The organism is Corynebacterium sp. TUM25020 (assembly GCF_056388495.1).
Genome location: NZ_JBWJFG010000001.1, coordinates 519,045 through 633,353 on the forward strand (window position 1 = coordinate 519,045; position 114,309 = coordinate 633,353).

107 protein-coding genes and 2 tRNA genes (2 of these 109 running past the window's edge) are annotated in these 114,309 nt (G+C 59.5%); 63 read left to right on the forward strand and 46 right to left on the reverse strand.

Features of this window, described 5'->3' with window-relative positions; all coding sequences use genetic code 11:
• The 4 genes from AC05K6_RS02325 to secG form a co-directional block, all read left to right on the forward strand.
• Positions 1-464 carry the 3' end of a phosphoglycerate kinase gene (locus AC05K6_RS02325; RefSeq protein WP_448307653.1) on the forward strand. 748 nt of this gene lie to the left of the window's left edge, so 464 of the gene's 1,212 nt are visible here — the last part of the coding sequence; its start codon lies beyond the left edge, outside the window; its stop codon occupies positions 462-464.
• A gap of 60 nt (positions 465-524) precedes the next feature.
• The gene (gene tpiA / locus AC05K6_RS02330; protein WP_293791481.1) at positions 525-1,310 is read left to right on the forward strand and encodes a triose-phosphate isomerase; all 786 of its coding nucleotides are present in this window, start codon (positions 525-527) and stop codon (positions 1,308-1,310) included.
• Positions 1,311-1,380: 70 nt separating this feature from the next.
• Positions 1,381-4,161, forward strand: coding sequence for a phosphoenolpyruvate carboxylase (gene ppc, locus AC05K6_RS02335; RefSeq protein WP_476727725.1), 2,781 nt, complete (start codon positions 1,381-1,383; stop codon positions 4,159-4,161).
• Positions 4,162-4,269: 108 nt separating this feature from the next.
• Positions 4,270-4,509: a preprotein translocase subunit SecG gene (gene secG / locus AC05K6_RS02340; protein WP_293791480.1), complete on the forward strand. Its 240-nt coding sequence runs from the start codon at positions 4,270-4,272 to the stop codon at positions 4,507-4,509.
• Between the two features lie 34 nt (positions 4,510-4,543).
• On the opposite strand, the gene pgl is transcribed toward secG, so the two are convergent.
• From pgl to tkt, 5 genes are all read right to left on the reverse strand, one after another.
• Positions 4,544-5,377 carry a 6-phosphogluconolactonase gene (pgl, locus tag AC05K6_RS02345; protein ID WP_293791479.1) on the reverse strand — a complete coding sequence of 278 codons (834 nt, stop codon included), beginning with the start codon at positions 5,375-5,377 and terminating at the stop codon, positions 4,544-4,546.
• Positions 5,374-6,450, reverse strand: a complete 1,077-nt coding sequence (locus tag AC05K6_RS02350) for a glucose-6-phosphate dehydrogenase assembly protein OpcA (protein WP_293791478.1) — start codon at positions 6,448-6,450, stop codon at positions 5,374-5,376. Before AC05K6_RS02350 ends, pgl begins: the two co-directional genes overlap by 4 nt.
• Positions 6,451-6,523: 73 nt before the next feature.
• Complete coding sequence (zwf, locus tag AC05K6_RS02355) at positions 6,524-8,086, reverse strand: glucose-6-phosphate dehydrogenase (RefSeq protein ID WP_476727649.1); 1,563 nt, start codon at positions 8,084-8,086, stop codon at positions 6,524-6,526.
• 40 nt (positions 8,087-8,126) lie between these two features.
• Positions 8,127-9,239 carry a transaldolase gene (tal, locus tag AC05K6_RS02360; protein ID WP_476727650.1) on the reverse strand — a complete coding sequence of 371 codons (1,113 nt, stop codon included), beginning with the start codon at positions 9,237-9,239 and terminating at the stop codon, positions 8,127-8,129.
• A 46-nt stretch (positions 9,240-9,285) separates the two neighbouring features.
• A complete protein-coding gene (gene tkt / locus AC05K6_RS02365) occupies positions 9,286-11,376 on the reverse strand; it encodes a transketolase (protein WP_476727651.1) in 2,091 nt (696 codons plus the stop codon).
• 277 nt (positions 11,377-11,653) lie between these two features.
• On the opposite strand from tkt, the gene AC05K6_RS02370 reads away from it, so the two are divergent.
• Positions 11,654-12,646 (forward strand): heme o synthase, encoded by a 993-nt coding sequence (locus tag AC05K6_RS02370; protein WP_448307657.1) that lies wholly within the window; start codon positions 11,654-11,656, stop codon positions 12,644-12,646.
• 27 nt (positions 12,647-12,673) lie between these two features.
• Here AC05K6_RS02370 and AC05K6_RS02375 read toward each other — a convergent pair whose 3' ends face one another.
• The 5 genes from AC05K6_RS02375 to mptB form a co-directional block, all read right to left on the reverse strand.
• The gene (locus AC05K6_RS02375) at positions 12,674-13,468 is read right to left on the reverse strand and encodes a hypothetical protein (protein ID WP_476727652.1); all 795 of its coding nucleotides are present in this window, start codon (positions 13,466-13,468) and stop codon (positions 12,674-12,676) included.
• A gap of 51 nt (positions 13,469-13,519) precedes the next feature.
• Entirely contained in the window at positions 13,520-14,590 is a 1,071-nt protein-coding gene (locus AC05K6_RS02380; protein WP_293791472.1) for a COX15/CtaA family protein, read from the reverse strand.
• 69 nt (positions 14,591-14,659) lie between these two features.
• Positions 14,660-15,451 carry an ABC transporter permease gene (locus AC05K6_RS02385; RefSeq protein WP_448307660.1) on the reverse strand — a complete coding sequence of 264 codons (792 nt, stop codon included), beginning with the start codon at positions 15,449-15,451 and terminating at the stop codon, positions 14,660-14,662.
• On the reverse strand, positions 15,448-16,428 hold the full coding sequence (locus AC05K6_RS02390) for an ABC transporter ATP-binding protein (protein WP_476727653.1): 981 nt from the start codon (positions 16,426-16,428) through the stop codon (positions 15,448-15,450). Before AC05K6_RS02390 ends, AC05K6_RS02385 begins: the two co-directional genes overlap by 4 nt.
• A complete protein-coding gene (mptB, locus tag AC05K6_RS02395) occupies positions 16,412-18,205 on the reverse strand; it encodes a polyprenol phosphomannose-dependent alpha 1,6 mannosyltransferase MptB (protein ID WP_448307662.1) in 1,794 nt (597 codons plus the stop codon). Before mptB ends, AC05K6_RS02390 begins: the two co-directional genes overlap by 17 nt.
• A gap of 256 nt (positions 18,206-18,461) precedes the next feature.
• Here mptB and AC05K6_RS02400 point away from each other — a divergent pair, with 256 nt between their 5' ends.
• From AC05K6_RS02400 to AC05K6_RS02430, 7 genes are all read left to right on the forward strand, one after another.
• Complete coding sequence (locus AC05K6_RS02400) at positions 18,462-19,145, forward strand: helix-turn-helix transcriptional regulator (RefSeq protein WP_448307663.1); 684 nt, start codon at positions 18,462-18,464, stop codon at positions 19,143-19,145.
• 3 nt (positions 19,146-19,148) lie between these two features.
• Positions 19,149-20,591, forward strand: coding sequence for a Fe-S cluster assembly protein SufB (gene sufB / locus AC05K6_RS02405; protein WP_293791258.1), 1,443 nt, complete (start codon positions 19,149-19,151; stop codon positions 20,589-20,591).
• A 5-nt stretch (positions 20,592-20,596) separates the two neighbouring features.
• Entirely contained in the window at positions 20,597-21,808 is a 1,212-nt protein-coding gene (sufD, locus tag AC05K6_RS02410) for a Fe-S cluster assembly protein SufD (protein WP_448307664.1), read from the forward strand.
• 50 nt (positions 21,809-21,858) lie between these two features.
• Complete coding sequence (gene sufC / locus AC05K6_RS02415) at positions 21,859-22,614, forward strand: Fe-S cluster assembly ATPase SufC (protein WP_448307665.1); 756 nt, start codon at positions 21,859-21,861, stop codon at positions 22,612-22,614.
• A gap of 92 nt (positions 22,615-22,706) precedes the next feature.
• A complete protein-coding gene (locus AC05K6_RS02420) occupies positions 22,707-23,960 on the forward strand; it encodes a cysteine desulfurase (protein ID WP_476727654.1) in 1,254 nt (417 codons plus the stop codon).
• A gap of 16 nt (positions 23,961-23,976) precedes the next feature.
• Positions 23,977-24,441 (forward strand): Fe-S cluster assembly sulfur transfer protein SufU, encoded by a 465-nt coding sequence (gene sufU, locus AC05K6_RS02425; RefSeq protein ID WP_448307667.1) that lies wholly within the window; start codon positions 23,977-23,979, stop codon positions 24,439-24,441.
• A 10-nt stretch (positions 24,442-24,451) separates the two neighbouring features.
• The gene (locus AC05K6_RS02430; RefSeq protein ID WP_476727655.1) at positions 24,452-24,868 is read left to right on the forward strand and encodes a metal-sulfur cluster assembly factor; all 417 of its coding nucleotides are present in this window, start codon (positions 24,452-24,454) and stop codon (positions 24,866-24,868) included.
• Here the strand turns inward: AC05K6_RS02430 and AC05K6_RS02435 are convergent.
• The gene (locus AC05K6_RS02435) at positions 24,858-25,694 is read right to left on the reverse strand and encodes a lycopene cyclase family protein (protein WP_476727656.1); all 837 of its coding nucleotides are present in this window, start codon (positions 25,692-25,694) and stop codon (positions 24,858-24,860) included. The two genes, AC05K6_RS02430 and AC05K6_RS02435, sit on opposite strands and share 11 nt — an antisense overlap.
• A gap of 695 nt (positions 25,695-26,389) precedes the next feature.
• On the opposite strand from AC05K6_RS02435, the gene AC05K6_RS02440 reads away from it, so the two are divergent.
• Positions 26,390-28,021 (forward strand): ABC-F family ATP-binding cassette domain-containing protein, encoded by a 1,632-nt coding sequence (locus AC05K6_RS02440; RefSeq protein WP_476727657.1) that lies wholly within the window; start codon positions 26,390-26,392, stop codon positions 28,019-28,021.
• Here AC05K6_RS02440 and AC05K6_RS02445 read toward each other — a convergent pair.
• Entirely contained in the window at positions 28,018-28,761 is a 744-nt protein-coding gene (locus tag AC05K6_RS02445; protein WP_476727658.1) for a glutamine amidotransferase, read from the reverse strand. The genes AC05K6_RS02440 and AC05K6_RS02445 overlap by 4 nt on opposite strands.
• 37 nt (positions 28,762-28,798) lie before the next feature.
• Positions 28,799-32,182, reverse strand: a complete 3,384-nt coding sequence (locus tag AC05K6_RS02450; protein ID WP_476727659.1) for an indolepyruvate ferredoxin oxidoreductase family protein — start codon at positions 32,180-32,182, stop codon at positions 28,799-28,801.
• Positions 32,183-32,420: 238 nt separating this feature from the next.
• Here AC05K6_RS02450 and AC05K6_RS02455 point away from each other — a divergent pair, with 238 nt between their 5' ends.
• Positions 32,421-32,900, forward strand: a complete 480-nt coding sequence (locus AC05K6_RS02455; RefSeq protein WP_476727660.1) for an Lrp/AsnC family transcriptional regulator — start codon at positions 32,421-32,423, stop codon at positions 32,898-32,900.
• Here AC05K6_RS02455 and AC05K6_RS02460 read toward each other — a convergent pair.
• From AC05K6_RS02460 to acnA, 5 genes are all read right to left on the reverse strand, one after another.
• Positions 32,877-33,635: a hypothetical protein gene (locus tag AC05K6_RS02460; protein WP_476727661.1), complete on the reverse strand. Its 759-nt coding sequence runs from the start codon at positions 33,633-33,635 to the stop codon at positions 32,877-32,879. The genes AC05K6_RS02455 and AC05K6_RS02460 overlap by 24 nt on opposite strands.
• A gap of 59 nt (positions 33,636-33,694) precedes the next feature.
• Entirely contained in the window at positions 33,695-35,068 is a 1,374-nt protein-coding gene (locus AC05K6_RS02465; protein ID WP_293791246.1) for a PFL family protein, read from the reverse strand.
• Positions 35,069-35,086: 18 nt separating this feature from the next.
• The gene (locus AC05K6_RS02470) at positions 35,087-35,356 is read right to left on the reverse strand and encodes an ACT domain-containing protein (RefSeq protein ID WP_476727662.1); all 270 of its coding nucleotides are present in this window, start codon (positions 35,354-35,356) and stop codon (positions 35,087-35,089) included.
• Between the two features lie 31 nt (positions 35,357-35,387).
• A complete protein-coding gene (locus AC05K6_RS02475; protein ID WP_476727663.1) occupies positions 35,388-35,933 on the reverse strand; it encodes a TetR/AcrR family transcriptional regulator in 546 nt (181 codons plus the stop codon).
• Positions 35,934-36,089: 156 nt separating this feature from the next.
• Positions 36,090-38,900: an aconitate hydratase AcnA gene (gene acnA, locus AC05K6_RS02480; RefSeq protein ID WP_476727664.1), complete on the reverse strand. Its 2,811-nt coding sequence runs from the start codon at positions 38,898-38,900 to the stop codon at positions 36,090-36,092.
• A 249-nt stretch (positions 38,901-39,149) separates the two neighbouring features.
• Here acnA and AC05K6_RS02485 point away from each other — a divergent pair, with 249 nt between their 5' ends.
• Together AC05K6_RS02485 and AC05K6_RS02490 are read left to right on the forward strand one after the other, a co-directional pair.
• Complete coding sequence (locus AC05K6_RS02485; RefSeq protein ID WP_473963300.1) at positions 39,150-39,677, forward strand: Rv1476 family membrane protein; 528 nt, start codon at positions 39,150-39,152, stop codon at positions 39,675-39,677.
• Positions 39,678-40,078: 401 nt separating this feature from the next.
• Positions 40,079-41,980 (forward strand): DIP1281 family NlpC/P60 protein, encoded by a 1,902-nt coding sequence (locus tag AC05K6_RS02490; protein WP_476727665.1) that lies wholly within the window; start codon positions 40,079-40,081, stop codon positions 41,978-41,980.
• A 6-nt stretch (positions 41,981-41,986) separates the two neighbouring features.
• On the opposite strand, the gene AC05K6_RS02495 is transcribed toward AC05K6_RS02490, so the two are convergent.
• Complete coding sequence (locus tag AC05K6_RS02495; RefSeq protein ID WP_476727666.1) at positions 41,987-42,763, reverse strand: hypothetical protein; 777 nt, start codon at positions 42,761-42,763, stop codon at positions 41,987-41,989.
• A gap of 25 nt (positions 42,764-42,788) precedes the next feature.
• Between AC05K6_RS02495 and AC05K6_RS02500 the strand changes: the two genes are divergently transcribed.
• Genes AC05K6_RS02500 through AC05K6_RS02510 form a run of 3 tightly spaced genes read left to right on the forward strand, consistent with a single transcriptional unit; the run spans position 42,789 to position 45,274 of the window.
• The gene (locus tag AC05K6_RS02500; RefSeq protein ID WP_476727667.1) at positions 42,789-43,619 is read left to right on the forward strand and encodes a DUF3097 domain-containing protein; all 831 of its coding nucleotides are present in this window, start codon (positions 42,789-42,791) and stop codon (positions 43,617-43,619) included.
• A 22-nt stretch (positions 43,620-43,641) separates the two neighbouring features.
• Positions 43,642-44,082 carry an NfeD family protein gene (locus AC05K6_RS02505; RefSeq protein WP_293791238.1) on the forward strand — a complete coding sequence of 147 codons (441 nt, stop codon included), beginning with the start codon at positions 43,642-43,644 and terminating at the stop codon, positions 44,080-44,082.
• Positions 44,083-44,098: 16 nt separating this feature from the next.
• Positions 44,099-45,274: an SPFH domain-containing protein gene (locus AC05K6_RS02510; protein WP_293791237.1), complete on the forward strand. Its 1,176-nt coding sequence runs from the start codon at positions 44,099-44,101 to the stop codon at positions 45,272-45,274.
• Here AC05K6_RS02510 and AC05K6_RS02515 read toward each other — a convergent pair.
• From AC05K6_RS02515 to AC05K6_RS02525, 3 genes are all read right to left on the reverse strand, one after another.
• On the reverse strand, positions 45,271-45,891 hold the full coding sequence (locus AC05K6_RS02515) for a DNA-binding protein (protein ID WP_448307683.1): 621 nt from the start codon (positions 45,889-45,891) through the stop codon (positions 45,271-45,273). The two genes, AC05K6_RS02510 and AC05K6_RS02515, sit on opposite strands and share 4 nt — an antisense overlap.
• Positions 45,892-45,896: 5 nt before the next feature.
• A complete protein-coding gene (locus tag AC05K6_RS02520; RefSeq protein ID WP_476727668.1) occupies positions 45,897-46,514 on the reverse strand; it encodes a TVP38/TMEM64 family protein in 618 nt (205 codons plus the stop codon).
• 100 nt (positions 46,515-46,614) lie between these two features.
• Positions 46,615-46,700, reverse strand: a tRNA-Leu gene (locus AC05K6_RS02525).
• Between the two features lie 151 nt (positions 46,701-46,851).
• On the opposite strand from AC05K6_RS02525, the gene AC05K6_RS02530 reads away from it, so the two are divergent.
• Positions 46,852-47,409, forward strand: a complete 558-nt coding sequence (locus AC05K6_RS02530; RefSeq protein WP_476727669.1) for a YbhB/YbcL family Raf kinase inhibitor-like protein — start codon at positions 46,852-46,854, stop codon at positions 47,407-47,409.
• Here the strand turns inward: AC05K6_RS02530 and AC05K6_RS02535 are convergent.
• Entirely contained in the window at positions 47,406-48,509 is a 1,104-nt protein-coding gene (locus AC05K6_RS02535) for a quinone-dependent dihydroorotate dehydrogenase (protein ID WP_476727670.1), read from the reverse strand. The genes AC05K6_RS02530 and AC05K6_RS02535 overlap by 4 nt on opposite strands.
• Before the next feature lie 27 nt (positions 48,510-48,536).
• On the reverse strand, positions 48,537-49,655 hold the full coding sequence (locus AC05K6_RS02540; RefSeq protein WP_476727671.1) for a hypothetical protein: 1,119 nt from the start codon (positions 49,653-49,655) through the stop codon (positions 48,537-48,539).
• Between the two features lie 70 nt (positions 49,656-49,725).
• On the opposite strand from AC05K6_RS02540, the gene AC05K6_RS02545 reads away from it, so the two are divergent.
• From AC05K6_RS02545 to AC05K6_RS02555, 3 genes are read left to right on the forward strand one after another with little or no spacing between them, the layout of a single operon-like run.
• A complete protein-coding gene (locus AC05K6_RS02545) occupies positions 49,726-50,598 on the forward strand; it encodes an undecaprenyl-diphosphate phosphatase (RefSeq protein ID WP_448307686.1) in 873 nt (290 codons plus the stop codon).
• Positions 50,599-50,609: 11 nt separating this feature from the next.
• Positions 50,610-51,857, forward strand: coding sequence for a cysteine--1-D-myo-inosityl 2-amino-2-deoxy-alpha-D-glucopyranoside ligase (mshC, locus tag AC05K6_RS02550; RefSeq protein ID WP_476727672.1), 1,248 nt, complete (start codon positions 50,610-50,612; stop codon positions 51,855-51,857).
• A 24-nt stretch (positions 51,858-51,881) separates the two neighbouring features.
• The gene (locus tag AC05K6_RS02555) at positions 51,882-52,358 is read left to right on the forward strand and encodes a hypothetical protein (RefSeq protein WP_293791229.1); all 477 of its coding nucleotides are present in this window, start codon (positions 51,882-51,884) and stop codon (positions 52,356-52,358) included.
• Here AC05K6_RS02555 and AC05K6_RS02560 read toward each other — a convergent pair.
• Positions 52,355-53,200: a thioesterase family protein gene (locus tag AC05K6_RS02560; RefSeq protein ID WP_476727673.1), complete on the reverse strand. Its 846-nt coding sequence runs from the start codon at positions 53,198-53,200 to the stop codon at positions 52,355-52,357. The two genes, AC05K6_RS02555 and AC05K6_RS02560, sit on opposite strands and share 4 nt — an antisense overlap.
• An 89-nt stretch (positions 53,201-53,289) precedes the next feature.
• Between AC05K6_RS02560 and AC05K6_RS02565 the strand changes: the two genes are divergently transcribed.
• The 3 genes from AC05K6_RS02565 to aspA are packed head-to-tail and all read left to right on the forward strand — an operon-like array spanning position 53,290 to position 56,785.
• Positions 53,290-54,297 carry a phosphoribosyl-ATP diphosphatase gene (locus AC05K6_RS02565; protein WP_476727674.1) on the forward strand — a complete coding sequence of 336 codons (1,008 nt, stop codon included), beginning with the start codon at positions 53,290-53,292 and terminating at the stop codon, positions 54,295-54,297.
• Positions 54,298-54,321: 24 nt separating this feature from the next.
• Positions 54,322-55,167 carry an ATP phosphoribosyltransferase gene (gene hisG, locus AC05K6_RS02570; RefSeq protein ID WP_293791226.1) on the forward strand — a complete coding sequence of 282 codons (846 nt, stop codon included), beginning with the start codon at positions 54,322-54,324 and terminating at the stop codon, positions 55,165-55,167.
• 58 nt (positions 55,168-55,225) lie between these two features.
• Positions 55,226-56,785: an aspartate ammonia-lyase gene (gene aspA, locus AC05K6_RS02575; protein WP_476727675.1), complete on the forward strand. Its 1,560-nt coding sequence runs from the start codon at positions 55,226-55,228 to the stop codon at positions 56,783-56,785.
• On the opposite strand, the gene AC05K6_RS02580 is transcribed toward aspA, so the two are convergent.
• A complete protein-coding gene (locus tag AC05K6_RS02580) occupies positions 56,758-57,558 on the reverse strand; it encodes a RecB family exonuclease (protein WP_476727676.1) in 801 nt (266 codons plus the stop codon). The genes aspA and AC05K6_RS02580 overlap by 28 nt on opposite strands.
• Before the next feature lie 56 nt (positions 57,559-57,614).
• Between AC05K6_RS02580 and AC05K6_RS02585 the strand changes: the two genes are divergently transcribed.
• The 11 genes from AC05K6_RS02585 to AC05K6_RS02635 are packed head-to-tail and all read left to right on the forward strand — an operon-like array spanning position 57,615 to position 69,713.
• Positions 57,615-58,448 (forward strand): tRNA (adenine-N1)-methyltransferase, encoded by an 834-nt coding sequence (locus AC05K6_RS02585; protein ID WP_293791223.1) that lies wholly within the window; start codon positions 57,615-57,617, stop codon positions 58,446-58,448.
• Between the two features lie 13 nt (positions 58,449-58,461).
• Positions 58,462-60,006, forward strand: a complete 1,545-nt coding sequence (arc, locus tag AC05K6_RS02590) for a proteasome ATPase (RefSeq protein ID WP_476727677.1) — start codon at positions 58,462-58,464, stop codon at positions 60,004-60,006.
• A gap of 23 nt (positions 60,007-60,029) precedes the next feature.
• Positions 60,030-61,553 (forward strand): depupylase/deamidase Dop, encoded by a 1,524-nt coding sequence (dop, locus tag AC05K6_RS02595; protein WP_476727678.1) that lies wholly within the window; start codon positions 60,030-60,032, stop codon positions 61,551-61,553.
• A gap of 2 nt (positions 61,554-61,555) precedes the next feature.
• A complete protein-coding gene (locus tag AC05K6_RS02600; protein WP_476727679.1) occupies positions 61,556-61,750 on the forward strand; it encodes a ubiquitin-like protein Pup in 195 nt (64 codons plus the stop codon).
• Positions 61,747-63,150 carry a Pup--protein ligase gene (gene pafA / locus AC05K6_RS02605; protein ID WP_293791219.1) on the forward strand — a complete coding sequence of 468 codons (1,404 nt, stop codon included), beginning with the start codon at positions 61,747-61,749 and terminating at the stop codon, positions 63,148-63,150. The genes AC05K6_RS02600 and pafA overlap by 4 nt, the downstream gene beginning before the upstream one ends.
• Positions 63,147-64,082, forward strand: coding sequence for a helix-turn-helix transcriptional regulator (locus AC05K6_RS02610; RefSeq protein ID WP_476727680.1), 936 nt, complete (start codon positions 63,147-63,149; stop codon positions 64,080-64,082). The genes pafA and AC05K6_RS02610 overlap by 4 nt, the downstream gene beginning before the upstream one ends.
• Positions 64,079-65,047 carry a helix-turn-helix transcriptional regulator gene (locus AC05K6_RS02615; protein ID WP_476727681.1) on the forward strand — a complete coding sequence of 323 codons (969 nt, stop codon included), beginning with the start codon at positions 64,079-64,081 and terminating at the stop codon, positions 65,045-65,047. Before AC05K6_RS02610 ends, AC05K6_RS02615 begins: the two co-directional genes overlap by 4 nt.
• Positions 65,048-65,085: 38 nt before the next feature.
• Positions 65,086-65,355 carry a Sec-independent protein translocase subunit TatA gene (gene tatA / locus AC05K6_RS02620; RefSeq protein ID WP_293791216.1) on the forward strand — a complete coding sequence of 90 codons (270 nt, stop codon included), beginning with the start codon at positions 65,086-65,088 and terminating at the stop codon, positions 65,353-65,355.
• A 36-nt stretch (positions 65,356-65,391) separates the two neighbouring features.
• Positions 65,392-66,333 carry a twin-arginine translocase subunit TatC gene (tatC, locus tag AC05K6_RS02625; RefSeq protein WP_448307735.1) on the forward strand — a complete coding sequence of 314 codons (942 nt, stop codon included), beginning with the start codon at positions 65,392-65,394 and terminating at the stop codon, positions 66,331-66,333.
• Positions 66,320-68,992 (forward strand): DEAD/DEAH box helicase, encoded by a 2,673-nt coding sequence (locus AC05K6_RS02630; protein ID WP_476727682.1) that lies wholly within the window; start codon positions 66,320-66,322, stop codon positions 68,990-68,992. The genes tatC and AC05K6_RS02630 overlap by 14 nt, the downstream gene beginning before the upstream one ends.
• Positions 68,985-69,713 (forward strand): SDR family NAD(P)-dependent oxidoreductase, encoded by a 729-nt coding sequence (locus AC05K6_RS02635; protein ID WP_476727683.1) that lies wholly within the window; start codon positions 68,985-68,987, stop codon positions 69,711-69,713. The genes AC05K6_RS02630 and AC05K6_RS02635 overlap by 8 nt, the downstream gene beginning before the upstream one ends.
• A gap of 12 nt (positions 69,714-69,725) precedes the next feature.
• On the opposite strand, the gene AC05K6_RS02640 is transcribed toward AC05K6_RS02635, so the two are convergent.
• Positions 69,726-69,989 (reverse strand): hypothetical protein, encoded by a 264-nt coding sequence (locus AC05K6_RS02640; protein ID WP_448307696.1) that lies wholly within the window; start codon positions 69,987-69,989, stop codon positions 69,726-69,728.
• A 152-nt stretch (positions 69,990-70,141) separates the two neighbouring features.
• Between AC05K6_RS02640 and AC05K6_RS02645 the strand changes: the two genes are divergently transcribed.
• Genes AC05K6_RS02645 through AC05K6_RS02655 form a run of 3 tightly spaced genes read left to right on the forward strand, consistent with a single transcriptional unit; the run spans position 70,142 to position 72,787 of the window.
• Positions 70,142-70,579 (forward strand): FxsA family protein, encoded by a 438-nt coding sequence (locus AC05K6_RS02645; protein ID WP_448307697.1) that lies wholly within the window; start codon positions 70,142-70,144, stop codon positions 70,577-70,579.
• On the forward strand, positions 70,576-72,003 hold the full coding sequence (gene lnt / locus AC05K6_RS02650; protein ID WP_476727684.1) for an apolipoprotein N-acyltransferase: 1,428 nt from the start codon (positions 70,576-70,578) through the stop codon (positions 72,001-72,003). The genes AC05K6_RS02645 and lnt overlap by 4 nt, the downstream gene beginning before the upstream one ends.
• A complete protein-coding gene (locus AC05K6_RS02655; RefSeq protein WP_448307699.1) occupies positions 71,996-72,787 on the forward strand; it encodes a polyprenol monophosphomannose synthase in 792 nt (263 codons plus the stop codon). The genes lnt and AC05K6_RS02655 overlap by 8 nt, the downstream gene beginning before the upstream one ends.
• Here AC05K6_RS02655 and AC05K6_RS02660 read toward each other — a convergent pair.
• On the reverse strand, positions 72,778-73,152 hold the full coding sequence (locus tag AC05K6_RS02660) for an RNA polymerase-binding protein RbpA (RefSeq protein ID WP_293791209.1): 375 nt from the start codon (positions 73,150-73,152) through the stop codon (positions 72,778-72,780). The genes AC05K6_RS02655 and AC05K6_RS02660 overlap by 10 nt on opposite strands.
• A gap of 69 nt (positions 73,153-73,221) precedes the next feature.
• On the opposite strand from AC05K6_RS02660, the gene AC05K6_RS02665 reads away from it, so the two are divergent.
• The 3 genes from AC05K6_RS02665 to AC05K6_RS02675 are packed head-to-tail and all read left to right on the forward strand — an operon-like array spanning position 73,222 to position 74,440.
• Entirely contained in the window at positions 73,222-73,554 is a 333-nt protein-coding gene (locus AC05K6_RS02665; protein WP_476727685.1) for a hypothetical protein, read from the forward strand.
• A gap of 17 nt (positions 73,555-73,571) precedes the next feature.
• Positions 73,572-74,255: a YceI family protein gene (locus tag AC05K6_RS02670; RefSeq protein ID WP_293791206.1), complete on the forward strand. Its 684-nt coding sequence runs from the start codon at positions 73,572-73,574 to the stop codon at positions 74,253-74,255.
• A gap of 11 nt (positions 74,256-74,266) precedes the next feature.
• On the forward strand, positions 74,267-74,440 hold the full coding sequence (locus tag AC05K6_RS02675) for a hypothetical protein (RefSeq protein ID WP_293791205.1): 174 nt from the start codon (positions 74,267-74,269) through the stop codon (positions 74,438-74,440).
• Between the two features lie 16 nt (positions 74,441-74,456).
• Here the strand turns inward: AC05K6_RS02675 and AC05K6_RS02680 are convergent, their stop codons facing one another.
• Positions 74,457-75,716, reverse strand: coding sequence for an alpha/beta fold hydrolase (locus AC05K6_RS02680; protein ID WP_476727686.1), 1,260 nt, complete (start codon positions 75,714-75,716; stop codon positions 74,457-74,459).
• 89 nt (positions 75,717-75,805) lie between these two features.
• Between AC05K6_RS02680 and AC05K6_RS02685 the strand changes: the two genes are divergently transcribed.
• Together AC05K6_RS02685 and AC05K6_RS02690 are read left to right on the forward strand one after the other, a co-directional pair.
• Complete coding sequence (locus AC05K6_RS02685) at positions 75,806-77,032, forward strand: glycoside hydrolase family 1 protein (protein WP_476727687.1); 1,227 nt, start codon at positions 75,806-75,808, stop codon at positions 77,030-77,032.
• The gene (locus AC05K6_RS02690) at positions 77,032-78,243 is read left to right on the forward strand and encodes an MFS transporter (RefSeq protein WP_476727688.1); all 1,212 of its coding nucleotides are present in this window, start codon (positions 77,032-77,034) and stop codon (positions 78,241-78,243) included. The genes AC05K6_RS02685 and AC05K6_RS02690 overlap by 1 nt, the downstream gene beginning before the upstream one ends.
• 3 nt (positions 78,244-78,246) lie before the next feature.
• Here AC05K6_RS02690 and AC05K6_RS02695 read toward each other — a convergent pair whose 3' ends face one another.
• A complete protein-coding gene (locus AC05K6_RS02695; RefSeq protein WP_476727689.1) occupies positions 78,247-79,425 on the reverse strand; it encodes an HNH endonuclease signature motif containing protein in 1,179 nt (392 codons plus the stop codon).
• 162 nt (positions 79,426-79,587) lie between these two features.
• Here AC05K6_RS02695 and AC05K6_RS02700 point away from each other — a divergent pair, with 162 nt between their 5' ends.
• Positions 79,588-80,388 carry an SDR family NAD(P)-dependent oxidoreductase gene (locus AC05K6_RS02700; protein ID WP_473963324.1) on the forward strand — a complete coding sequence of 267 codons (801 nt, stop codon included), beginning with the start codon at positions 79,588-79,590 and terminating at the stop codon, positions 80,386-80,388.
• On the opposite strand, the gene AC05K6_RS02705 is transcribed toward AC05K6_RS02700, so the two are convergent.
• From AC05K6_RS02705 to AC05K6_RS02715, 3 genes are all read right to left on the reverse strand, one after another.
• On the reverse strand, positions 80,357-81,448 hold the full coding sequence (locus tag AC05K6_RS02705) for an amidase family protein (protein WP_476727726.1): 1,092 nt from the start codon (positions 81,446-81,448) through the stop codon (positions 80,357-80,359). The two genes, AC05K6_RS02700 and AC05K6_RS02705, sit on opposite strands and share 32 nt — an antisense overlap.
• Positions 81,449-81,462: 14 nt before the next feature.
• Entirely contained in the window at positions 81,463-83,142 is a 1,680-nt protein-coding gene (locus AC05K6_RS02710) for an FAD-binding dehydrogenase (RefSeq protein ID WP_448307706.1), read from the reverse strand.
• Positions 83,143-83,227: 85 nt separating this feature from the next.
• Entirely contained in the window at positions 83,228-84,460 is a 1,233-nt protein-coding gene (locus tag AC05K6_RS02715; RefSeq protein WP_476727690.1) for a class I SAM-dependent methyltransferase, read from the reverse strand.
• Between the two features lie 180 nt (positions 84,461-84,640).
• On the opposite strand from AC05K6_RS02715, the gene AC05K6_RS02720 reads away from it, so the two are divergent.
• Positions 84,641-86,056: an NAD(P)/FAD-dependent oxidoreductase gene (locus AC05K6_RS02720; protein ID WP_293791196.1), complete on the forward strand. Its 1,416-nt coding sequence runs from the start codon at positions 84,641-84,643 to the stop codon at positions 86,054-86,056.
• Here AC05K6_RS02720 and AC05K6_RS02725 read toward each other — a convergent pair.
• Positions 86,053-86,532 carry a PaaI family thioesterase gene (locus AC05K6_RS02725; protein ID WP_476727691.1) on the reverse strand — a complete coding sequence of 160 codons (480 nt, stop codon included), beginning with the start codon at positions 86,530-86,532 and terminating at the stop codon, positions 86,053-86,055. The two genes, AC05K6_RS02720 and AC05K6_RS02725, sit on opposite strands and share 4 nt — an antisense overlap.
• A gap of 44 nt (positions 86,533-86,576) precedes the next feature.
• Here AC05K6_RS02725 and gndA point away from each other — a divergent pair, with 44 nt between their 5' ends.
• The 6 genes from gndA to AC05K6_RS02755 are packed head-to-tail and all read left to right on the forward strand — an operon-like array spanning position 86,577 to position 92,961.
• The gene (gene gndA / locus AC05K6_RS02730) at positions 86,577-88,022 is read left to right on the forward strand and encodes an NADP-dependent phosphogluconate dehydrogenase (RefSeq protein WP_476727692.1); all 1,446 of its coding nucleotides are present in this window, start codon (positions 86,577-86,579) and stop codon (positions 88,020-88,022) included.
• Positions 88,023-89,171, forward strand: a complete 1,149-nt coding sequence (locus tag AC05K6_RS02735; RefSeq protein WP_473963330.1) for a DEAD/DEAH box helicase — start codon at positions 88,023-88,025, stop codon at positions 89,169-89,171.
• Positions 89,172-89,187: 16 nt separating this feature from the next.
• Positions 89,188-90,555: a hemolysin family protein gene (locus AC05K6_RS02740; RefSeq protein WP_476727693.1), complete on the forward strand. Its 1,368-nt coding sequence runs from the start codon at positions 89,188-89,190 to the stop codon at positions 90,553-90,555.
• A gap of 3 nt (positions 90,556-90,558) precedes the next feature.
• Positions 90,559-91,602: a hemolysin family protein gene (locus AC05K6_RS02745; RefSeq protein ID WP_476727727.1), complete on the forward strand. Its 1,044-nt coding sequence runs from the start codon at positions 90,559-90,561 to the stop codon at positions 91,600-91,602.
• On the forward strand, positions 91,595-92,434 hold the full coding sequence (locus AC05K6_RS02750; RefSeq protein ID WP_476727694.1) for a 3-methyladenine DNA glycosylase: 840 nt from the start codon (positions 91,595-91,597) through the stop codon (positions 92,432-92,434). Before AC05K6_RS02745 ends, AC05K6_RS02750 begins: the two co-directional genes overlap by 8 nt.
• A gap of 23 nt (positions 92,435-92,457) precedes the next feature.
• A complete protein-coding gene (locus tag AC05K6_RS02755; RefSeq protein WP_473963333.1) occupies positions 92,458-92,961 on the forward strand; it encodes a hypothetical protein in 504 nt (167 codons plus the stop codon).
• On the opposite strand, the gene AC05K6_RS02760 is transcribed toward AC05K6_RS02755, so the two are convergent.
• The 5 genes from AC05K6_RS02760 to secA2 form a co-directional block, all read right to left on the reverse strand.
• Positions 92,958-93,470 (reverse strand): MerR family transcriptional regulator, encoded by a 513-nt coding sequence (locus AC05K6_RS02760; RefSeq protein ID WP_034967731.1) that lies wholly within the window; start codon positions 93,468-93,470, stop codon positions 92,958-92,960. The genes AC05K6_RS02755 and AC05K6_RS02760 overlap by 4 nt on opposite strands.
• Before the next feature lie 125 nt (positions 93,471-93,595).
• Complete coding sequence (locus AC05K6_RS02765) at positions 93,596-94,183, reverse strand: hypothetical protein (protein ID WP_476727695.1); 588 nt, start codon at positions 94,181-94,183, stop codon at positions 93,596-93,598.
• Positions 94,176-94,913 carry a transcriptional regulator FtsR gene (gene ftsR, locus AC05K6_RS02770; protein WP_473963336.1) on the reverse strand — a complete coding sequence of 246 codons (738 nt, stop codon included), beginning with the start codon at positions 94,911-94,913 and terminating at the stop codon, positions 94,176-94,178. Before ftsR ends, AC05K6_RS02765 begins: the two co-directional genes overlap by 8 nt.
• A gap of 6 nt (positions 94,914-94,919) precedes the next feature.
• Positions 94,920-95,354, reverse strand: coding sequence for an oxoglutarate dehydrogenase inhibitor Odhl (gene odhI, locus AC05K6_RS02775; protein ID WP_005294594.1), 435 nt, complete (start codon positions 95,352-95,354; stop codon positions 94,920-94,922).
• Positions 95,355-95,425: 71 nt separating this feature from the next.
• The gene (gene secA2 / locus AC05K6_RS02780; RefSeq protein WP_476727696.1) at positions 95,426-97,741 is read right to left on the reverse strand and encodes an accessory Sec system translocase SecA2; all 2,316 of its coding nucleotides are present in this window, start codon (positions 97,739-97,741) and stop codon (positions 95,426-95,428) included.
• 72 nt (positions 97,742-97,813) lie between these two features.
• Between secA2 and AC05K6_RS02785 the strand changes: the two genes are divergently transcribed.
• The 3 genes from AC05K6_RS02785 to AC05K6_RS02795 all read left to right on the forward strand — a co-directional run bounded on the left by AC05K6_RS02785 (position 97,814) and on the right by AC05K6_RS02795 (position 99,217).
• Positions 97,814-98,563, forward strand: coding sequence for an alpha/beta hydrolase family protein (locus tag AC05K6_RS02785; protein WP_473963339.1), 750 nt, complete (start codon positions 97,814-97,816; stop codon positions 98,561-98,563).
• A gap of 4 nt (positions 98,564-98,567) precedes the next feature.
• Positions 98,568-99,071 carry a ribonuclease E activity regulator RraA gene (gene rraA, locus AC05K6_RS02790; protein WP_034967717.1) on the forward strand — a complete coding sequence of 168 codons (504 nt, stop codon included), beginning with the start codon at positions 98,568-98,570 and terminating at the stop codon, positions 99,069-99,071.
• Between the two features lie 69 nt (positions 99,072-99,140).
• Positions 99,141-99,217: transfer RNA gene (locus tag AC05K6_RS02795), tRNA-Pro, on the forward strand.
• 404 nt (positions 99,218-99,621) lie between these two features.
• On the opposite strand, the gene AC05K6_RS02800 is transcribed toward AC05K6_RS02795, so the two are convergent.
• On the reverse strand, positions 99,622-101,253 hold the full coding sequence (locus AC05K6_RS02800) for an ABC-F family ATP-binding cassette domain-containing protein (protein WP_034981901.1): 1,632 nt from the start codon (positions 101,251-101,253) through the stop codon (positions 99,622-99,624).
• A gap of 218 nt (positions 101,254-101,471) precedes the next feature.
• Entirely contained in the window at positions 101,472-102,164 is a 693-nt protein-coding gene (locus AC05K6_RS02805) for a type I restriction-modification system subunit M N-terminal domain-containing protein (RefSeq protein WP_239386591.1), read from the reverse strand.
• Positions 102,165-102,406: 242 nt separating this feature from the next.
• Here AC05K6_RS02805 and AC05K6_RS02810 point away from each other — a divergent pair, with 242 nt between their 5' ends.
• Positions 102,407-102,994, forward strand: coding sequence for a hypothetical protein (locus tag AC05K6_RS02810; protein WP_476727697.1), 588 nt, complete (start codon positions 102,407-102,409; stop codon positions 102,992-102,994).
• Between the two features lies 1 nt (position 102,995).
• On the opposite strand, the gene AC05K6_RS02815 is transcribed toward AC05K6_RS02810, so the two are convergent.
• The 3 genes from AC05K6_RS02815 to AC05K6_RS02825 form a co-directional block, all read right to left on the reverse strand.
• Positions 102,996-103,256 carry a Txe/YoeB family addiction module toxin gene (locus AC05K6_RS02815; protein ID WP_239386587.1) on the reverse strand — a complete coding sequence of 87 codons (261 nt, stop codon included), beginning with the start codon at positions 103,254-103,256 and terminating at the stop codon, positions 102,996-102,998.
• Positions 103,256-103,510: a type II toxin-antitoxin system Phd/YefM family antitoxin gene (locus AC05K6_RS02820; RefSeq protein WP_298076153.1), complete on the reverse strand. Its 255-nt coding sequence runs from the start codon at positions 103,508-103,510 to the stop codon at positions 103,256-103,258. Before AC05K6_RS02820 ends, AC05K6_RS02815 begins: the two co-directional genes overlap by 1 nt.
• Before the next feature lie 92 nt (positions 103,511-103,602).
• On the reverse strand, positions 103,603-104,898 hold the full coding sequence (locus AC05K6_RS02825; protein ID WP_476727698.1) for a glycosyltransferase family 87 protein: 1,296 nt from the start codon (positions 104,896-104,898) through the stop codon (positions 103,603-103,605).
• A gap of 133 nt (positions 104,899-105,031) precedes the next feature.
• On the opposite strand from AC05K6_RS02825, the gene AC05K6_RS02830 reads away from it, so the two are divergent.
• From AC05K6_RS02830 to AC05K6_RS02850, 5 genes are all read left to right on the forward strand, one after another.
• Positions 105,032-105,955: an ABC transporter ATP-binding protein gene (locus tag AC05K6_RS02830; protein ID WP_476727699.1), complete on the forward strand. Its 924-nt coding sequence runs from the start codon at positions 105,032-105,034 to the stop codon at positions 105,953-105,955.
• 2 nt (positions 105,956-105,957) lie between these two features.
• Positions 105,958-106,719 (forward strand): ABC transporter permease, encoded by a 762-nt coding sequence (locus AC05K6_RS02835; protein ID WP_476727700.1) that lies wholly within the window; start codon positions 105,958-105,960, stop codon positions 106,717-106,719.
• On the forward strand, positions 106,719-107,846 hold the full coding sequence (locus AC05K6_RS02840; RefSeq protein ID WP_476727701.1) for a sensor histidine kinase: 1,128 nt from the start codon (positions 106,719-106,721) through the stop codon (positions 107,844-107,846). Before AC05K6_RS02835 ends, AC05K6_RS02840 begins: the two co-directional genes overlap by 1 nt.
• Complete coding sequence (locus AC05K6_RS02845; RefSeq protein ID WP_476727702.1) at positions 107,843-108,445, forward strand: response regulator transcription factor; 603 nt, start codon at positions 107,843-107,845, stop codon at positions 108,443-108,445. Before AC05K6_RS02840 ends, AC05K6_RS02845 begins: the two co-directional genes overlap by 4 nt.
• A 98-nt stretch (positions 108,446-108,543) precedes the next feature.
• Positions 108,544-109,608: a glycerophosphodiester phosphodiesterase family protein gene (locus AC05K6_RS02850; protein ID WP_476727703.1), complete on the forward strand. Its 1,065-nt coding sequence runs from the start codon at positions 108,544-108,546 to the stop codon at positions 109,606-109,608.
• Here AC05K6_RS02850 and AC05K6_RS02855 read toward each other — a convergent pair.
• The gene (locus AC05K6_RS02855; protein WP_476727704.1) at positions 109,605-111,290 is read right to left on the reverse strand and encodes an ABC-ATPase domain-containing protein; all 1,686 of its coding nucleotides are present in this window, start codon (positions 111,288-111,290) and stop codon (positions 109,605-109,607) included. The genes AC05K6_RS02850 and AC05K6_RS02855 overlap by 4 nt on opposite strands.
• Positions 111,291-111,620: 330 nt before the next feature.
• On the opposite strand from AC05K6_RS02855, the gene AC05K6_RS02860 reads away from it, so the two are divergent.
• Entirely contained in the window at positions 111,621-113,249 is a 1,629-nt protein-coding gene (locus AC05K6_RS02860) for an aspartate:alanine exchanger family transporter (RefSeq protein ID WP_476727705.1), read from the forward strand.
• A gap of 12 nt (positions 113,250-113,261) precedes the next feature.
• Here the strand turns inward: AC05K6_RS02860 and AC05K6_RS02865 are convergent, their stop codons facing one another.
• Positions 113,262-114,309: the 3' portion of a glyceraldehyde-3-phosphate dehydrogenase gene (locus AC05K6_RS02865; protein ID WP_293791171.1), read on the reverse strand. 419 nt of this gene lie beyond the right edge of the window; 1,048 of the gene's 1,467 nt are visible here — the last part of the coding sequence; its start codon lies beyond the right edge, outside the window — the gene reads right to left on this strand; its stop codon occupies positions 113,262-113,264.

Here is a 114,309-nt window from a genome sequence, read left to right on the forward strand (position 1 = left end):
ACGACATGATCGACACCTGCAAGGATCTGCTGGAACGCTTCGGTGACGTCATTGTTCTGCCCACCGATGTAGAGGTCGCCGAGCGTTTCGACAAAGACGCCGACCACCGCACCGTCGACCTGAACTCCATCCCGGAAGGTTGGATGGGTCTGGACATCGGCCCGGACTCCGTTCAGCTGTTCTCCGAAATCCTGGCGAAGTCCAAGACCGTGTTCTGGAACGGCCCGATGGGCGTATTCGAGTTCCCAGCCTTTGCGGCGGGTACGCGGGGTGTTGCCGAGGCGATTATCGACGCCACCGGCGGCGGTGCATTCTCGGTCGTCGGCGGTGGCGACTCGGCCGCGGCTGTTCGCACCCTGGGCCTGGGAGAAGAAGGTTTCTCCCACATCTCCACTGGCGGCGGTGCCTCCCTGGAGTTCCTGGAGGGCAAGGAACTTCCCGGCGTTTCCGTCCTGGAAAGCTAAACGCACCCCGTACGTTCCAGAAGTACTAAGCAGTAAGCACAGTAGAGAGGCATTGACACAATGACCGCACGCAAGCCACTTATCGCCGGCAACTGGAAGATGAACCTGAACCACTATGAGGCTATTCAGGTCGTGCAGAAGTTCGTCTTCGCACTGCCGAAGGAGTACTACGAGTCCGTGGATGTGGCCTTTATCCCGCCGTTCACGGATATCCGGTCCGTCCAGACTCTGGTGGATGGAGACAAGCTGGAGATTACTTACGGTGGCCAAGACGTATCCCAGCACACTTCGGGTGCTTACACCGGTGAGGTATCCGGCGCAATGTTGAAGAAGCTGGGCTGCACGTGGGCCATCATTGGCCACTCCGAGCGTCGCCAGTACCACGGAGAGACCGACGAAACCGTAGCAGCCAAGGCTCGCGCAGCACTGGATAATGAACTGCAGCCGATTGTCTGCGTGGGCGAACAGCTGGATGTCCGCGAAAAGGGCGAGCATGTCGAGTTCGTTAAGAACCAAACCAAGGCCTCCCTGGCGGGACTGTCCGCTGAGGACCTTTCCAAGACCGTCATCGCATATGAACCCGTCTGGGCAATTGGCACCGGCAAGGTTGCCTCTGCCGAGGATGCACAGGAAGTCTGCCACGCGATCCGTGAGCTCGTCGCCGAGCTAGCTGGCGAGGAGGTCGCTGGTGGTATTCGCATTCTCTACGGTGGTTCGGTGAAAACCGATTCCGTCGGAGAGCTGGTCAGCCAGCCAGACGTGGATGGCGGTCTCGTCGGCGGAGCGTCGCTAAACGGCGAAGACTTCGCACGCCTGGCAGCGGCCGCAGCAAAGGCGACGGCCTAACACAATGAGCAACGACACGATCCGCGGCACCGCCATTCCCGTCGCTCCTGATGAAATCGCCCACCCAGAGATCAGCCCCACGGTGCGAGACGATACCCGCTACCTGGGGCGGATCCTGGGAGAGGTAATCCGTGAGCAGGAGGGCGAGTACACTTTCAACCTCATCGAAAACTCCCGGCGTGCAGCTTTTGACCTGCGCTACGGAGAGATGCAGATTGAGCAGCTGGCCGAGCAGTTCAACTCACTGCCGACGGAGAAGGCGCTGCCAGTGATTCGTGCATTCTCGCACTTCGCTTTGATGGCGAATCTGGCGGAAGATCTCTATGTCGAACGGGTTCGTGACCTTGAGGAGGATCGGGGCAATACCGCCCCGCGCTCCACCCTGGCGTATACGTGGCAGGAACTTCACAACCGGGAGGTGCCGGGGGAGAAGGTCGCCGAAACTATGGCGAATGCCCTTGTAGCGCCTGTCCTCACGGCGCACCCAACAGAGACCCGCCGCCGGACCGTGTTCGATGTGCAAACCGACATCATGAAGATGATGCGTCGGCGCGCACGCGTGCTCAAAGAACTCAAACTTAACCCCGACTCCGTCCGCGCGGCTCGCCAACTGACGCAGATTGAGCTGGTAATTCGCCGCCGCATGACGCTACTGTGGCAGACCTCCCTGATCCGTAGCGTGCGTCCGCGTATCGAGGACGAGATCAAGGTGGGATTGCGCTACTACGGCATCAGCCTGCTGAGCGAGATTCCGGCGATCAACCGTCGCGTCAATGAGCATATGAAAGAGCAGTACGGAGATACCGTGCCCCATACTGCCATCGTGCGCCCCGGTTCGTGGATCGGTGGCGACCACGACGGTAACCCCTATGTCACTGCAGAAACGGTCAGTATCGCCACGACCGCGGCCGCCCGCACTGTCTTCGACCACTACCAGAAAACCATTTACGCGCTCGAGCACGAGCTCAGTCTGTCGTCGCGGTTTATCGACACCACCGAGGCGCTTGAGCAACTAGCCGATCGTGGCCACAATGACGTTCCTTCCCGCGTGGATGAGCCTTTCCGCCGCGCCCTGCACGGCATGCGCGGACGCGTGGCAGCGACGGCCAAACAAACCCTCGGGGAGCCGGTGGTGTCCGGCGGCATTCACAAGGGACACGAGCCCTACGCGGATCCGGAGGAGCTTCTGGCCGACATCGATACGGTGGATGCTGCGCTACGCCACTCGATGGACGATCTTCTGGCCGACCACACCTTGGCTGACCTGCGCGAGGCCGTTGAAACTTTCGGCTTTAACCTCTACGCACTGGATCTGCGGCAGAATTCCGAAAGTTTCGAGAACGTCCTGACCGAGGTCTTTGCCCGTGCCGGTGTCGCTGAGAACTACGCGGAGCTGGATGAAGACAACAAGATCAAATTGCTTCTGCGCGAGCTGGCCAGCCCACGTCCACTAGCGGATCCGGGCGCCGAATGGTCCGAGGAAACTGAACGTGAGCTAGGTATTTTCCGCGCAGCGGCACAAGCAGCAAAGAAGTTCGGAACTGATGTGGTTCCGCACTGCATCATCTCTATGGCATCGTCTGTTTCCGACGTTATCGAGCCGATGATCCTTCTGAAAGAAGTGGGACTTATCCAGGCAAACGGTGATCACCCCCGGGGTTCGGTGGATATCATCCCGCTGTTTGAGACCATCGACGACCTCGCTGGGGGTGCGGACATCATGCGCGAGCTGTGGAAGCTCCCGCTCTACCGCAACTACGTCGCGGAACGCGGAGATACCCAGGAGATCATGCTGGGTTACTCTGATTCCAACAAGGACGGTGGTTACTTCGCTGCCAATTGGGCGCTGTACGACGCCGAACTGGAGCTTGTGGCCGCCTCCCGCGAAGCAGGACTATTCCTGCGTCTCTTCCACGGACGCGGTGGAACCGTCGGTCGCGGTGGCGGTCCATCCTACGACGCGATCCTGGCGCAGCCGCAGGGTGCTGTGCAAGGTGCCGTACGCATCACTGAACAGGGCGAGATTATCTCCGCTAAATACGGCGATCCCGCGAACGCCGCCCGAAACCTGGAGGCTCTCGTCGCCGCCACACTGGAGGCCAGCCTGCTGCCCGTCGACGATCTCGGCAATCCGGAGGAGGCCTTCGCCACCATGCGCCAGGTCGCCGAAGAATCGCGCAAGGCATACTCCGCGCTTATGCACGAAGACCCGGGCTTTATCGAATACTTCACCACCTCCACGCCATTGACAGAGATCGGCAGTTTGAACATCGGTTCCCGCCCATCGTCGCGCAAACAAACCACCGCCGTATCGGATCTGCGCGCCATCCCCTGGGTACTCAGCTGGTCGCAGTCCCGCGTAATGTTGCCTGGTTGGTTCGGCGTCGGCAGTGCCTTAAAGCGCTGGATCGACGGCGGTACCTCTGTCTCTGGTGACGCCACCTCGCGCCTCAACTACCTGCGGGATCTACACAAGCGTTGGCCTTTCTTCGCCTCGGTGTTATCCAATATGGCGCAGGTGATGTCAAAGGCCGACCTGTCGATTGCACAGCTTTACTCCGAGCTTGTGGCGAACAAGGACGCAGCGGAGCGAATCTTCCGTGTGATCGTGGAGGAGTACAAGCTGACAGTGGAGATGTTCCTGCAGATTACTGAACGGGACACCCTGCTGGCAGATAACCCGGAGCTGGTGAGCTCGGTGCGCAACCGCTTCCCGTACCTGGTGCCTTTGAACCTGTTGCAGGTGGAGCTGCTGCGTCGCTACCGAGCCGGTGATGATTCCGATAGCGTACGTTCTGGGATTCAGCTGACCATGAATGGCCTCGCCACTGCGCTACGCAACTCCGGCTAGGCTTCTGCCGCGTGGCGGGTTGTCACTTCAGGGCCACAGCGGGTAAATTCGTGGTGTTAAACAAAAGATTTAGTAAGTCGATTACGAAGAAGAGTTGAGGGTAGGGCATTGATCCTAACGCTGCAGATCATCCTGGTTGTCACCAGCTTGCTGATGGGCCTGTCCGTTTTGCTGCACAAAGGTAAGGGTGGAGGCCTGTCCAGCCTGTTCGGTGGCGGCATGCAGTCCAACCTGTCCGGTTCCACCGTGGCGGAGAAGAACCTGGATCGTCTGACTGTGGGTACCGCCGTTATCTGGCTGATCTCTTTGATTGCACTGAACCTAGTTCTGCACTACGGCCTGGGATAACCCACAGCCCCCTAAACCCCCTAGAAGCAACAATCTAAAGCAGTGGGTTAGCTTCCTTGTCTACCCACAGCAGCGTTGCCTCGATACCCGAGGCCAAGGCTGCGGGCCACTCGGCGCCATTACCGCCGTCAAACACCTGGCTCGCAGCCTCTTTCTTTTCCGCACCACAGACCAGCAACCACACTGCTCGGGAACGGTTCACCGCCCGCATAGTCAGGCTAATACGCTCCGCCGGAGGCTTCGGACATTCGCGGACAGACACTACAGAACCTTCGGCATGTAGTAGCGCGTCAGTGTGAGGGAATAGCGAGTTGATATGGCCTTCTGGCCCCATGCCCAACAGGTGAATGTCAAAGCCCTCCGGCGCGACCTGATCTACAGTCTTCCCATAGAACTCAGCCGCCGCATCCAGCGCTGGCCCATCCGCCTGCTCGCCTGCCGCCAGGGCGGGGAAGCGGAACACATTTAGAGAAGGAATGTCCACGTGTCGAAGTAACGCGTCAAAAGCTTGTTTATCATTGCGCTCCGGGTCGCCGGCGGGCAAGAAACGCTCATCGCCGAAGAAGACATACACCTGTGACCAGTCGATCCGGGTGACAGGAAAGTCCTCCGCCGTTTGCTTTGCCGCGTGATCCAATGCAGCAATCTCTGAAAGAGTAGCAATGCCCGCGCCACCGCCGGTCAATACCACCCGGACAATGCCATCACCGGTGACTGTTTCCCCGGTACGCTGCAGTTCAGCTACGGTGTTGATGAACTCACGGGCCGCGGCAGTAGCGAGATCCTGCTTGTTGTCACGGGGTCGCAACTCGATACCGGTCTTCTCACTGACAACTGCGTCGTGGCTGTGATCGTGTGTGGGCTTCATCGTAGAGACTCCTGACCGTCGAAGTTGTTGTAGGTATCGCGGGCGTCGCGGGAGGTCCAGCGATCTAGCTTGTCCTCCTGTGCATCCGTTGTCTTAACACCGCGGAACTGGGAATTCCGTGGACCTCGGTCGGGCCTGTTTACCCGCACCAGGCCACGCAACGCATGGCCAAAGGCATAATCCGGGTCGAGGTGGCGCAGCTCTTCGGCCAGGCAATCGGCAAGGGCACGCCTGCCGAGGGTGACCATGGAATTCTGGTCACCGACGGTCAGCGAGACCGTGTTGGCGTCAATAACCTCCACCTCAATGGCACCCACCTGGCGATGCAGCACCGCCTTTTCGATCGAAATCAGTCGATCGCCGTCCGCATCCTCACTGAACCGACCTTCGACCGTGACGTGCCTGGTCACCGGAACGTCCAAACGCTCGGCGAGCCATCCGGCGGCAATGTCTACGGAAGGATCGTGCTTCGGCCCCCAGACCTCTGCGGAAACAATGGCATGGTGCGGAGGCTGATCCAGTGCAGAGGCCAATAGTCCGCGCCATAGGGTGATACGGCTCCACACCATGTCGGAATCGCCGCGGGTATACGTCATGCGACGGCGGTAGAGGGCATCCTCGTCCTCGTCCGTGAGAGAGTCCGTGATACGGCGGGTAGCCAGCGCGCCGATGGGATCGGCCGCCGGGTTACGCGGACCGGTCGCAGGCCACCAGGCCACAATCGGAGTATCGGGCAGCAACAACGGAGTCACGACCGAGGCGCGGTTGGCCGACAGCTCTCCGTGCAGGTGCATAATGATGATCTCTGACGCACCCGCATCTCCGCCGATGCGCAGCTGGGCATCCAGCAATGGCTCTTCGCTGCGGTGCATCACCAACACGATGACACGTGCAGGGTGCTCGCGGGACGCGTCATGTGTGGAGCTAATGATTCGATCGAGATCATCCTCCTCGTTAGCTACCACGATCAGGGTAAGGACGCGGCCGCTTGTAACGTCGCCGCGCTCCTCACGCAGCGCACGGATGCGGTGTTCAATGTCTTTGGTCTTGGTGTTCGGTAAGTCGATAATCATGGGCGTTGAAGTGCGCGCTCCTCACGCGGGTGGGGACGGTGCGAGTAGGGGTCTGGCGGTTTCTAGGGTGCTTCTACGGACGACGCCACTGCCGTCCCGACCGGGACAGAATCTCTTCGGCGCCCTTTGGCCCCCACGTGCCGGCGGGGTAGTCCTCTGGGCGCCCATGCAGCGCCCAGTAATCCAGGATCGGATCGAGGATTCTCCAGGACAGCTCAACTTCCTCGTTGGTGGGAAAGAGGCTGGCTTCATCCAATAGGGCATCCAAAATCAAACGTTCATAGGCTTCGGGCGACTCTTCGGTAAAGGCCTCGGAGTAGCTGAAGTCCATGTTGACATCGCGCACCTCCATAGCCGATCCCGGAACCTTGGAGCCGAAACGCACCAGCACGCCCTCTTCGGGCTGCACGCGGATGACCAGCATGTTGTTACCCTGGGCAGTGGTTTGTCCGGGGCCAAATGGCAGGTGAGGGGCTTCCTTGAAAACAATGGCGATCTCCGTCACGCGGCGCCCCAGGCGTTTGCCGGTGCGCAGGTAGAAGGGAACACCCGCCCAACGGCGCGAAGCGATTTCGAAAGTAGCGGCGGCATACGTTTCGGTAGTGGATTCCGGGTCGAAGCCATCCTCCTGGCGCAGCCCCTTCACTGGGATGGATCCCTGCCATCCGGAGGTGTATTGCCCACGGGCCGTGGTCTGCGCAAATGGACCCACTGGGCTCGTGGCGCGGAGAACCTTAACCTTCTCTGCCTGCAACTCGGACGGGTTGAACGTCACCGGCTCTTCCATAGCAATCAGCGCCAACAACTGCAGCAGGTGGTTTTGGATCACGTCGCGGGCCGCACCAATGCCGTCGTAGTAACCCGCACGGCCTCCCAGACCGATGTCCTCAGCCATGGTGATCTGCACATGATCCACGTAATGCGCATTGAACATCGGGTCGAAAAGCTGGTTGGCGAAGCGCAGCGCCAGGATGTTCTGCACTGTCTCCTTGCCCAGGTAGTGGTCGATACGGAACACGCTGGATTCCGGGAACACGCTGTTTACGATCTCATTGAGCTCGTGGGCGGACTGCTCATCATGGCCGAATGGCTTCTCAATAACCACGCGTCGCCAGCCATTGTGCAGCTCGCCCAGTCCCGGATCTGGCTTCGCCAAGCCCGACCGTTCTAGCTGGTGGCATACGCTGGGGAAGTGGTCCGGGGGTACCGAAAGATAATAAGCCCAGTTGCCAGCAGTGCCGCGTTCGTTATCGATCTCACGGGTTTTCTCCGCGAGGGCGTCAAAAGCAGCGTCCGTGGTGAAGTCACCAGTGACAAAGAAGATGCCTTCGGCCAGCCGCTCCCAGACATTCTGGCGCCACGGGGTGCGCGCCCGCTCCTTGACTGATTGCAGAACCTGCTCTTCGAACTCTTCCTTGGACCAGTCACGACGACCGTAACCGATCAGACTAAAACCCGGGGGCAGCAGGCCACGGTTGGCAAGGTCGTACACAGCAGGCAGCAGCTTCTTGCGTGCTAGGTCACCGGTCACGCCGAAAATCACCAAGCCACAGGGCCCGGCGATGCGGGGAAGGCGCTTGTCCAATTCATCGCGCAGCGGATTGCGCCATTCCTCGGCGGAAAAAGGTAGTTGCACTTGTTTAAAGTCCTCTGTTACGTGGGGTAGTCGGGGGTTGCTATTTTGCGTTTAGCTGCTCTGCGAGGGTGCCCAAAAGTTCGTTCCACGAGGCTACGAACTTTTCCACACCTTCATCTTCTAGCACGGCCCACACCTCGGCCAGATTCACTCCGACCTCGTCCAGGCTGGCGAAAACCACATGTGCCTGGGATGCAGTTCCGGACAGCGAATCGCCACGGATATCTCCATGGCCGATCGTCGCGTCCAGCGTGTTCTCTGGCATCGTGTTGACGGTGTGCGGGCCGGCCAGCTCGGTGACGTACAAGGTATCTGGGTACTCCGGGTTCTTTACTGAGGTTGACGCCCACAGTGGGCGCTGTACTCGAGCTCCCTTGTCGGCCAGCTTCTGCCATTCGGGGTTGTTCAGCAGGTGCTCCTCGAAGGCAGCATAGGCCAGTTGGGCATTGGCCACGCCCGCCTTGCCCTTCAGCTGCTTGGCTGCTTCGGAGCCGATGCTATCTAAGCGCTTGTCGATCTCGGTATCCACGCGGGAGACAAAGAAGCTAGCCACGGAGTGAATCTTGGAGAGATCTTTGCCCTCTTCGGCAGCACGGTTAATGCCCTCAATGAAAGCTTCCATCACCTGAATGTAGCGGGAGACAGAGAAAATCAAAGTGACGTTGACGCTGATTCCCTCAGCCAAGACTTCAGTGATCGCAGGAAGGCATTCCTCCGTGGCGGGAATCTTAATCATAAGATTGTCGCGTCCGACCTTGGCAGCCAGTTCCTTGGCTTGGGTAACCGTGGCCTCGCGCTCATTGGCTAGGCGCGGGTCGACCTCCAAAGAAACGCGGCCATCGAATCCCTCCGTGCGTTCGTAGAGGGGGAGGAACACATCGCAAGCATCCGCAACATCGTCCGCAGCCATTTCGAACACGGCGCTATCTGCTGGGGTACCCGCGGCAGCGAGCTCGCGTAGCTGTTCGTCGTAGGCGGTTCCCTGGGACATAGCTTTGGCAAAAATCGCCGGGTTGGTGGTTACACCAACTACGCCCTTGTTTTCGATTACTTCGGCGAGGTTACCGGAGCGCAGGCGGTCGCGGGACAGGTCATCCAACCACACGGAGGTACCGGCGGCGGCAAGGGCTTCGATGTTGGCGGGAGTGCTCATAGGTGAAGGATCAGTCCTTGTAAACGGGGGTAAACGGGGTCAGAAATTACTTGTTGGCGGCAATGGAATCGTGAGCCGCTGCGACGACAGCCTCTGCGGTAATGCCGAACTCGCGGTATAGAGTCTGGTAGTCCGCGGAAGCACCGTAGTGTTCCAGGGAAACCGTACGACCGTTGAGGCCTACGAAACGGTGCCACGGCACCGCAATGCCAGCCTCGACGGAAACACGGGCGGTGACGGAGCTCGGAAGCACCTGCTCCTGGTACTCAGCATCCTGCTCCAAGAACCACTCCATAACTGGCATGGATACAACACGAGTGCCCACGCCCTGAGCCTCGAGCTCCTTTGCGGCTTCGACGGCGAGCTGTACCTCAGAACCCGTGGCCAGCAGGATAACTTCTGGGGTGTCAGTGGACTCTTCGACCAGCACATAGGCTCCACGGGCCACACCGTCGGCAGCCTTTTCCTGGGTGCCTTCCAGCACAGGCACGTTCTGGCGCGTCAGAATCAATGCCTTCGGCGATTCCTCGGCGCGCAAGGCGGCAACCCAGCCAGCGGCAGCCTCGTTAGCATCCGCTGGGCGAATTACTGCCAGGTGGGGGATAGCTCGCAGAGAAGCCAGGTGCTCGACCGGCTGGTGGGTCGGACCATCCTCGCCCAAGCCAATGGAATCGTGGGTCCATACGTGATAGACGTCCGACTTCATCAGCGCGCCCAGGCGAATGGCACCACGGGCGTAGTCAGAAAACTGCAGGAAGGTAGCGCCATAGGGACGGGTCGGTCCGTGCAGTGCAATGCCGTTCAAGATGGCCACCATGCCGTGCTCGCGGATGCCGAAGTGCAGGTTCCGTCCGCCGGGTTCCGTAGTAAAGCTGCGGGTGCTGATGGCCTCCGGACCGAAGCTCGGGGAGCCCTTGATGATGGTGTTTGTGGAGCCAGCGAGGTCGGCCGAGCCACCCCACAGCTCAGGCAGAGTCTTGCCCAGTGCCTGCAGCGTAGCCTCCGAGGCTTTACGCGTGGCCAGGGACTCGCCGGCCTCCCAGCTGGGAATCTCGGCATCGAAATCCGTCGGAAGTTCACGGGAGTAGAGACGGTCAAACAGAACCTTGTTCTCCGGGTTCTTCTCCGCCCAGGCGTCGAAAAGACCCTGCCACTGCTCGTGAACCTGCGCCCCGCGTTCGATGAGTCCGCGAGTGTGGGCGAGAACGTTGTCCTCTACCGGGAACGGCTCGTCGGGGAAGTTCAGCGCCTCCTTGATGCCGGTGATTTCCTCTGCGCCCAGGGCTGCGCCGTGGGATGCACCGGTGTCCATCTTCGTCGGTGCGGGGTAGGCGATCACGCTGCTGAGGCGGATGAAAGTCGGACGGGAGGTTTCGGCCTTGGCACGCTCGACGGCGTCCAGAATGCCCTCGACGTCCTCACCGGTGACCTCCAGGGTCTGCCAGCCGTACGAGTCGTAGCGGGCCACGACGTCCTCGGTGAAGGCGATCTGGGTCTGGTCTTCGATGGAAATGCCGTTGTCGTCCCAGAAGACAATGAGGTTACCCAGCTGCTGGGTACCGGCCAGCGACGAAGCCTCAGAGGTTACGCCCTCCTGCACGTCGCCGTCGGAAGCAATGACGTAGATGAAGTGGTCAAACGGGGACTCGCCGGCGGGGGTCTCAGGGTCGAACAGCGCGCGCTCACGGCGGGAAGCCATAGCCATACCCACCGCGGAAGCCAGACCCTGGCCAAGCGGACCGGTCGTAATCTCCACACCGTCGGTGTGGTGCACCTCCGGGTGGCCCGGGGTCTTGGAGCCCCAGGTGCGCAGGGCCTGCAGATCTTCGAGCTCCAGGCCGAAACCACCCAAAAACAGCTGAATGTACTGCGTCAGAGACGAGTGACCCGCCGACAGCACAAAGCGATCCCTACCTACCCAGTGGACATCCTTCGGATCGTGTCGCAACACACGCTGGTACAGGGTGTAAGCCAGCGGTGCCAGGCTCATTGCCGTACCGGGGTGACCGGATCCGCACTTTTCAACGGCATCAGCAGCCAGCACACGGGCGAGGTCGACCGCGCGCGTGTCGGTCTCCGTCCAGTCGGCTGGGTAATTCCGCACGGTGAGTGCCTGCTGTTCTGGGGAGAGAGTCACTGTCAGTTGCCTTTCTTCATCAAGCTGAATACCCCATACATACTAATGGTCGCGGCCGACCGCCGTGGCTAGTGGGCGCAGATGGTGGGCGCCAATTTTGTATCAGGGTGTGCCACAACCTTTTTACTGAAAGTTGGAACTTTATCGGCGCTCCAGCCGACCATATAGAGATGCAGGTCTGAATCCCGTGCATTGGCAAGGCTTTCAGTGCCACGGACACTTGTTCCGAGGGCGCGGTTCGGCCAGCATGAAACGCTCGGGTAGCGTTAGACGCGGAATGGATAGACTGCAGGTGGAACTGCATGACCTGAACTTGGAGGCGAGGCAGCCGGTGAAGACATTCGCTGAGACGGCCAAGGCATACATAGCACTGACCAAACCTAGGGTCATTGAGCTATTGCTGGTAGCCACGATTCCTGCAATGTTGCAGGCACAACGCGGCGAAGTGAACTTCGGTCTTATCCTGCTGACCCTTATCGGCGGCTGGATGGGAGCCGGGGCTGCTAACACCTTCAATAACGTCGTCGATCACGACATAGATCAGCTGATGCGTCGCACCCGGCGCCGTCCGACGGCTCGTCAGACCGTTTCCGTCAGCGAAGCGCGCATCTTCGCCTGGGTGTTGCTCATTATCTCGGTGCTGTGGCTCGGCTTCCTCTGCCATTCGTGGCTGGCCGCCGGGTTTATCGTGCTGACGAACTGGTTTTACGTCTATGTCTACACCAAGTGGTTGAAGCGCCGTACCTGGCAAAACGTCATCTGGGGTGGCGCGGCCGGCTGTATGCCCGTCGTAGTTGGCTGGGCCGTAATCACCGATAACAACGGCGGGGCGTTCCACGCAGGCTGGTTGTCATGGGCCCAGGCGCTCATTTTGTTCATGGTTATTTTCTTTTGGACGCCACCGCATACCTGGGCTCTTGGCATGCGTTACCGCGAGGACTATGAAGCCGCGGGCGTGCCCATGATGCCTGTCGTTAAACCTCCGCTGGAGGTTACGCGCCAGATTCTTGCCTACACGTGGGCGACCGTGGTCACTTCGCTGCTACTGGTTCCCGCCGCTAGCTGGATCTACCTGGCAGCGGCTGTGCTGTCCGGCGCCTGGTTCATTATCAAGGCGCATCTGCTGCACCGTGGCGTGAAAAACGGCACCCCGGTCAAGCCGATGCAGCTGTTCTTCCTGTCGAACAACTACCTGTCGCTACTGTTCGTGGCTCTGTCTGTTGATGCCGTGCTGGGCTGGCAGACTCTCGCCGAGGCGGTGCTCGGTTAGCATCACGACCTAGGATCACGGCTAAGATCACCAAGCCGTTCTGAGCCAATCGCGTTCGGCGAGGTTGAATACGGCTTCGCACTGTTTCTTCGTGAGCCCGGAATCGAGCTCCGCGTGGGTTTGCCCGGGTCGACGACTGATACCGACGATCGCCCAGCCGTTATTGTTCAAACCATCCACGACAGCAGTTTCCGCCGATGAGGCCATATTAAAACGGGTGCGATACCAGTCGGGCTTGCGCTTCATCTCAAACTCAAAGGAGTGCATCTGCCGGAACGAGCCATCAGGGTAAAGCACGTGGAGAGGCGCCCGATAGTAGTAATAGAACGTTGAGCCTGAAGATTCGCTTTCTCGCCTTTCGGTGCGGCAATGATAGACCTGCCCGACCAGCGCTGGGTAGTAGTCGATCCAGCCATTCTTCCAGGCGGTGACGATTCGTCTGCGTCGTGCTAGGGCGCTGGAGATCGAGTAGACCGCGACAACGACGAAGATCATTCCAACGATGAAAAAGACCGTATCCGTGAGACGGAGACTGTCGGCCGTTGCAACCCCTCGACGAAGTTTGCTGAGAATCAGCATGAGACCAATAGCAGCGAAGACGGCACCGAAGAGCCCAACGACCAGGAAGATAATCATGCGACCCGGCAGGTCCCGAGCGTAAGGCTGCGGACCCGCTGCCTTTATTGCTTCAAAGGCCCCACTGTTATCCCGCATCGGGTTGGGGGTGGAGTAGTAGCGTTCGCCCCGTTCAGGCACCAGTGGAGTATCGACCCCCGAGTTGAATTTCAGTGTGGTGCGCGGCATGCACGTCGGCTGAGTCATGGTTCGACCCCTCGTCGCTGTCAGCTAGACAATAACCCTGGACTCTGTATATTAGCCGTCTTTGGCGTTGACAGCCTCGTGGCGCTGACTATCCCCGGTGGTGGTGCCCGTGTGGCTGGCGTTGCCACCGCTGTAGCGGGACTTCAGTGCCCACAGGAATCCGGTGGCGGCGGTAGAGAGGCCGGAGCCGATGACGTGCAACGGAACGGACCAGCGAGGCACACCCAACCAGTACTGCATGATGCCAATGGCAGCCTGCACGATAATCGCGGCAATAACCCAGTAGGAAGCAGTCTTGATGCGGCGCTCAAGATTCAGAGCAAAGACGCCCGCCAACAGGCCGATCGTGAGCCCCAAGTATAGGTACATAAAGCCAGCGTGGATGTGTGCCATGTCGATCAGAGGCACCTGCAGTCGGTGCTCCGGCAAAATAGCCTCATCGCCAGCATGGGGACCCGCGCTGGTAACCAAAGTGCCGGTCATAAGCACCACTGCCAAGCTAATCGCAGAGCCATCAGTGAGGATGCGCAACGGTCGGGGCATCAGCGGCTGCATTTCGCCGTCATCGGGTTCGCCGATTCGCACAACTAGTTTGGCGGCCAGGAATACCAGCAGCATGCTCGGCAGGAAGTGCAGCGCAACCATCCACCACATGAGATCCATGTGGACAGTGATTCCACCAATTACAGCCTGGGCGATAATGCCGATTCCCTGGACGAAAGCCAGGTGGAGGATTGAGGAGCGGCGCGCGGCTCGCACTACCGCAATGAAGCATATGAGGCAGGCGATGATCAGGACGAACGTCAGCGTTCGGTTGCCGAACTCAATCAGTTGGTGAATCCACGGAGCCGAACCCGGCACGGGAAGTAGCGATCCTGGGTGGCACTGAGGCCAGGTGTCACATCCCAGGCCGGAACCTGTCACGCGCACCAGTGATCCAGTGAAAGTGATTCCCGTCTGGCAAGCCAGCAGGATGATGGCAAATAGGCGCTGACGGCGGATAGTCGGCGCGGTGACGGGGCGGGGGAAACCGAATTTGCGGTCTGCTGCATAAACGAATGCGTACAGCTTCAGCAGCGCCTTGACGAAGGGATTACTCTCCTCCGTGGCGCGTCGTTTCATAGTCTCTAGCACGCCTTAAGACTAACGTAACCCCATGTCGCGGGGCTAATTGCCTAAACCAGAAAGGTACTAGTCGCTTTCCATGGTGAAGCGGAAGAACTTTAGCGCGAGGCCCGTGCCTACAACCGCCCATGCCAGCAAGCTCGCCAGCGCAACAAGGTTGCAGCCCCCGGTTTCGACTGCCGTGTGAAAACCCTCCATCAAAGCTACCGAGGGGACGGCCATAAGGAATCCGTTGACGCTCTCGCCGGCGGGTGTCGTCATGGTGGCGTACACCGCTGCGCCCAATAATACGAACCAAATCGTATTGCCCAGCGCCAGCACCAGTTCAGAGCTGAGAGTGCCGCCCAGAAGCAGCCCCAGGCTTGTGAAGGCTGCCACGCCCACCACCGCGGTCAGCAACGCCGCTGGAAATCCAACGATGTCCGGGCGCCAGCCCAAGGCAAAAGCTGCGATAGACAGAACCAGAACCTGCAGCAGTACCACAATGCATACGGCCACTACCTTCCCGGCGATGAGCGCCCACGTCGGCACACCTGCAGCGCCGATGCGTTTCAGGGCACCATAGCGGCGGTCGAAGGCTACGGCGATGGCCTGTCCGGTGAAACCGGCGCCCATGAGGGCAATCGCCAGCGCCATGGGGAAGATACGGGTCACAGCGTGGGATGCATCATCGCCGGGAACCAGCGTCAAACCAATAAGCAGTCCCAACGGAATGACCATAGAGAGCAGTTGCTGCTCGCCGTGGCGCAAGAATAGCAAGGATTCGATCTTGGCCTGTGCCTTTACAATGTCAAAGGATTTGGCCTGTTGCGGCGCCGGAGCGAAGAAACCGGGTTCGAAGCGGCTGGTGCTTTTCATGAGCGAATGTCCTTTCCGGTGATAGAGAGGAACACGTCCTCCAGCGACTGTCGGTTAACTACCAGCTGGCTAATCATCACTCCCAGCTCAGCGAATGCTGTGGCAACGTCGGCAATCGTCTGCGGAGAAAACTCCGGGGCCTCTAGCTTGAAATGTCGGGGCCGGATTTCGTCCACTGTCAACTGTGCTTGTGTGTGCTTGGCAATGGCCGCGGTGACGTCGGGGAGTGGGGCGTCGGAATCAACCTGAACGGAAAGCCACGCAGCCGTAGAATTCGGGTCGTGGTGTGAAGTCATTTCCTCCGGTGTGCCTGCTGCAACCACCCGTCCGGAGTCGATAATGACCACCTGGTCGGCCAGCGCTTCGGCTTCATCCATCAGGTGCGTGGTCAAGATGACAGCCACACCGTCACGCTTCAGGGAAGCTACGAGATCCCACACCGCCAGTCGGGACTGTGCATCGAGCCCCGCCGTGGGTTCGTCGAGGAACACCAGCTCCGGACGACCGACCAGCGCACAGGCGAGACTGAGTCGTTGTTGTTGGCCACCCGAAAGGCGCCTATAGGGTGTCTTCTCGTGGCCCTTCAGGCCGACGGTCTGGAGCAACCATTCCGGATCCAAGGGATTCTTTGAATATGACGCCACCAAACGCAGCATCTCTCCCACGCGGATACCGGGATAAGCGCCGCCACCTTGCAGCATCACGCCGATGCGGCTGCGAACCTCGTCCGAGTGAAGCGCCGGATCCAGACCGAAGACTCGAATACTTCCTTCAGTGGGTTGAATAAAACCCTCGCACATCTCGACGGTCGTGGTCTTGCCGGCGCCGTTGGGGCCGAGTAGTGCGAGCACCTGGCCGGCAGCGAGATTGAAGCTGAGGCCGTTGACCGCGTGGCGATCGCCAAAAGTTTTGACGACATCGCGGAGTTGCAGTATGGGCTCGCTACCGGGTGCCTGTGAATCAGGTCCTGTTGTCATGTAGAGAGAGTCTAGTCCGCTGGCGGTGTATTACGTAGCGTCGCCACTGTTCGTCAGAAGTGCCGTCGCGAATCGACATGGCTTCCGCCAGGTCTGCGTTTCCACCTGCCAGCCACTTCATAATTGACACCACTACCAAGAAGAACACCAGGCTCATCAGGTAGATGTAAATGACGGTTGAGGTCGGAAGCGATAAACCCCGGGGCAGGATAAAGAAGCTAAAGACCACTGAATAGATAATGGCGGTGAGGTGGAACGCCCGGCGATTTGCCCAGGCCGCAAGCGGGAGAATCGCCCATAGGAGGTACCAGGGGTGTACGACGGGGAAGAAGAGCACCAAGATGAGGGTGGCCACTCCCAAACCGCCCACGGGGTGAATACGCCCGCGGAATGAAGCCCAGAGCATACGCACCACCCAAAAGCCGCCCACTAGCAATCCCAAAGTACGGAAGACAACTAGGGAGGAGTCAATGTGATCTCCGAGTCCCAGGACTCCGCCCAGCGCACCTGAGGCTAGGCCGAGGGAGGTGGTGATGGACATCCAGGATATGATCTCTGCAGCTCCGCCTTGGGAGGTGATCCAGCCAAAGCCCACACCAGTGAGCAGAGACATCACCACTGCGGCCGTCGCGGAGACCGCCACAGCAACCGCGGCGGCGGTGCACAGATCGACAAGGCGACCGCCAAACCAACGCGCCAGCGCTGCACCGGCAAATCCCAAACCGATCAGCGCGGTGACCTTCACCATGCCAGCCATTGTGATTAGTACGAATCCGCCGATGATGAGGATCCAACGACTAGTAAGGGGGCGATCTTCCTTGTCCACCCCGCGCAAGACCAATTCCATGCCAGCGAGGAGCAGGCCGATCAACGCGGCCTCGTTATGGATGCCGCCAATAAGGTGGAGGATCGCCAGTGGGTTAAGTACGCCCAGCCACAGCGCCGCACCACTGGACACGCCACAGCGGCGCGCCAAACGCACGAGTGCCCAACCACTCAGAGCAAGACCCAAGATGGCCACGAGGCGGTGCAGTACGATGCCGAGAATGATCGAGTTACCTGTGAGCATGGAGATCACTTCTCCATAGCCCAGGGCGACCGGCCCATAGGGCGCAGGGGAGTGTGCCCACATCAAAGGCACGGAGCGAGCCAGGGGATCGTCAATTCCCAGCAAGTCAACCGGGCCTCCGCCGTAAGGATCCCAGCCTTTGGCGGCGATGGCTCCTTGTGCGAGGTAGGAGTAGATGTCCTGAGTAAACAGTGGCGGGGTAAACATCAACGGGGTGACCCACACGAAGAACGTGCGCCAATACGTGCGGACGGGAATCGGGTGGTTCGGCCTACCGGGGGTGGAGACAGCGAAACGCAGCAGTAAGAGCCAGCCGTAGACCAGGAACCCGATGCCTACGAAAACCATGACGGTGGTGGAGTGCAGCATTCTCGCCAAAGTGTTCACACCTGGGAAATCCCAATAGGGATTGTGAACCACGGGAAACGCGCCGGCGCCAAGCCCTCCGACGGTGATCAGCATCGTGCCCAGGGCGCCCAAGAAGACGGCGACGTAAAGCCTCATGGACAGGGCACGGTTGAGTGGTTGGAGCTGTACAGAGCTTTCCGGAGCGTTGTCGCCCTCGGATTCAGAGTGCAGCTGAGCCGAGCGCGATCCCGCGAGGCCAAGTTGAGGCAATTGTTCCCTGAACCTCCGCCACGGTCGCAAGAAGCGGGTACCGCTGGAGTTAGCCAGGGTGTCCGGTGCGTCCGAAGTGGGGGTAGTCATAGGTGGGAATTCTACCGAAGGTCGTTGGAAATTCTCCTTAGCCATGGCCGTGACCAGCACCACAGAGCTAATTGAGCTACGTCACAGCGATGTGTGGCAACTAAGGCAGGGTTACCTTAGTAGACAAGACGGAATATTTACGACACACTTTTGTTGTCTAATCATGTAGGCACATTTTTAGTCGTTTAGTCGCACTGACTGATCGCACAGACTAATCGCACCGACGCACACTATTCGCGACAGAAGGAGGTATAGCGTGGCACGGACATCTGAGGAACGCTCATCGCAGCCAACCACAGAGCGTGACACGCGGCACCGCATTTTGTTGCACGTGCTGCGTCACGGTCCGGTGAGCGCATCGGACATTAGCGAGGCGTTTGGCTTAAGCGCCGCCGGCGTTAGGCGTCACTTAGACAACATCGTGTCAGACGGCCTCGCCGAGGTCGTCGAAGCGCCTCGCTCCGGGCAACGTGGACGGCCTGCCAAGCTTTTCCGGCTTACCGACGAAGGCCGGGCGGAGTTTGGACATGATTACGACACTCTTGCCTTGCTGGCACTGCGTGCCCTCCGCTCTGCGGGCGGGGAAGAGGCGGTGGAGGATTTCGCCGCCCAGCGTGTGCATGACCTACTGAAGGACGTGCCGGACGCCGACGCAGATGTGGCTGCAAGGGCTAAGGCCATTGCCGATGTGCTCACCGAGAGAGGCTATGCAGCCACTGTCGATAGTGCAGGCGGTGGCGTCCAGATTTGCCGTCACCACTGCCCGATCCAAGATGTCGCTCACGAGTTCCCAGAACTGTGCGCGGCGGAGCACCGAGTGGTCGCAGAGCTTCTAGGTCAGCACACTCAACCGTTGGCAACAATTGCCGACGGAAACGGTGTCTGCACCACTCATATTCCGCTTAGAACCATTGCCCCTTCCCCCAAGAAGGAAAGTTAAACCATGACTCAAGCTGCACAAACACCTGAAACCAAACCCCAGACAGACGAAGAGATCATTGATTCCATCGGCGCGTATGGCTATGGCTGGCACGATTCCGATGCTGCCGGCGCCTCTGCCCGCCGTGGTCTTAATGAGGATGTCGTCCGCGATATTTCCGCAAAGAAGAATGAGCCGGAGTGGATGCTGAAGCGTCGCCTGAAGGCTCTGGAGATCTTCGACAAGAAGCCGCTGCCGACGTGGGGTGCGGATCTTAGCGATATCGACTTCGACAACATTAAGTACTTTGTTCGCTCCACCGAGAAGCAAGCTCAGACCTGGGATGACCTGCCGGAGGACATTAAGAACACCTACGACAAGCTGGGCATCCCGGAGGCTGAGAAGCAGCGTCTCGTGGCTGGCGTGGCCGCGCAGTACGAATCGGAGGTTGTTTACCACCAGATTCGCGAGGATCTCGAGAGCCAGGGTGTGATCTTCGTTGACACGGATACCGGTCTGCGGGACTACCCGGAATTGTTTGAGGAATACTTCGGCAGCGTCATCCCCGCCGGCGACAACAAATTCTCCGCTTTGAACACCGCAGTGTGGTCCGGTGGTTCCTTTATCTACGTGCCGAAGGGCGTACACGTAGATATTCCGCTGCAGGCTTATTTCCGTATTAACACCGAGAACATGGGCCAGTTCGAGCGCACCCTGATCATCGTCGACGAGGACGCTTATGTCCACTACGTCGAGGGTTGTACCGCTCCGATTTACAAGACCGACTCGCTGCACTCTGCCGTCGTGGAGATCATTGTGAAGAAGGGTGGCCGCTGCCGCTACACCACGATCCAGAACTGGTCTAACAACGTCTACAATCTCGTCACTAAGCGCACGAAATGCGAAGAGGGCGGCACCATGGAGTGGGTCGACGGCAACATCGGCTCCAAGGTCACAATGAAGTACCCAGCGGTTTGGATGACCGGCCCGCATGCAAAGGGCGAGGTTCTTTCCGTGGCCTTCGCTGGCGAGGGACAGTTCCAGGACACGGGTGCAAAGATGGTGCACATGGCTCCGCACACGAGCTCGAACATCGTGTCGAAGTCCGTCGCCCGCGCTGGCGGCCGCGCCGCTTACCGCGGTCTGGTGCAGGTGAACAAGGATGCCCACCACTCGGCGTCGAACGTTGAGTGTGATGCGTTGCTGGTCGATTCCATTTCGCGTTCGGATACATATCCGTACAACGACATTCGCAACGACCATGTCACGCTCGGCCACGAAGCCACGGTCTCCCAGGTCTCCGAGGATCAGCTGTTCTACCTGATGTCCCGCGGCATCGAGGAAGAGGAGGCTATGGCGATGATTGTCCGTGGCTTCGTCGAGCCCATTGCCAAGGAGCTGCCCATGGAGTATGCCCTGGAGCTCAACCGTCTTATCGAACTGCAGATGGAAGGATCGGTGGGTTAAACCAAATGACCACCCCACTAAACGAAACCGAAGCGACAATCACGCCCGTCAAGGCTGGTACGAGCCACCAGACCAAAGGCGACCGTTTCACCTCTTTCTCGGCTGCGGACTTCGCCGTTCCGCACGGTAAGGACGAGGACTGGCGCTTCACCCCGCTGCGTGAACTGCGCGGCCTACACGATGGGAAGGCTAAGGCTGGCAAGCGCGCCGCTGTCGCGGTCGATGTGGCTGATAACGACGCCCCCAGCGTGGCTATCGAACAGCTCCAGCAAGGCGATGAGCGTCTCGGTCGCGCGGGCGCACCCGTGGATCGTGCAGCGGCACAGGCTTGGGAAAACACCCAGGAGGCCGACTACCTGCGCATTACCAAGGATGCTGCATTGCAGTCTCCGGTAACCGTCACCATCGACGGTCCCGGCGAGGACGAGGTCTCCTACGGCACCCTCGTCGTCGAGCTTGAGTCGCACGCCGAGGCAGTGGTGTTCGTCCGTTATGAGGGTTCCGGTGCTCACTCCGACAACGTGGAGTTTGTTGTTGGCGATGGTGCGAAGTTGACCACCGTGGTCTTCGAGGATTGGAACGACGACGCTGTACACCTGTCGAACTCCCATATTCAGGTCGGTCGCGATGCGGTTGTGCGCCACTACTACGCAGCCTTCGGTGGTCACGTAGTGCGTTCTGTTCCACACGTGCGTTACACGGACACCGGCGGTGACGCAGAACTGCTGGGACTGTACTTCGCCGATGCCAACCAGTATTTCGAGCAGCGTCTGTTGGTGGATCACTCTATCCGCAACTGCCGCTCCAATGTGTTGTACAAGGGTGCTTTGCAGGGCGAACCGGAAAAGGGCAAGGACGCCCGCGAGGCTCGCACGGCATGGATCGGCGACGTATTGATCCGCCCGGATGCAACCGGTACCGACACCTACGAAAAGAACAACAACCTGCTGCTGACCTCCGGCGCCCGCGCCGACGCAGTGCCAAACCTGGAGATCCAGACGGGTGAAATCGTTGGCGCCGGCCACGCTGCTACGGTGGGTCGCTTCGACGACGAGCACATGTTCTACCTACAGTCCCGCGGTATTGACCCGGCCAGCGCCAAAATGCTGATTGTCCGTGGTTTCTTCACCGACGTCATCAAGCGCATCCCGGAGGAACAGATCCGGGAGCTGCTCGAGGACAAGGTCGAGGCAGAGCTCCAGCACACCGTTCTTTAACCCCACCGAAGAAGTTACTTCCCAAAACCCATAGAAAGCTTTTACACACCATGAGCACTTTGGAAATTAAGAACCTGCACGCGCAGGTTGTCCCGGCCGACGAGAACGAGGATCCGAAGCCGATCCTGCACGGCGTCAACCTGACCATCAACTCCGGTGAAACCCACGCCATCATGGGCCCGAACGGTTCCGGCAAGTCCACCTTGTCCTATGCCATTGCCGGCCACCCGCGTTACGAGATCACCGAGGGTGAGGTGCTGCTCGATGGCGAGAACCTGCTGGACATGGAGGTTGACGAGCGCGCTCGTGCTGGCCTGTTCCTGGCGATGCAGTACCCGACCGAGGTACCGGGCGTATCCATGGCGAACTTCCTACGTTCCTCCGCCACAGCCGTCCGCGGTGAGGCTCCGAAGATCCGCGAGTGGGTGAAGGAAGCCCGCGCAGCAATGGAGGAGCTGTCCATCGATCCTTCGTTCTCTGAGCGTTCCGTGAACGAGGGCTTCTCCGGTGGTGAGAAGAAGCGTCACGAAATCCTCCAGCTGGGTCTGCTGAAGCCGAAGTTCGCCATCTTGGATGAGACCGACTCCGGCCTGGATGTCGACGCCCTGCGCGTCGTCTCCGAGGGTATTAACCGCTACAAGGAGCGCGAGAACGGTGGCGTGCTGATGATCACCCACTACCAGCGCATCCTTAACTACGTAAAGCCCGAGTATGTCCACGTGTTTGCCAAGGGCCGCATCGTGGAAAGCGGTGGCCCGGAGCTGGCTCAGCAGCTGGAGTCCGAGGGCTACGAGAAGTTCGTATAACGACTTCCACCTCCGCGCTCCTCGCCACGCCCGCCTTTTCTTTCCCTACAACCTTGCTCGGCCAAGCTTGACCTGGCAGAAAGTGTGAACTTGTGAGTTCAAACGGTTCCCTGGACACCGCGAAGATCCGCAGCGACTTCCCGATCCTGTCGCGCACTGTGCGCGATGGCAAGAAGTTGGTCTATCTGGATTCCGGCGCCACCGCGCAGCGACCTGTGCAGGTGCTCGATGCGGAACGGGAATTCCTGACCACCCACAACGCCCCTGTGCACCGTGGTGCCTACGAAATCGCGGAGGAGGCCACGGAGGCATACGAGTCCGCGCGAGAGGCTATAGCGGCCTTCGTTGGAGCAGAGGATCGCGAGATCGCGTTTACCAAGAATGCTACAGAGGCATTGAATGAGGTCGCGTATATGTTGGGCGACCCAAGGTCGGGGGAGCTGCAGGTCAGCGCTGGCGATGAGATCGTCGTCTCTGAGCTGGAGCACCATGCCAACCTGGTGCCGTGGCAGGAACTCGCCCAGCGTACCGGGGCTACGTTGAAGTGGTACTCGGCCACCTCAGACGGTCGAATTGACCTCGATAGCCTTCAACTCAGCGAACGCACCAAGGTCGTGGCGCTAACGCACCAGTCCAATGTCACAGGTGCTGTTTTGGACGTGGCCGAGGCCGTGCGACGCGCCCGCGCTGTGGATGCCATCTTTGTATTGGACGCATGCCAGTCCGTGCCGCACATGCCCGTGGATTTCCATGAGCTAGATGTAGATTTCGCTGCATTCTCAGGCCACAAGATGCTGGGACCTAATGGCGTCGGCGTGCTCTACGGCAAGTCTCAGCACATGGATCAGCTACCGCCTTTCTTGACCGGCGGTTCGATGGTGGAGAAAGTGACGATGGAAGGCACCACGTTCACCGAAGCTCCACAGCGTTTCGAGGCTGGAACGCAAATGACCTCACAGGTCGTCGGACTCGGTGCAGCGGTGACCTACCTCAATGAACTTGGCATGGAAAAGGTTGCAGAGCACGAAGCTGAGATCACCGCCTACGCGCTCAAGCAGCTGCAGACCATCGATGGCCTCCGCATTATCGGCCCCACTGACACTCAGAATCGTGGTAGTGCGCTGAGCTTTGTCGTCGAGGGCATTCACCCGCACGACCTAGGCCAGGTTGTCGATGACCAAGGCGTATGTATTCGCGTAGGTCACCACTGCGCATGGCCGGTGCACACGTGCATGGGAGTACAGGCAACTGCCCGCGCTAGCTTCTACATTTACAATGACCTCTCGGAGGTCGACGCGCTAGTTGCGGCCATCGCAAAGGCACAGGAATTTTTCGGAACCGCATAAGGGGATCCACGGTCACATGAAACTAGAACAGATGTACCAGGAAGTGATCCTGGACCACTACAAGCACCCGCAGCACGCTGGCCTGCGCGAACCTTTCGAATCTGAGGTGCACCATGTCAACACGTCGTGTGGTGATGAGTTGACACTGCGCCTGCATCTTAGTGAGGACAACCAAACCGTGGAGGATATCTCCTATGATGCGGTGGGTTGTTCCATCAGCCAGGCATCCACGTCCGTTATGGCGGAGGAATTGGTTGGCCGCCCGGTCGAAGAGGCCTTCGCCAAGCTCGCCGAGTTTGAGCGCATGGTGACTTCTCGCGGCAAGATCGAAGGCGACGATGACATCATCGGCGACGGTGTCGCCTTCGCGGGCGTATCAAAATACCCGGCACGAGTGAAGTGCGCTCTTCTCGGCTGGAAAGCCTTTGAGGCCGCCGCTACTGAGGCCGGCGTAGCCCCCGAAACCCACGACGCAGAGTAAGGAACCTACCATGACTGACAATGCAAACGCTGCAGAGCCCACCGCACCGGAGATGGATCCCTCGCCGTTGGACAAGGCTCCGCAGGGTCCCTCCGAGCGCAGCCCGGAAGACATGGCCATTGCTGGGAAGGTGGAAGAGCATCTGCTGGACGTTATCGATCCCGAGCTGGGTATCAACGTTATTGACCTGGGGTTGGTCTACGACCTCTGGATCGAGGGCAAGAAGGCTGTTATGAACATGACCTTGACCTCCCCGGCCTGCCCGCTGCAGGATGTGCTGGAAGATCAGGCACGCGATGCTGTACTGAGCAACGTCGAAGAGGTCACCGACCTGCAGATCAATTGGGTATGGAGCCCGGCTTGGGGCCCGCACATGATTAACGAGGAGGGTCGCGAACAGCTGCGCTTCCTCGGTTTCACCGTCTAGCCCACACCGCTTGTGCCACCGACCACGGTTGGCAAAACAGCGGTCGCAGGAATTTGTGCCGCAGCCCCGCTCCCTTCCGCAGCGCCCACATTGTGCGTGCCACCGCTAGGCCATCCCGTCCGGTGAGGTACGCCAGTTGCTGACGTGTATCGAGAGCAAAGAAGTGCCCGAAGAAGTCCTTCAAGGTTTCCCCATCAGCTCGCGCAATCAGCTCCCCACCGATTTGTCGCAATGTGTAGGCGGCCCAACCGCCGAGCGGTCGATCGTCCAGGAATTCATCTACTGCCTCTAACGCATGGCCTAGCGAATAGCCCGTTGCCGGGTTAATGAACCCTGCAGCGGCACCGAATTTCTTTCCTTTGTGACGCCGCTGCGTCCCCATTGGAATCGACACCTGTTCTTCGCGTATCACCTGTTCCTCGGTGAGGCGTTTCCATGAGCACCGCTGAGCCAGCCGTTCCCTCAGAAGCGTGAATAATTCCTGCTGGCTGGCCGGATCTGCATTACAGTGCGTCGCCAGGATCGTTTCCTCAAACAGCCAGCCCTCGCTTGTGCGTTGGGCATAGAAGAAGCTGGGCGGGGCTGAGGGATCTTTCAGATCGGGAACGCCCCAATCCATGAGAACTCCGTTTGCTTTCGGGTGTGTGGGAGCGAAGTCAAAGTTATCGAAGGGGAAAAACCACCCCACCGCAAGCTGCCACAGAGCAGCGTCTGTGCGCGGAGCACCGGTGCAATCAATGGCTGACATGCCGTCGGGGAGTGCCTCTGGAATGATCTGCACACCATACCTGTCTAGCGCCTCGACGACAGCTTCCTGATCGAGCATGCGGTTTGTGAAGCCAAGCACACGTTGTCTCGGCGGCGATCCCGCAGCGATTCCTAATGGCGTCGGCGGGCCAAATAGGGGGTCTGCCCAAGAAGGGATCTGTGGGGTGAACACTCCGTAGGTACCCGGAAATGGGGTAGGGCTGCCCACTGTAAAAGAGGGATCGTATGCAACAATTGAGAACCCACGTTGAACTGCTCGTATAGCAAGCAAAGCCGCAGCGGGGCCGAACCCTTTAAGCACTAGCTGCCGACCCACAGAAACTCCTTTCTGGAAGTGGAAATGTGGCGGAGATTACTGGGTTTACCCCCGAACTTACAGCACCGTGGTTTACTTATATTGTTCTAAGACACACCGCTAGGTTATCGAGAGAGCTACAACTATAAGAACTACCTAATAGAAACTAAAGTGGCCGTAGTTCAGGTTTAGGTTGAGTGTTTGGGGGACAGGTACCGCAGGATATGTAACGCTTAGCCTGCGCAACCTGAACACAGTTTCTAACATAAACATTGTCCTACTCGGTACGAACATACCGTTAAAGTGGGGCAATGAAGAATGGGGGGAATGAAATACAGGCCCCGTCGACGACAGACAGGCCAGCGACTCGGGGGCTGTGGGGATCCCGAGTAACGCAGCGCCAGTGTTAATGGGGTGGGGAGGGTCGTCGGCGGGGATGACTGATAGGCTTCTTCCTTGTGATTGTTACTAATGACCTCGAGGTTCGGGTGGGGGCCCGAACTCTGCTGAACGCCCCCGGGCAGCACCTACGCGTACAGCCTGGCGACCGCATCGGCCTGGTCGGACGCAACGGCGCGGGAAAGACTACTACAATGCGCATCCTAGCTGGCGAAGGCGAACCCTACGGCGGCTCTGTCACTCGCAGCGGCGAGATGGGCTATCTTCCACAGGATTCAAAAGAGGGAGATATTGAGCAGACCGCGCGCGATCGCGTGCTTTCCGCCCGCGGCCTCGACCGTATTCGCCAATCCATGGAGCGTCAGCAGGAGATCATGGAGACGAGCGAATCAGCTAGCCAGCGGGATGCGGCGATTCTAAAGTACAGCCGTTTGGAGGAGAAATATCACTCCCTCGGTGGCTACGAGGCCGACAGCGAGGCCGCACAGATTTGCGACTCTCTTGGCCTGCCAAGTCGCATCCTTGACCAGCAGCTCAAGACCCTTTCGGGCGGCCAGCGCCGCCGCGTGGAGCTCGCACAGATCCTCTTTGCAGCCACCGCCGGATCCGGACGCTCTCAGACAACATTGCTGCTTGACGAGCCGACTAACCACCTGGATGCCGATTCCATTACCTGGCTGCGCAGCTTCCTTTCCAAACACGAAGGTGGCCTGATCATGATCAGCCACGATGTGGAACTGTTGGAGGATGTTTGCAACAAGATCTGGTTCCTTGACGCGGTACGGGGTGAAGCCGATGTGTACAACATGGGCTGGTCGAAGTACAAAGATGCCCGCGCCACCGATGAGGCGCGGCGCCGCCGCGAGAAGGCCAATGCCGAGAAGAAGGCCAGCGCACTGAAGCAGCAGGCCGACAAGCTTGGCGCAAAGGCTACCAAGGCGAAGGCTGCCAAGCAGATGGCCGCCCGCGCGGAGAAAATGCTGGGCAGCCTCGATGAGGTGCGCGTGGAGGACCGCGGAGCCAATATCAGCTTCCCGGAGCCGGCCCCCTGTGGCAAAACCCCCATGTTCGCCAAGGGGCTGACCAAGATGTATGGCTCGCTGGAGGTCTTTGCCGGAGTGGATTTGGCAATTGACAAGGGCTCACGCGTGGTCGTGCTGGGCTTCAATGGCGCCGGTAAGACCACACTGCTTAAGCTTCTGGCCGGGGTCGAACGCACCGACGGCGAGGGTGGCATTGTCTCCGGTCATGGCCTAAAGGTCGGCTACTTTGCCCAGGAACACGACACGATCGATCCGGATAAGTCAGTGTGGGCCAATGCCATCGAAGCCTGTCCCGATGCCGGCGAGCAAGATCTTCGCGGCCTGCTGGGCGCCTTTATGTTCTCTGGCGAACAGCTTGATCAGCCAGCTGGCACTCTGTCAGGTGGCGAAAAGACGCGCCTAGCACTGGCCACCCTCGTGAGCTCTCGAGCCAATGTGCTGCTGCTGGACGAGCCGACGAATAACTTGGATCCGCAGTCCCGTGAGCAGGTTCTCGATGCTTTGCGCACCTACACCGGCGCTGTCGTGCTGGTGACACACGACCCAGGCGCGGTAAAGGCTCTGGAGCCGGAGCGAGTCATCGTTTTGCCAGATGGTGTGGAAGATCTGTGGAACGACGATTACATGGAGATCGTCGAACTGGCTTAACCCACCATACCCAGTGAGCTGCGGGAATACTCCACAAAGCGCCGCAGTAGCGAATTCGCCGCGGCTGTGTCCTGCCCTTCAAAGTGGGCGTAGGTCTCTGCAATCTCGGCTGGGTCACAGTAGCCCTCGTCCTCATAAAAACTCAGGCGACGTGTGATGCCCGCAGCATCCATTTCGGGGTGGAATTGGCTAGTCCACACGTTGTCACGATAGCGATAGATCTGCACGGGGCAGGTCTCGCCGGTGGCCAGCAATGTGGCTTCACTCGGCACCTCGGCCACGGAATCCTTGTGCCCCGTCAGCGCGGTGAAACACTGGGGGAGGCCACCAGTGATCGGGTCGATGCGTCCGGCGTCGGTAAGAGAAACCTCGCTAGTGCCGGCTGATTCGGAGTACGCACTATTGACCTCACCATCGAGATAATGCGCCAACATCGAGGTGCCGTAGCACGTGGAGAAGATTCCGAAGCGCTGCCGTTCCGACTCGATGGTGATGAAGTCGACGAGCTTCTGGGAAATGGCCTCCTGCCATTCCACGTCGACTGGGCGGGTGATCGTAAAAGGCGAGCCGCCGATGAATACTCCCTCCACGCCGTCGAAGCTGCCCAGATCGGCTCCGGGATTGTCCAGCGGCCTCTGTTCCAGCTCAGCTGGAGTGAGGCCACTGTAGCTCAGGAAGTCGGCGTATTCCGCCGCGAGCACCTCGGCGCCGCTGCGGGGGCAAAGCAGTACAAAAGTCACAAACGCGACTATAACAGACCGCTTAGTCTATTTACTATTATTTGACGCCATTTCGTGCCAACTTATCCAGCAACTCGTTGGCACTGTCGATCTTCTTCTGCTCGAATCCCCGCACTCCATCGGCCGCTGCTGCCAGTTCAGCCAGTGGAGCTACCTGCTCTGCAGTCTGCAGTTCACGTGCACGTCGCAGGATTTCATCGCGGTATACCTGCACCAGCTCGCGTTCGAGCTTGCGCACCTCCGCATAGCCGAAGATATCCAGGCGAGTACCACGGAGACGCTTGGCCTTGGCTAGGGCCCGTAGAACCGGACGCATGCGTGGACCTAGGCCAATCTTCCGATTCAACCCCAGTGCCCGCAGCAGAGGCGGCTGGAATTGGACAGTGACCTCCGCATTTCCCTGTGCAGCGGCGAAGCCGGGATCCAGTGCAAGACGAGCGACCTCGTATTCATCCTTATAAGCCGAGAGCTTGTGCAGCCCCGCGGCGAAGTTACGGGTGAGCTCGGCCGGGCCATCTGGATTCACCCGTCGCTCATGGGCATACACGGCACGTACGTCAGCCAGGTAGCTTTCGGCGTCCTCCGGCGTACCCCAGCGACCCATTTCGTCGACGTATACGCCGACTTGTTCCACCAAGCTGGCCTCCAGTAGGCGCTCCATCTTCGCGCGAGTACGCGCCAGGGGAGTAACCTCCATGTGCTGGGCGTAGTCTGGTTCTTTGCTCAACAGCTCGATCAGCGCTTCGGGACGGCTCACCAGCTGGCGGCCCCGGCGAAACGCCTGAATATTCATCTCCGCTTTCTTGCCATTGATTCGCAGTGCTTGCTCTATCGACTCCGGCGTCACCGGCAGAGCACCCGCCTGCACTGCGGCACCGACTAGCAGCATGATTTGGAATGTGGACTCACCGAAAAGCTTCGTAGAAACACGGATTGCGTCGGTGATAATCGCCCGCCTTGCCGCGTGACCCAACGCACCCGCAATCTGCACCCCGTTGGGACGAGAAGCGGTGACGTCCGTGCACATCTGACCAGTCGGAGTCGTCGAATCCGAAAGCACCGCGATTGTCCGCGCCGCATTGAGCACCGAGGTGCTCGGATCCTCCGCACCTGTCACTCCATCGAGGGCGATCAACAGATCTGCACTACCGCGCGGCACCGTTCCGGTGTGCTGGCCGATGGTCCTAGAGATACGCAAATCGGAGACTACCGACCCGCCCTTTTGTGCCAGTCCGGTCATGTCCGTACCACGTACTGCGAGGCCATCGAGGTGAGCCGCAGTGGCGATCACCGCAGATGCCGTCATAACTCCTGTGCCACCGACACCCGAGATGCGTACATTCCACGGATGCTTCGCATTGAGGTCACAGGCCGGGGCCGGTTCGAGATCGGTGGCGTCAACACGTGGCACTTCCCGGGGCCGTTCTTCCGACACAACAGTGGTAAATGCTGGGCAATCGCCGGTCAGGCACGAGCGGTCGACGTTGCAGCTTGTCTGGTCAACGCGGGTCTTGCGGCCAAACTGTGTGTCCACAGGCTGGAGGGAAAGGCAGCCGGACTTCTCTCCACAGTCACCACAGCCCTCGCAGATGCGTTCATTGATCACAATCTTCTCAGTTGGTCGGCTGCGCTTATTGCGATTTCGGGCACGGTGCTTTTCCGCGGCACATTCCTGATCGTGGATCAGCACCGATACACCCTTTTGCGCCGTGAGTTCCTTTTGCACCGATGTCAGTTCCTCGCGTGGGCGAACCTGTACCCCGGAACCGCGCAGTATCTTCCGGGTGCGTTGCACATCGTCACTGGTCACAATAATTCTGCCTGGATTCTCGGCACGCACCATATCCACCAGTCCAGCCAGGCTCGGCTGCCCCACAGGATCCTGGCCACCAGTCATTGCCACGGTGCCGTTGTGCAGCAGCTTAAGGGTTACGTTCACCTTTGACGCCACTAGCGCCCGCAGCGCCAGTGATCCAGAGTGCAGGAAGGTTCCGTCGCCCATGTTTTGCACAAAGTGCTCTTCTGTGACGAAGCTGTGCATACCGATCCAGTGTGCACCCTCGCCACCCATCTGAGCCGTGCCCATGACATTGCCCACGCGCTTGTCGTCCATCAGCATCACCATTGCGTGGCAGCCAATTCCAGCCCCCACCAGTGTGTCCTCGTCCGCGCGGGTGGACAGATTGTGCGGACATCCGGAGCAGAAGTGCGGTACGCGATTGGGTACGGCCAATGGCAGGGAGATCCGAGTTGGCCCCGTCGTCGGCCCGGCTACCTCGATACCGTCAGCGCGCAGCACGCGGGGGAGTTGCTTGAGTGGGTCTTGCACATGCTCGATCCGGGGGCGCACCGGCAGATCGTAGAGGCAGGCGCGCACGGATTCCAGCAGGTGAGTGCCCAGTTCCTCTGCGACAATCAGCGTATCCAGTCCGTCACAGAATCGTTCTAGCTCCTGCGGATCCAATGGAAAAGTCATGGCCAGCTGTAGTACGCGAACCTGCGCATCATCCACAACTTCCGCAACCTCAAGCGACGTATTTCCGGCGCAAATCACGCCGACCCGGTCGCCGTCATTGGCATTCCACCAGCGATTTAGGCAATGCTCGCGCGCATAGTCCAATGCGCGCTGCAGACGTTCACCTACGCGGGTGTCTTCCAAGGCCAAAAGCCGCTTGCCGAGTAGGCGGGCCTCCGGCTCATGTTCGCCGCCGCGTTCTACCCCACGGGGAGACGTGGCCTCCTTGATTGCCTCCAGATCCACACTGGCTGATCCATCCGCAACGGGTGTAGTAATCCGCAACGCCGTCCACAGTCCGCTATAGCGAGACATCCACGCGGCGTGCGCGCCAAGGCGCAGAATGTCGCCCGCATCGACGGGCACCAACGTGGGCATGCCCAGATCAGCCAAGATACGCCCGGAAGCCGAGGGGATGGTGGAGGACTTCGCGGTCGGGTCGTCGCCTACGAAGGCCACCGCTCCACCCGTTCCGCTGGTACCGGTCATGTTTGCATGTCGAAAGGCATCAGCAGCGCGATCGAGTCCCGGCGCCTTTCCGTACCAATAACCGACCACGCCATCGACCCCAGGCTTTACGGTTGCCCGTGCAGTCATTTGCGATCCCGCGACAGCGGTGACACCCAGCTCTTCATTGACGGCGGGGAAGTGCTGCACGTCAAAATCCTTGAGCAACGAGCCGCGGCGCCCCAGCTCGAGATCGTATCCACCCAGCGGGGATCCCTCGTAGCCGGAAATGAAGCTGGAAGTCTTTAAGCCCATATCGCGGTCTGCCTCTGCACGATCCAGCACTGTCCGTACCAAAGCCTGGATACCGGTCAGATGGATATTTCCCGTTTTCTCGCGGTATCGCGACTGGGTGTAGTCGGGGAGTTGCTGAGTCGTGGGGATGAAGGTCGAGGTCATCGCTGTTCACCCTTTCATGCGTGCGGAAAATGTGTTTCGAATCACACTAGGGCGATGAAGGGGTCAAACTTAAGCAGGCTCCCAAAAATAGTTCACTTAGCAAATATTTCTAGCTAACCCACCTTGAGAACTAGGCCAATGGCCTAGAATCTCATTCAACATAGAACATATTTGCTGACAAAAGTAGATACTTTTTAACAACAGGCCTTAATGGGCGTCACAAGGAACGAGAGCGCTAATGCGAGACCTTGACGAAACAGACATCAAACTCTGTGTACTGCTGAGCGAACGCCCAAAAGCTGGGGTGCGAGAGTATGCGCGTGTGCTCGGCGTCGCGCGTGCGACCGTCAGTAGCCGCATGGAAAAGTTGATGGACAGGGGAGTGATCAGTAGCTTTGCGCCACACTTCCACCCCGGAGCCTTGGGTTTTCCTTTAGGTGCCTTTGTCCATGTCACGTTGGACCAGCGCACCCTCGACCGCGTCACGGCCGAGTTTGCGAAGATACCGTGGATTACCGAGGCTCATTCACTCGCCGGTCCTTATGACCTCACCTGCAAGGTGGTGGCACGTGATCATGGCCACCTCGAACAAATCACTCTGAAGCTACAAGAGGTTAAAGGGGTTCAACGAACCCGGACGGAGATCATCCTGCGGGACCGGATCCCCGCCCGGCACAGCCAGCTCTTGCAGGCCCTATCGGATTTGCGCGACCTCTAGAGCTGCCTTGACCTGCTTTGCGGAAAGATCCGTGGCAATCGTCGCAGTCTCTGGCTGGCCAGCGATATAACGGCAGATGGTCCAGCCATTTGTGTACTCCGGCTCCAGCACATCCATCGGCCCTTCTGCCATTCGCAGGTTGTAGGCGTGGCCGTTCCAGTCGGCAGGAGCATTGAACTCTCCGGTGCGGAAGGTGAAGGGTTGAAGGCCATCCGTTGGATAAGCCTGAGCCATAGCCTTGTAATAAAACCGACGGTCAGTGTTAGTGGTATCGCCATTGTCGTTGTGGGTCGACACTCGCGAGATCCACACCCCTCCGACCCGTACGGGGGCAAAGCGCAGCCAGCCATTTCCCCAAGCCTTACCTAGAATCTGCAGGCGGCCACGTCGCTTTCTTGCACTATAAAAGGCAATACCTGCCATCAACAGACCAATAGCTGAAAGCACAATGCCAATCACCGTGGATTGCGTTCCACCACGGAGCCCCAAGAAGCCGCTGAAGAGCACCAGGCATCCTCCCACGCACAACACTGCCGTTTGCACCACGCTAAAACCCGCAGCGTTCCCCGCCACCGGCATGCGCCCGCTATTCGACAAGGCGGCGTTAATTGCCGCCGAACCCGCAGGCAGAGAGCAACGCTCGTCGAAGGTACCGGCCTGGGCGCCCCGCACCAGACCATCCGCTGGGTCGTCGATTACGACCGACGAGCGACCGTACTGAAAGATCTCCACCATGTGCCGAACCACTCCTTGCTTGTTTTATGTTTCAGCTAGTTTTTAGGTTCCGCAAGTTCCTAATTCCGATAACCGTGCAACGGCGCCGGAATAAAGCCACCGCGGTTGATAAACTCCGCGCTGCTGACCTGATTGACGCCGATTACCGGCGCATAGCCCAGCAGACCACCAAAGTCCACGTTATCGCCCACCTTGGTTCCCACCGCGGGGATAACACGCACAGCGGTCGTCTTGTGGTTCATCACGCCAATGGCAGCCTCGTCTGCGATCATGCCTGCAATCGATTCCGCGGGCGTATCGCCAGGAATAGCGATCATGTCCAGCCCCACAGAGCAGATTGCCGTCATCGCTTCCAGCTTGTCGATGCTTATCGCACCGCTGCGCACTGCGTCGATCATTCCCTTGTCCTCCGAAACCGGGATGAAGGATCCGGACAATCCACCGACGCGTGAACAGGCCATCATGCCGCCCTTCTTCACTGCGTCGTTGAGTAGAGCCAGGGCAGCAGTGGTGCCATGCGTACCAACCTGGCCGAGCCCCATATGCTCCAGGATATGCGCCACCGAATCGCCAAGTTCTGCCGTCGGGGCCAACGAGAGGTCGACAATGCCGAAGGGAACTCCCAGGCGCTGTGCGGCCATGACACCCACCAGCTGACCCGTGCGGGTGATCTTAAATGCAGCGCGCTTGATCTCCTCAGACACCTCGTTCAACGTCGCGCCGGTCATCCCGGCTACTGCGCGATCCACCACACCAGGGCCAGATACGCCCACGTTGATTACGCAATCTGGCTCCTCCACACCGTGGTAAGCACCCGCCATGAACGGATTATCGGACACGGAGTTGGCGAACACCACGAGCTTTGCGCAGGCCAGTGTGCCACTGGAACCGTAGGTAGAGCAGTCCTTAATGACCTGCCCCATCTCGCGAACAGCATTCATATTGATGCCTGCTTTAGAGCTACCCACATTAACGGAGGCACACACGACATCGGTCTCATTCAGCGCCTCCGGCAGAGAGCGAATCAGATCCAACTCACCTCGTGTTGCGCCCTTTTCAACCAGTGCGGAATAGCCACCGATGAAGTTCACACCCACTTCATTTGCAGCCCGGTTTAGAGCCTCGGCGATGCGCACTGGATTGCCTTCCACTGCGGATGCGAGAATTCCCACAGGAGTGACAGAGATGCGCTTGTTAACGATCGGAATACCCAGCTCGCGCTCGATTCCTTGGCACACCGGCACGAGGCTGCGGGCATAGTCCACCACGCGCTCGTACACTGCCTCCGCGGTCGCCTGCATCGTCTCGCGAATACACGGCATAAGGTTGATGCCCATCGTCACCGTTCGAATATCGAGACGGTACTTCTCGATCATTTCGATGGTTTCGAGGATGTTGTTGCTCTGGTTTGTGACGCCACGACGTGGATTCATGTTCTAACCCCCGAACCCTTAAACGTCGTGCATGGCGGAGAAGATCGACTCCGACTGCACCCTAATAACCAGCTTTTCTTTCTTCTCGACCACCGCCATGCGATCCTGCACATCGGCGATGCCGAATTTCGTGTCGTCAATGCGCACATGCAGAATCATGGTGAAGTAGTCGTCCATGATGGTTTGGGAGACGTTGAGAATGTTGACGTCTAGTTCTGCCAGGGCGGTGGACACGGCAGCGATAATTCCGGTGTGATCCAGCCCGGTCACGGTCATGATTGCAATCATGTACTACATGCTACTCACCGGGCCAGACGACTTATTGGCCGGGGGAACGCAGGGCCCCTTCCACGAAATCCAGGGCATCAGATAACCCTTCCGTCCCCTGGAGCTGCGCGAGTCTGCCCAAAACGCCCTCCAACACCAACTCCAGGGTTTGAGCAATGGTCTCGATCTCTACGTCAGCACGAATCCTGCCGCTGGCGCGCTGCTCCCGTAGTCGGGTGCGCACGGTTTCCTTTAGCGCCAGCTGATCCAACTCCCACTTCGCTGCAAAGCAGGGGTCAATGTTGACGCGGCGAGTGATTTCAACTCGCATTCCCCACCAGTCTGTCAAGTCTTTTGACTTGACAAGCGTGCGGATTGCGCCGATTAGGCCTTCATCTGCAGCGAGCTCGGCCATTTTGCGCATATCCTCATGAGCCACCTCTAAAAACAGGTGATCCTTGTTTTGGTAGTGGTGGAAGATCGCACCGCGGGACTTGCCAGTGGCTTCCTCTAGGCGGGCGACGGTGGCTCCGTCGTAGCCGAAGGTCGCGAAGCAGTGGCGGGCGCCGGCGAGAATCTCGACCTTTCGCTCTGCCAAATCTCTGTCGCTTACTTTGGGCATCTGGGTTTAACCTTCTGTGGGAGTAAAAGCAAAAGGGGCAGTGACCAACGCTGGTCTTCCCGCTAGGGAAGAGGCGCTATGGTCACCGCCCTGTCATGACTATCGCCACGGCGCGTAAGGGTTTTTAAGTCCTTACTTGTCGGACATCATGTTGCGCAGAACGAACTGCAGGATGCCGCCGTTTCGGTAGTAGTCTGCCTCACCGGGGGTATCGATGCGGGTGACGGCATCGAACTCAATCTTCTCGCCGTTTTCCTTGGTGGCAGTTACCTTGACGGTCTTCGGGGTGGAGCCGTTGTTCAGCTCCTCGATGCCCTCGATGTCGAAGGTCTCGGTGCCCTCGATACCCAGGGACTTCCAGGACTCGCCCTCCGGGAACTGCAGCGGAACAACGCCCATGCCGATCAGGTTGGAGCGGTGGATGCGCTCGAAGGACTCGGCGATGACGGCCTTAACGCCCAGCAGCAGGGTGCCCTTAGCAGCCCAGTCGCGGGAGGAGCCGGTGCCGTATTCCTTACCACCCAGAACAACCAGCGGGGTGTTTTCCTTCTGGTAGTTCATTGCAGCGTCGTAGATGAAGGACTGCGGGCCACCCTCCTGGGTGAAGTCGCGGGTGTAACCGCCGCTTACGCCGTCCAGCAGCTGGTTCTGCAGGCGGATGTTGGCGAAGGTACCGCGAACCATGACCTCGTGGTTACCACGACGTGCGCCCAGGGAGTTGTAGTCCTTGCGCTCCACACCATTGGCATCCAGGTACTGCGCGGCCGGGGTGCCGGGCTTAATGGTGGATGCGGGGGAGATGTGGTCGGTGGTCACGGAGTCGCCCAGCAGAGCCAGAACGCGTGCGCCCTTGACGTCGTTGACAGCCTCCGGCTCCTTGCTCATGCCGTCGAAGTACGGAGCCTTGCGGATGTAGGTGGAGTTCGGATCCCAAGCGAAGGTCTTGCCGGACGGAGCCTCCAGGGAGCGCCAGCGCTCGTCACCCTCGAAGACATTTGCGTAGTCCTCGGTGTACAGATCCTTGGTGATGGAGGAAGCGATGACATCCTCGATGTCCTGGGTGGACGGCCAGATGTCCTTCAGGAAGACATCGTTGCCATCCTGATCCTGGCCCAGCGGCTGGGTCTCGAAATCGAAGTCCATCGTACCGGCGATGGCGTATGCGATAACCAGGATCGGGGAAGCCAAGTAGTTCATCTTGACGTCCGGGTTGATACGACCCTCGAAGTTACGGTTACCGGAAAGCACGGCGGTAGCGGCCAGGTCGCCCTCATTGATGCCTGCGGAGATTTCCTCCGGCAGCGGGCCAGAGTTACCGATACAGGTGGTGCAGCCGTAGCCGACCAGGTAGAAGCCCATAGCCTCCAGGTCCTTCCACAGGCCAGCCTTCTCGTAGTAGCCGTTAACAACCTGGGAGCCCGGAGCCATAGAGGTCTTAACCCACGGAGCAGCCTTCAGACCCTTAGCAGCGGCGTTGCGAGCCAGCAGACCAGCGCCGACCATGACGGACGGGTTGGAGGTGTTGGTGCAGGAGGTAATGGAGGCGATTGCGACCATACCGTGATCCAGCTCCACGTCCTGACCGTTGTAGTTGACGGTGACCGGGTTGGACGGACGACCCTCTGCGCCAGCGGCTGCGGAAACAACATTGCCCTTCGCATCGGCAGCAGAAGCCGGTGCATCGGCGGTCTGAGAGGAGGTGTTCTCGGTAGCCGGGCCTTCTGCATCGAAGTCCGGGGTAGCAGCGGAAGCATCAGCGTCGACGTAGTTGTGCAGATCCTTGCGGAACTGGGACTTGGCGTCGGTAAGCTCGATGCGATCCTGCGGACGCTTCGGGCCAGCGATGGACGGAACAACGGTGGACAGATCCAGCTCGAGGTACTCGGAGTACTCTGCCTCGTTCTCCGGATCCAGCCACATGCCCTGTGCCTTGGCGTATGCCTCGACACGATCCAGGGTCTCCTGGTCGCGACCGGTCAGCTCCAGGTACTTCACGGTCTCTTCGTCGATCGGGAAAATAGCGGCGGTGGAGCCGAACTCCGGAGACATGTTGCCGATGGTTGCGCGGTTAGCCAGCGGCAGCTCAGCAACGCCCTTGCCGTAGAACTCGACGAACTTACCAACTACGCCATGCTGGCGCAGCATATCGGTGATGGTCAGAACGACGTCGGTGGAGGTGACGCCTGCCTGGATCTCGCCGGTCAGCTTGAAGCCGACTACGCGCGGGATCAGCATGGAGATCGGCTGGCCGAGCATTGCAGCCTCAGCCTCGATGCCGCCAACGCCCCAGCCCAGGATGCCCAGGCCGTTTTCCATGGTGGTGTGGGAGTCGGTACCGACACAGGTGTCAGGGTAAGCCAGGCCGTTGTTGTCGAAGACAGAGCGAGCCAGGTACTCGATGTTCACCTGGTGGACGATGCCGGTTCCCGGAGGAACAACGCGGAAGTTCTCGAAGGCGCCGGTGCCCCAACGCAGGAACTTGTAACGCTCATCGTTGCGCTGGTACTCGATCTCGACGTTCTTCTCCAGAGCGTCTGCATTGCCGAATGCCTCGATAATCACGGAGTGGTCGATGACCATTTCAGCCGGGTTCAGCGGGTTAACGTCGTCAGCCTCGCCGCCCAGAGCCACGACAGCGTCGCGGATGGTTGCCAGGTCAACGATGCAGGCCACGCCGGTGAAGTCCTGCATGATAACGCGGGCCGGGGTGAACTGGATCTCGAAGTTGGGCTCTGCGGAGGGATCCCAGTTGGCGATTGCCTCGATGTGCTCGCGAGTGATGTTCTGGCCATCCTCGTTACGCAGCAGGTTCTCGCCGAGAACCTTCAGGGAGTAGGGAAGCTTCTCCATTCCCGGCACTGCACTCAGCGCGAAGTAGTCATAGGACTTCTCGCCGACCTGCAGGGTGCTCTTGGAATCGAAGGAGTTGATGCTTTCAGCCACAGTGAGCTCCTTTAATCTCTTCTTTTAGTCGATATGTGTCGTCGATGTGGTCGCCGCCGCGCACTAGTCAGCTGCACTAATCAGCTAATGCCTTCGACTACTACGCAAGAGGCTCTGCTTACCATTGTGGCAGCATTGTTCCCGCGACGTCACTCAGAATTTTAACAGTACGTTCGTTCTGCTGCGAATCCTGCGATTTTAAGCGTGTCGTCAGCACCCCCACCCCTATTTCGGTGCTAAAACTGCCCCATGACCGATTCGCACGCCCCCTCTCCTTCGGACGACGTCGCACAGCTCATCGCCTCTCTTGATGACGCCTCAGTGTTCGTCGCCGAAGACTTCCCAACCGAGGTGGAGTCTGGATCAGCCGGCCTAACCAAAAGCCTCAATTCGATTGTCGAGGGCGCCAGTGGGGGAGAATCGGCGTCAAAAATAGGAAAGCTAAAGATCGGGTACATCACACAGGACGGCCCGCTTCATAATAGTTTGCGTGACAAGGCACAGAAGGTTCTCGATGGCACGGACGCAGATACCGTCATCCTGAAGTCTCCTGGGCAGGCGGCAGTCGTATCCGAGAACCTCTCGCGCTACGCGATCGAGTCAAATACGAAGATTCTCCGCGAAGCTAATAGTCACCCTGAGGTAACGCAGGACTTCCTCAATCAGGCCACCGGCTTTGAGGCTCCCACAGGGATGGCAAACGTTGGGGTTTTACTTTCGCTCATTATTGCGGCCGTAATCACCTCGTTATGCAAACTCCGCTCACCGCGGAACTAAATAACAGTTTGAAATAGTCAAGTCTGGGGAATTGACTATCTTTAAGTGCGGATTCAGAAAATCGCGGGATCGACCCATGTAATGCAATGTGACACGCCTACGGTTTTAAAAATGTGACACATCTCACACTTGTAACTTTTTCGTTACTATTCGCAGGTCAAGGCAATTGCCGTTACTTATGTGACTGGTGCGGTTAGTGCGAAATATGTTGTAAAAGTTTACGGCCTTGACTCAAGTGCCCTAGGGTTCCGAGTGTCAACTTTTGAAACGAGTTGAACTCGAAGTGACTTTTGAGAATAGCCCGACGGGACCTGTACTGATCGCATGGGGAAGTGCGAACAGCTGGACCGAGGGTTTCGCTCGCTTCAATCCCAGTTGTAAAAACATCAGGAGAATCGATCGTGACACCACGACCTCAAAGCCGTAAGCGCACAGCGTTGGCAGTAGCAGTTACTGCCGGCGTGACGCTGCAATCCACGACTATGGTTGCCCACGCCGATGACAAGCGCACCGTAGAAAGCTTCCTGGCCGACCTCGTCGGTCAGGTCTCACGCGCAAAGTCTCAGGTATCCGATATGGAAACCGAGATGGGCACTCTTCGCGAAGATGCCAACAAGGCTCGCGTGGACCTCACCAATAGCCAAGGAGCGGCGCAGAAGGCACAGGACAAGGTTGTCTCCGCGCGTGACCGTCTGAAGTCCTCCGATTCTGCTGTCTCGAAGGCTCAGGTGAAGCTGAATGACATTGCACGTTCCGCCTATGCTCAAGGTGGCGACGCTTCCGCTGTTAATCTGGCCGCTAGCGGCAGCGATGCGGTGGGTGACACCCTTGATCGATCCTCCTACATTGAGGCTGCGGCGAAGAAGCAAAAGAGCGAGGTAGATCGTCTCGATCTCGCTCGCACGCAGAATGCCAACGAAGAATCGTCCCTGCGCGACTCCCGCAACAAAGCAAACAGCGCAGTTGACGACGCAGTTGAAAAGTACAACACTGCCCGCACCACGCTGAGCGATAGCCAGAAGAAGCTCTCCGATAAGCAAGCTGAGTACAAGCGACTGCTCAAGGAGAAGAAGAAGGCAGAGAAGGCGCTGCGCGATGCTCGCGCTGCTGTAGAGACTTTCACTAACCTCCACCCGGATGCTTCCAGCTGGGACAAGCGCAAGGTTGCCGAAAAGGCGGCCGAGAAGTCCGGTGCGAAGGTTGAAAAGAGCTCTGAGAAGGCTCCTGAGTCCGCTGGAACTACTGAGACCACTCAGCCTACTGAGACTACTGAGACCACTCAGCCTACTGAGGCTACTGAGACTACTGCGGCTACCGAGGCCACCGAGAGCACCGAAGCTACTCCAGCTTCGGAAGAAACTGGTGAAACCAGCGAGACCAACGAACCTGAATCGAAGCCCGCCAGCTCCTCGCTGGGCAACCCAGCAGGCTTGCCCGAGCTTCCAGCCGAGCTGCAAGGTTCCTACGACCTGAACGCTGGCGGCGATAAGCAGCGTCAGGCTGCAATCGACGGCCTGCGCAAGGCTGGTGAATCCGCTCTGATGGCCGGGTTCTCCACCGCACTTGCCGGAAACCCGGATGGAGCATTGTCCGCCGCTGCTGAAGCGGGGCGCACTACCGCAGGTCAAGAGTACGACCGCGCTATGGGCACCGTGAATAACGCAGCTGCCCCCGCAGGTCCTTCTGCTCCTGAGGATCCCGCAGCTCCTGAGGCACCTGCTGCCGCAGGAACTCCGGCAGATCCCCACGCCGAAGAAGCCGAAGCAGGCACTGAAGAGGCTGCAACCCCGGAAACTCCGGAAGCCCCAGCTGCTCCGGAAACTCCAGCTAACCCCGCCGAGGCTATTGCCGACGCTCTGGATCCGAACGCCCCGGACACCTCCGGTAGTGCAGAGGAAAAGATCGAGCGCGTCATCAAGCGTGCCGAAAGCCAGCTGGGGCAGCCCTATGCCTGGGGTGGCGGTAACTTCTACGGGCCAACCAAGGGCATTCGTGACGGTGGCGTGGCTGACGCCCACGGCGACTACAACAAGATCGGCTTCGACTGCTCTGGTTTGATGATGTACGCCTTCTACAGCGTAGGCGTCGAGCTTCAGCACTACTCCGGCTACCAGTACACTGCCGGTAAGCAGGTACCGTCTTCGCAGGCAAAGCGCGGAGACATGCTGTTCTGGCCCGGCCACGTCGCCCTGTACCTGGGTGATGGCAAGATGATTGAGGCACCGCAGTCCGGTGATGTCGTCAAGGTCTCGGACGTGCGCTGGGGCGGCATGCAGCCCATGGCCGTCCGCATGATCGAGTAAGAAAACCTACCGCAGCAATTCGCGCTGCGCGTAGTCCACAGCCACCATCCGGGCAGTCCTTACTGCCCGGAGCATTGGCATTATATGGGGGTCCAGGCTCGCGCCCACAGCCGAGCGCTTCGTAACTTCCACAATCGCCGCCACATGGTCAGCCCTGGCCATCAATTTGGCCGCCCGATTCGGCACTCCCGGCGGCATCCCCGGTAATCCAAACGCATCATCGAGCGCTCCAACCGCTAACTCTGCTCGTTGAAAAGCCGCTGCACCCATCGGCACATGCCCTGTAGCTCTCACCAATGCTGTCGCCTTGTTGGCAGCCTCACGCAGCAACTGATCAGCCTCACCAGGAGAATAGACCGGCAGGGGTGGGGTAGCGCCTTCCACCTGATGCCACGACCAACTGACCAAGTGGACGTCGATAACTTCAGGGCTCAGTACGTGGCTCACTAAAGGGTCGCGATCAGCGACGATAAGTGACGCCCCCTCGACCCCCACCGGTAGAAGCGCCGCGTCGCCGGGGCCGGAGAGCATCAGTTGAATCAGTGGACGCTCGTCCAACCCGATGGGCGCGTCGTTCGTCACTGCACGAACTTGCGCTAACAACTCCACGAGTCCGCCGCCGTCCGGCTCCAAACGATGATGCTTGCCCTGGGTGGCATGGAAGGCGTCGATCACCTCGTCTGCACTGATAATCCCGTGCAACCACCACGCCAACCACAGGGAGGTGTTCTGGACGGGCGACCACAGTTGCGCCCCAAGCCACGTCGGTACCGGATCAGTCATTTTTCCTAGCCTAAGCTGGTTGCCCATGAGCTTCAATTACGGTGATATCTTGCAGGGTCACGCCCGCAACCAAAAACCCACCTTCCCGCGTGTAACTCCGGAGTTGGGCATGGTGGTGGAAGTGATTGCCGATGATTTCGTCGGTGCGGTAGTGGGCGGGGAGAAGACTGCCGACGGTGACTTCATTCGCTTGGAGGACCGCTATGGAAAGACCCGCCTTTTCAAGCTCCGCGAAGGCGCTTTTCTGCTTGAAGGCAAGCCAATTACCTTGACTCGATTTGTAGATCCCAGGTCGCTCCCTCCGAAGAAGCGAACCTCCAATTCTGGTTCACGGCGCGTGGAAGGCTTGCAAGCGAAGGTGGCGGCACCCTCCCGCATCTGGGTGGAGGGTATCCACGACGCCGCCATCGTCGAACAAGTCTGGGGGCATGATCTGCGCGTGGAAGGTGTGGTTGTGGAGTACTTGGAGGGCCTCGATAACCTTCCTGAACGCCTGGCCGAGTTCCAGCCGTCAGCCACCCGCCGCGTCGGCGTGTTGGCCGATCACCTCGTGGAGGGGACGAAGGAGGCTCGCCTGACCGAGTCCCTGGGACCGCATGTGATGGTCACCGGCCACCCATATATCGATATCTGGGAAGCCGTGAAGCCCGCCAGTGTGGGCATCCGTGCGTGGCCACAGATTCCCCGCGGAATAGATTGGAAGACCGGAGTGTGCCAGGAACTGGGGTGGGGCACCCCACAGGATGGCTGGCGTCGTGTAGCCCGTGCAGCTAAGACGTTTCGCGACCTCGATTCGACACTGATCGGGGCAGTGGAACGACTGATCGATTTCGTGACGGTTCCACCAGAGTACTGACCCAACCATTAGGATCGGAAGCATGGGTCCGATCATTTGGTTAATCGCAGCTGGACTCCTCGCCCTAGGGGAGCTTCTGGTAGCTGATATGTCTTTGCTGATGCTCAGTGCGGCTGCGCTGATCACAGCCGGCGTGTCTTTGGCGGGCATTCCCATATGGCTGGAGATTGTCGTTTTCGGCATCGCCTCTCTGACAACTGTCCTGGCGATCCGACCCATTCTGCGCAAGCGCCTCCTCCGCGCTCGTTCGGTTCAAACTTTCGACGTCAACGAGTTGCAGGGGCAAAGGGCCGAAGTCATCGAACCAGTCTCGGACGAAGTGCAGCACGGCGGTATGGTGCGCGTTGCCGGCGAGCTATGGTCGGCGCGATCGGCGAACCCAGGGGATCGCTATACCCAGGGGGAAACGGTGCAAGTGTTAGAAATTGACGGCACGACGGCCGTCGTGTGGAAGAACAACTAGAGAGTGCTTGAGGCTTATGAACTTTACGATTTTCCTGGTGGTCTTATTGATCATCATCGTGACGCTGGTAGTCAAAATGGTTGCCCTTATCCCGCAGGGCGAGGCGGCCGTTATTGAGCGCTTGGGTACTTATACCCGCACTGTGTCTGGTGGTTTGACGCTCCTAGTCCCCTTTATCGATCGTATTCGCGCCAAGGTCGACACTCGTGAGCAGGTCGTAAGCTTTCCACCGCAGGCTGTAATTACCCAAGATAACCTGACCGTCGCCATCGACACGGTGGTGACCTTCCAGATCAACGATCCGGCTCGCGCCATTTACGGCGTGAACAACTACATCGTGGGCGTGGAACAGATTTCCGTGGCTACCCTGCGCGATGTGGTTGGCGGCATGACCCTGGAGGAAACCCTGACCTCCCGCGAGGTCATCAATCGCCGCCTGCGCGGCGAGCTCGACGCGGCCACCACGAAATGGGGTCTGCGCATTTCCCGCGTTGAACTAAAAGCCATCGATCCGCCGGCATCCATCCAGCAGTCGATGGAGATGCAGATGAAGGCTGACCGCGAAAAGCGCGCCATGATCCTCACGGCCGAGGGGCGCCGCGAATCGGACATTAAGACGGCCGAGGGTGAAAAGCAGGCACGCATTCTTTCCGCCGAAGGCGAAAAGCACGCACACATCCTGGCAGCCGAGGCTGAGCGCCAAGCCGCAATCCTGCGTGCCGAAGGTAACCGTGCAGCCCGGTACCTCGAGGCACAGGGCGAAGCCAAGGCCATTCAGAAGGTCAATGCTGCCATCAAGTCCGCTCAAGTAACCCCGGAGGTACTGGCCTACCAGTACCTGGAAAAGCTACCGGAAATGGCGAAGGGCTCTGCCAACAAGACCTGGATGATCCCAATGCAATTCGGCGACTCCCTCGAGCAATTCGCCAAGGCGCTGGCTAAGAAGGACGACGAGGGCGTGTTCCGCTACGAACCGAAGCCTGTGGATGACGCCACTCGCGAGCAGGCCAACGAGTCGAGCTCCTCGGATTGGTTCAACACTGCTTCTTCGCCGGAGATTGCCGAGGCCGTGGCCGCTGCCAACGCCGTGGCAAATAAGCCTGTGGATCCGGTCGATGAGCCACCGGCTTCTACCCCCGAGCAGCAGCACCCTACCGGCGATTACCCCAATAATCCCTACAATCAGGGCTAATTTCTTAGCTCATCGGCCCTGGCCAGCATGTGCACCGCCAAAGTCCAGCCGGCCTGTTCCGCATGCCACCCGGCGGCGGCCAGCCGCTGGCTCATGGCCTGCTTGCTAATTCCCACAATCTCCGCAGCCTCGGCCTGCAAATGACCAGCGCGCAGCAGAGCAGTGGCCTCCCGGCCTTCCTTGGTACGTCGCGCCAATACGTGCGCCAAAAGGGTGAAAGCCGCCGCGATATCCTGGGCCACTTCCGCAGCCAATCCTGGTGCTATAACTCCTCCCGGCCCAGGTTTTTCAATCCGTACCGAGACTGCGCCTGCGCGCTGAGAGCGCTGAACCGCGCGCGTCGCGGCGCCTATAGCTTCGGCAGCGGAGGACGGGGCGTCACCATCTACATCCGACACCACCGTGCCAATGCCGAGCGCGAAGTCACCCGCCTGCAGTAAAGAGAGCACCAATCCACCAGCCTCATCCGGGCCGGGCGCAATACAGACGAAGTCGTCAATGCCCTTCATCTCCACGGAATCAACCATCGAGGACTGCTCCAGCGCCGCCGCGACATCGCGTACATATTCCCCACGACGCTGAGAGCGGCCCCTATACGCGGCATACACGGCAAACATAAGTATTAATTTACTTCATTAGCCTTGCTGACTTTGCTGAGGCGTCGCCAGAGCCGAATCTCGTTGGCTGCCAGGGCAAAACCAACACAGACCACAACAAAACTCACGAGCAGAATCCAGGGTCGGCCCCCCATTGCCAGAGCATCAGAGGCCATAGCCGTGGCGATCGTATTCGGAGCCGATCCCACAACCGTCGCAGCGAGGTACGGGACGAAAGGTATAAGGCTAAGTCCGCAGGCGTAGTTAAGAAGCGAAAAGGGGATCGGAGGGACCATACGCAGGCCCAAAACAGCAATCCAACCGCGCTCGGCGATACGCTCCTGCAGCAGCTGAATGCGCTTATCGCTGCGGGTTTTCTTCTCCACCCAGGTGCCTCCCACTGCACGCACCAGCATTAGCGACAGCGCACCAGAAATGCCTACGCCCGTTAAAGCCAGGATGGAACCCCAGAGGGGGCCGAACATCACACCGGCAGCGATAGTCCACATCGTGCGGGGTAGTGGCAGCTGTGTAAAGCCGACCATAAGCAGCAGGTAGGTCAACGGAGCCCAAGGGCCGGTAGACGCCACCCAAGCTCGGATATCGCTGACGGCAGGCTTTGGAACGAAATAAACGAAGGCCACCAGAAGAATGGGTACGAGAACGCTTAGAAAGCGATACCGTAGCTTCAACCCCCACCACGCGCTGAAGGCGCTGGCTACAAAGCGTGGGATTTTCATGTTGTGTCCGGAGGGGGACTTGAACCCCCACGTCCGTTAATAGGACACTAGCACCTCAAGCTAGCGCGTCTGCCATTCCGCCACCCGGACAAGGTTAGGCGCTCACCACATGTGTGGTAGCAACTCCCGTCACTTTAATGCCAAGGGCGGGATTTACACAAATATGCAGGTCAGAACGAGATAGTTGTGTTGGAATAAGCACTTTAGTGCACCCGCGAGAAGCTTTGACTAGCGTGGGGCTATGTCCGAAAACAATGCACAACACCAGCCCACCTACATCGATGATCGCTTCCCCGGCCCCGATCCCTACGCGCCGCTGACGGATCTGCCGCCGTTGCAGGTGACCAGCGAAACCTTTGCTGACGGCGATCGCCTGCCGGAGGATCAACTGGGCGGCAACGATGTTTCGCCCCAGCTGAGCTGGTCTAAGGGGCCGGAGGGCACCAAGACGTACGCGGTGACCTGTTTTGATCCCGACGCCCCTACGGCCAGTGGCTTCTGGCACTGGGCAGTCTTTAATATTCCAGCGGATGTTACCTCCCTGCCTCTCGGTGCAGGGGACGCAGACCTCAGCGGCCTACCAGAAGGAGCAGTGGCGCTACGCGGCGATTCCCGATCCTGGGGTTACTACGGCGCTAACCCGCCGGCGGGTCATGGTCCGCACCGCTACCTATTCGCGGTCCACGCAGTGGGCGAGGAGCTGGACATCGACGACCGTCAGACCTGTACCGTCCTCGGTTTTAACCTGAACTTTAAGGCCACCGCTCGTGGCATTCTGTGGGGCTGGGCCGAAAACTAGGCTTCCTTCCACGGCAACTCGCTGCCCACGGCCTCTGCAATGTTCTGCAGGCCGTGGGCTTTAAGCTGCGCGGCAAGGCCCTGGTGAATCTCGCGGATCCAATCCGGCCCACCGTAGATGAACGGCGTATAGCCCTGGATCAGGCTCGCGCCAGCGCAAATTCGCTCCCATGCTGCACGCGGGGAGTCGATTCCGCCCACGCCGATCAGCACTAGCTTTCCGTCGGCTCGCGCTGCTAAGCGGCGCAAGACCTCTAGTGCGCGGGCCGCCACTGGCGCACCGGAGATACCGCCAGCCCCCATGGCCTGCACCTCATGTGCCGGGGTTTGCAGCCCCTCGCGACTAATGGTGGTGTTCGTCGCGATCAACCCGGTCACTCCCATTTCGATCGCCAGGTCGCAGACCTTGTCGATATCCTCGTCGCTGAGGTCTGGGGCGATCTTTACGAACAAAGGTTTGGAGCTTTCCTCCTGTACAGCGCGGATGATGGGCCGCAGTGATTCCACGGCCTGTAGATCCCGCAAACCCGGGGTGTTGGGGGAGGAGACGTTGATGACCAAGTAGTCGGCCACCCCACCGATAGCTTTAGCGGACTCACGGTAGTCGCGATCCGCAAGTTCGGCGGCCACGATCTTGGACTTACCCAGGTTCGCGCCCACCGGAATGTCGGTGTTGCGCTTCTGTAGGCGCATGGCCGCGGCACGAGACCCCTCATTGTTGAACCCCATTCGGTTGAGGATTGCCTTGTCCGCCGGAAGGCGGAACAGGCGTGGGGTAGGGTTACCCGGCTGCGCCAATGCGGTAACGGTGCCGATCTCCGCGAAGCCGAAGCCCAGCGGCCCCCACGCGTTGACTTCCTTGGCGTCCTTGTCGAAGCCCGCGGCTAGGCCAAGCGGCCGGGGGAAATTCAGCCCGGCAATCTTCTGACTCAGCGATTCATCGTGCACTACTAGCGTCCCATCGAGTGCCGACAGTGCCGTCCTGGAGCCCGCCACCTGCTGTAGGCCTCGGGACATCAGCCCATGAATGCGCTCAGGGCGCAGCGTAAACATTCCCTTCAGCGCAGCTTGATAAGCGCTGTGGCGGATCTTCTTCAACATTGTGTGCTCCTCTTTTTCGTCCCGTTTCTAGTCCCGCTTCACCGGATAGTCATCCTTGGCCTGGCTCTTCATCGACTTGAGGTTCTCCTCAATCTCCTTCGCACTGACGATGTTCACCTTGCCGTTTTCCGCCACGGTCACCAGCGCCCCATTGGCAGCGTCGAAAACCCCGCGAACCTTGCTCTGAGTCTTTACCTGGGCAGCCTTTACTGGCACGCCACTGTCGATGCGATAGGCCTTGACGTCGTTACTACTGGTGGAGGACACCCACGCAAGCTTCCGCTGTGCATCCCATGTGACACCCCAGGGTGTCTTGATCGGAGTGGCCTGGTGTAGACGCACCACATCATTCATGGTGTAGATCAGCAGTTGTCCTTGACGAGCATCGCTGGCCACAACCACACCGTCGTCGCCACGCCCAGAGGCAACCTGCCCCACACCCTGTCCGATACGGAGAGAAGCGTTCAACGAACCATCGTCCACGTCCACATCGTTGATGCTGGTTTGCCCGCGGTCAATCAGTGCTGCGCGCTGGCCACGGTCATGCGGTTTGACCAATACAACCTGGTCCAGGCTACGGCTCACAATGGCGTTGCCGGTCTCTCCACCCTTGTCATCAAAGAAACGAGCCTTATCTTCTCCCGCTTTGCCCAGCACGGCCTTTCCATTGTCCAGGAAGGTCACGGTCGTCACCTTGCCTTCTACGTCCAGGTGGCGTTTTTCCTTCCCATCTGCGCCCAGCTCAATGGCCTTATCCTGACAAGCCACAGCCACGCCGGTGGCGGAGGAGGAGATGTTGTCACAGGAATCGTCAACGTCTATCTGGCGCGGTTCTGCACTGGGATTTGCGGCGTCAATAAAGTGCACTTTGCCCTTCGTGAGCACCGCCACCGCATTCGCACCCGGTGCGTTCTCGTCGGCAGAAAGGCTAACGCGCGCGGCACCTAGTACCGGGCTCTTCACGTCTACAGAATCACCAGATCCGGGCGCGGAATCAGGTCCATCCTGTGGCTCTGCAGGTTCACCGGCAACCGGAGCGCCCTCGACATCGTCATCGGATCCACAGGCGGAAAGGGTTCCCATGGCCAGAGCAGCCACGGCGGTCATACAAAAGGTACGGGTAAAGCGATTGACGTGCACATTCACAAACACCAACGCTACCAGCCCGGCCACGTCACACCGTCAAGGCGGGCCGAAAGGACTAGGCTTTGTCCCCATGACTACAGACATGACTTGGGCGCAGACAATCATTCTGTCGCTCATCCAGGGCCTAACGGAGTTCCTGCCGGTTTCTTCGTCTGGACACCTACGCATTTTCTCTACCTTGCTGTGGGGCGAGGATGCCGGAGCATCGTTTACCGCCGTCATACAGCTGGGAACTGAACTGGCGGTGTTGGTGTTCTTCGCCAAGGACATCTGGAATATCGCCAGCGCGTGGTGTCGGGGCATGTGGGAATGGATCACCGACCTTACCGGTAAGCACGGCCGTCGTGAGTTCCGCAGCCAATTCGACTATCGCATGGGCTGGATGGTCATCGTTGGCACCCTGCCCGTAGCCATTCTGGGTTACCTAGGCAAGGACCTCATCCGGGATAACCTACGCAACCTGTGGATCACCGCGACCATGCTTGTGGTTTTCTCCTTCGTGTTCATCCTCGCCGAGCGCATGGGGCGCCGGGAACGCAGCTTTGGCGAGCTCACCATGCGTGATTCCATCATCATGGGTTTCGCTCAGTGCCTGGCACTAATCCCGGGTGTTTCCCGCTCCGGCGGCACTGTCTCGGCGGGCCTCTTCCTCAACCTCGACCGTGAGGTCGCCACCCGTTACTCTTTCTTGCTCGCCATCCCTGCCGTTCTGGCCTCGGGGCTTTTCTCTCTTCCCGACGCCTTTAGTCCCGACGCCGGACAGGCCGCCTCGGGCGCCCAATTGTTCGTGGGCACGGCCATTGCTTTTGCAGTGGGCTATGCGTCGATTGCGTGGCTGCTGAAGTTCGTGGCCCACCACTCCTTTGCCTGGTTTGCACTGTGGCGTATCCCGCTAGGCCTGGCCGTAATGGGTCTACTCGCATTCGGCGTGCTGCAAGCTTAGAATCGATTGCCATGCACTCTTGGCCGGAACCGGAAGTCCCACAGCTGCCGGGCGAAGCCCCACAGCTTCGCCTGTATGACGCTGCCGACGATGTTCTCAAGCCCGTCGACCTCTCCGGAGACGAGGTAGGTATGTATGTCTGCGGCATCACCCCATACGATTCAACTCATCTGGGGCATGCCGCGACTTATCTCACCTTCGATCTGATTCACCGCTATCTGCGCACTGCGGGGCACAGCGTGCACTTCGTACAAAACATCACCGACGTGGACGATCCGTTGTTCGAACGCGCTGAACGTGACGGGGTTGATTGGCAGGATCTCGGAAGCAGCCAAATTGACCTGTTCCGCTCCGATATGAAGGATCTGGCCGTCATTCCGCCCCGCGACTATATTGGCGCGATGGAATCCATCGACGAGGTTATCGAGATGGTGGCCAAGCTCCTGGAGGTCGGCGCTGCTTACCAGCTGGAAGATGACGAGTACCCGGACATCTACGCTGACTACACCTTCTTGCCGCAGTTTGGTTACGAGTCACGCTATAACGAGGAGCAGATGGCCGAGTTCTTTGCCGAACGCGGGGGAGACCCGGAACGCCCCGGCAAGCGCCACCCGATGGACGCGCTCCTGTGGCGCGCGCACCGGGAAGGGGAGCCGAAGTGGGATTCGCACTTTGGCCCTGGACGCCCCGGCTGGCACATCGAATGCTCAGCCATTGCGGTGAATCGTCTGGGCGCACCATTTGCCATCCAGGGCGGTGGCAGCGACCTACGCTTTCCACACCATGAGTTTTCCGCCACCCATGCAGAAGCAGCCCACGAGGTAGAGCGCATGGCGCACCACTATGTACACACCGGCATGATCGGTCTAAACGGGACGAAGATGAGCAAGTCCCTGGGCAACCTCGTTTTTGTTTCCAAGCTCACTGCCGCCGGACACGAACCGGCTGCGATTCGCCTCGGGGTGTACGCGGGCCACTATCGTCAAGACCGCGACTGGACCGGCGATGTGCTGGCACAAGCCGAACATCGGATTGCCCTCTGGCGGCAAGCCCTAGGCACGGGCTCCACCAGCCTGGATGAGGCTCGTGAGCTCGTCGCCACCGTGCGTCGCTGTCTGGCTAATGACCTCGATACCGCAGGCGCATTGGAGGCTCTCGACGACTGGGCAGTGGCAGTTAAGCCGGGCGCGGCAGGGGATGAGGCTGCGGCGTCAGAAATAAAAACCGCTATCGATGCGCTGTTGGGCGTGCGCCTCTAGCGTTTAGAGGGCACACTATCTCTTATGAGCACCACACAGCTGAGCACAGCCACCACCGATGCCCGTGAAGAGTTCATCGACAACCTGCGCCAAATGGCGACGGGAAGTTACCTCCGTGACGAGGATCGCGAATTCTGGGAGGCTCCGTACCCGGAGTCTGCGGTGGACGAAGCCGAGGGAATCATCGACGGTATGCTGCAGGCTGCACAGTCCGTGGCAGCTAGCGACGAGGCAGAGTTGAACAAGATCGCGGCCACCTTGCAGCTGCAAAACACTGAGGACAGTGCGGAGGAGCAGCCCAACGCCACCACTTTGGCGATCACCACTGTCATCACGCAGCACATTTCGAAGCTCAAGGAGCTCTCCGCCCGTCACGAGGACGCGCTGTTAGAGGACGAGGAGATCAAGGATCTGCTCGCCCTGGTCGAGAAGTTGGCCGTGGATCTCGATGCCGATGAGATCTTCGTGGCCAACCAGGCCGAGGCCGTCTGCGAAAGCTAACGCGGCGCCAGCATAATTGCCTGGTTGCAGGTGCCGATGAGCCCCTGTTGGTCATAGATGCGGGTGACCGTCGTACCAATGCCGTCGGTACCATAGTTCGCCTCGGCGCTTAGCCCCAGCCAGTCACCGCGCATCTCGTGGTGCAGGTAGACGGTGGTATCGACGTTCATGTACGTCCACTTGTCGGTATCCAATAGGTTGTTCAGGCCATTGGCAATGTCCACGGTCTTCATGAGCCGTACCCAGGTGGAATCTTCCTTGCCAGCCACAGCAGGCAGCTGCGTACGCGACCAGTAGATTGCGGGGTTGCGCTTTGTGGCAACCTCCAGCTGCCTGTCTTCCAGGTCTGCCTTGCGTACATCGATCGAATCGATATAGCCGCTTGCCCAGCGTTCGAGGAACTCGGTTCCGTCCTCGGCAGCGTGTGGGCCGGGCATGGACTCACCGACGGTGCGCTCAATTTCCGTGGTGTCCCCGCGGCGAATCCACCATCCGGAGCCGCGGATGTACTCGCGGCCCGTGACGTCTGTGACGACTGCCTCGAGGAAGCTGATGCGCTTTCCCGGACGCACCACCCGGGCAGTGGTTTGCAACTCGCCCAGTGGCACGGCGCCGAGGATTTCCACGGTCATGCGGCTGAAGCGGCCTTCCTGCAAAGACAGTCCAGCATCGCGCGCACCGTCCTCCAATACAGTGGCGATGAGTGCCGCAGGAGGGGAGCCGTGTTGAAAGCCCGGCCCCCATGGACTTTCGGTGTGACGGGTGGGGTGATAGTTGCGGTATATCTGGCCACCTTCTTCCTTAGCCTCGCCAGGTATGAAGTAAGCCGACTGCTTGCTCATGCTGTTCCTTTCATAGGTGTGTCCTACGTCACTTACTATCGCATATGGTCGAGGGCGGGCGACGGGTTTGTCCTAAACTGAGGCTCATCATGAAAGCAATACTTTGGGACATGGACGGCACCCTGGTCGATTCCGAACCGCTATGGGGCATCGCAACTTTCGAAATGGGCGAGAAAATGGGGCGTCCACTAACGCCCGAGGTCCGCGAGCGGACGGTGGGCGCGACAACCCCCACAACCGTCGAAATTTGCGCCGAGCATGCGGGGTTAGTACTCGATGACGCCGCCAAGGCGGAGTGGTTGAACTTTATGTACACGCGCGTCGGCGAGCTCCTATCGCGGCAATTAGAGTTCCGCCCTGGGATCCGGGACATTCTCACCGAGGCCAAAGCCACCGGTTTCCCCATGGCGTTGGTAACCAATACCAACCGCGCGTTGACGGAGCTCTCCCTGGAATCCATCGGACGGGAATTTTTCGACTTCACCCTGTGCGGCGACGAGGTTCCACATGGCAAGCCCGCCCCTGATATCTATGCCACCGCTGCCGAGCGCTTTGGCTTTTCGCCGGATGAATGCCTGGTAGTGGAGGATTCCACAACCGGTATGACTGCCGCGCGGGATGCTGGCTGCCGAGTGCTTGGAGCCCCAACGGACGCAGGCACCGCAATTCCCGATAATGTGCACACCTTGGCTGAGCTGCGCGGGGGAGTGCAGGATCTGGAAGGCTTCACGCTACATGATCTGCGCCAGATCTACGCAGACCTAGGGCACACTGCACCGGCTGGTGTGCGATCTGCCACAATAGAAGATGTGGACGACGTAAACGAACAAGAACTCAAAACCTTCGATTCCCTTTTCGCTGAGCTTTCTTCCCGCGCCAAGGAGCGCCCGGAAGGGTCTGGCACGGTCAAGGCTCTGGACGCCGGAGTGCATTTCCAGGGCAAGAAGATCATTGAGGAGGCTGGTGAGGTATGGCTAGCCGCGGAGTACGAGTCCGATGAGGAGCTGGCCGAGGAGATTTCCCAGCTTCTGTACTGGCTACAGGTAGTCATGGTTGGCCGGGGCCTGACTCCCGCTGACGTCTACAAGTTCCTCTAAGCAAGAAAGGCAGTCACGACGATCATGCTGCGCGTCGCAGTGCCCAACAAGGGCTCCCTGTCCGAGAAGGCAACATCCATCCTGAAGGAAGCTGGCTATGCCACCCGAGGTGATTCCAAGTCTCTGACGATCACCGACGAGGCCAATGGCGTGGAGTTTTACTTCCTGCGCCCTAAGGACATTGCCATTTACATTGCCTCCGGACACCTGGACATCGGTATTACCGGTCGTGACTTGGCCGCCGATACCCGAGAAGAGGTCGACGAGCTGCTGGCTCTGGGTTTTGGCGCCTCGACGTTCCGCTACGCCGCCCCGAAGGATGAAGAGTGGACGGTGGAGCAGCTTGATGGGAAGCGCATTGCCACGAGTTACCCAAACTTGGTGCGCAAGGATCTCGCCGCACGCGGTCTAGATGCGCAGGTGATCCGTCTGGACGGAGCTGTTGAGATTTCTATCCGCCTGGGCGTAGCGGATGTCATCGCCGATGTGGTCTCCACCGGTCGTACCTTGCGCCAGCAGGGACTCAAGCCCTTCGGCGACGCGCTGTGTGTCTCCGAGGCCGTAATTGTGGGGCGAAAGGGAGCGGAGGTCACCGCTGAGCAGCAAGTGTTGATCAACCGTATCCAGGGCATTCTGCACGCACACAACTACGTGATGCTGGACTACAACGTGGATCGCAAGAACCTTGAGAAGGTTGCTGCTATCACCCCGGGCTTGTCCGCTCCAACCGTATCCCCTCTGGCCAACGACAGCTGGGTAGCCGTCCGTGCAATGGTGCCGAAAACGCAGGCAAACTCCCTAATGGACGAACTTTCTGCCCTCGGCGCAGAGGCTATTTTGGCCACCGACATACGGATTGCTCGCATCTAGTCACAATTCGTTAGGGTAGGGGAAAGATCTTTATCCCCAACACCCATGAGGACGAATCGTGACTGATCAACCAATCCCCTCTGCAGCAGCGGCAAAGGTTCACGGCGACAATGTCGTCAGCTCCACCGATATCATCACGTCGGCTGAAACACACTCCCAGCTGGCGCGAGCTGCAAAGAGCTTCCGCACCGAGGAAGATCTCCTGGGAACCATGGAGGTTCCGGATCACGCTTATTACGGCGTGCACACCCTCCGCGCGGTCGATAACTTCCAGGTTTCCCGCACCACTATCAACCAGATTCCGGAGTTTATCCGAGGCATGGTGATGGTGAAGAAGGCCACCGCGATTGCCAACAACGAGGTCTTCGCCCTGCCAGATGAGAAGGCGAAGGCCATTATCTGGGCTTGCGATCAGGTGTTGGAAGAGCACCGTTGCATGGATCAGTTCCCGATCGACGTGTTCCAGGGTGGCGCCGGCACCAGTGTGAACATGAACACCAATGAAGTCATCGCCAACCTGGCATTGGAATATCTCGGCCATCCGAAGGGCTCCTACGACATCATCAACCCCAACGATGACGTCAACATGTCCCAGTCCACCAACGATGCGTATCCGACCGGCTTCCGCCTGGGACTGCACTTCGCCATCGACCAGCTCATCATGCACCTCGATGCCCTGGAGCGCGCCTTCCTGGCGAAGGGTCACGAATTCCGCAACATCCTCAAAATGGGGCGCACCCAGCTACAGGATGCGGTGCCTATGTCCCTCGGTCAGGAGTTCCGCGCTTTTGGCTACAACATCGCCGAGGAGCGCCTACAGCTGGAACGCGCGCAGGCACAGCTCCGTGAGATGAACCTCGGCGCCACCGCCATCGGTACCGGCGTCAACACCCCACCCGGTTACCAGAGCGCTGTCATCCGCGCGCTGAGCGAAGTCAGTGGACTGAAGATCGAGCCCGCCCGCGACCTCATCGAGGCAACCAGCGACACCGGCGCCTATGTCAACGCCCACGCCGCAGTGAAGCGCGTGGCCATGAAGCTGTCCAAGATCTGTAACGACCTGCGCCTGCTGTCCTCTGGCCCACGCGCTGGCCTCAATGAGATCAACCTGCCGGAGCGACAGGCGGGCTCGTCCATCATGCCCGCCAAGGTCAACCCAGTGATCCCCGAGGTCGTCAATCAGATCTGCTTCAAGGTCTTCGGCAACGACCAGACCGTGTCCATGGCCGCGGAGTCCGGTCAGTTGCAGCTGAATGTCATGGAGCCCGTCATCGCACAGTGCGTCTTCGAGTCTGTGCGTTTCCTGGCTCGGGCCTGCACCACTCTGCGTGCCCTTTGCGTCGTGGACATTACCGCCAACGCCGATGTCTGCCGCAAGTATGTGGAAGACTCCATCGGCATCGTTACCTACTTGAACCCGCTGATCGGCCACCACAACGGTGACAAGATCGGTAAGGAGGCCGCCCGCACTGGCAAGTCCGTGCGCGACCTGGTGCTGGAAATGGACCTGCTTGACGAAAAGACCCTCGACGAGGTCTTGAGCCCGGAGAACCTGCTGAACCCGACATTCCAGGGCAAGCTGTACACGGACTACAGCGAGGAAAACTCCGAGGGATAGTCCGGCGGGGTGCCACCAAAGGCAGGGCAGAGGTCTTGAAAATGGCACCAACCGCATAGCTTGGTCGTACGCGGCTGGAAATCTCCGCTGCGTACATCAGCCATAATCCGCTGCCACAGCTCGCCTAATTCACGCTCAAACGCAACCAGTTCCTTAGCAGTGGGGCTTAGCACCATATCGTCGCTGACTTTCAGATACATCAATCGCAGCTGAGTGGGTAGTTCGCCAGTCATGCGCCACCACACTAAGGCGTAAAACAGCATCTGGAATCGGGCAGTATCGGCGAAACGCGGCGCGGGTTTCTTACCGGTCTTATAGTCCACCACGCGCACCTGACCGGTTTCGGCAATATCAACCCGGTCGATGAAACCGCGCACCGGGACATCGTTTGGCAGCGTCAGATTCACGTATTGTTCGCACTCGTGGGCGTCAAAACCCTCCGGGTTTTCCATCTGAAAATAGCCCTTAACCAGCTCGCGACATTCCTCCCAAAATTCCAGAGTGGATTGCTCCGGCACCAGCTCGGCCAGTTCGTCGTCTTTGGCCAGCATCTTCTCCCACTCCGGTCGGATCATCTTCACCGCTGCCGGATAGGTCCGCTGCTCCCGTGGCAGCTGGTGCAGATTCTCCAGCACCGCATGTACCAGAGTTCCCTTTACCTGTGCGACGGTGCTTGGCTCCTCCAACTTGTCAATCGCCCGGAAGCGATACAGCAGCGGGCACTGCTTGTAGTCGTTGGCGCGGGAGGGGGAGAGGGCTAGTTTCTTAATCACCCTGACCAGCCTAGTAAAATGAACCAGATCCCTTAAAGCAGGAAGGAAGATCCCATATGGCTTATTCCGGACGTTTCACCGAAGGCGACCGCGTGCAGCTCACCGACGCCAAGCGCCGGCACTTCACAATTACCCTCGCACAAGGCGAAAGCTTCTTCACCCACAAGGGCGAGATCCGCCACGACGACATTATCGGTCAGCACGAAGGAACCGTAGTGAAGTCCTCCGGTGCAGGCGAGTACCTGTGCTTCCGTCACCTGCTGGTTGACCACGTGCTTTCCATGCCTCGTGGCGCAGCGGTGATCTATCCAAAGGATGCCGCTCAGATCCTCGTGGAAGGCGATATCTTCCCCGGCGCGACCGTACTGGAGGCCGGCGCGGGCTCCGGTGCCATGAGTACGTGGCTGCTGCGCGCCGTCGGACCGAAAGGCAAGGTCATTAGCTATGAAATCCGCGAAGATCACCTGGCCTATGCCAAGGACAATGTGGAGGACTACTTCGGTGGCCACCCCGATAATTGGGATCTACGTCTGGGTGACTTAAAGACCGTCACTAAGGAGGATGTCGGCGACGTCGACCGCGTGCTGCTGGACATGCTGGAGCCCTGGGAGATGCTGGATACCGTCAAGGACGTGCTTATTCCCGGTGGCGTATTTATGACTTATGTCGCCACCGTCCCGCAGCTCATGAAGGTCATGGAGGGCATCCGCGAAACCGGCTGCTTTACCGAGCCCAAAGCGTGGGAATCCCTGGTACGAGAGTGGAAGGTCGACGGCCTGGCCACCCGCCCCGAACACCGGATGAACGCGCACACGGCATTTCTGATCCTGGCTCGCAGGCTGGCTGATGGCGTCACCGCACCTCGACCGCAACGCCGCGCCCGCCGTTAGTAGACTGGTCAGTATGACCGAGCACACATCAGCGGAAGGACCTCAAACTCTGCGCGAGCTGCAGGTCGCCAATCGGCAACTCGGCGCGCGCAACGCGAAGCTCGTGGAGCTGCTGCAGGCCAGCCGTGCGAAACTGGAGGAAATGAACGGCCGGTTGGAAGCCCTGGCCGAACCTCCCAGCACCTACGGCACCCTGCTGGAAGCCAACCGCGATCTCAGTGCGGAGGTCTTTACGGCTGGTCGCCGGATGCGGCTCATGGTCTCGCCGCATGTGCCACAGCACGAGCTGGTTCCCGGCGCGATGGTGCGCCTCGGGGAGGGCCAGCAGGTCGTGGAGGTCACGGGGCAACCGGACTTCGGCGATATCGCGCAGGTAGTGGAGGTCACGGGTAACCGCCTAATTATCGCCGACAAGGTGGGCGAGGAGTTCGTGGTCAAGGCCACCACAGAACTGGCTGGCACCGTGGCCACCGGCGATTCCGTCATTGTGGATCGCAAATCCGGCTGGGCTTTCGAGGCAGTGCCCCGAGCCGAGACGAACAACCTCATCCTGGAGGAAGTTCCGGATGTCACCTATGACGACATTGGTGGCCTGGGCCAGCAGATCACCCAGATCCGCGACGCGGTCGAACTGCCGTTCCTGCATCCCGAGATCTACACTCGTTACGGGCTTCGACCGCCGAAGGGAGTGCTGCTCTATGGCCCGCCCGGTAATGGCAAGACACTCATTGCCAAGGCCGTGGCGAACTCTCTGGCGCAATCAGATTCCCCTTATTTCCTCAACATCAAGGGACCCGAGCTGCTGAACAAATTCGTCGGCGAGACCGAGCGCCAGATCCGGTTGATCTTCGAGCAGGCTCGCCGCGTGGCTAGCTCCGGCCGTCCGGTGATCGTCTTTTTCGACGAGATGGAGGCGCTGTTCCGCACGCGCGGCACCGGTGTGAGCTCTGATATGGAGTCCACAGTCGTTCCGCAGCTCCTCGCCGAGCTCGACGGTGTGGAGGCCGCGGGCAATGTCATCATCATCGGCGCATCGAACCGCGAGGAGCTCATCGACCCGGCCATCCTGCGCCCTGGCCGACTCGACGTAAAAATCCGTATTGCCCGCCCCGATGCGGAAGGCGCGGAAGCGATCCTATCCAAGCATCTCGACGCTTCTCTTCCTATTGACGCCGACTTCTCCGCTGCAGCCGGTTCCGATGAAGCCGCCGTCGCCTCCCTGCGACGCAGCATTGTCGACGAGCTATTCGCCCGGGATGAGACGCACCGTTATGTCACGCTGCACTACGCCGACGGTACGAGCGATGATCTGTACTGGGCAGATTTCGTCTCCGGCGCAATGTTGGCAAACATCGTGGATCGGGCGAAGACGCTGGCTATCAAGGACGCGCTGCATAAGGGTTCCGACGGCATGCGCCCAGAGCACGTGACCGAAGCCGTGCGTGCAGAGGTAGCCGATTCCGAGGACCTGCCGGACACCACGAACCCGGCGGAGTGGGCGCGAATCTACGGCCATGGGACGAAGCGCGTCGTAGACATCGACGTACACAGGGTTTAATGAGGGTTTAGGAGGCTCGCACTTTGTTTGGACCGCATATTATTGGCTCCGAAACGGAGTATGGCATTGTCGCGGTAGACGATCCGACAGCCAGCCCGATCCATACCTCCACCCAGGCCGTCGTGGCCTATGCGGAGCACAGCGGACAGGGGGTGAACCGTCGCACCCGTTGGGACTATGAAAGCGAATCGCCCTTGCGCGATATTCGCGGCTTTGACCTGCGCCGCTACCGCAGGGGGAGCGCACCGGTTTTAGATCCCAATGCGCTGGGGGCTGCGAACGTCATTACTGCCAATGGCGCGCGTTTCTACGTAGACCATGCACACCCCGAGTATTCCTCTCCGGAATCCACGACCGCTTACGACGCGGTGGTGTGGGACAAAGCCGGCGACATCATCATGCACCGCGCGGCCGAGGCCGCAGAGCCGGAACTGAAGATCTACAAGAACAACGTCGATGGCAAGGGTGCCAGTTATGGCTCGCACGAGAACTACCTCTACCCGCGCGATCTGGACGTGGAAGATGTACAGGCTGCGCTGATCCCGCACTTCGTCACCCGCCAGGTGTTCTGTGGGGCGGGGCGCATTGGGCTGGGGCAGCAGGGCGAGCAGCCTGGCTTTCAGATCAGCCAGCGCGCCGACTATATCGAAACCGATATTTCACTGGAGACCACGCTCAACCGTGGCATCGTCAACACCCGCGATGAACCCCACGCGGACGCGGACAAGTGGCGTCGTCTGCATGTCATTATCGGAGACGCGAACCTCAGCGAGTTCTCCAACTACCTGAAGTTCGGAACCACTGCGTTAGTACTCGCGGCCGTGGCGCAGGGTGCTTATTTCGGTGATCTGCGTTTGCTTGAGCCTGTGTCCGACGTCCAGCGCGTTTCTCGCGACCTGGATTGCACTGCGCGCCTGCGCTTCTATGGCCAGGCTGAGCGAACGGCCATCGAGACGCAGCGGGAGATTCGCAAGCGCGTGGGGGAGATCATGGACCTGCGTGGAGACGATCTTGAGGTCTATGAGCTGTGGGGCCAGATCCTCGACGATCTTCAGGCCGATCCGCTATCCACCGCCGACCGCCTGGATTGGACGGCGAAGCTGCAGCTGATTAACGCTTACCGTGCCCGCGGATTGGAGTGGACCGACCCCCGCCTAGCGCTAGTCGACCTGCAATATTCGGATATCGACCCGCGCCGCGGGCTTTACCACGCGCTGGTTAAGAAGGGGCGGATGCGTACCTTTATCGACCCTGCGGAGGTCACCTCCGCTGTCGATACCCCGCCGGCCTCAACTCGCGCATGGCTGCGGGGCCACCTGGTGGCGAATTACTCTGCGGATATCCTCTCGGCGAACTGGGATAACGTTATCGTGGACACCCCGGACGGCGTCGTGCAGATCACCATGGACGATCCGCGCGGGTTCAATCAGCTGGAGCTGCGAACGCTGCTGGAGTCCGGGACTAGGCCCGGCATTTCCGAACTCGTGGCAGGCTTGAAGGAAATCAACCCGGAGAAGGTTTCCGGGGTTGGCAGAAAGGAAGTTTAAACATGGCACAGGGCGGACAGGTCAGCGCCGGCGGCGGTCGGCGTGAGGACGACCAACCGATCGAACAAACCACCGGCGCCGGCGCCCAGCAAGTCAACGTCACCGGCACCGATGATCTTCTGGATGAAATCGACGGACTGCTAGAGAATAACGCTGAGGAGTTTGTTCGCTCCTACGTGCAAAAGGGCGGACAGTGACAGCTATTCGCCGCCGCATCATGGGTCTGGAGACCGAGTACGGGATCGCCAACATGCAGGATTCTTCCCGTCGCCTCGGCCCAGACGAGATCGCCCGCAAACTCTTCGCCCCTGTGGTGGAAAAGCACCGCAGCTCGAACATCTACACCGAGAATGCCTCGCGACTTTATCTAGACGTTGGCGCACACCCGGAGTTCGCCACGGCGGAGTGCGATAGCCTGCACCAGCTAATCGCCTATGATCGCTCCGGTGATCTCATGATGCACGAGCTGGCCGACCGCGCCGAGCAGGCCGTCGGCGGCAAGGTCTATTTGCTCAAGAACAACACGGACTCGCTGGGAAACTCCTATGGCTGCCACGAGAATTACCTCGTCAGCCGCGATATTCCCTTGAAAGGCCTCAGTAAGCAGCTATTGCCTTTCTTGGTTACCCGCCAGCTCATCTGCGGTGCGGGCAAACTTGCCATCCCGTACCCCGGCGCGCCGAACGAGAATTTCGGACCCGGCTACACCATGAGCCAGCGCGCCGACCACGTCTGGGAGGGCGTCTCTAGCGCTACCACCCGATCGCGGCCAATCATCAACACCCGCGACGAGCCGCACGCCGATTCCGCCAAGTACCGTCGCCTGCACGTTATCGTTGGCGATTCAAACATGTCGGAAGTCACCACAGCGCTGAAGGTCGGCTCGACCTTGCTGGTGTTGGAGATGATCGAAGCCGGCGTCGCACTGCCCGATTTCGAGATGGCTAATGAGATCCGCTCGATTCGCGAAATCGCCCGCGACTTCACCGGCCAGGTGGACATTGCCTTGCGCAGCGGTTCGACTGCCACACCGTTGGAGGTACAGCGCGCTTTTTATGACGCCGCCTGCGCCTATCTCGCTCATCGTGAGGACGTGGAGCTGGGCACCCCCAATGCTGAGCTAGCCCCCGTGGTGGATCTGTGGGGCCGAGTGCTGGACTGCTTCGACACGGGCGACTTCGCCCCGGTCTCCACTGAGATCGACTGGGTTATCAAGAAGTCCCTGCTGGATCGCATGGCCGCTGCCCGCGGCCTGGATCCAATTGACCCGCGCCTGGCACAGATCGATTTGATGTACCACGACATCCACCCGACGCGTGGCCTATTCCACGTGTTGGCCCGCCGCGGCCTGGCTCGCACATTGCTGGAGACAGAGGAGATCGAGCAAGCGGTACGCCAGGCACCACAAACCACCCGTGCCGCGGTGCGTGGACGCTTCATTTCCGCTGTTCGTGCCCACCCGGAGTTGTCTTATACGGTGGATTGGATGCGGGTGAAGGTCAACGGCGAGAACGGGGCGGAGTCCCTGCTGGCCGATCCTTTTGCCACGACCGATGAGGATGTCGATCGTATTATTGCCTCTATGGAAGCCCGATGAATCGCAACCGCCCCGTTGAAACTCACTGGATACCAGGCGCTACGCGCCTATTTAATCTGGTCATCGCACTCATTAATTCCGAAAAGCCGCGCACGCCCGAGTGGATTTTGGCCAATGTTGAAGGCTATCAGCAGGTGAACATCGACTCCGCGCGAAAGCAGCTAGAGCGCGACCGGAAGGATCTGGAAGCGCTCGGGGTGCACATCGGAGGTACGGATCTGCTTTCCCTCGACTCCTCCCAGTCCTTCCTGCCAGACATTGAATTCACCGATGGGGAAGCCACTGTCATCACCGCGGCGAGCCGTTGGGCACAGTCGGGGGAGATGCTTTCTGCTGCCCAGTCCGCCTACACCAAATTGGCTGCCGCTGGTCTGCAGCGCCGTGTCGCCTCCGGCGAGGTAACCATTCCAAGCGTGCCGGATCACACAGCCTTGGATGGGGACTCCATCGACGCGATTTTCCGCGCCCTCGATAACGGTCTCGTCCTGACCTTCAACTACTATCCCTCGCTGGTCGACAATCCCCAGCAGCGTCGCCTCGAGCCCTGGGCCTATGGCGCCCGGGATGGCCTTATTTACGTCACGGGTTTCGACCTGGACCGTGGCGCACAGCGCACTTTCCGGTTAGCGCGCATCGACTCCGTTTCCGCTTTGCCGGAGTTCGCCCAGCACCCGCGTCCGCAGGGTACCCCGCAGCAGCTGATCGAGCAGGGTTTGGAAAACAGCCATCAGATGGTCACCGCCACGGTCGAATTTCCTGGCGAAGGAGCCTGGGAGCTCCGCCGCCTCACTAACGACTCGGGCACCATTGGGCCTGTGGATCGCGACTGGCTGATCCGGACCGCGGCTGCTTACGCCCCGCAGGTCGTGGTCACTTCGCCACCGGATATTGTCGCCGCTATCGTAGCGGTACTCAAGGAGGCTGCTTCATGACGCCACCACGTTCCAACGCCGAACAATTCCTACGCACCCTTTCCGTCTTGGCCTGGTTCCGTAATCATCCGGACGGCAGCCTGATGGAAGCGTCGCGCACCTTGGGCCTTTCCACCCCGCAGATCACCCATGAACTGGGACAGGTCAGCATGTGCCGCATGCCCGAGAGCATTTTGGACATGCCGGTGGAGGTGACGGTGGATCGAATGCGTGCATCGGTAAAGTTCTCCGCCGGTTTGGACCACCCGGTCGTCTTGAACAGCCTGGAGGCTGGCGTGCTGTTGTTGAACTTGCAGGCTCTGCGGTCGACTGCACCGCCGGAGATGCAGCAGAATATCGACTCCGCCAGCGATAAGATTCAGACTCTGCTGCGCGCCCGGCGCGAGTACACGGAGGCTTTCACCCCCGAGACAACCCCCTCTGCGCCGGCTTTTCTGCCACTGCGACGTCGCCTTGCCGAAGCTATCCAAACTCGCCGTCAAGTGAGTTTCAACTACCAATCGCTTTCTAGCGACACCTTCACGTCCCGGATCGCAGACCCGGACCATGTCGCTCTCGTCGACGGTGAGTACTACCTCTGGGCACGGGAAGGTGGCGTCACCACAAAAACTTTTGCGCTATCCCGCATCGACGCGCTCGACCTGGGCGAGGAGGGTTCCGCCTCCCCTCAAGTACAACCCGACATCGACCCGCAGGATCCCTTCGGCTTTGAGGAGACCGACGAATGGGCGCGGGTAGAGCTGGATGAGTCGCTGCGTTGGATGTTGGAATATTTCCCTATGTGGGTGGTGGAGGATGAATCCCGCTTGGTCGTCGACGTGCCCAACACGGGCGAGTGGTTTATGCGTTTCCTGCTTGGCTTTTCGCCCGGAATTCGAGTGCTGGAACCGCTACCATTGGCCGAGAACTTAAAAGTCCTAGCCCGGCGTGGCCTCGATGCATACGAGGCTCGAGGGCTAGGATAGAAAGACCAATCCCAACTATAGAAAGCTTGTAGAAACCAATGCCGAACCTTGGCGTTCCTGAACTAATTATCATCGCTCTGGTCATCTTCCTGCTGTTCGGAGCGACCCGCCTGCCCAATGCTGCGCGCTCCCTGGGTCGTTCGATGCGCATCTTCAAGTCCGAGATGGACGAGATGAAGACCGACAAGGATGGCAAGGAGAGCAAGGAGCTGACCGAGAAGCAGGCTCCGACCGCCGAGCAGCAGCAGGCTCAGGATCTGGCTCAGCCGCAGTCCCAGCCCAAGACCGAACAGCAACCAAACGAGTAAGTGGCTAAGAAGCTAAAGAAACCCGCCGATGGTTCGATGACCATCGTCGAGCACATCAATGAGCTGCGCAAGCGCGTCTTCATTGCCCTGATCGCGATCGCCGTCGGCACCGTTATCGGATATATCTGGTACAACGTCGAGGTCGGCCCGATCCCTTCACTGGGTGAGGTGCTGCGCGGACCGTACTGTAACCTGCCGGAGGAAGCCCGCTTCGGTTCCGAAGCAGGGGAGTGCCGACTGCTGGCCACCGGGCCTTTTGAGATGTTTATGCTGCGCTTGAAGGTCGGCGCACTGGCCGGAATGGTGTTTTCCTCGCCCATATGGCTGGGACAGATCTGGGCATATATCACCCCAGGTCTGCACAAGAACGAGAAGCGTTGGACTCTCGGCGTGGGCATTTCCGCCGGACTGCTGTTTGCCGTCGGTGCGGTGTTGGCCTACTTCGTACTGTCTTATGGCTTGGAGTTCCTGCTCACCATTGGTGATGAGGCTCAGATCGCCGCGCTTAACGGCGAGCGCTATTTCAGCTTCGCCATGGCGCTGCTGTTGATTTTCGGTGTGAGCTTTGAGGTTCCGCTCATCACCGTGCTGCTAAATCTGGCACACGTAGTGAGCTATCAGCAGCTCAAGGACAAGCGTCGCTTCATCTGGGCTTTCCTTTTCCTCTTCGCTGCCTTCGTCACTCCTGGTCAGGATCCGATCTCCATGGTGATCCTGGCGATCTCGCTGTGTGCAATGATGGAAATCGCCACGCAGATTGCTCGGATCAACGACAAGCGCAGGAAGGATAACCAGGAGGAATGGCTGGAGGTCGATGACGATGCGACCACCGACATCGATGCCCCGGAGCCGATCCGCCCCGTGACCGCCACCGCACCTCCGCAGTCCACCAGCGCAGCCCGCCCGATCACTACTCCCAAGCGCCAGGATCCCAAGGCGCAGAATTTCTCGACTACCGATTTCGATGACATTCTCTAGCCCCCAGGTAGAGCGCTTCTGCGCCCAGTACGATTTCCCTCTGGACAACTTTCAGGTACAAGCGGCCGAAGCTATCGACCGGGGGCGGGGCGTTCTCGTGGCCGCCCCGACGGGCGCGGGTAAAACCATCGTCGGCGAGTTCGCCGTGTTCGCTGCCTTCCACGGTGACGGCACGTGTTTCTATACCACGCCTATCAAGGCGTTGAGTAACCAAAAGTTCCACGATCTCGTCGCTCGCTACGGCGAGGCGAACGTCGGCTTGCTCACCGGTGACGTCACCATCAACGGTGATGCACCCATCGTTGTGATGACCACCGAGGTCTTGCGCAACATGATCTATGCCGATTCCGAGCGCCTGGAAACGCTCACGCACGTCGTCATGGACGAGGTGCACTTTTTGGCTGATCGTTCCCGCGGGCCGGTGTGGGAGGAGGCGATCCTCAATCTCGATCCGCGCGTGATCCTGGTATCGCTGTCGGCGACTGTCTCCAATGTTGAGGAATTCGGCGGTTGGCTCTCCGCAGTGCGCGGCGATACCGAGATCATCGTCACTGAAAAGCGTCCCGTTCCACTGACACAGTTCATGATGGTGGGCCGCCAGATCCTGCCGCTTTTCGAGGGCTCGGAGCAGCATCTCGGTGCCATCAATCGCAAGGTTGTTGCAGCCGCCGCCAAGGCCGAGGAAACTGGCAAACGCCGTGGACCTAAGCGCGGCGACGTCATCCAGCACATGGCCACCGCCGGAATGTTGCCGGCGATTTACTTTATATTTTCGCGTGTTGGTTGTGACGCCGCCGTTCGCGCCCTGCTGGTCGATCGCGTGGACTACTCGTCACCAGCGGAAAGAGAAGAAATCCTGCGCACGATCGACGCAGGTGTGGCCGACCTGACGGAAGAAGACTTAAATGTCCTGGGCTTCCGCCAGTGGCGGCGCGCACTTTCCCGCGGCTTCGCCGCCCATCACGCTGGCATGTTGCCGGCCTTCCGCCACATCGTGGAGGATCTATTCTCCCGCGGGCTGCTAAAAGTCTGCTTTGCCACCGAAACTCTGGCCCTGGGCATCAATATGCCTGCCCGCTCGGTGGTGCTGGAGAAGTTGGTGAAGTTTAATGGTGAGACGCATGCCGACCTCACCCCCGGCCAATACACTCAGCTCACAGGTCGCGCTGGCCGCCGTGGCATCGACACGAAGGGCAACGCGGTGGTGCTGTGGAGCCAGGGTCTGGATCCTTATGGGGTCGCAGACTTGGCGTCAACAAGAACCTATCCGTTGGATTCCACCTTCCGCCCCGGCTACAACATGGCCGTGAACCTCATCGGCACCATGGGACTGGACGAGGCGCATCGGCTGCTGCTGCGTTCCTTTGCGCAGTACCAGACCAACGGCGCGGTGGTGGAAAGCGCCGAGCAGATTGAGAAGCGCCGCCGCGAGCTGGCGCAACAGGAAAAGCAGCTGAAAGCTACGATCCGCGAGGTACGTCGCCCGTCCAATAGTCTCAATGACGACTTCAAAATGGTTACCGAGTACGGGCAGCTGCGCCGCGAACTTTCTCAGGAGGAGCGCCGTGCCAAGCGCATGGTGGTCGACGAGGCCGCAACGGAAACGACATCACTGCTGCAATCTCTGCAGACTGGCGATGTAATCGCACTGCCTACCGGTAAGAACCCGATGACCGCCGTGATCGCCCGGACGGATCACCGTGGCCGGCCCACCATTATCACCGAGGACGGCTGGGCGGAGCGTGTGAATCCCGATATGTTCGGCAACACGCCGGTGCATATTGGCCATATGCATTTGCACAAGGGTGTGGCACGCAACCCGAAGCGTCAGGCTAGGGCAGTAGCGGCCAACCTGCGACGCTTGCAGCTGGATAAGCCCAAAAAGCTTAAGCCGCGGGCACGTCGCCGTTCCCTTCGAGCACTCGAGCTGCGCGAGCAAGTACACGCACACCCGGTGCACGCTTGGGAGGGCCGCGAAGAGCTTTGCCGCGCCGCCGAGCAGTATCTGAAGGCTGCCCGCCGCCTGGAGTTCGAGCAAAAGGAGCAGCCGCAGGAGTCCGACTCTTTGTCTGCGCAGTTCAACCGCATCCTCGCGTTGCTGTCGGAGCTGGACTACGTGGAACTCGAGGGAAACACTGCCCGCATCACCATGGAGGGCGAGCGGCTTTCTAAAATCCACCACGAATCTGACCTACTGGTTGCCCAGTGCTTGCGCCGTGGCGTGTGGGATGAGCTGGATCCGGCGGAGCTTGCCGCAGTGGCAAGCACGTGTGTGTTCGAAAATCGGCGCGATTCCGGTTCCAAAGACGACGGTGTGCCGACGGAACCCCTGGCCACCGCAATTAGCCAGACCTGGCGCATCTACCAGGAACTTTCCACCGATGAACAGCGCCACAACCTCACCGTGACCCGTGCGCCAGAGCTGGGCTTCGCCACCGCCGTGCACCAGTGGACTGCCGGTGCACCGCTGGAATACTGCCTGCGCGCGGCGGAGGCTAGCGGCGCCACCCTCACCCCGGGTGATTTTGTACGCTGGTGCCGCCGGGTGATCGACCTGTTGGATCAGATCAAGTTGACCGGTTATTCCAATGAAGTAAAGGCGGCCTCCCGCAAGGCAGTCGCCGCGATGAGACGAGGAGTTGTGGCCCTCGATGGCTAAGAAGATCGCAATTTTCGGAGCGACCAGCGAAATCGGTGGCGAGATCGCCCGCATGCTGGCTCCCGGCAACCATCTGGTGCTCGCTGGCCGCCGCACCACGGATCTCGCCGAAGAGCTGTATAACCTCGGCGCCACCCAGGTTGACTCCTTCTTTTTCGACGCCACCGACGTGGATTCCCACGCCAACCTCATAGCGGAGATCGAGGCCACCGGCCCTTTGGACGTCGCCCTGGCGATGTTCGGGGTGCTGGGCGACCAAGAGCTTGCCGAGCGCGATTCCGCCGAGGTGTACCGCGTGTTGCACACGGACTTCACAGCCCAGGCGGTGCTACTCACGGAGCTGGCACAGGTGATGAAGTCCCGCGGCAGGGGAGTACTGGTGGCCTATTCCTCCATCGCCGGTGCGCGCGTGCGCCGGCCGAACTATGTCTATGGCTCAGCGAAAGCGGGTCTCGATGGTTTCTGCCAGGGCATGCAAGATGCGCTCCAGGGCACCGGAGTGCGCTTGGTCATTGTCCGCCCGGGCTTCGTCATTGGCCGTATGACCCGTGGCATGGATCCGGCGCCCTTGTCCACAACTCCGGATGTGGTCGCGGCCGCCACGGTTCGCGCTATCAACGACGAAAGCGCGGAATCCGTGTGGATCCCGCGCTCCCTGAAATTGCTGGCCGCTGCTATGCAGGTGGTTCCGCGTTGGCTGTGGCGGCGTGCTCCTCGCTAATACGTGGAAGATCTAAACGTGGAAGATGTTGTAGAAGATCGTCCGCAACACACCGAATGCCACGGAAATGCCGGTTGCCGCGGCGATGCCGATTGCAACCTTCGCGAACGGGTTCAGGTTCTCCCACCACTCGTCGGAGTCCTTGGTGCTGGAGCCCTCGGTAGTGGTACCAGAGCTGGAACTCTGGGGATTAGTTTCTGCCACGGCCGGGGTAACGGTGGCCAGAGCCATCGTGGGTGCCAGTGCAGCGGCGATAATAGTGCGACGAATACGCATCGAGGTGCTCCCTTAAACGTAGTTAATGCTTTGGCGTGTAGGAACCTTTTGTTCCACACCTTCGTTATCGTTATGTAAGCACGCTTTTGTTACAAAGATCGCGTTTTCATAACAATTTTTCAGACGGATACTATAGGAGCCTCCAAACCATCATGCAATTTCTACCTGCCGTGTATCTGGTTGTGGAACTCATCGCCTTCATTCTGTTGGGAGTCTGGATCGGCTGGGGCTGGGCGCTTCTGATACTTTTGGGCTTGTTTGTGCTGGGTCTCGCCCTCGCTACGTGGCAGATGCGCGAGCTGACCGTCCGCGCGCTGAGCCAGAATGATCGCCCGGGCGCTCTAACTGCCGATATGGCGCTGTCCATGGTAGGTGCGGTGGGCGTTGCAGTACCGGGTATTGTCTCTAGTTTCCTGGGAATCTTCTTCCTTATTCCTCCGACGCGCACGCTGATCCGCAAAATGTTGGGTCAAGCAGCCCGCCGTTCTCTGGAGCGCTTCGGCGTCACAACCTACACTCGCGTCAATCGCATCCAGAACTCAGGCGGTTGGGGAGAAGTTATTGACCACCGCGCGGGCGAAAACGAATGATTCTTAAGATCCTCGTCGCTGTCTTCAGCGGCGTGATGGTCTTCGCTTCCTTCGAGCCGACCGGCCTGTGGTGGGCCGCGCCGCTCGGGTTCGCGTTGCTGTTCTACTTTGCTGATTCCCACCATGCCATGCTGATGGCCTGGGTGCAGGGTCTAGCCATTTACGGTCTTTTGCTGCCGTGGGTGGGAGAGTTCGTCGGCGCTGCCGCGTGGATCGCCCTGGCTGTTGTTCAGTCCCTCTATAGCCTGCTCTTCGGCGTAGGCCTCAAGTATTTGCTTCGACGCCCCCTCACGGCCCACATCGTCGGCATTCCGACCTGGTTCGTCGCTGTGGAGTGGCTGCGATCTTCTTTCCCCTTCGGCGGTTTTCCCTGGGGACGCATCGCATGGGGGCAGGCGAGTGGCCCGCTGAGTTGGCTGATACGCCTCGGCGGTCCCTCGGTTGTCACCTTCGCCGTTGTGCTGATTGGTCTGCTCCTCGCACTCAGCATCCGCAAACACGTGGTTCCCGCCTATGCGCTGGCCGGTGTTGTTGCACTGGTCGGCACCTATGCGCTGCTGATCCCCGCGCCCTCCGCCGACCACACCGTGAATGTCGTGGCAGTGCAGGGCAATGTGCCACGCCTGGGACTGGATTTCAATGCGCAGCGTCGCGCTGTACTGGATAACCACGTGCGTCGTACCGAAAAGGTGGAGTCCCACCCGGACATCGTTATCTGGCCGGAGAATTCAGCGGACGTCAATCCGTTTACCGATGCCACCGCCCGCCAGCAGGTCGAGAAAGCGCAACGCTCCATCGACGCACCAATCCTCGTAGGTACCGTTAGCCCGGAGCTCAACACGATGGTGGTGTGGGACAAAAACGGGCCGGGGGAGAAGCATGTAAAGCACTATCTGCAGCCCTTCGGCGAGTACATGCCTTTCCGGGATTTCCTGCGGAAGTTCAGCGAGTATGTCGATCGCGCCGGTAACTTCCAGCCTGGAAACGATAACGGCGTGGTGCACATGGCAGGAATTCCGGTGGGTGTGGCCACATGCTATGAGGTTAGCTTCGATGGTGCGTTCCGCTCGGCAGTGCGCGGTGGCGCGCAGATTCTGACAAGCCCCACGAACAACGCCACTTTTGGTTTCACGGACATGACCTACCAGCAGCTGGCCATGTCGCGTATGCGAGCAAAGGAATACGATCGTTCCGTAGTCGTTGCCGCGACCTCGGGCGTTTCGGCTATTGTCGCTCCCGACGGGCGCGTCGAGCAGCGGACGGGTATCTTCACCTCTGACGCCCTCGAGGCCGAGTTGCCTCTAAGCGATACAATGACACTGTCGGCTCGCGTCGGCCCATGGGTAGAGCGGATTCTAGCTATCCTGGGGCTGCTGTCCGTGGCATTTACATATAGGAGAGGTAAGAAAGCTTTTCATGAATAAGCTCAGCGATAAAACCCTGGTCATCATCCCGACCTACAACGAGAAGGAAAACCTTCCGCTCATTATTGGTCGGCTGCTGAAGGCCGAGCCCGAGCGTGTGGACGTGCTTGTCGTCGACGATTCCAGCCCGGACGGCACCGGTGAGCTGGCCGACGAGATGGCCGCTGAAAACCCGAAGATTCACGTGATGCACCGCGGTGGCAAGGGCGGCCTGGGCGGCGCTTATATCGCTGGCTTCCACTGGGGCTTGGAGCGTGACTACGAGATCCTGTGTGAAATGGACGCGGATGGTTCTCACGCTCCCGAGCAGCTGTACCTGCTGCTGGATCGCATCGATGCGGGAGCGGAAATGGTTCTGGGTTCCCGTTATATCAAGGGCGGAAAGACCGTAAACTGGCCGGTCAGCCGCCAGGTTTTGTCCCGCGGTGGCAATGTCTACGCTTCCATGGCTCTGGGCGCGGGTCTGTCCGATATCACGGGTGGCTACCGCGCATATCGTCGCGAGGTGCTGGAGGGCATCGATCTCGATGCCGTTGATTCTGCCGGCTATGTATTCCAGGTGGACCTAGCATGGCGCGCCGTCGAAGCCGGCTTCGACGTCCGCGAAGTTCCGATCACTTTCACCGAGCGTGAAATCGGTGATTCCAAGATGAGCGGCAATATCGTTTCCGAGGCTTTGGTCCAGGTGACGAAGTGGGGTGCCACGCACCGTTACAACCAGGTGAAGAACCTGGCACAGGAGTCCTGGCGCATCGGCGCTGGCACCGTACGTCGCTACTTCTGAGCCGCTTCCTGCTCCTTCATGAGCTTCACCGCGGTGCGGCGGCGCTTGCGGAGGAGTTCGATGCGCTCGTCAAGCAGTTCGTCGAGTTCCTCGAGGCTGCGACGCTCACGCAGCATGTCCCAGTGAGTACGAGGGGGCTTGACGGGCTTGGATTCCTGCCCTTCGCCCTCTACCAGCGTGCCTAGCTGGCCGTTCTTGCACATCCATTCCTGCGGGATTTCCGCGTCATCGGCGAAGGGAACCTCGTAGATTTCTCCAGCCTCGGTGCGGTACTTCACCATCTGGCGGGGAGCCAGATCGTGGTCGCGATCCGTCTCATAAGAAACGGCACCCATGCGACTTCCGCGCAGTACGCGATCGGCCATCTTTTCATCACTCCTCAATTAGTTCGAACTAATCCATCATAACAACGAAGAACCGGGAAGAATTGTTCCATGCCTCGACCAAAGCACTGCCTCTGGTGCGGCAGGGAAGTTGTACCTGGCCCGACGAATCGACCGCGTAAATATTGCGGCCAGTCTTGTCGCCAGCGCGCTTATGAGCAGCGTGCCCAGCTTGCAGGCACGTCGATTCCCAAAGATTCCATCATTCTGCCGGCTAGCGCAGTCGAGCAGTTTCACGATCAGCTATTCGAACTCCGCTGCGCAGCCGAAGACCTGTGCACCGCGGTGCAGGAAGGGGAGCCGGCCGAGACGGTGGAGGAGTTGGCGTCAGAACTAGATGCCCTGGCTCACCGCGTCGAGCAACTTCGAGGTCGCAGACGCTAAGGGTTATGCTATAGAGCATGCGTAAGGGAATCATCACTCTCGCCGTTATTGGCATGGTCGTTGGCGTGCTGATGGCCTTCGGGCCACTGGTCGTGAATTTCTTTAGCGACCGCGGGCTCCGCACCGCGGACATTACCGCAGGTGGAGAGCCTGCTACCGTGGCCATGGACGGCACCTGGCATGTGGTGAGGGGAGCCGGCGACAATGTCTCGCAGGCTGGCTACACGTTCGACGAGAAGCTCCCGGCGGGTGCCAAAACCACCTCGGGTCGCACGGAGGACGTCAAGGGAGACTTCAAGGTCAAGGACAAGAAGCTCACCGAAGGTAAAGTCACCGTCGATGTCGCCAGCATCAGCAGTGACGTTGAAAAGCGCGATATCAACGTACGCAAGAGTATTTTGCACACCGATAAGTTCCCGGAAGCCTCGTTTACGCTGACTAAGCCCGCAGATGTCTCCAAACTGCCGGATGATGGCACGACCGATACTGTGAGCGTCACCGGCGATCTGGAACTCCACGGCAAGAAGAAAGAAATGACCGCCGAGTTGAAGGTTCTGCGCACTGGCGAGCATGTAATCCTGCAGGGCAACATTCCGTTTAAGCGTTCTGATTTTGACATCGCGACTCCACAGTTCGTCGCCGCGACGATTGCAGACCAAGGCACTCTGGATGTGCTGCTGGTACTAGAGCAAGTTAAGTAGGCTTAGGAGCTATGTCTCCAGAGTTACTGAAATACTCGCGCATCATGCGCATCGTCGTGCTGTTGTTCTTTATCGGCTATCTGCTGTGGAAGGGCACGACGCTGACGTATGTCTTCGCCGCGTTCTGCGTGCTATTCCTGGCCGCCACCTGCTTCCAGCTGTGGCAAGCCAGCAAAAGCCGATAATATACATTATGACACTTTAGCTTCCAATCACGTTCGGCATTGCTGCGCTTCCTTCCACCGAGCCCTGCAGCTGCCCCACTGGCGCCTCGCATGTCCGCCCCAGCGGTTCGCCGCGGAAACGCTGCAGAATGAAGTCGATACCAAAGGCACCACCTGTCACCGCCTGAATGAAGTGATTGTATTCGCCCACCGGTGGCATGATGTCGTCGCGGTATTCCACCTGCGCACCTTTCGCGCACCACGTGCGAGCTAGTTCCTTCGCCTGGTTGTATTCAACGTTCTTGTCGTGACGCCCAGATATCACCATCACCGGCGCCACCGGACGCTTAAGTCCAATGCGCTGATCCTCCATAGCTTCCCGCGCCTCGGGCATCTCCTTCAACAATTCATCGAGCGTTTTGCCCGACTTTGTCCACTCGCTGGTCTTCTTGTGCCCGTATTTGTCCGTAATCTCCCCGGTGCACATCGTGGATAGATCCTTCAGCGCCTGCTTGCCCTCTTCGTTGAGGTGCTTATCCAACAGCGGCTGCAGGTGCGGATAGCGCTCCAGCAAGCCGTTAATCGTAAAGCCGATCGCCCCCATAAGATCCGAACCGTCAATGTTTCGCTGCACCGCCTCCAAGTCCGCCGGCGGCGCAGACGCGTAGGCACCCACCACATTGAGCTCCGGAGCGTACTCGCCCGCCGCCTCGACCGCCGCTGCAGATGCGCCGCCGCCCTGCGAGTGCCCGTAAAACGCCACCGGACCGTCGCCCACACCCGCAGCCCGCGCTGCATCCAACATCGCGTGCGCCTGGTCATCCCGGTTCATATATGTGTGCACACCCGGGGTGCCCATGCCGATATAGTCGGTCACCACCACACGCACGCCCTTAGAGGCAAATACCCAGTCGTAGATTCCCTCCAGGTTCACCAAACGCTTCGACTTGATCGGATCCGGCTGCCCATCCAGAGGCCAGTTCTTGCTCGGCGCACATTGGTCACCCTGCCCAACCGTTCCGCGGCCAATGACGACCGTTGGGCGTGGCCCCTTGCCTTTCCACTCCACCACCGGCTCCACAATATAGCCACTGACCTGCGCTTTCTCCCCCTCTGAGGTGGTCGTCGTGTACTCGATCCGATCCACCGTCTTCGGCATTCTCATATGCAGATCGCCGAACACATTGGAATATGCGACCTTCTCCCTCTTCGTCACTTCCGCCGCCTGAGCAGGCGTAGCGAATCCGACAATTGCAATGGCTGTAGCGCATGCTAGCGCTGTCGTTTTTTTGATCATTGCTTAGTTCTAACAAACCAACTACCCCCGTTGGGGTAAAAACAGAAAACTTAGCCAAAGGAAACTAAGGGCGTCAATAAGTTAAGTTCATGGACCTAAGCCACATCCGCATCGGTACAGCATCGGCGGGACTACAGATCGAAGGATCACCCCGCCCCAACAATTGGAGCGAATGGATCGCCAAAGACGGCACCACTCCCCACCCCACCACTGACCACTGGCGCCGCTGGCGCGAGGACAACCAGCTCATGAGCGACCTCGGACTACAGATCGCGCGCGCCGGCGTGGAATGGTCGCGCGTCGAGCCCGAGCCCGGCCGCTACAACCACGAAGCCCTGCAACGCTACCGCGAAGAGTTCCTGGACCTGCGGGAACGTGGCATCGAACCACTCGTTACGCTGCATCACTTCGGCCATCCCGCGTGGTTCGAAGCCAGCGGAGCGTTCACCCGCGAGGCCAATGTGGAGATCTTCCTCCGCTATGTCGACGTTGTCTTAGACCACCTCGGCGACATCGTGCGCGACTGGATCACCATTAATGAGCCTAATGTCTTCGCTACCGAGGCCTATCTCTTCGGCTCCACCCCACCCGGCCGCGGCGGCCTCGCTAAAGTCCGTCCATGCTTGCGCAATATGGCGGCCGCTCACCTACTCGCCTACCAGCGCATCCACTCCCGCCTCGAGTCTCCGCGCGTAACTTTCGCCCACCACCGGCGCGTCTTCGCCCCCATGAACCCGCGCAACCTCCTCCACCGCGCCCTTACACCCCTGGTCGAGTGGCTATTCCAGGGCGCAATCGAACCCGCGTTCTTCGAGGGGCGTTTCCACCCCCTACTCGGCCGCCCAGACATCGAAGTTCCCAGCGGCGGGGTCTTCGCGGACGCTGTGGCCATCAACTATTACTCGCGCACAGCAGTTCGCGGTTTTTCCGACGCCACGTTCCCCGGCACCCCAACCAATGATCTCGGCTGGGAGATCTACCCGCCGGGGATTTCCGAGGTCTCCGGCGAATTGGCACGCCGCTACCAGCTGCCCGTGTGGATCACGGAAAACGGCACTGCCGATGCCCACGAGCGCTTCCGCTGCGCTTTCATCCTGGACCACCTGGCAGAGCTGTCCCGTATGCCCGAGGTCGAGCGCTACTACCACTGGTGCTTCGTCGACAACTGGGAGTGGTCGGAGGGCATGGCGCAGAAGTTCGGTGTGGTGGATATAGAACGGCAGGTCAAACCCGCGGGGCGACTACTGCAGGAACTGATCCGCGAGGGTGCTATTACCCCAGAAATTGATGCGAAGTTCCGTGAGGAAGGCCACTAATGTTGCAAACACTCACCGCCGCCGAACGCGAGCCGCGACTGTTCTATTGGAAGTTCGGCATTGCTTTTTTCGGTTCAGTATTTTCCTGGGCTGGACCGACGCAGCTTTTGCTGGGGTTGCAGATGATCCAGCTGCGCCCGGATACCAAGGAAGATTCCCTGGCCCTGATGATGATGCTGGGCGGAGCCACTGCCGTCGTTTCCAGCCTGCTGACCGGCTATATTGCAGACCGCAGCTGGTTTTGGGTGAATCGCTGGGGTAAGCGCCTGCCATGGGTGTTACTAGCGGCACCGCTGGCCACCCTGGGGTTGCTGCTGATGTCTTTTACGCCCAGCTTCTGGGTTCTGACTGCACTGTGGTGCCTGGTGCAGGTGTTCGTTGCTTTCGTAACGAATAACCTCATGACGGTCACCGCCGATGTTGTGCCGCAGGAGAAGTTCGGGTTGGTTTCCGGAATCGTGGGCGCAACATACACATTTGGAATTGTCGGCGGAACCGCAGTTGCGACGGCTTTGCCGATTCAGCAGGCGTACTGGGCTGTCGGCGTCATTTCCCTTCTTTTCATCTTCCAATTCGCAGTCGGTCGCGGCCGCGTTGATGTACACGTCCGACCGCATAATTCGCTGTCCGTGACGGTCGGCGGTGAGGGGTCGTATCGCAACTATTGGCTGGTCTTTTGCAGTCGCTTTGTCATCCACCTCGCCAACTACACGAGCCTGTTTTATCTGCTGTACTATCTGCGCGACCACATCGGCGTACCAGATCCGGATGCGGGCGTGCTGGCGCTCACCGCCCTGTATGCGGTGTTCACGATCATCACGGCGATCGTCAGCGGCAATCTTTCCGATCGCTTGGGACGGCGCAAGATTCTGGTTATCACTTCCGCTTTCGGAGTCGCCATGGCCACGGGCTTGATGACGGTCGCCAGCGGCATGGGTCTCGTGTATGTCGCGGCGGCACTGCTGGGGATTAGCTGGGGCGTGTTCAGCAGCGTGGATCAGGCCATGGTCAATGAGTCGCTGCCCAGTAAGAGGAACCGCGCGCGCGACGTATCACTGATGTCGCTCACCCAGGGAGTGAGCAACATGTTCTGCGGCGGTCTGGCCGCCCTTGCCCTAAGACATTTCGACTATCCGGGAATGTTCCTTATGTGCAGCATCATCTGCATCGTCGGTGCTGTGATGGTGCTGCCTGTGACCTCCTCAAAGTAAAAACTAGAATGGTGGTTCCTCTTCGCTGAATGTCCGCGCCACCCGCGCTTTCCGAATACCCCGTTCGGCGAAAGTCTCGCGAGCCAACGGCCCGCCGGGCACGGTCACGATCTCGTGTCCGTCTCCATGAGAAGTCCACACCTCCGTGCCATCCGCATGCAGCTCAACGTCCCAAGTGCCGGCTGTTTTCAGGCGATGATGCGTGCGACACAGCAGGTGCATGTTCGCAGTGGTCGTCGGCCCTCCATTCGCGTGGCGATGCACATGATCGACATCACAGGCGTATCCCGGAACATCGCATCCCGGAAAGCGACAGTGCCCATCACGCCCGGTTACTGACGCCCGCAGCAGCTCCGTCGGCTGGTAGCCCTTCGTTGCGGTATAGCCGGGGGCTGCCAGGTGAGTGACCTTCGCGAGCCACTTACGGCTGGCAACGTCGCTCAACCAATGGTCTTCGGCGAATACCCCGCCGGGTTGTGGGTCGACGGCCTTATATAGGTTCAAAGTGACCTCGGTGGTGATGTTCTGTTCGAGCATCGCCAGAAAGGCCTCGCCCATTGTGCAGCTGTGCCTCTTAGAGGCCGCCTTAACAGCCTTGTGCAACTCCACACCCTTCAGCCGCGGAACGGTCAGGGTAAAGACCGTTGTTTCGCATCTGCTGCGGTCTATAAAAAGCTCAGGAGAGTTTGTATCCATGGGCAGAATGTCATCCGGCCGGCCAATGACTGCTTTGATCTTGTTGTAAACCGCCCGTGGTGTGGGCACTTGCTGATTCGGGCGGGTGGGGCTCAACGCCTTGAGGATCTCTTCTTCCACCTCAGCCCTTTCGCCGGGCGCGACTGCCTCGACCGCTTCGGTGACCTGCTGTATGTGCCGAATCGAAAATGCTCCGCACCGGAATAGCTCGTGAATACGCGGGAAAGCCTGAAGCATCAGGCCTGCGTCAGCATAGTTGGTAGCTACCACTTTGCTAATACCGAAGCGCACCGCAATCTTGGAAACATGATCCGGAACGAGGTCGTCGAGCGTCGGAGTAGACTGCTCCACCATAGTCAAATGGGTCAGGTTCAATGACCGCGATGTGGCAGTCAACGGGTCATCGGAACACGCAAGGCGGTAGTAAGGCTCGGCAGTATCGGGAGGTCTTGTGACTGTATTGGCAGTGGTGAGTGTGGTGGTCATACACATCCCCTTTTGGTGAACTAACAATAGTTTAGAACACCCATTCTACATTAGTCAATACCTTTACCAAATAAAATGCTAACTCTTTAGTTTAAGTAGAACGCGTTTTCTAATTAGAAAGCCAACCTTCCAGCCCGCCGACATTCATGTACAAATGAAGGTATGAGCACTTTAGACCTCTCACAGGAAACCGTCCTCATCACAGGCGCCAGCTCAGGCCTAGGCAAAGAATTCGCCTCCCAGCTGGCAGCAAAGGGCGCGAATCTCGTGCTGGTCGCACGCCGTCAGGATCGGCTGCACAAGATTGCGGCCGAAATTAAGAGGCGTCACAAGGTCAAGGTCGAAGTTATAGCGAAGGATCTATCCGAACATGGCGTGGCCGGCGAGATTTCATGGGAGCTGTCCACGCGCGGGATCACGGTAACCTCGCTGATCAACAACGCAGGCTTCGCGAACTACGAGTCTTTTAGTGATATCCCGACAGATAGCCTGCGCGCAGAAATCGCGGTCAATGTCCACGCACTAGTGGAGCTGACTCACATGTTTCTGCCACGATTCGAAGAGCGAGGCAATGGGTTCATCCTCAATGTGTCATCCATTGCAGGGTTCCAGCCCTCCCCTGGCATGGTGGTCTATGGTGCGACGAAGGCGTTTGTGCTGTCGTTTACCGAAGGCCTATACGCTGAGCGAAAGGGCTCTGGCGTACGAATCATGGCGCTGTGCCCGGGGCCAACCGAGACGGAGTTTTTCCGAGTCGCCGGCAGTGACAGAGCCGACGGCGGGCTCAAGCGCATGAGCAGCCACGATGTCGTGACGGCGGGAATCGAAGCACTGCTGCGCAAGTCGCCGCCGCCGTCGGTAGTCGCGGGCGCGCGCAACAAGGTGCTAACAAGCATCTCGCAGCGCATGCCACGGCGCGTCATGACGGAAGCTATGGCGCGGATAATGAAGCGGCAAGGTTAAGAAGTAGCCGCTCGTCGCGTGCTACGAGCTGTACACCAACGGGCAGGCCATCTCTTCCTCTACCTGCGGGGATGTTCATCGCCGGATGCCCGGAAACGTTCCACAGCGCTGTGAAGGCAACCGAGGGCAAACTCGCGATCTGTGCCGCCAACATCCCCTTCCCGGAAAGCACACCAGCGCGCGCCGGGCGCGAGGCCACCGTTGGTGTAAGAAGCACGTCAACGTCCTCGAACACCCGGTCCAGCTCCTCCCCCAGCTCGTCGGAGAACTTCTCCGCCCAACGCAGCACCGGCCCCTGTGCCCATGCACCTGCCAGGCGCGTAACTTTGTGGCGCCCCTCGATGCGTTCGGGATACTCCAGCCCGGCGATCTCCTCCCGAATCCCCGCGAAAAACTGCGTGACGAAAGCTGCCGTCGGATCCTTGTGCCGCAGCGCATAGTCGCTCACAGTGTGTCCCAGCCCTCGCAGCTGATCGGCAACACGGCGTACTGCCCGGACATGGTCGCGGTGTGGTGGGGTCAGTGGCGTTGCCGGTTGGAGGTTTACGCCAATCCTTAATGACGCCACCTCAGATTCGGTGGCTTCGGAGCCAGATAGGGCGTCAAAAAGAAGGGCGCAGTCGCGTGCAGTACGGGCGATGGGGCCAGCAGTGCCGAGGCGGCACCACAGTTCACCGGGGAGAGTACCGCGGGCGGGTTTGAGGCCAAAGAGACCGCAATGGGCCGAGGGGATGCGGATAGAACCGCCGCCGTCGCCACCAACGGCGAAGGGCACCCATCCAGCGGCAACGGCCGCCGCGGAGCCTCCGGAAGAGCCGCCTGGGGTGAAGCGTGGGTTGTGCGGGTTGCGGGTGATACCGCGAGCCTCCGACTCGGTGAAAGGGAAAGCGCCAAAGGCAGGCATAGTGGTTTTGCCCAGGATGATCGCACCGCTGGCGCGGAGTCGGCGGACGATCTCGTCGTCGGAGGCCGCGGGCGTGGGGTTGGCAATGGTGCCGTAGGTCGTGGGCACCCCGCGGACATCAACTTCTTCCTTGATGAGCACCGGCACGCCATGCAGTGGTGCGCCACTGACTAGAGCTCAGCAATGGTCGCCTTCAGGTTCTCGCCAACACGCTTGCCGGAGTGGATGCAGCCTCCGAGGAAGGTGCCTTCAAGGGCATTCTTGCCATGCATACCGCCGCCACCGAAACCGGCGACCTCGCCTGCGGCATAGAGGCCAGGCAGCACCGATCCATCAGAGCGCAAGCACCGTCCGGAAAGATCGGTCTCGATGCCACCGAGGGTCTTGCGGGTCAGGATGTGCAGCTTGACGGCGATAAGCGGCCCCTTCGACTCGTCGAGTAGGCGGTGCGGCGCGGCACAGCGGACAATCTTGTCGCCGAGGTACCCGCGGGCAGTGCGGATGTAGTTGATTTGCGCGTCCTTGCTGAAGTTATTGTCGATCTGCGAGTCACGATCTTCGATGATGCGGCGCAGGTCGTGTACGTCAAGGGCGGGTGCATCGTCATCGGCGATGGCGTTCATGCCCTCGACCAGGGAACCGAGGTCGTCGGCGACCACCCAGTCCTCGCCGTGGTCCATAAAGGCCTTGACCGCAGGGTGCGTGCCGGGGCCTACCTTGGAAAGCAGGTTCTTGACCTTCTTGATGGTCAGATCTGGGTTCTGCTCGGAGCCGGAGAAAATGAATTCCTTGTCGGCGATCGTCTTGTTGAGGATGAACCAAGAGTAGCTGTGGCCCGTGGTGCCGATGTGCTTCATGGTGGAGATTGTGTCGCCACCCGGGATGAGGTTTGAGGGGAATCGCTTGCCGGTCGCGTCAATCCACAGCGAGGACGGGCCAGGGATGATGCGAATGCCATGGCCAGGCCAGATGGAGTTCCAGTTCTTCATTCCCTCGGTGTACGCCCACATACGGTCGGTGTTCACCAGGTTCGCACCGGCATTATTGGAGATTTGGATCATGCGGCCGTCTACGTGGGCGGGCACGCCGGTAACCATGTCATTCGGCACCGGCCCCCACTGGTCGGTCGGCCAAGCGCGGCGTACGAGATCCAGGTTGCCGCCGATTCCTCCGGAGGTCACGACCACCGCACGTGCGCGCAGCTCAAATTCGCCAACGGTGTTTCTCGATGACGCCACGCCGCGGTCCAAATCGCTCGGTTCCAGCACGCTGCCGCGCACGCCGACGACGGCGTCATTTTCTAGGATGAGTTCGTCGACCTGGTGGCGGAAGCGGAACTCGACTTTGCCCTCAGCCTCGGCGGCTTCAATGGGCTCGCGGAAAACGCGAACGACCTCAGGGCCAGTACCCCAGGTGAGGTGGAAACGCGGTACGGAGTTACCGTGGCCGCTTGCGTCGCCGGAGCCGCGCTCGGCCCAACCGACGGTGGGAAGAACGTTGAGACCGAGAGCCTTGAGGTAGTCGCGCTTTTCCGTCGCGGCGAAGCGGACATATTCCCTACCCCAACGGCGGGGCCAGTAGTCGTTGTTGGAATCGTCGTACTGCGCTGAGTTCTCCCAGTCGCGCCAGGCCAGCTCCTCGGAGTCCTTTACGCCCATCAGCTTCTGTTCCGGGCTGCCCACGTAGAACAGGCCACCCAGCGACCAAAAAGCTTGTCCGCCCAGGTTGTTACGGTTTTCCTGATCCAGGATCAGGACCTTCAGCCCCGACTTCTGCGCCTCATAGGCAGCGACAAGGCCGGCTAGACCGGCGCCAACGATGATGACATCGGGGTTGGTGGGAGTAGTCACAGGAGGGATCCTCTCGAAGGTCAAACACGAATAGTTATTATTACGCTAAAACTATCCGGTGATCTCCGGAGGGAAAATCGGAAAACTACTTCGGCGCGAAAACAAATTGGACGCAGCCGATATCCCCCGTGGTTGCCAGAGCCTCATGCAGCGCCAGCTGGTAATCCCAGAGCCTGCGGAAGACTGGGTCGAAGCCCGCTGCGGCGGCTTGGCGTTCGCGGGAGAGGAAGTTCGCGCGCCACAGTGGCAAGGTCGCACGTAGGTGGCCGCTCAGGTTGTTCTCTGCGACAACGGTAAGTTGAGTGTGCTCGGCCGTGACTTCGCGCACTTGCTGGGCTGTGGGGTACTCCAGGGCAGGCCATACGTATGCGCGCATGACGTCTAGGGATTCCTTGGCAGTCTCGCGGAGCTCGTCGGTGGCGACGATTGACTGGATTACTGCCAGACCATCGTCGGACAGCATGCGATCCACTGCCTTCAGGTAGTGGCTGAGGCCACCCAGCCCCAAAGTCTCCATGCGCTCAACAGAGAAAATGGCCTCGTAGCGCCCCGACCATTGTCGGGGGGAAGGTACTGGACCGGCGATAACCTCCACATTCACCGCACCCCCTACCCCGGCGGCCCGCACACGGGCATGCACAGCATCGGCGTGGTCTTCGTCGCTGGTCAGCACATCCACACGTGCGCCGCGCTGAGCAGCCTGTACTGCCAGTTGGCCTCCGGAGGACGGCATTTCCAATACGCGGTCGCCTGGGCCGACTTCGGCCTCGTCGAGCATGGTGGTGATACGACGCCGCTGGGCGTCGTCGAGATCCTGGCGATCTACATCATCGGGGTCGCCGAACCAGGTGAAATCGATCCCGTGGTCGTGGGCGCTTGTACGCGAGGCGCTGCTGAACTGCGCTGCACCAGTTGCCCGGGTAGCGCCCGCATAAAGCTCAACGAGCGCCTCGGGCAATTCGCCCGGTACGGGACCGCGGCGCCTGGGCGTGCGGCGAGCGAGGAACTCTCCCATTTTGCCCTCGAAGGGCCTATCCAGAAGCGCCCCCAACACCTCCGGGAGAGGCTCAGCCGTCCATTCGCCGGCCATGTACCCCTCCGCTAGACCGAGCCACCCCTCCGCGACCATCCGATCGATCACCTGGCCATCTCGAACGACCATGTGCGGCACCGTGCCGGCGTCCAGAGAAATACCGTGAGACGAAAGCAGCGCTTCCAAGCGCGAGGTAACAGCCTCGGCGCGGCGACCCATAAAGCGTGCCTGTGGAGTGGCCACGAGGTGCGGCCAGCGCTCCTCATCGATGTACGGAGACGTCATCCTGCCTTCCTTTAACACTGCAACTCCCCCCGAAGTTACTAGGAAAACAACTTCTTGCTCTCGAGGCGCAACCGAAATGGGTTGAATTTTTCTCAACCCGGGGGCTCTCGGTGTGAAGGCCAAGCCTGAACCAATTAAGATGGTGCCGGATAACAACCATATTTGAGGAGAAGCAACTACATGACCAGCGCATCTAACCGCCACCACGTCGTAATCATCGGCGCGGGGTTCGGCGGCCTCTTTGCGGCTAAGAAGTTTAAGAACGAAAACGTCAAGGTCACCATCGTCGACCGGACGAATCACCACCTGTTCCAGCCGCTGCTGTACCAGGTTGCGACCGGCATCCTCTCCGAAGGCGAGATCGCGCCCTCCATTCGCCAGATCCTGGCTGACCAGGACAATGTCCGTGTGGTCAAGGGCGAGGTTCGCAACGTCGACATCAACGAGCAGACCGTTACCGCCGATCTGGGTGGCATGGATGCCGTGTTGAAGTACGATTCCCTGATCCTCGCGGCGGGCGCTGGCCAGTCCTACTTCGGCAATGAGCAGTTTGCAGAGTTCGCGCCGGGCATGAAGTCCGTGGACGACGCACTGGAAATTCGTGCCCGCGTGACCGGCGCCTTCGAGCGCGCCGAGATCACCTCCGACCCGGAGGCGCGCAAGCGTCTGCTGACCTTCGTTGTTGTCGGTGCTGGCCCGACTGGTGTGGAGCTGGCCGGTCAGCTGGCCGAGATGTCCCACCGCACCCTGCGCGACGAGTTCCGCGAGATCGACACCGAGGACACCCGGATTCTGCTGATCGACGGTGGCTCGCAGGTGCTGGCGCCGTTTGGCAAGCGCCTGGGTCGCAAGGCCGCCCGCCGCCTGGAAGATCTGGGCGTAGAGATCATCCTCAACTCCCTGGTGACCGATGTCTCCAAGGAAGGCGTGCGCTACAAGGACATGAAGACCGAAGAAGAGTACTTCATCCCCTCCTACGCCAAGATCTGGTCCGCCGGTGTGGCCGCTTCCCCACTGGGCAAGCACGTTGCCGAGCAGGCAGGTATCGAGGTCGACCGTGCGGGTCGCGTGCCGGTGAACGATGACCTGACCCTGGGCGATTACCACAACATCTTCATCGTGGGCGACATGATGAGCAAGGACCGGCTGCCGGGCGTAGCTCAGGTCGCCATGCAGGGTGGCCAGTACGCCGCTACCACCATCCTGGACGAGGTCAACAACGGCACTTCCCACGAGGGTCGCGTGCCGTTCAACTACTTCGACAAGGGCTCCATGGCCATCGTTTCCCGCTTCAACGCGGTGGTGAAGATGAACAAGGCCGAGGTTTCCGGCTTTATGGGCTGGGTCATGTGGCTGGTTCTGCACCTGCTGTACATGGTTGGCTTCCGCAACCGTGCAGTCGCTGCATTCAGCTGGGGTCTTAACTCCGTGTCCCGCCGCCGCTGGCAGTTGGTAGCTACCCGCCAGCAGCTGCACGCACGCAACGCACTGCGCAAGCTGCGCGAATTGGAGGACAAGGAAGGCACGCGCTCCATCGAGGTGCGCGACAACCTGCGCTTCGGCGAGGGTCGCGATACCCGCGCGGTCTCTGACTAAGCCTTCGGCATATCCGGCACAACCTGCGTCTTGAGGAAAGTCAAGGCGCAGCATTTGCCGGTTTTTTCATTTACGTGCTCGATGCGGAAAAGGTGCGTGGTGCGCCCGGTATGCTCTGCTTCCGCGGTTGAGACAATGACGTCGCCTTTTACCGACGGACGCAGAAAGTGCGTCTGATTCGAAGTTCCGACCACGGCCGGTCCGGCACCAGCGGCGACGAAGCTGGCCATCGAGCCGGCGGTCTCCCCCAGGCTCGCGTAAACACCACCATTCGTCACTCCCCACGGCTGCAGGTGATCCTCGGTGACTTCGAGTGCCAGCTGCAGCTTCTTCGGACCAATGGCGCGGTATTGCACACCTAGGGTGCGGTCAAGCGTCGGATGCTTCTGGAGCAGCTCGTTGAGGGTAGAAATCTCCTCGCCGGTCAGTTCCCGCTCGGTGGCTTCGCGACTTAGTTCAATGAAAATATTGGACATGCGCCTAAGCCTAACCAACTCTTCGCCCTGTAAGATGTAAAACCATGACTACTGCTGAAGGAACCGCCCAGATTGGCGTTGTTGGCCTGGCCGTCATGGGGTCCAACATCGCCCGGAACTTTGCCAATAACGGTCACACCGTGGCCGTCTACAACCGCACTACCGCGAAGACCGAGAAGTTCATGGAGGACTTCGGCGACACCGGCAACTTCGTCCCGTCCGAGACGATCGCCGATTTCGTTAAGTCACTGGAGCGCCCACGTCGCGCGCTGATTATGGTGCAGGCGGGTGCTGGTACTGACGCCGTCATTTCCCAGCTCGCCGAGGAAATGGACGAAGGTGACATCATCATCGATGGTGGTAATGCGCTGTACACCGACACGATCCGCCGTGAAGCGGAGATGTCCGAGCGTGGACTGAACTTTGTTGGCGCAGGCATCTCCGGTGGCGAGGAAGGCGCCCTTAATGGGCCGGCTATTATGCCCGGTGGCCCGGCGGAATCCTGGGAGGCTCTGGGCCCACTGCTGGAGTCCGTAGCTGCGAAGGTCGATGGCACCCCGTGTGTGACGCACATTGGTCCGGATGGCGCCGGCCACTTTGTGAAGATGGTTCACAATGGCATCGAGTACGCCGATATGCAGGTCATTGGCGAGGCTTATCAGCTGCTGCGCTACGGCGCGGGTATGGAGCCTGCGGAGATCGCAGAGGTTTTCAAGAATTGGAACGAGGGCGACCTCGACTCCTATCTGATCGAAATCACCGCCGAGGTGCTCTCCCAGGTGGATGAGAAGACCGGCAAGCCACTGATCGATGTCATTGTCGATTCGGCAGGCCAGAAGGGCACCGGCCGCTGGACGGTAAAGGCCGCTCTGGATCTGGGCATCCCCACCACCGGCATCGGCGAGGCCGTTTTCGCCCGTGCTTTGTCCGGCGCTCGTGAGCAGCGCGACGCCACTATCGGCAACCTTCCTGCTGGCGAGCTCAGCACTCTGGATGTTCCGAAGGAAGAGTTCATTGAGGATGTCCGCCGCGCACTCTATGCCTCCAAGCTGGTGGCCTACGCGCAGGGCTTCGACGAGATCAAGGCTGGCTCCGAAGAGCACAATTGGGGCGTGGATCCCCGCGACCTCGCCACCATCTGGCGTGGTGGCTGCATCATCCGCGCGAAGTTCCTCAACCGCATCCGCGAGGCCTACGATGCCAACCCGGAGCTGCCCTCCCTGCTGCTGGATCCGTACTTCAAGGGCGAGCTGGGCGGTTTGATTGATTCCTGGCGTCGCGTAGTCATCCTGGCTACCCAGCTGGGCCTCCCGGTACCGGTATTCGCATCCTCCCTGTCTTACTACGATTCCCTGCGTGCCGAGCGTCTTCCGGCGGCACTGATCCAGGGTCAGCGTGATTTCTTCGGCGCGCACACCTACCGCCGTACTGACCGCGAGGGGTCTTTCCACACCCTGTGGTCCGGCGACCGTAGCGAGGTCGAAGCGTAATTGTCCCGATCAGAGTTCGGAAAGCTCGGGCTCGATGATTGCATCACCAAAGAGCTTTCCGCCGAGGGAATAACTAAGCCCTTCCCTATCCAGGCTGCGGCCATCCCCGCGGCCGTCGAGGGGCGGGACGTGCTAGGCCGTGGACCGACGGGTTCCGGCAAAACATTTACGTTCGGGCTGCCGATGATTCAGCTTCTGAGGCGGGGGGCGTCACGACCCAAAAAGCCCCGTGGTGTGGTGCTCGTACCGACCAGAGAGTTGGCGACACAGGTGCGTTCGCGGCTGGATCCGATTGCGAACGCAGCAGGACAGCGTCTGCTGGAAGTCGTCGGCGGGGTGAAGATTCAGCGGAATATCACTGCTCTGGCGAGACCCGTGGACATTCTCGTGGCGACGCCGGGGCGCGCACTGGATCTGCTGCGGCAGGGCATGCTGGACTTTAGCGACGTGAAGGTCGTCGCTATCGACGAAGCCGACCAGATGGCCGACATGGGCTTTCTCCCCCAGGTGACTAAGCTTCTGGATGACATGCCGAAGAACGCTCAGCACCTGCTGTTTTCCGCCACCTTGGATGGCGATGTACAGGTGCTGGTGGATAAGTACATGCGGGATCCGGTGACCCACTCCACGGGTGAAGCAACCGCCAGCGTGGACACGATGCGGCACCTGCTGGGGGTGGTGAATAGCCGTGAAGAGCGAAACGAGCTGGTCATCGCAATTGGAAAAATGCGCAAGCGAACAGTAATGTTCATGCGCACGAAGTATGCGGTAGACCGACAGGTTAAGAAGCTAGTGCGGGCAGGTGTCCCCGCCGTGGGCATTCATGGCAACAAGGGACAGAACACACGTCAAAATGCGTTGAACCAGTTCACGCAAGGCGAAAATTCCGTGCTGGTCGCCACAGACATCGCTGCCCGGGGTATCGATGTCAAAGACGTGGAGCTGGTCGTCCATATCGACCCGCCCGCCGAACACAAGGCATATGTGCATCGCGCTGGACGCACCGCGCGCGCCGGAGCCAGTGGCACGGTCGTGACGCTTACGTTCGCAGAGGATCAACGTGCAACCGAGAAGATGATGGCCAAGGCCGGTGTACACCCGACCGTACTGTCGGGTTCCAAGTTGGTTGCCAATTTGAAGAATAGTTAGGAGTCGAAGAACACCCGTGGAAATTCTGCTTTCCGTCGTGGGGCTGATTCTCTTTGTGCTGCTCACAGGCCTTACTGGCGTGTTTGTTGCCGTGGAGTTCGCCATGACGGGTCTGGAGCGATCCACCATTGACGAGCATGCCCGCACCAAGGGCGATGGCACCGCGAAGTTGGTGCAAAAGGCGCATGGGCAGCTCTCCTTCCTGCTGTCGGGCGCACAGCTCGGCATTACAATCACAACCCTGGCCACCGGTTATCTGGCCGAGCCGGTTTTGGCGAAGTTCTTTAATCCGTTGCTGAAGCTCGTGGGGCTTAGCGAAGCGGCGGCCATGCCCATTGCACTGGTCCTGTCGCTAATCGTGGCGACAGTGCTGTCCATGGTGTTCGGCGAACTTGTGCCGAAGAACCTGGCCATTACTAACCCGCTCGACGCAGCACGTGCGACTGTCCGCCCGGTCTGGGTGTTCAACGTGGCGCTGAAGTGGTTTATCAACGGGATGAATAAGCTGGCCAACGCCATTGTGCGGAAGCTGGGAATTGAGCCGGCGGACGAGTTGGCGTCGGCACGATCGGCCGAAGAACTCTCGGCGCTGGTGCGGCACTCGACGGGCAACGGCGGGTTCACCGAGCAGAAAGCGCGAATCCTGGATCTTTCGCTGAAATTTAGCGACGCCACCGCGGAGGATATTATGACGCCTCGGTCGACCGTCGAATCTCTGACTGTGGAAGACACTGCGCAGGATCTTATCGAGCTGGCGCTCGAGACCGGACACTCGCGCTTCCCCGTGACGCGCGGTGATCTGGATGAAACGGCGGGCGTTGTCCATGTGAAGGACGCGCTAACTATCCCCCACGCTGTCCGCCGGACTACCACTCTGAACCAGCTAATGAAGTCCGTGCCCTCCGTGCCGGATTCCTTAAGCGGCGATGACGTGCTGAACCGGGTGCGAGCCGCGGGGTCGCAGTTGGTGATGGTTGTCGACGAGTACGGTGGCACTGCCGGCATCGTGACGATTGAAGATGTCGTGGAGGAGATCCTCGGCGAAGTGTGGGACGAGCACGACGACGTGGAAGAGGACAAGGAAGTCCGCAAGAGCGGCGCCAGCTGGGAAGTTTCCGGACTGGTGCGCACGGATGAGCTACCGGACGCGGTGGGCTACACCGCCCCAGAAGGCGACTATGACACGCTGGGCGGCCTGATTATGGCCACACTGGGTCGAATCCCGAAGGAGGGCGATGAGGTTCTGCTGCCGGTCGGCAACCATGAACTTCTGGAGGGATTTGAAACTGGCATGACCGGACGTTGGCGAGCGACCGTCAAGGAAATGGACAACCGCCGCGTGGACAAGGTTTTGCTGCGCCCGTTGAAGAAAGAGGAGGTTTAAGTGATGGGTGATATCTGGGCTATCGTCCTTGCAATCTTCCTGCTGGCACTCAACGGCTACTTTGTGGCGGTGGAGTTCTCTCTGATTTCCTCGCGAAAAGATCGCCTGGAATCGATGATCGCCGCCGGAAACAAGCGTGCCAAACGCGTGCAATACGCCACGGAACACCTGTCGATCATGCTCGCGGGTGCGCAGTTCGGCATCACCATCGCCTCGCTGCTGCTCGGTAAGGTCGGCGAGCCAGCGATCGCGCACTTGATCGAAGCGCCATTCGAAGCACTGGGAATGCCCGTAGAACTGCTACACCCGGTGGGCTTTACCATCTCCCTGCTGTTGGTGACGATGCTGCACATCATTCTCGGTGAAATGGTGCCGAAGAATATTGCTCTGGCTGGGCCAGAAACAGTGGCAACATTTGTGGTGCCGCTGCACCTGCTGTTCGTGAAGGTGACGAACCCCATCATGCAGCTGCTGAACTGGATCGCGCGCAAGACGTTGAAGCTGGTGGGCGTGGAGCAAAAGGACGAGCTGGACTCCACGGTCTCCCCTTCCGAACTGGCAAGTATGATCCAGGATTCCCGCTCTGAGGGGCTTATCGCACCGGAGGAAGCGAACCGCCTCAACAAGGCGCTGGGTTCTTCCCGCCGTACGCTAGACGAAGTGCTGATTCCCTTCGGCGACGTGCACTGCATCCCCCAGGATGGCCCACGCATGAAGGTAGCCGCCGTGGAGAAGGCAGTGCAGGAGACGGGCTACTCTCGCTTCCCCGTTACTGATGCGACAGGCAAGTGGATTGGCTATGTACACGTCAAGGATGTGCTGGACAACCTGGTAGAGCCCGACGGGCAGCTGGATACGACGGATATTCGTCCGCTACTGGAGGTCAAGGCTGGTTCGAACTTTGATGTTGCGATGCGCAATATGCGTCGTACGTCGAGCCACATTGCCGCGGTAGTGGATGCAAATGGGCAGATCATTGGCATGATCACCCTGGAAGACATCATCGAGGAACTCGTCGGTACCGTTCGCGACTGGACCCATGACTGAGGTTCTACACGACTGGCGCGAAAGGCAGGCGGCCCATAGGGAGCGTGTGCAGCGCCTCACCGAGGGGCACCGCCGGCGCCGCGCACAGGGTGAAAGGCACCCGGTGTGGGACTTTATGTTCAGCTACTACCCCACTACCCCTGGGAAGCTAAGCCACTGGCATCCGGGCGTCAATAAGGCCGTGGTGTGGGATGGTGGCGACGACTTGCCACAGTACAAAGACCACTATGTACGCCAAGGTGATGTGTGGATCCTGGATGTGGAGCGGTACATGGCAGCCAGGGGTAAGACGGTGCGTTATATCGCGCGGCTGTTGGATGCGACGTACCGGCACCCGCCAGTGCTGGGGTGCTTTGGACTGCACGAGTGGGCGATGGTGTACAAGGATGCGCCACGCCACCCCGAGCCGCTGCGCTTGGGAGCCCGGGGTACGGACGAGGTTGTCGAGAAGTCGCAGTTGAGGTGCACGCACTTTGACGCTTATCGCTTTTTTACCGACGCCGCCGCGCCGCGCAACGCCCACACCCCCACCCGCGACTCACAGCCTCAGTTGGAGCAGCCGGGCTGCCTACACGCCACGATGGATCTGTATAAGTGGGCTACGAAATTGGGGCCGCTGGTTCCCGGCGAGTTGTGGCTGGACTGCTTCGAGCTGGCCTGTGATGTGCGTCGGCTGGATATGGAGGCTTCACCCTATGACCTGCAGGAATGGGGTTTTGAGCCGGTGCGGATCGAGACTCCGGCGGGGCGAGCCGAGTATGTCCAGCGGCAAAAGGGGCTAATGGGTCGCGGGCAAGAGATCCGCAAGCAGCTGCTGGCCTACACTGGATAGAAAACTACTGGGAGGACTCGATCGTGGCACGACATGCAACTGGAAAGCAGAACTATCATGTTGCTGGATGGGTCTGGGGTGCCCTGGTGGCCGTGATTCTGGTTGTGGCGCTGGTTGCTGGTTGGATCATGCTGGCTCGAAACAACCAGGATCAGCTCTCAGCACCGGAGTGCCCACAGGGGGATTTTGTGGTGAAAATCTGGGCCGAGAATACGGCGGAGCTACAGGATAAGGTGCGCCAGTTCAATGACGCGAACGAAGTGGAACTGGACCACTGCCTGAAGGCGGAGGCTGTGCAAAAGCCGGATGCGGAGGCCATTGCGGCGTATAAGGCGTGGGGTGAGGGTGGTATGCCAGGTGCTCCGTTGTGGAAGCCGACTGATCGGAGCAAGGCCGAGGAGGCACTGGCGGTCTCTAAGGTGGAGAGCGGAGAAGAGAAAAATGACGTACTGGCTCCGCAGCTGCGGGACCAGTCGCTGCCCGAGTTGGATCAGCGGGCGCGTGGAGCTTTCTTGAGGATTCTTTAGGCCATACGGCGACGGCGGCGCTCGGCCAGCTCGTCGATGGCGGCATCCTGAACAACCTTCTCCGAGGGGAAGGAGGTGATGGTGCCGGTGAGTTCCTTCATCAGACCCGGAACTGCGATGCCGAATACGCCCTGGCCACCGTTGAGGAGGTCGATGACTTCTTCAGAGGAGCGACACTCGTAGACGGTGTGGCCGTCGGATACGAGAGTAATGCCAGCGAGGTCGTCGACGCCCAGGTTTTCCAGTTTCTCGACAGCCTTGCGGATGTTTTGCAGGGAGATGCCGGTGTCCAGCAGGCCCTTGACGATCTTGAGAACCAGGATGTCTCGGAAGGAGTACAGGCGCTGGGAGCCGGAGCCTGCAGCGTTGCGGATGCTGGGCTGGACGAGCTTGGTGCGCGCCCAGTAGTCGAGCTGGCGGTAAGTGATGCCAGCTACCTGACAGGCGATCGGCACACGGTAGCCAACTTCATCGTCGGGGCCATGGACGTCGAAAAGGGCATCCTGCATTGAAAGACTCCTGGTGTAATTTCAATTCTCTTCTAAAGATTAGACCGGTTTGCGGCACAGTCAACCGCTAGCCGGATATTACTTTAACACGAGTCACAAAATTCACACGTGTAACAACACGCGTGTCATTCTTTCAACCAGTCGTCCAGATCGCTCGACAGTCCCAGGCCTTCCCACATCTCTTGGAAATCGGAATCCGCATTGTCGCTAGCGCTGAAGCCCATCTCTTGGGGATCCCAGTCCAAAAGGAAGTCCACTTGGTCGCCATCCTCATCGACTTTCTTGAGCTTCGCTTCCAATTCTTCAACCCAAGCGGGATTCACACGGATCAGTGCATTTTCTACGCCTGGCGCAACCCGCACATCGAAAAGCACACCTGCATTCCACAGCGGCTCCAGAATCGAGGGACGCACGTCGATGAAACGTTCAGACTCCCCTGCCTCGAGCACCAAACCAGCGGTCATTTGCCCTCGGGAGTTGGTGGCGATTCGGGCGAACCACGGGTCACGCGCTTCGTCGTTCTTTAGGATGCTTGCCAGAACTTCCGCATCCGAGGGGCGCCCGCCCAGATCCACGGTGGGTTCAACCCAAATCGGCAGGATGTGGGTGCGTTCGGGCGTCATAAAAATAAGGCAATCGGCCACCGGCTCGCCGCACCCAAGGGCGCTGGCGACCGCGCGGCCAAGAAAGACGACTTCGGTACCTTTATCCAAGGTTGCCCTTCACCAGTGCGGTATTCAGAGAAATGATCAACGCGGACATCTCGCGGGCGGTTTCTGCGGAACGCTGCTGCGCGTTCTCATCGCGGCCATGTGCCAGCGGCTCGGCGATGCGGGAGACCATGTCGTACTGACGGTTCGCAATGGTCAGGAGCGACTTCAGGTGTCGATTATCCAGGCCGTGGTCAGTGAGGCTCTGGGCAATCTGCACGATCTCAACATCGTCGACCGAGTAGAAACCAGCCGGGTCAGCGGTGATCAACCCCATACGGATGAGCGCCCCGGTGAAGGAGTCCTGCACACCTGCACGCGCCGTCACATCAGCACGAGTTAGGCGACGAGACTGGGCACCGCGCATCTGCTCCGGAGAAATAGCACCGGGGGCGGACTTGCGCGCAGCGGTCACGGGGGTGACCTTGCCGGAGTCCATGGCCTCCAGGCGCTCGCGAATAACCTTCAACGGCAAGTAATTATCCCGCTGAAGGGTCAAGATATAACGCAGCCTCGAAATGTCCTCCGGCGAAAAGCGCCGGTAACCGCTTTGGGAACGACGCGGGCTCACCAGCCCCTCGGACTCCAGGAAACGGATCTTCGATACCGTAACATCCGGGAAATCCGGCTTCAGCTGCTTCAGCACGTCGCCGATAGACGACGTCGGCAGAACCTTACCGGCTGGCGAGGTGGAAGGGACTGGAGCGCTAGCGTGGCTTCTCTGTGCGCTCACTGTTCCTTAGGCTTCCTTCGAACCGTTCAGGAACACCAGGCGGAACTTGCCGATCTGGATCTCATCGCCATTGGAGAGAACGGAAGAGTTCTTCGGCTCGCGGTTAACGTAGGTGCCGTTCAGGGATCCGACGTCTACGACCTCGTACTGATCGCCATTACGACGGAACTCAGCGTGGCGACGGGAAACAGTAACGTCGTCGAGGAAGATATCGCTATCGGGGTGACGGCCAGCAGCGGTCGTCTCCTGATCCAGCAGGAATCGGGAGCCGGCATTCGGACCGCGCTTCACAACCAGCAGCGCGGAGCCCTCAGGAAGACCCTCGACACCGGCAGGAGAGGCATCGTGCTGGGAGCCAGACTCCATCTCCTTCAGAAGGTCTGCGCGGAAGACTGACGTGGTCTCGACAGATGCCTCTGGCACTCCGGTGTTATCGCTCATAGCTTTCAAGTCCTCTCATTCGAACTAATTGGTTCGGCTCTAACAATACGTCTAACAATACCCTAAAGCAGTTAGCGGAACATCTGAACGATAGACCCCATTACAGACCCCCCGGAGGAGGACAGCGGGTTATCGTTCACCATGTATGTCCATGTTGCGCTGGGCTTATGCAGCCCCATTTCGCCTAGCTGGGCGCCTTCAGAGGTGATCTCTACCTCGTCAAACGTCTCCCGAGCCTTGTTGACGGCACGTTCAGCCAACTCACCGAATGCGGCGATGGACATACGGTGGAACTCGTCGATCGGCGATTCGCGGGCAATGGCGCGCAGGTGAATCGACTCGCGTACATCATCCAGGTAAGCCAGGTGCTCCGACCATTCGTTATCCAAGTGGAAGAGCATAATTTCGCGGGCGGCCTGCTCCAGAGTTTCCTCGGAGAGTCCTTGCTTCTTCAGCTCCGCAGCACGCTCAACGTTGTGGTAGCTGAGATCATCCCAGGCAGCGCCTGTGTCCAGCAAAGTGTCGCGGCGATCATTCACGATGTCGCGCTGGTCCTTAATGAGCTTGTTGTACTTCCACGTAGTTGCGTGGATGTCGAGCATCTGTCCTTCAGTAACGCGCTGACAGTGATCCACGAACTGCTGAACCTTCTTCTGTGGCAACAGGCCGTCATCCTCGGGCTGCGCCTGCAGCTCCTCCCCTGCGCCACCGATAGCCACCACGTCGTCTTCAAGGGAGACGAAGAAAACCGAACTACCCGGGTCACCCTGGCGTCCCGCGCGGCCTCGCAGCTGGTTATCCAGGCGCTGGGAGCGGAAACGCCCCACGCCTACGACATGCAGGCCACCGGTTTCTACGACCTCTTCGCGCTCAGCTTCGTCTGTACCGCCCAGCTTGATATCCGTACCGCGGCCAGCCATCTGGGTAGAGACGGTCACGCGACCCGGGCGGCCGGCTTCAGCGACGACAGCCGCTTCCGCCTCGTGGTTCTTCGCGTTCAGCACCGAGCACTCCACGCCCGCGGAGAGGAGTGCCTCAGCCAGCTGCTCGGACTCCGCAACGTCCTGGGTGCCCACCAGCTGCGGCTGACCAGTCTTTTGCACCTCGATGATGTGCTTGACCACGGCATCGTCGCGCTCGGCTGCGGAGACATACACCCGGTCAGCCTCGTCGAAGCGAATGTTCGGCACATTCGGCTCGATGACGGAGACCTGCAGGTTATAGAACTGGCGCAGCTGGTCGCCAGCGGCCAGTGCGGTGCCGGTCATGCCACATACTTCGGGGTACATGCCGACCAAAGCCTGGATGGTTACCTGGTCGAGGATGCGACCACCATCGGTAACATCCAGGCCTTCCTTGGCCTCCACTGCTGCCTGCAGGCCATCGGGCCAACGCTGCAGCTCGGCCACGCGGCCGCGGGAGCCGTCAATAAGAGCTACCTTGCCGTCGCGCACAATGTAGTGCACGTCGCGGATCAAGAGGTGTTCGGCGTGCAGGGCAACGTTCACCTGCACCAACAGCTCGCCCTCATCCTCATAGAGGGAATCTACGTCAAGCTCCTTCTCCACGAACTCCGCACCCTCATCGGTGAGGAAGACATTGCGGTGATCCTCGGAGACATGGAAGTGCTTGTCTTCCTCCATCCGCTTGACCAGATCAGTAATGCGGCCAGCGGGGGCGGGCCCGGGCTCGGAACCGGCGAGAACCAGCGGTACAAGAGCTTCGTCCACCATTACCGAATCGGCCTCATCGATGACGGCCACGTCCGCAGGGCTACGCACCTGGTCGGTACGGCGGGTAATGAGCTGATCACGCAGCACGTCGAAGCCCAGCTCGTTGATGGCACCGAAAATAACGTCACGCGAGTAGATCTCGCGGCGCTGATCCGCAGAGAGCTCCTCGTTAATCGCACCATGGGTGAGTCCGAAGAATTCGAACATCGGCCCCATCCAGTCGTTATCGCGGCCAGCCAAGTAGCTGTTGACCGTGATGACGTGCACGCGCTTGCCCTGCAGCGCAAAGCCTACGGCGGCCATCGCGCCGGCAAGGGTCTTACCCTCACCGGTGGCCATCTCCACCACATCGCCGTGCAGCAGGCGGTAGGTGCCCTGCATCTGCACGTCGAAAGGCTCCATGTCCAACGTGCGCGTAGCCACTTCACGCAGGATTCCGAGCAGCGCGGAAGCGTCTTCTACCTGCCCACCGAAGTGGTGGCCATCCTCGCTAGTGGATTGTTTGGTGACCACGTCCGAGGCGGCGTCACGAAGCTCAGCATCGCTAAGCCCCGAATAGCGCGACGAGTCGGCCTGAGCGACCACGGCCCGGCTCTTCTTCTGATTCTTCTTCGGGGAAGATCCCATTGCCTTCCAGAACCAGTCAAATGCCATGTGTGTGCCCTTCGAGTGTGAGATGTAAAAATGTACTGACCACGTTAACCGACTAATGGCAAGAGGCGATCCATGACCCGCACGATTCGCTCCGTTCACGTGACAATTCCCACTGAAAATGGCTGGCAGTTGGCGGGAACGGTGGATATGCCACGGGATGTGGCGATGGAAGAAGCGCCGCGCCGGGCGGTCGTCGCGCACTGCTTTACGTGTACGCGCGGGGCAATTGGGGTGACGCGCATATCCAAGGCACTGGCGCGGGCGGGGTATGCGAGCCTGCGATTCGACTTTGCGGGGTTGGGTGATTCGGAGGGGCGGTTCGAGGAGACGACGCTGGCGACGAACGTGTCCGATGTACAGGCTGCGGCAGCGTGGTTTGGCGGACCGGAGCTTCTAGTGGGGCATTCGCTGGGTGGCACGGCGGTGCAGCGTGCTGCGGCAGACGTTGCCTCGGTGGAAAGCATTGTGACCGTAGGCACCCCATTTGAGCTGCGGGATACCGCGAAGCGGGCGCCGGAGATCATGCACATGTTTAAGCGCCAGCGGGAGCTTTCCCTGGGGCAGGCGCTGCTGGATGAGCTCGCCACGGCCGATTCTGCCGATACCGTTGCCGCTGTTTCTTCTAGTGACGCCACGTCTCTAGTGCTGCACTCCCCCGATGATCTGGTAGTTCCAGTGGCAGAGGCGCATGCGATGCGGGAGGCTTTGCCGAAACCGGATTGGGTGGCGTTGGAGGGCATGGATCACCTGCTTTTGCAAAGAGGATCCGGGCAGCGAGTGGGCGAATTCATCGCAGCATGGGAGAGCTTGCGCCTACAGTAGGGGCATGGCTGAAGAAAAACTGACTTTTATTCCGACCGCCGACCTGGTGGACATCATTGGTAGCGACGTGCGCAGCTGCGATACGCAGTTCCGCGACCTGGGCGGTGTGGTGGAGTTCTGCGGCAAGATCACCACGGTGAAGTGCTTCCAGGACAACGCGCTGCTGAAGAAGGTGCTGCAGGAGGATAACCCGGGTGGCGTGCTAGTGATCGACGGCGATGCGTCGATGCACACCGCACTGGTGGGCGACATCATTGCAGGCATGGGCAAGGATCACGGCTGGGCCGGAGTGGTGGTTAATGGGCCGATCCGCGATTCCAAGGTGATCGGCCAGATGGAGTTCGGCTGCAAGGCGCTGGGCACCAACCCGCGTAAGTCCACCAAGACCGGTGAGGGCGAGCGCGACGTGACGGTGAGCTTCGGCAGCGTGGACTTTGTCCCAGGCGAATACATTTACTGCGATTCGGACGGCATTATCGTTACCGACAAGGCTGTGCAGCCGGTATAAGCAGGGGATTTCATAACGGCGATGGGAGTGGGGTAACCTATCGCCGTTGCCTTTTTTACAGGGCTTCGGCGGACTGTGGCGCAGCTTGGTAGCGCACTACACTGGGGGTGTAGGGGTCGCAGGTTCAAATCCTGTCAGTCCGACCAATTTCATTATTCTGGGGGGCATGACCTCACCATCACCACAGAAAAAGAATAACTCTCCTTGGTGCAGGTATTGGGCTGGCACTGACCTACAAAGAATAACTAAGGCTTCTTTACATATGGCAGGCCTTCGATCACTTCGTCGTTATCAAAAATGACTGAGCGACCGCATCTAAGGCAACCCGTTGTGACGCTCGGTCCACGAGGTTGTTGACTTTGATTCCGGCAAGCAGCTCCTCGGCACTTCCAAGGGTGCTCCCCCGACGCCACCGGCAAAGCCCACACCGCCCTCACCCAAGCCCTCCGTCTATATCGACGCCCTCGCCGACGCGGTAATCCGAGGCGAGTACGCCAAGGTCGACAAGAAAGGAACTCTGACCTTCACATTTAGGGAGGACTCCCAAGTCTCATGTCGATGCTGACTGGTGAACAGAAGTGAGGTGGAGATGACGTCCGTGCCAATGTTCAATCAGCCAACGGTCATGACTGGCGATGATGAGAGTTCCTCGCCAGTCCCGTAGCGCGTTCTCGAGTGCATCCATCGATTCCAAATCAAGGTAGTTAGTTGGCTCATCAATGATCAACAAAGCTGGCTGTTTCGCTAGTGCGACTGCAAATTGAGCCCGGCGTTGATTCCCTGCAGACAAGTTCACGATGGGAGTGCTCCACATTGAAGGATGCAGAATTCCTTTTCCAGCCTCGCCGACGCCATCTTGCCACCTCTCCGAGTCAAATCCTGCAATTGAACCATCAGGAAGCGTCTGCGGCACCACGCCGACGGGATCATCACGGGTGAGGGTGCCACTGTTCATAGTCCCCTCGGGTGCGTTTCCTGTGGCGATCCAGTTAAGCAGGGTTGATTTACCCGCCCCGTTTTCTCCTGTCACGAGGAGGTGCTCGCCTCGCCCTAAATCGAACGTAACCGGCAAAAGCCGACCTGCCACTGTCGCATCTCTGAGCGAGACGGCCAAACCAGTTCCGGGGTCAATCTTGAGGGAGGGGAACGCCAGGTTGTAGTGGCGGGGTTTCCGTATCTCTCGCTCTGAAATGCGTTCCAGGCGGACGTCGTCACTTCGGGTTCTTTTTGCCGATGTGGCTGCTGCGCGATCGGTGAAGAACTTCTTCTCTTTGCGAGTTGCGGTTTCAACCCGAACCCCGCCACGGGCGATCTTCATGCTTTCGCGCCGATGCTCGTGTAGCTCGCGTTTCTCAGCTTGCTGTGCGGCGTGGATCTGTCGGTGTTTTGCACGGGCAGTCTTCTTCGCCAGCAGGTAGTGCGTGTAGTCCCCTGCGTTGCGGTACAAGCCCACGACCTTCTGTCCGTCCGCTTTGGCGAGTTCTTGCCAAACGGTGATGTCCATGTCGTAGATGGCAGTGGCGGTGTCGTTGATGAAAGATCTGTCGTGGCTCGTAGCGAGCACAGGGCCGTTCCAGTTCTTGACAACACCAGTGAGGAAATCGGCTGCTTCATGATCGAGATGATTGGTCGGCTCGTCTAGGATCAACACCTCAGGTCGCATCATCAGCAGGGTAGCCAGTTTCAGGCGTGCACGCTGACCTGGCGAAAGGGTCTGCATCATTCGATTGCTTCCCGACCCCATGAAATCTACGAGTCCCAGTCCTGCGAGTGTTTCATTCACTCGTGCATCCAACGACCACACATCAAGGGCGTTCAACCGGGCAAGAAGTTGGTCAAACTCCATTGCTAGATGAGTGTCTCCCGCTGCCATGGCTTCTGTGGCTTGGTCGAAGCGCGTGAGTAGCTCATTAAACGGTTTAAGCGCCGAGTCAAGGAATTGCGCAACGCTGCCGTCGAAAGACTCTGGATCGGGAACGTGCTGAGGAACAGGCCCAGAAACAATTCGGCCCGAATCAGGCGTCAACTCACCAGTGAGGACCCTTAACAGGGTGGATTTGCCGACCCCGTTCGGGCCAATCAAAAAGGCGCGTTCACCGTTTGGCACATGCAAACTCACACGGTCGAGAATGAGGCGGGAGCCGAATGAAAAAGAAATAGAATCGAGCAAAATTTCGGGCATAGTAATCTCCAATAGGAAGAAGTAACTTCAGTCACGTCTCAGCAGAGCTGAGTGGAGATCACATGTTCACCGGAATTACACGCTCCTCGGTTCGGGTAGGTCGTCAGTCGACGAATCCAGTCTAATTATACGCGATTATACGCGATTCGCTGAGACTCAAGCGGCTCCGTAATAGGGGCGAAACGCTGAATTGACCAGCTGCCTCCGTTTTGAACCAATCAGACGACCAAAACGCAGTTCGCACGCATTTGTATCCGTCGTGGCAAGAAAGTTTCGTACACGGTGCGTGAAGCACCGTCCGAGGCCAGTCCGATGTCGTCGGAAGCGAAAAGAATATCCACCATGAGCCGGATCGCGTCACGCGGTGTGTAGAACGCACCCGCGGCCTTGCCTTTTGTGTCGAAGGCCTTGTACATGACGTGCTCGAAGAGGTCACCCATCTGGGCATCCGGCAGCGCCTCCATGCTCATGTCGATGGTGGCGAAGTGTTTGACCACCGGCCACAGACGAGAAGCGCTATCGAGGGTCTTCATCTTCACCGCGAAATCGAAGGCATCCCACACATCGCGGACGGAGGCCGAGAACGCGCCGACGTAGTCCATCAGCGCCTCATATACGTGATCGTCGAGCTGGGCGATCCTCGTCAGGTCCAGGCGAGAAGAGTTATAGAAGGAAAGGCCAAAACGGGCCTGTACCTCCCAATCGATCATCTCGTCACTGAAGCCCTCCTCCTGGAGACTCCATACCAGGTCGAGAACTTCGTCTTTGGTCGGCGCGAGAATACACTCGAGACGACGCAGCACCGTCATCGGCAGAATATAGTCTCCGTAATCTTCAGGTTCGACGATGGAGCGCAGAAACTTGTCTGCTGTGTTCCAAACGGCGGACTGATTGAGTTCCGCTGTACTCATCCGGGCATGCCTCCTTGGGCCGAAAGTCTCAGTGCCCCTACGGTAAACGCACTGTCCAAAATCGTTCTCGAGACACGCACGCGCTGCCTCGCCTTCTAGTGCATCACCCCCGATAGACACCGTGCTGTCACCCTCGAACGAAATATCGAACAACTTCAATCTTTCAAGCTTTAAGAGCGACCTCCCATCCCAGCGTCAACCACTAGTTGACACCACCGTCAACCTATGGTTGACTAGCGGTCATGGATCCATTGACGAATATCCGACACACACTGCAAGCAGTCAGCCTCGCTGAACACGAATTGGAGGATGCCGTCACGCAAGCAAGAGATGCGGGACATTCATGGGCGGACATTGGGCAAGCGCTCAATGTTTCCCGCCAGGCAGCCTTCAAACGATTCGGTGCGGTGCGAAACCCCTTTACAGGAGAAACCATGGCCCCAGTATCAATCGACAATCTCCCCGAGATTTCAGACAAGCTCATTCGCCACATTTCCAAAGGCGAAGAGGCAGAAACCGTTGAAATGCTCGATCCGCACGTCCGTGCGGACCTCCCCTGGTCCGTCATCGTGGACGTGTGGACATCAATCCTGACCGACTTCGGCGAACTCCAGGAGATCACCGACCATGCGATCGTGCCCATCAAGGGAGACCGCAACGCGGCACCGGCGTCAGAAGCGCTCTCCACAAAAAGCACGGGCACTTCCGTCGTCGTCTCGACACTCAACCATGAAGCCGGCGAACTGATGTCTCGGATCGCCGTCAGCCGAGAGGGTACGGTCGTTGGAGTTCTTTTCTTGACGCCCGACGCCACGGACTACCCGTTCTAAGTCAGCTTCCGTAATGGTATCGACAAGCCGCGATGCGAATCTCTCCGTCCACTACCTTGTACACCAGGCGGTGCTCATCGGTGATCCGCCTGGACCAATAGCCAGAGAGACCGTGCTTGAGGGCTTCAGGCTTGCCGATACCCTCGTTTCCATTGCGGGCAATGTCTTTAATGAGCCGGTTGATTCTCTTCAGGGTGCGGCGATCCGCCGTCTGCCACCACAAGTAGTCCTCCCAGGCAGACTCATCCCAAACGAGAATCATTAGTCCTCAATGAGGTCGTGGTGGGCGCCGCGCCCCCGCTCCAGATTCTCGATGGAACCGAGGAGGCGGCGAGCGTTCTCGGGAGAGCGCAGAAGGTAAGCAGTTTCTCGCAGCGATTCGTACTCGGAGAGCGACACGATCACGACGTCCTCGTGTCCAGCCCGGGTAATAATGGCTTCTTCACGGTTGTCGACAACGTCACTGAGCACCTTCGCGTAGTTCGCGCGGGATTCGGTATAACTAAACGTTTTCACAGCACACCTCCTGTACAGGAAACTGTACGTCACATGTGAGGTGTCGTCAACGTCAGAAGTTCGGCAGACCAAACACTCTGCCGAACGCACCTTTACAGAGAACCAGCAGCCGCGCGCTCGGTCCCAGTAGCGCGGCGGTCCGTGAAATACCGGACCGTGTAATACGCTGCGGCCACCACGACGAAGGCCACGCCCAGGAAGGTGAAGGAGCCCTGCCATAGTGGATTATCGTGAGCCGTACTCTGGCCGAAGAAACCGAGCTTTCGGTTGGTCGCGTTGCTGACGAAGGGAAGGAAAACTACGGTCAGCAGGGCAACCAGCGCGAAGCCCAGCAACTGCTCGAAGAGCCAGCCCAGCACGCCGCTGACCTTGTTGGAGATCGTGTGAATGAGGTTGAGGCCGGCGTCCAAAAATACGACAAAGAGCGGCACCAAGAACACCCAGTGGTGGTACCAGCTAAACGGCGAGATAACGCAGGCGACAATTCCGCCGAGAGCCATGATCATCGAGTAGTTACCGCGGCGATAGCAGCCCAGGACCGCAATGCTGTACAGCGCCACGATGGCGATCACGCAGACGAGCCACAGTGCGGTGCTGTCGCAACCCAACCGGTGCAGCACCGCACCGAGGGACTGCGCGCCGGGGTTGTCCTTGCCGCCAATTCGCTGCGTTTCGAAAATTTTAGTTTCCCAGAAAGCCTTGGCATCGGGGACGAAGAGGAAACCGATGCCGATCGTCGCGAGAATCGTGATGGTCATGTAGACCATCGCGCGCCAACGCTTACCTAGTAGCAGCGGGAGGTAGAAGAAGACCGGGGTGAGCTTGATACCCGCGGCCAGACCGCTGAAGATACCGCCGCCCTTGTTGCCCGAACGTCGACGCAGGAAGTCCAGGGCGACTAGACCCATTATGAAGATGTTGATCTGGCCCCAGAAAAACGTGCCGAAGATCGGAGCCAAGTTGAACGATGCGACTAACGCTGCCAGAGACACCAAAACCAACCCAGGCGACCAGGCGTAACCGCGCTCGCGGAACACGCCGATGATCACCGCCAACAGCACTATCGCGGTGAGGGCCAGCCAGATACTCGCCGCGACCTCGAAGGACACCAGGGGAAGAACCTTGAAAATCGCGCCCGAGAACGGCGGGTAAGTAAATGGCAGCCCGCGGACGAAAGGCTGAGAATAGAGCTCCTGCCCATCGTTCAGGGCTACCGCAGCGTTGTAATAAACCTTAAAATCCGTCGGCCACTTGAAGAGGTTGGTAAACCAGGAGGCACGCACCTCCGGCAGGGTCAACCGATACACGGCCAACGCTGCAAGCAGCGCAAAAGCAGTGAACACGCCGAGTACGCCCGGCAGCTTCTTGGCACTGGTATCAGTTTTCACACGCTTACCTTAGAACGCAAAAAGCATTTTCCTGTTCAAGGCGTGCGGATGTTTGCAAAAAAGTCATGACAAACGTCATAGTGCATCGCGTGACGAAAACTATGTGAGCACTTAACCGCAGCTAACTAACGTAATGAGTGTGAACACGACACAACAGACACACGCCATCGAAGTAACCGGAATAAGCAAAACCTTCAATCCACGATCCAGCGCACCTGTACACGCTTTGAAGAACGTTAGCCTCACCATCCGCCCAGGAGAGATCGTCGCACTGCTGGGCACCAACGGCGCGGGAAAGACCACACTCGTGGACCTGATCCTAGGGCTGACCACCCCGACCGCCGGAACAGTTAAGGTCATGGGACACTCCCCCAAGCAAGCGATATATAACCAAAACATCAGCGCACTAATGCAGACCGGCGGCCTGCTCAACGAACTGACCGTGAAGGACACGGTGGAGATGATCGCCGCTGCCTTCCCGGAGCACCTGCCGATTGAAGAAGTAATCCAGCAAGCGAATCTGGAACCGATCTACAAGCGCCGCGTAGGCAAATGCTCCGGCGGCGAGCAACAACGCATCCGCTTCGCCCTGGCCATCCTCGGCAATCCGGACATCCTCATCCTCGACGAACCAACCGCGGGGATGGATGCCGGCGCGCGCCACCGCTTCTGGGACTCCATGAAGAACCAGGCCCAACAAGGGCGCACGATCATCTTCGCCACGCACTACCTGGAGGAAGCCGATAACTTCGCCCAGCGCATTGTGCTTATGAACAAGGGGAAGATCATTGCGGACGGCACCACCGACGAGCTACGAAACATGAGCTCCCACCGCGTGGTTAGCGCCGAATTCCCCAGTGGATTCCCGGATCTGTCGGGACTACCGGGCGTCACAAGTAGCGAAACAAACGGCCGTCGCCTGCGTATATCGACAGAAGACTCTGACGCGCTTGCCCGGTACCTGTTGACGGAGACGGACGCCCACAACCTCGACATCACCAGCCACAGCTTGGAGGACACGTTCCTCGCGCTGACGAACGAAACCCCGGAGGCCTAACCATGAGCACCACACTGAAATTCGCCGCCCACGAGCTGCTGCGCCTACGCCGGGACATGACCACCCTTTTCTTTAGCATCGGCCTACCGATTTTCTTCTACCTGATCTTCGGCGCACTGCAGGACTACGGCGATCAGGAAATGAACGGCGGTAACGTCTCTGCCTTCGTCATGTTGGGTATGGCCTTTTACGCGGGCGTGGTAGGCGCAGTTGGCGCGGCGGGATCTGCCGTAACCGATAGCCGCAGCGGATGGGGTAGGCAGCTGGCGCTGACACCCCTGCGTCCCTGGCAGCTCGCCTTCGCCACTACCTTAAGCATCACCGTGCGCGCAGTGCTGCCGATAGCGGCAGTGTTTGTTGTCGGAGGGCTGACGAAATCACACATGCAAGCTGACCAGTGGATACTGAGCTTCATCGCATGTGCACTGTGTGCCATTCCCTTCGGATTCTACGGCCTAGCATGGACATTGCTGATCCCCAAAGAAAATACAGTGGCCATCGCCACAGCCTCCATCGTGATTCTCGCCTTCGCGGGCAACGTATTCATGCCACTGAGCGGAACGCTGCTGCAGGTGGGACGTTTCACCCCCATGTACGGCGCGGTAACGCTGGTGCGCTGGCCGCTGGCAGAAGGCGCACAACTGCTCGATCAAGGGCTGCTGTTCGACCCGATGTGGTACGCCTGGGTTAGCATCGCAGTATGGACGGCGATCTTCGTAGGCTTTTGCCTGCTCATGACCAAGCGAGACAAGGGACGAAGCTAATGCGCCGGTTTGGCGGTTTCCAGCTGAGCACCGCCATCTTCGCCTCGATATGGCTGATATTCCTAGTGCCCATCGCTCTGCAGGTTTACACAGGGGAAGGATTCGCCACTACGGCGAAAGCCTGGATGACAATATGCCTGCTGGTTTTCGGCGCGTTCTACTTCTACGCCTTCGGCTCTCTGCGATACTTCCCCCGCGCCTGGGGAACACTAGCGCGGGCACTGCTGCGCTGGGGCATACTGCTAGCCATTGCGTTGGCCAGCGTGCCAGCGATGCAAACTGGCTCGGTGGCCTTTGCCCCCTACCTGGCCGCGATGTTGGGATTCACGGTGACACTGCGAAAGGCGCTGCCGATCGTGGTGGCGACAGGTGTACTCGGGATCGTCGCGGTGTGGATCTGGTCGCCGGACGACCTTACCTGGGCTGCATTCACCCTTTTCGTCATGCCGTTGTTACTCGTAGCTCTTGGGATTTTCAGCCAATACGACGAATCCCGCCACAAGCTGCGGCACGAGCTAGACCTGGCGCAGCAGCGGGAGGATATCGCAACGGACGTGCACGATCTGCTGGGTCACTCGCTGACGGTGATCAACCTAAAGTCCGAGGTCGCCAGACGGGCAATGGACAACAACCCCGAGCAGGCTAAGCAGGAACTCAAGGAAATCAGCGACCTCTCCCGCCTAGCCTTGGCGGAGGTGCGTTCGACGGTCACCCGAATGCGCACACCCACCTTCGCCGGCGAGCTGCAGGCGGCGCGCCGGGCTTTGGACACTAAGGGCGTCACCGCGCATCTACCCGAACTCCTGAAAGCACCGGGCGCGCACGACACAGTGTTTTCCTGGGGCCTGCGCGAGCTAACGACGAACGTGGTGCGGCACTCCGGGGCGAGCACGTGCTGGGTGAGCGTGACTGACGACAAGCTGCAGGTCACCGACGACGGCAGCGGATTTAACAGCGAGGCCACGCAGGGTACAGGCGGTCTGGCCGGCCTGCGTGAACGGGTCGAGAAAGCCGGTGGGAAGCTGATTGTGCGCCGCGAACGGGGCCTGAGTACCGTGCTGATTGCCATGGAAGACGACGACGAGCTGATCGACGACAGCGCAGTGGCCGAGGAGGCCGCCCGATGACGATTCGTGTACTACTTGCCGAGGATCAATCGTTGGTGCGCGGGGCACTGATCGCACTGCTGAATGCGGAGCCGGACATCGAAGTCGTTGCCGAATGTGCGACCGGGACTGAGGCCGTGGCTCTCGCGCAGGAGCAGCCCATCGACGTGGCTCTGCTGGACATCGAAATGCCCGGACTGAACGGCATCGATGCCGCAAAGGAGCTGGCCGGGAATCGGTGCCGCTGCCTGATCGTGACGACATTCGGCAAGGCCGGGTACGTGAAACGTGCCATGGAGGTTGGCGTGGACGGATTCATCGTTAAGGACACGCCTCCCGAGGAGCTCGCCGATGCTATCCGACGGGTCCATGCCGGCCTGCGCGTTATCGACCCGACGCTTGCCCAGGAAAGCTTATTGACGCCCGATAATCCCCTTAGTGAACGTGAGACCGAGGTGTGTCAGCAGCTTTTCGAGGGTAAGAGCTCCCCCTCCATCGCCAAGGCGCTGCACCTGTCGCCGGGAACAGTGCGCAATCACATTTCCAGCATTATGTCGAAGACAGGTGCGGGAAATCGCTACGAGGCGGCGCACCTGGCGAAAACTAATGGGTGGATTTAGCTCGTCCTGCAGACTAGCTGAATCCTTGTTAAATTCATGTGCGTTGTCTCACAGTAGACGCATGATCTTTTAACAAATAGCTCCCCAGTTAGGAAAGCATGAAGACACCCCTCACCTGGCGCAAGGCCACTGCCGCAGCCGTGGCCGCCATCGTTTCTATCGGCTCCGCTGGCACCGCAGTTGCCGCCACCAACTCCAGCATCGGTTCTTCCGTCGCCGGCTCCTCTTTTAATCTCACCATCGGTTCATCCGTAACAGGTTCCTCAAAGCCTCAGCCGGAAGAGCAGCAGGGCTTCGACCTGCAGTCGCACCGTGGCGGTCGCGGCGAGTACACCGAGGAATCCCGCAAGGCTTTTGAAGAATCTTTAAAGATGGGAGTATCCACCCTCGAGCTGGACATCGTATTGGCCGAGGACGGAACCCCGGTTGTATGGCACGATCCGGAAATCCAGGCCGACAAGTGCACCGATACCAAGCCAGCCACCGAGAACGACCCGGAGTTCCCCTACGTGGGTAAGCTCGTCCACGAACTGAACTGGAACCAGCTGCAGACCCTGAACTGCAACAAGGTGCTGAAGGGATTCCCCGAGGCTAAGGCCGAGAAGTCGAACAAGCTGCTGCAGCTGCAGGACGTCTTCGATATTGCTGCCACCGATCCGCAGATGCGCTTCAACATCGAGACCAAGATCGAGGCCGAGGACCGCGAGAAGTCTGCCACACCGCAGGAGTTTGTCGACGCGATCCTGCCGGTCGTCCGCCACAACAAGGCAACCTCTCGCACCACCATCCAGTCTTTCGACTGGCGCTCCTTGCCACTTGTGCGCAAGGCTCAGCCGGACATCTCTCTCGCTCTTCTTTATGACGCCACCACGTGGAAATCCGGCTCCAAGTGGATCGGTGACGTTGACTACGACAAGCTCGGTGGCGATGTGAACAAGGCCGCTAAGCAGTTGGGCGCGGAAATCCTATCCCCGGACTACAAGCTGGTCACCCCTGAGAACGTGGCTTCCGCCCATGCTGCGGGGCTGCAGGTTCTGCCGTGGACCGTGAACGAGGAATCCGACATGCAGGCCATGGTCGACGCTAAGGTGGACGGCCTCATTACCGATTACCCGACCCGCGGCCTAGACGTTGTAAAGAAGAACAAGCTCCAGGTTCTCTAAGCGAGCTTTAGCTCCCTGTAGCGGTTTACTGCTGCCAGGATCTCCGCCCCACGTGGGCGGCTCAAATGCCCGGGGTGATCACGCCCGGGCACCAAAACGGCCAGACCATCCTCGGTGATGCGTCGCTCCAACCTCGCGACCAGCTCCACCAGCGGGGTCTGGCCGTCGGCGTTTTTCGATAGCCAAGCCAGCGCCGCAGCAATCGCGGCGGTCTGCGAGGGTGCAACGAGTTGGCCAACGGCTGCTAGATCGATTTCCGAGCGATCCACGCTAATGGTGGATAGCCCCCGTGGCTTGGGAGGCTTTCGCGACTTCAAGGCGCCGCGAGCCAAGATGCGGCTAGCGGTGATGTGCTGGAACCCTTCTTGTTCTGACAGCTCCTCCTCCCCCGCGAGTTCGTGGGCACGGGCGGTGACATCGCTGGGACGGTAGGCATCCATTGCAATGACGGTATCGGCCAGTTGCAGATAAGCACCCGAGCCGCCGGCGATCAGCACGGTGGAGACCGAGGTGGCGTCGTATAAAGAGCGAACGCGCTGCACAAACGGGGTGATGGGCTCTTTATCATTCGGCACGAGGCGCTGCATCAGGCGGTCTCTGATCATGAAGTTGGTGGCCGAAGTGTCCTCGTCGATAAGCAGCGATGATGTCCCCGAGGCATGCGCTTCGACGACATTGGCTGCCTGCGATGTGGAACCCGAGGCGTTGGTGGTGCTGAAGCGGCGCGTATCGGCGCCGGTGGGCAAGTTGGTGATGAACGGCGAAATGTCGGCGCCGGTGATAGGACGGCCGTCCTCGGCACGGACGCTGGCGACGTCGGCGCGGGAGATAACCCACTCACGACCATCGCCGGCGATGTGGGGATAGACGCCGCGTTCCAGAGCGCGGAGCAGAGTGGACTTGCCGTGATAGCCCCCGCCAACGATAACGGTCAGCCCCTCCGGGATGCCCATGCCGGTGACTGTGCGACCACTAGGGAGTTCGAAGGTTTGGGTGAGCGATTCAGGCGACTGGAAGGCTGTGGCCTGGGCTGTGGCGAGAGGACGATCACTATCGCCTGCGGCGCGCGGAAGGATGGCGCCGTTGCCGACAAAAGCAACGAGCTTGCGAGGTTTCAGCTGGGCACGCAGAGCCTCTTGGTCACGCAGAAGAGCCACGTGGTCTGCGAGCGCTGCGGCGTCGGCAGGAGCGAAACGGTCAAAGCGCAAACAAACATCTGCAAGGGCAGGCAGATCGTCGGCCAGGAGATGCGCGGCTTGGCGGCCGAGAATACGGCGCCCCTTGGCGGGCAGCCCTACCAGCAGGCGGGCCTCTACACGATCAGGGGTGACAAGCACGTGGGTACGTTCGACAACCTGCTGACCGATGTCGCCGATGTGGACGTTCTTCGGGCGGTTGCGCTCTGTCTGGATTCGGCGGGCCAGGAAATCGGCGACTGCTACCCTGCCGGTGGCATCACTAACGAGGTGCGCGGGAATATGCGCGGCGCTCATCGGCAGAATGAGGCGCACCTTGGAGGGGCTGGCATAGGGATCGGACTGAACGTGGTCGATGGAAACTGTCAGGCCGGGTTCGCTATAGGCCCCCGCGAGTTTTTTATATGCTCCGTACCCCGCGCTATCGAGGTTCTTGGTGCGCGAAATCAGCTCCTCCAGGGTTCCTTGTGCAGTGTTTCTTGACATGCGCTCAAGCGTAGGCGAACTGCTCAGAGAAAAAATTTTAAAAAATTGTTTTGAGGGTGTAACACTTAGGCGTGGGAATCGTTTGTATTGGTGAAGGCGCTAAACAAACCCACATAAACCCTTAGCGTCAGTCACTACACACAGAAAGGATCACTCCCATGATTGAACTCGTTGCAACCTTCTTCCAGAACCTCGTCCAGGTAATCGGCGGCGCTATCGCTGGCCTGGTCGGCCTGATCACCGGCAAGTAGGAATCCCCCTTCTTCTGAGGTTTCTCACTGGTCCCCGTCCACCTCGTGTGGGCGGGGATTTCTTTATAGGATCGTTTTCATGTTGGCCTTCCTCGCAGAGAATCCACTCATCGCCCTCGTCATTATCCTCGCCCTCGGCTTCGCTATCGGCAAGATTCGCTTGGGCGGAATGTCGCTGGGCACAGCGGCAATTCTTTTCGTCGCCATCATCTTCTCCACCCTGGATCCCAACATCCAGCTTCCCCCGCTGCTGTTCCAATTCGGTTTGGCGATCTTCGTCTACGCCATCGGACTAACGGCTGGCCATGCCTTCTTTGCCGATTTCCGCCGTCGCGGATGGCGCATGCTCCTCTTTGTGGTCGTACTCCTCGTCGGCCTCATGGGCATGACGTGGCTACTGGTGCCGCTGTTTGGTGTGGAGGCCGCCACCGCGACCGGTTCCTTCGCTGCTGCACTGACTTCGACCCCTGGTATGGCGGCTGTCGTGGATATGTTGGAGGGCACCAACCCGGAGTTGGCTGCTCACCCAGTTGTCGGTTACTCCCTGGCCTATCCCGGTGGCGTGCTGGGAGCCATCGCAGTTGCAGCCATCGGTACGAAGCTTCTCAAAGTTAACCACCGACAGGACGCTATCGACGAGGACGTTCTGCATGCTCCACTGGAGCACCGTGGCATCCGCCTGCGAGACGGCATTACGGGCTGCGTACGTGACCTGCGCACCATCGCTGACACAAAGATCATCGTCACCCGTCTGGTGCGACCACACCACGCCACTGAGGATGTACAGGAAAAGGACCACAAGCTGGCCTACCCGGATGCCGAGGTCTTCCCTGGCATGATCGTCGTGATTACGGGCACGCCCGACTCCCTGGATAAAGCCACTGCTGCACTCGGCGAAGAGGTCGATATCGACATCGACAGCTCCTACATCGGCTACCGCCGCATTACCCTTTCAAACCCCAACATCGCCGGGCGCAGCATCAAAGACATTGATCCGATCAGCCATGGCTTCATCATCGCCCGCATTCGTCGCGGCGACGAAGACCTGGTTCCGGGCCCAGACGATGTACTGCATTACTCCGACCGCGTCCGTGTGGTCACTCCTAAGCACCGCATCGACGAGGTTTCTCAGCTCTTGGGCGATTCCGAACGCTCCCTCGCAGATGTCAATTTGCTGCCGTTTACTCTCGGCCTAGCCATCGGTTTGCTTATCGGCGCGATCCCCATCCCCCTGCCCGGAGGCGCCACACTCAATCTGGGCTTCGGCGGTGGCCCCATTGTCATGGGTCTCGTGTTCGGCGCGCTTGCCCGCACCGGCCCCATCGGTTGGCAGATCCCTTATCACGCGAACAAGGCCCTCAGCAGCCTCGGACTGGCCATCTTCCTGGCAGGTGTTGGCACCATCGCTGGCACGGGCTTCCGCGACGCGCTGACGGATATCACGTCGCTCAGCTACATTGCGCTGGGCTTTATCATCACAGTCGTCTCGGCGCTTGTCTGTGGCCTGGGCGGTATGTGGCTGCTGCGCCTCAAATGGGATGAAGCGATGGGCATGGCTGCGGGCGTCTCTACCAACCCCGCAGTGATTAGCTACCTCAACGATCAATCGGGCACAGAGCTACCCATGCGCGGCTATGCCACGGTGTACCCAGCAGCGATGATCGGCAAGATCATCGGCTGCCAGGTGCTACTACTGATGCTGCTCTAATAGCACCCGGTCTTAGAGGTCCAGGGCAGCTGCGCGCTGCGGCAGAACCCGCGGACGCACTCCTGCGATCTCCTCAACAATGCGGATCACCTGGTTGGAGTAGCCGAACTCGTTGTCGTACCAGACGTACAGCACCAGGTGGTTACCGTTAGCGATGGTGGCCAGTCCGTCGACGATGCCGGCGTGGGTGGTGCCAACGAAGTCGGTGGACACAACCTCCGGGGACTTGATGAAGTCGATCTGCTGACGCAGCGTCGAGTGCAGGGACACGCGACGCAAGAAGTTATTTACCTCGTCGGCCTCAACTTCCTTGTCCAGGGTCAGGTTCAGCACAGCCATGGAAACGTCCGGGGTGGGAACGCGGATGGCGTTGCCCGTTAGCTTGCCGGCGAACTCCGGTAGAGCCTTTGCCACGGCCTTCGCTGCACCGGTGGCGGTGAGCACCATGTTCAGACCTGCAGCGCGGCCACGGCGATCGCCCTTGTGGAAGTTATCGATGAGGTTCTGGTCGTTAGTGAAGGAGTGAACGGTCTCGACGTGACCGTGCTGCACACCGTAGCGATCGTTGATGACCTTCAGCACTGGCGTGATGCCATTGGTGGTGCAGGACGCCGCAGACAGGATGCGATCATCCTCAGTGATGTCACCGTGGTTGATGCCATAAACGATGTTCTTGATGTCACCCTTGCCCGGGGCAGTCAGCAGAACCTTGGATACGCCCTTGGACTCGAGGTGCTGGGACAGACCGTCGCGGTCGCGCCACACGCCGGTGTTGTCCACCACGATCGCATCGTTAATGCCGTAGCTGGTGTAGTCGATCTCCGCGGGGTTGTTGGCGTAGATGATCTTGATCGGGGTGCCGTTTGCCCAGATCGTGTTGTTCTCTTCATCCGTGGTGATGGTGCCGTCGAAGGCACCGTGAACGGAGTCACGGCGCAGCAGGGAGGCACGCTTGATCAGGTCGCCCTCGCCCTTGGAACGGACGACGACCGCGCGCAGGCGGGCGCCACCGTAGGTTGCCTCGCGGGAAACCAGGATGCGGGCCAGCAGGCGACCAATA

Coding starts and splice junctions, on each gene's coding strand:
- rraA (WP_034967717.1), top strand. CDS start 98,568: ATGGCTGAAGAAAAACTGACTTTTATTCCGACCGCCGACCTGGTGGAC.
- AC05K6_RS02515 (WP_448307683.1), bottom strand. CDS start 45,891: ATGTTTGCCGTGTATGCCGCGTATAGGGGCCGCTCTCAGCGTCGTGGG.
- mshC (WP_476727672.1), top strand. CDS start 50,610: ATGCACTCTTGGCCGGAACCGGAAGTCCCACAGCTGCCGGGCGAAGCC.
- AC05K6_RS02690 (WP_476727688.1), top strand. CDS start 77,032: ATGTTGCAAACACTCACCGCCGCCGAACGCGAGCCGCGACTGTTCTAT.
- AC05K6_RS02745 (WP_476727727.1), top strand. CDS start 90,559: ATGGGTGATATCTGGGCTATCGTCCTTGCAATCTTCCTGCTGGCACTC.
- secA2 (WP_476727696.1), bottom strand. CDS start 97,741: ATGGCATTTGACTGGTTCTGGAAGGCAATGGGATCTTCCCCGAAGAAG.
- AC05K6_RS02845 (WP_476727702.1), top strand. CDS start 107,843: ATGACGATTCGTGTACTACTTGCCGAGGATCAATCGTTGGTGCGCGGG.
- tal (WP_476727650.1), bottom strand. CDS start 9,239: ATGAGCACTCCCGCCAACATCGAAGCCCTTGCCGCCGCCGGTACCTCC.
- AC05K6_RS02760 (WP_034967731.1), bottom strand. CDS start 93,470: ATGCAGGATGCCCTTTTCGACGTCCATGGCCCCGACGATGAAGTTGGC.
- AC05K6_RS02645 (WP_448307697.1), top strand. CDS start 70,142: ATGCAATTTCTACCTGCCGTGTATCTGGTTGTGGAACTCATCGCCTTC.
- AC05K6_RS02450 (WP_476727659.1), bottom strand. CDS start 32,182: ATGACCTCGACCTTCATCCCCACGACTCAGCAACTCCCCGACTACACC.
- AC05K6_RS02720 (WP_293791196.1), top strand. CDS start 84,641: ATGACCAGCGCATCTAACCGCCACCACGTCGTAATCATCGGCGCGGGG.
- mptB (WP_448307662.1), bottom strand. CDS start 18,205: ATGACTACCCCCACTTCGGACGCACCGGACACCCTGGCTAACTCCAGC.
- AC05K6_RS02810 (WP_476727697.1), top strand. CDS start 102,407: ATGGATCCATTGACGAATATCCGACACACACTGCAAGCAGTCAGCCTC.
- AC05K6_RS02805 (WP_239386591.1), bottom strand. CDS start 102,164: ATGAGTACAGCGGAACTCAATCAGTCCGCCGTTTGGAACACAGCAGAC.
- pgl (WP_293791479.1), bottom strand. CDS start 5,377: ATGAAGCCCACACACGATCACAGCCACGACGCAGTTGTCAGTGAGAAG.
- hisG (WP_293791226.1), top strand. CDS start 54,322: ATGCTGCGCGTCGCAGTGCCCAACAAGGGCTCCCTGTCCGAGAAGGCA.
- sufD (WP_448307664.1), top strand. CDS start 20,597: ATGACCACCCCACTAAACGAAACCGAAGCGACAATCACGCCCGTCAAG.
- AC05K6_RS02385 (WP_448307660.1), bottom strand. CDS start 15,451: ATGAAAAGCACCAGCCGCTTCGAACCCGGTTTCTTCGCTCCGGCGCCG.
- lnt (WP_476727684.1), top strand. CDS start 70,576: ATGATTCTTAAGATCCTCGTCGCTGTCTTCAGCGGCGTGATGGTCTTC.
- AC05K6_RS02855 (WP_476727704.1), bottom strand. CDS start 111,290: ATGTCAAGAAACACTGCACAAGGAACCCTGGAGGAGCTGATTTCGCGC.
- tatA (WP_293791216.1), top strand. CDS start 65,086: ATGCCGAACCTTGGCGTTCCTGAACTAATTATCATCGCTCTGGTCATC.
- AC05K6_RS02685 (WP_476727687.1), top strand. CDS start 75,806: ATGGACCTAAGCCACATCCGCATCGGTACAGCATCGGCGGGACTACAG.
- AC05K6_RS02510 (WP_293791237.1), top strand. CDS start 44,099: ATGAACTTTACGATTTTCCTGGTGGTCTTATTGATCATCATCGTGACG.
- AC05K6_RS02665 (WP_476727685.1), top strand. CDS start 73,222: ATGCCTCGACCAAAGCACTGCCTCTGGTGCGGCAGGGAAGTTGTACCT.
- AC05K6_RS02555 (WP_293791229.1), top strand. CDS start 51,882: ATGAGCACCACACAGCTGAGCACAGCCACCACCGATGCCCGTGAAGAG.
- AC05K6_RS02585 (WP_293791223.1), top strand. CDS start 57,615: ATGGCTTATTCCGGACGTTTCACCGAAGGCGACCGCGTGCAGCTCACC.
- AC05K6_RS02680 (WP_476727686.1), bottom strand. CDS start 75,716: ATGATCAAAAAAACGACAGCGCTAGCATGCGCTACAGCCATTGCAATT.
- AC05K6_RS02700 (WP_473963324.1), top strand. CDS start 79,588: ATGAGCACTTTAGACCTCTCACAGGAAACCGTCCTCATCACAGGCGCC.
- AC05K6_RS02670 (WP_293791206.1), top strand. CDS start 73,572: ATGCGTAAGGGAATCATCACTCTCGCCGTTATTGGCATGGTCGTTGGC.
- AC05K6_RS02830 (WP_476727699.1), top strand. CDS start 105,032: ATGAGTGTGAACACGACACAACAGACACACGCCATCGAAGTAACCGGA.
- AC05K6_RS02785 (WP_473963339.1), top strand. CDS start 97,814: ATGACCCGCACGATTCGCTCCGTTCACGTGACAATTCCCACTGAAAAT.
- AC05K6_RS02370 (WP_448307657.1), top strand. CDS start 11,654: ATGGATAGACTGCAGGTGGAACTGCATGACCTGAACTTGGAGGCGAGG.
- tpiA (WP_293791481.1), top strand. CDS start 525: ATGACCGCACGCAAGCCACTTATCGCCGGCAACTGGAAGATGAACCTG.
- AC05K6_RS02485 (WP_473963300.1), top strand. CDS start 39,150: ATGACCGATTCGCACGCCCCCTCTCCTTCGGACGACGTCGCACAGCTC.
- AC05K6_RS02640 (WP_448307696.1), bottom strand. CDS start 69,989: ATGCGTATTCGTCGCACTATTATCGCCGCTGCACTGGCACCCACGATG.
- odhI (WP_005294594.1), bottom strand. CDS start 95,354: ATGAGCGATAACACCGGAGTGCCAGAGGCATCTGTCGAGACCACGTCA.
- AC05K6_RS02600 (WP_476727679.1), top strand. CDS start 61,556: ATGGCACAGGGCGGACAGGTCAGCGCCGGCGGCGGTCGGCGTGAGGAC.
- sufC (WP_448307665.1), top strand. CDS start 21,859: ATGAGCACTTTGGAAATTAAGAACCTGCACGCGCAGGTTGTCCCGGCC.
- AC05K6_RS02435 (WP_476727656.1), bottom strand. CDS start 25,694: ATGCTCGATCAGGAAGCTGTCGTCGAGGCGCTAGACAGGTATGGTGTG.
- AC05K6_RS02750 (WP_476727694.1), top strand. CDS start 91,595: ATGACTGAGGTTCTACACGACTGGCGCGAAAGGCAGGCGGCCCATAGG.
- AC05K6_RS02390 (WP_476727653.1), bottom strand. CDS start 16,428: ATGACAACAGGACCTGATTCACAGGCACCCGGTAGCGAGCCCATACTG.
- arc (WP_476727677.1), top strand. CDS start 58,462: ATGACCGAGCACACATCAGCGGAAGGACCTCAAACTCTGCGCGAGCTG.
- AC05K6_RS02505 (WP_293791238.1), top strand. CDS start 43,642: ATGGGTCCGATCATTTGGTTAATCGCAGCTGGACTCCTCGCCCTAGGG.
- AC05K6_RS02350 (WP_293791478.1), bottom strand. CDS start 6,450: ATGATTATCGACTTACCGAACACCAAGACCAAAGACATTGAACACCGC.
- AC05K6_RS02535 (WP_476727670.1), bottom strand. CDS start 48,509: ATGTTGAAGAAGATCCGCCACAGCGCTTATCAAGCTGCGCTGAAGGGA.
- AC05K6_RS02455 (WP_476727660.1), top strand. CDS start 32,421: ATGCGAGACCTTGACGAAACAGACATCAAACTCTGTGTACTGCTGAGC.
- AC05K6_RS02500 (WP_476727667.1), top strand. CDS start 42,789: ATGAGCTTCAATTACGGTGATATCTTGCAGGGTCACGCCCGCAACCAA.
- AC05K6_RS02380 (WP_293791472.1), bottom strand. CDS start 14,590: ATGAAACGACGCGCCACGGAGGAGAGTAATCCCTTCGTCAAGGCGCTG.
- AC05K6_RS02545 (WP_448307686.1), top strand. CDS start 49,726: ATGACTACAGACATGACTTGGGCGCAGACAATCATTCTGTCGCTCATC.
- AC05K6_RS02695 (WP_476727689.1), bottom strand. CDS start 79,425: ATGACCACCACACTCACCACTGCCAATACAGTCACAAGACCTCCCGAT.
- AC05K6_RS02530 (WP_476727669.1), top strand. CDS start 46,852: ATGTCCGAAAACAATGCACAACACCAGCCCACCTACATCGATGATCGC.
- AC05K6_RS02655 (WP_448307699.1), top strand. CDS start 71,996: ATGAATAAGCTCAGCGATAAAACCCTGGTCATCATCCCGACCTACAAC.
- AC05K6_RS02800 (WP_034981901.1), bottom strand. CDS start 101,253: ATGCCCGAAATTTTGCTCGATTCTATTTCTTTTTCATTCGGCTCCCGC.
- AC05K6_RS02630 (WP_476727682.1), top strand. CDS start 66,320: ATGACATTCTCTAGCCCCCAGGTAGAGCGCTTCTGCGCCCAGTACGAT.
- AC05K6_RS02675 (WP_293791205.1), top strand. CDS start 74,267: ATGTCTCCAGAGTTACTGAAATACTCGCGCATCATGCGCATCGTCGTG.
- gndA (WP_476727692.1), top strand. CDS start 86,577: ATGACTACTGCTGAAGGAACCGCCCAGATTGGCGTTGTTGGCCTGGCC.
- sufU (WP_448307667.1), top strand. CDS start 23,977: ATGAAACTAGAACAGATGTACCAGGAAGTGATCCTGGACCACTACAAG.
- AC05K6_RS02470 (WP_476727662.1), bottom strand. CDS start 35,356: ATGATTGCAATCATGACCGTGACCGGGCTGGATCACACCGGAATTATC.
- AC05K6_RS02375 (WP_476727652.1), bottom strand. CDS start 13,468: ATGACTCAGCCGACGTGCATGCCGCGCACCACACTGAAATTCAACTCG.
- AC05K6_RS02850 (WP_476727703.1), top strand. CDS start 108,544: ATGAAGACACCCCTCACCTGGCGCAAGGCCACTGCCGCAGCCGTGGCC.
- AC05K6_RS02460 (WP_476727661.1), bottom strand. CDS start 33,635: ATGGTGGAGATCTTTCAGTACGGTCGCTCGTCGGTCGTAATCGACGAC.
- AC05K6_RS02615 (WP_476727681.1), top strand. CDS start 64,079: ATGACGCCACCACGTTCCAACGCCGAACAATTCCTACGCACCCTTTCC.
- AC05K6_RS02565 (WP_476727674.1), top strand. CDS start 53,290: ATGAAAGCAATACTTTGGGACATGGACGGCACCCTGGTCGATTCCGAA.
- AC05K6_RS02835 (WP_476727700.1), top strand. CDS start 105,958: ATGAGCACCACACTGAAATTCGCCGCCCACGAGCTGCTGCGCCTACGC.
- AC05K6_RS02660 (WP_293791209.1), bottom strand. CDS start 73,152: ATGGCCGATCGCGTACTGCGCGGAAGTCGCATGGGTGCCGTTTCTTAT.
- AC05K6_RS02725 (WP_476727691.1), bottom strand. CDS start 86,532: ATGTCCAATATTTTCATTGAACTAAGTCGCGAAGCCACCGAGCGGGAA.
- AC05K6_RS02560 (WP_476727673.1), bottom strand. CDS start 53,200: ATGAGCAAGCAGTCGGCTTACTTCATACCTGGCGAGGCTAAGGAAGAA.
- AC05K6_RS02610 (WP_476727680.1), top strand. CDS start 63,147: ATGAATCGCAACCGCCCCGTTGAAACTCACTGGATACCAGGCGCTACG.
- AC05K6_RS02465 (WP_293791246.1), bottom strand. CDS start 35,068: ATGAATCCACGTCGTGGCGTCACAAACCAGAGCAACAACATCCTCGAA.
- AC05K6_RS02815 (WP_239386587.1), bottom strand. CDS start 103,256: ATGATTCTCGTTTGGGATGAGTCTGCCTGGGAGGACTACTTGTGGTGG.
- sufB (WP_293791258.1), top strand. CDS start 19,149: ATGACTCAAGCTGCACAAACACCTGAAACCAAACCCCAGACAGACGAA.
- AC05K6_RS02495 (WP_476727666.1), bottom strand. CDS start 42,763: ATGACTGATCCGGTACCGACGTGGCTTGGGGCGCAACTGTGGTCGCCC.
- tatC (WP_448307735.1), top strand. CDS start 65,392: ATGACCATCGTCGAGCACATCAATGAGCTGCGCAAGCGCGTCTTCATT.
- AC05K6_RS02635 (WP_476727683.1), top strand. CDS start 68,985: ATGGCTAAGAAGATCGCAATTTTCGGAGCGACCAGCGAAATCGGTGGC.
- AC05K6_RS02715 (WP_476727690.1), bottom strand. CDS start 84,460: ATGACGTCTCCGTACATCGATGAGGAGCGCTGGCCGCACCTCGTGGCC.
- AC05K6_RS02430 (WP_476727655.1), top strand. CDS start 24,452: ATGACTGACAATGCAAACGCTGCAGAGCCCACCGCACCGGAGATGGAT.
- AC05K6_RS02860 (WP_476727705.1), top strand. CDS start 111,621: ATGTTGGCCTTCCTCGCAGAGAATCCACTCATCGCCCTCGTCATTATC.
- AC05K6_RS02840 (WP_476727701.1), top strand. CDS start 106,719: ATGCGCCGGTTTGGCGGTTTCCAGCTGAGCACCGCCATCTTCGCCTCG.